At 54.1% G+C, this 115,343-nt stretch carries 101 protein-coding genes, 1 tRNA gene and 1 other annotated feature (2 of these 103 running past the window's edge); of the genes, 76 read left to right on the top strand and 26 right to left on the bottom strand.

Going from position 1 to position 115,343, the window contains the following annotated elements; genetic code table 11:
* The 3 genes from ACY1JZ_RS12315 to ACY1JZ_RS12305 all read left to right on the top strand — a co-directional run.
* Window positions 1–390, top strand: partial view of a hypothetical protein gene (locus tag ACY1JZ_RS12315; protein ID WP_462629390.1) — the 3' portion only. Its footprint begins 270 nt before the window's first position; the window shows 390 of its 660 coding nt (coding positions 271–660); the start codon falls outside the window, past its left edge; it ends in the stop codon at window positions 388–390.
* A 468-nt stretch (window positions 391–858) separates the two neighbouring features.
* Complete coding sequence (locus tag ACY1JZ_RS12310) at window positions 859–1,509, top strand: hypothetical protein (RefSeq protein ID WP_462629389.1); 651 nt, start codon at window positions 859–861, stop codon at window positions 1,507–1,509.
* 157 nt (window positions 1,510–1,666) lie between these two features.
* Window positions 1,667–2,194 (top strand): hypothetical protein, encoded by a 528-nt coding sequence (locus tag ACY1JZ_RS12305; RefSeq protein ID WP_462629388.1) that lies wholly within the window; start codon window positions 1,667–1,669, stop codon window positions 2,192–2,194.
* 498 nt (window positions 2,195–2,692) lie between these two features.
* Here ACY1JZ_RS12305 and ACY1JZ_RS12300 read toward each other — a convergent pair whose 3' ends face one another.
* Window positions 2,693–3,337 (bottom strand): TetR/AcrR family transcriptional regulator, encoded by a 645-nt coding sequence (locus ACY1JZ_RS12300; protein WP_462629387.1) that lies wholly within the window; start codon window positions 3,335–3,337, stop codon window positions 2,693–2,695.
* Window positions 3,338–3,483: 146 nt separating this feature from the next.
* On the opposite strand from ACY1JZ_RS12300, the gene ACY1JZ_RS12295 reads away from it, so the two are divergent.
* Window positions 3,484–4,239, top strand: coding sequence for an SDR family NAD(P)-dependent oxidoreductase (locus ACY1JZ_RS12295; RefSeq protein WP_462629386.1), 756 nt, complete (start codon window positions 3,484–3,486; stop codon window positions 4,237–4,239).
* 295 nt (window positions 4,240–4,534) lie between these two features.
* Here the strand turns inward: ACY1JZ_RS12295 and ACY1JZ_RS12290 are convergent, their stop codons facing one another.
* A complete protein-coding gene (locus ACY1JZ_RS12290) occupies window positions 4,535–4,816 on the bottom strand; it encodes a hypothetical protein (protein ID WP_462629385.1) in 282 nt (93 codons plus the stop codon).
* Window positions 4,817–5,169: 353 nt separating this feature from the next.
* Between ACY1JZ_RS12290 and ACY1JZ_RS12285 the strand changes: the two genes are divergently transcribed.
* On the top strand, window positions 5,170–6,918 hold the full coding sequence (locus ACY1JZ_RS12285; RefSeq protein WP_462629384.1) for a copper amine oxidase N-terminal domain-containing protein: 1,749 nt from the start codon (window positions 5,170–5,172) through the stop codon (window positions 6,916–6,918).
* 107 nt (window positions 6,919–7,025) lie between these two features.
* Here ACY1JZ_RS12285 and ACY1JZ_RS12280 read toward each other — a convergent pair whose 3' ends face one another.
* Both ACY1JZ_RS12280 and ACY1JZ_RS12275 read right to left on the bottom strand, forming a co-directional pair.
* Window positions 7,026–7,121 (bottom strand): stage II sporulation protein M, encoded by a 96-nt coding sequence (locus ACY1JZ_RS12280; RefSeq protein ID WP_462629383.1) that lies wholly within the window; start codon window positions 7,119–7,121, stop codon window positions 7,026–7,028.
* A gap of 74 nt (window positions 7,122–7,195) precedes the next feature.
* Window positions 7,196–8,536 carry a sensor histidine kinase gene (locus ACY1JZ_RS12275; protein WP_462629382.1) on the bottom strand — a complete coding sequence of 447 codons (1,341 nt, stop codon included), beginning with the start codon at window positions 8,534–8,536 and terminating at the stop codon, window positions 7,196–7,198.
* 153 nt (window positions 8,537–8,689) lie between these two features.
* Here ACY1JZ_RS12275 and ACY1JZ_RS12270 point away from each other — a divergent pair, with 153 nt between their 5' ends.
* The gene (locus ACY1JZ_RS12270; protein WP_462629381.1) at window positions 8,690–10,039 is read left to right on the top strand and encodes a DRTGG domain-containing protein; all 1,350 of its coding nucleotides are present in this window, start codon (window positions 8,690–8,692) and stop codon (window positions 10,037–10,039) included.
* 175 nt (window positions 10,040–10,214) lie between these two features.
* On the opposite strand, the gene ACY1JZ_RS12265 is transcribed toward ACY1JZ_RS12270, so the two are convergent.
* The 3 genes from ACY1JZ_RS12265 to ACY1JZ_RS12255 all read right to left on the bottom strand — a co-directional run bounded on the left by ACY1JZ_RS12265 (window position 10,215) and on the right by ACY1JZ_RS12255 (window position 11,455).
* The gene (locus ACY1JZ_RS12265) at window positions 10,215–10,514 is read right to left on the bottom strand and encodes a YtpI family protein (RefSeq protein ID WP_270164769.1); all 300 of its coding nucleotides are present in this window, start codon (window positions 10,512–10,514) and stop codon (window positions 10,215–10,217) included.
* A gap of 98 nt (window positions 10,515–10,612) precedes the next feature.
* Complete coding sequence (locus ACY1JZ_RS12260) at window positions 10,613–11,125, bottom strand: sporulation membrane protein YtrI (RefSeq protein WP_270164767.1); 513 nt, start codon at window positions 11,123–11,125, stop codon at window positions 10,613–10,615.
* A gap of 3 nt (window positions 11,126–11,128) precedes the next feature.
* Window positions 11,129–11,455 (bottom strand): YtrH family sporulation protein, encoded by a 327-nt coding sequence (locus ACY1JZ_RS12255; RefSeq protein WP_270172571.1) that lies wholly within the window; start codon window positions 11,453–11,455, stop codon window positions 11,129–11,131.
* A gap of 173 nt (window positions 11,456–11,628) precedes the next feature.
* On the opposite strand from ACY1JZ_RS12255, the gene ACY1JZ_RS12250 reads away from it, so the two are divergent.
* The 9 genes from ACY1JZ_RS12250 (at window position 11,629) to ppk1 (ending at window position 23,804) form a co-directional block, all read left to right on the top strand.
* A complete protein-coding gene (locus ACY1JZ_RS12250) occupies window positions 11,629–15,648 on the top strand; it encodes a DNA polymerase III subunit alpha (protein WP_462629380.1) in 4,020 nt (1,339 codons plus the stop codon).
* 88 nt (window positions 15,649–15,736) lie between these two features.
* The gene (locus ACY1JZ_RS12245; protein WP_270164763.1) at window positions 15,737–16,237 is read left to right on the top strand and encodes a phosphatidylglycerophosphatase A family protein; all 501 of its coding nucleotides are present in this window, start codon (window positions 15,737–15,739) and stop codon (window positions 16,235–16,237) included.
* A gap of 116 nt (window positions 16,238–16,353) precedes the next feature.
* Window positions 16,354–16,542 carry a glutamate decarboxylase gene (locus tag ACY1JZ_RS12240; RefSeq protein WP_270164761.1) on the top strand — a complete coding sequence of 63 codons (189 nt, stop codon included), beginning with the start codon at window positions 16,354–16,356 and terminating at the stop codon, window positions 16,540–16,542.
* A gap of 127 nt (window positions 16,543–16,669) precedes the next feature.
* The gene (gene accD / locus ACY1JZ_RS12235; RefSeq protein ID WP_462629379.1) at window positions 16,670–17,542 is read left to right on the top strand and encodes an acetyl-CoA carboxylase, carboxyltransferase subunit beta; all 873 of its coding nucleotides are present in this window, start codon (window positions 16,670–16,672) and stop codon (window positions 17,540–17,542) included.
* A complete protein-coding gene (locus ACY1JZ_RS12230) occupies window positions 17,532–18,590 on the top strand; it encodes an acetyl-CoA carboxylase carboxyltransferase subunit alpha (RefSeq protein ID WP_462629378.1) in 1,059 nt (352 codons plus the stop codon). Before accD ends, ACY1JZ_RS12230 begins: the two co-directional genes overlap by 11 nt.
* Before the next feature lie 252 nt (window positions 18,591–18,842).
* Window positions 18,843–20,597 carry a pyruvate kinase gene (gene pyk / locus ACY1JZ_RS12225; RefSeq protein ID WP_270164756.1) on the top strand — a complete coding sequence of 585 codons (1,755 nt, stop codon included), beginning with the start codon at window positions 18,843–18,845 and terminating at the stop codon, window positions 20,595–20,597.
* A gap of 114 nt (window positions 20,598–20,711) precedes the next feature.
* On the top strand, window positions 20,712–21,212 hold the full coding sequence (locus tag ACY1JZ_RS12220) for an acyl-CoA thioesterase (RefSeq protein WP_462629377.1): 501 nt from the start codon (window positions 20,712–20,714) through the stop codon (window positions 21,210–21,212).
* A 16-nt stretch (window positions 21,213–21,228) separates the two neighbouring features.
* Window positions 21,229–21,627 carry an FxsA family protein gene (locus ACY1JZ_RS12215; RefSeq protein WP_462629376.1) on the top strand — a complete coding sequence of 133 codons (399 nt, stop codon included), beginning with the start codon at window positions 21,229–21,231 and terminating at the stop codon, window positions 21,625–21,627.
* A gap of 113 nt (window positions 21,628–21,740) precedes the next feature.
* Window positions 21,741–23,804, top strand: coding sequence for a polyphosphate kinase 1 (gene ppk1 / locus ACY1JZ_RS12210; protein WP_462629375.1), 2,064 nt, complete (start codon window positions 21,741–21,743; stop codon window positions 23,802–23,804).
* A 238-nt stretch (window positions 23,805–24,042) separates the two neighbouring features.
* Here ppk1 and ACY1JZ_RS12205 read toward each other — a convergent pair whose 3' ends face one another.
* On the bottom strand, window positions 24,043–25,560 hold the full coding sequence (locus ACY1JZ_RS12205; RefSeq protein ID WP_462629374.1) for a Ppx/GppA phosphatase family protein: 1,518 nt from the start codon (window positions 25,558–25,560) through the stop codon (window positions 24,043–24,045).
* A 371-nt stretch (window positions 25,561–25,931) separates the two neighbouring features.
* Here ACY1JZ_RS12205 and citZ point away from each other — a divergent pair, with 371 nt between their 5' ends.
* From citZ to ACY1JZ_RS12175, 6 genes are all read left to right on the top strand, one after another.
* Window positions 25,932–27,044 carry a citrate synthase gene (gene citZ / locus ACY1JZ_RS12200; protein ID WP_270164747.1) on the top strand — a complete coding sequence of 371 codons (1,113 nt, stop codon included), beginning with the start codon at window positions 25,932–25,934 and terminating at the stop codon, window positions 27,042–27,044.
* Window positions 27,045–27,191: 147 nt separating this feature from the next.
* The gene (gene icd, locus ACY1JZ_RS12195; protein ID WP_462629373.1) at window positions 27,192–28,484 is read left to right on the top strand and encodes an NADP-dependent isocitrate dehydrogenase; all 1,293 of its coding nucleotides are present in this window, start codon (window positions 27,192–27,194) and stop codon (window positions 28,482–28,484) included.
* Between the two features lie 69 nt (window positions 28,485–28,553).
* Window positions 28,554–29,495 carry a malate dehydrogenase gene (mdh, locus tag ACY1JZ_RS12190; RefSeq protein ID WP_462629372.1) on the top strand — a complete coding sequence of 314 codons (942 nt, stop codon included), beginning with the start codon at window positions 28,554–28,556 and terminating at the stop codon, window positions 29,493–29,495.
* A 168-nt stretch (window positions 29,496–29,663) separates the two neighbouring features.
* On the top strand, window positions 29,664–32,006 hold the full coding sequence (recQ, locus tag ACY1JZ_RS12185) for a DNA helicase RecQ (protein ID WP_462629371.1): 2,343 nt from the start codon (window positions 29,664–29,666) through the stop codon (window positions 32,004–32,006).
* Between the two features lie 39 nt (window positions 32,007–32,045).
* Complete coding sequence (locus tag ACY1JZ_RS12180; RefSeq protein WP_462629370.1) at window positions 32,046–33,002, top strand: sugar kinase; 957 nt, start codon at window positions 32,046–32,048, stop codon at window positions 33,000–33,002.
* Between the two features lie 2 nt (window positions 33,003–33,004).
* On the top strand, window positions 33,005–33,802 hold the full coding sequence (locus ACY1JZ_RS12175; protein WP_270164737.1) for a DeoR/GlpR family DNA-binding transcription regulator: 798 nt from the start codon (window positions 33,005–33,007) through the stop codon (window positions 33,800–33,802).
* Window positions 33,803–34,103: 301 nt separating this feature from the next.
* Here the strand turns inward: ACY1JZ_RS12175 and nagA are convergent, their stop codons facing one another.
* A complete protein-coding gene (gene nagA / locus ACY1JZ_RS12170; protein WP_462629369.1) occupies window positions 34,104–35,282 on the bottom strand; it encodes an N-acetylglucosamine-6-phosphate deacetylase in 1,179 nt (392 codons plus the stop codon).
* A complete protein-coding gene (nagB, locus tag ACY1JZ_RS12165; RefSeq protein ID WP_462629368.1) occupies window positions 35,251–36,009 on the bottom strand; it encodes a glucosamine-6-phosphate deaminase in 759 nt (252 codons plus the stop codon). The genes nagA and nagB overlap by 32 nt, the downstream gene beginning before the upstream one ends.
* Window positions 36,010–36,336: 327 nt before the next feature.
* On the opposite strand from nagB, the gene fni reads away from it, so the two are divergent.
* Window positions 36,337–37,512, top strand: coding sequence for a type 2 isopentenyl-diphosphate Delta-isomerase (gene fni, locus ACY1JZ_RS12160; RefSeq protein ID WP_462629367.1), 1,176 nt, complete (start codon window positions 36,337–36,339; stop codon window positions 37,510–37,512).
* A 110-nt stretch (window positions 37,513–37,622) separates the two neighbouring features.
* On the opposite strand, the gene ACY1JZ_RS12155 is transcribed toward fni, so the two are convergent.
* The 3 genes from ACY1JZ_RS12155 to ACY1JZ_RS12145 are packed head-to-tail and all read right to left on the bottom strand — an operon-like array spanning window position 37,623 to window position 41,181.
* Window positions 37,623–38,723, bottom strand: a complete 1,101-nt coding sequence (locus tag ACY1JZ_RS12155; RefSeq protein WP_462629366.1) for a Ger(x)C family spore germination protein — start codon at window positions 38,721–38,723, stop codon at window positions 37,623–37,625.
* Window positions 38,720–39,850, bottom strand: coding sequence for a GerAB/ArcD/ProY family transporter (locus tag ACY1JZ_RS12150; protein WP_462629365.1), 1,131 nt, complete (start codon window positions 39,848–39,850; stop codon window positions 38,720–38,722). The genes ACY1JZ_RS12155 and ACY1JZ_RS12150 overlap by 4 nt, the downstream gene beginning before the upstream one ends.
* Entirely contained in the window at window positions 39,847–41,181 is a 1,335-nt protein-coding gene (locus ACY1JZ_RS12145; RefSeq protein ID WP_462629363.1) for a spore germination protein, read from the bottom strand. Before ACY1JZ_RS12145 ends, ACY1JZ_RS12150 begins: the two co-directional genes overlap by 4 nt.
* A 219-nt stretch (window positions 41,182–41,400) precedes the next feature.
* On the opposite strand from ACY1JZ_RS12145, the gene ACY1JZ_RS12140 reads away from it, so the two are divergent.
* The 3 genes from ACY1JZ_RS12140 (at window position 41,401) to ACY1JZ_RS12130 (ending at window position 44,389) form a co-directional block, all read left to right on the top strand.
* Window positions 41,401–42,141: a class I SAM-dependent methyltransferase gene (locus ACY1JZ_RS12140; RefSeq protein ID WP_462629362.1), complete on the top strand. Its 741-nt coding sequence runs from the start codon at window positions 41,401–41,403 to the stop codon at window positions 42,139–42,141.
* Window positions 42,138–43,136, top strand: a complete 999-nt coding sequence (locus ACY1JZ_RS12135) for an MBL fold metallo-hydrolase (protein ID WP_462629360.1) — start codon at window positions 42,138–42,140, stop codon at window positions 43,134–43,136. Before ACY1JZ_RS12140 ends, ACY1JZ_RS12135 begins: the two co-directional genes overlap by 4 nt.
* A 197-nt stretch (window positions 43,137–43,333) precedes the next feature.
* A complete protein-coding gene (locus ACY1JZ_RS12130) occupies window positions 43,334–44,389 on the top strand; it encodes a GerMN domain-containing protein (RefSeq protein WP_462629359.1) in 1,056 nt (351 codons plus the stop codon).
* 117 nt (window positions 44,390–44,506) lie between these two features.
* Here ACY1JZ_RS12130 and ACY1JZ_RS12125 read toward each other — a convergent pair whose 3' ends face one another.
* Window positions 44,507–45,418 carry a polysaccharide deacetylase family protein gene (locus tag ACY1JZ_RS12125; protein WP_462629358.1) on the bottom strand — a complete coding sequence of 304 codons (912 nt, stop codon included), beginning with the start codon at window positions 45,416–45,418 and terminating at the stop codon, window positions 44,507–44,509.
* 239 nt (window positions 45,419–45,657) lie between these two features.
* Here ACY1JZ_RS12125 and rph point away from each other — a divergent pair, with 239 nt between their 5' ends.
* Both rph and ACY1JZ_RS12115 read left to right on the top strand, forming a co-directional pair.
* Window positions 45,658–46,404, top strand: a complete 747-nt coding sequence (rph, locus tag ACY1JZ_RS12120; protein WP_462629409.1) for a ribonuclease PH — start codon at window positions 45,658–45,660, stop codon at window positions 46,402–46,404.
* Complete coding sequence (locus tag ACY1JZ_RS12115; RefSeq protein ID WP_270164715.1) at window positions 46,401–47,060, top strand: non-canonical purine NTP pyrophosphatase; 660 nt, start codon at window positions 46,401–46,403, stop codon at window positions 47,058–47,060. Before rph ends, ACY1JZ_RS12115 begins: the two co-directional genes overlap by 4 nt.
* Before the next feature lie 90 nt (window positions 47,061–47,150).
* Here ACY1JZ_RS12115 and asnB read toward each other — a convergent pair whose 3' ends face one another.
* The gene (asnB, locus tag ACY1JZ_RS12110; protein ID WP_462629356.1) at window positions 47,151–48,995 is read right to left on the bottom strand and encodes an asparagine synthase (glutamine-hydrolyzing); all 1,845 of its coding nucleotides are present in this window, start codon (window positions 48,993–48,995) and stop codon (window positions 47,151–47,153) included.
* 242 nt (window positions 48,996–49,237) lie between these two features.
* Here asnB and ACY1JZ_RS12105 point away from each other — a divergent pair, with 242 nt between their 5' ends.
* Together ACY1JZ_RS12105 and ACY1JZ_RS12100 are read left to right on the top strand one after the other, a co-directional pair.
* Window positions 49,238–49,594, top strand: a complete 357-nt coding sequence (locus tag ACY1JZ_RS12105; protein ID WP_462629355.1) for a hypothetical protein — start codon at window positions 49,238–49,240, stop codon at window positions 49,592–49,594.
* Between the two features lie 27 nt (window positions 49,595–49,621).
* Window positions 49,622–49,753, top strand: a complete 132-nt coding sequence (locus tag ACY1JZ_RS12100; RefSeq protein ID WP_270164709.1) for a hypothetical protein — start codon at window positions 49,622–49,624, stop codon at window positions 49,751–49,753.
* 154 nt (window positions 49,754–49,907) lie between these two features.
* On the opposite strand, the gene ACY1JZ_RS12095 is transcribed toward ACY1JZ_RS12100, so the two are convergent.
* The 11 genes from ACY1JZ_RS12095 to ACY1JZ_RS12045 form a co-directional block, all read right to left on the bottom strand.
* Complete coding sequence (locus tag ACY1JZ_RS12095; protein WP_462629354.1) at window positions 49,908–50,384, bottom strand: hypothetical protein; 477 nt, start codon at window positions 50,382–50,384, stop codon at window positions 49,908–49,910.
* A gap of 63 nt (window positions 50,385–50,447) precedes the next feature.
* Window positions 50,448–51,344 (bottom strand): YihY/virulence factor BrkB family protein, encoded by an 897-nt coding sequence (locus tag ACY1JZ_RS12090; protein ID WP_462629353.1) that lies wholly within the window; start codon window positions 51,342–51,344, stop codon window positions 50,448–50,450.
* A gap of 448 nt (window positions 51,345–51,792) precedes the next feature.
* Window positions 51,793–52,419 carry a M24 family metallopeptidase gene (locus ACY1JZ_RS12085; RefSeq protein WP_462629407.1) on the bottom strand — a complete coding sequence of 209 codons (627 nt, stop codon included), beginning with the start codon at window positions 52,417–52,419 and terminating at the stop codon, window positions 51,793–51,795.
* A 116-nt stretch (window positions 52,420–52,535) separates the two neighbouring features.
* Window positions 52,536–53,576, bottom strand: a complete 1,041-nt coding sequence (locus ACY1JZ_RS12080; RefSeq protein WP_462629405.1) for a LacI family DNA-binding transcriptional regulator — start codon at window positions 53,574–53,576, stop codon at window positions 52,536–52,538.
* Between the two features lie 178 nt (window positions 53,577–53,754).
* Complete coding sequence (locus ACY1JZ_RS12075) at window positions 53,755–54,924, bottom strand: hypothetical protein (protein ID WP_462629352.1); 1,170 nt, start codon at window positions 54,922–54,924, stop codon at window positions 53,755–53,757.
* Between the two features lie 36 nt (window positions 54,925–54,960).
* The gene (locus ACY1JZ_RS12070; protein ID WP_462629351.1) at window positions 54,961–56,460 is read right to left on the bottom strand and encodes a sensor histidine kinase; all 1,500 of its coding nucleotides are present in this window, start codon (window positions 56,458–56,460) and stop codon (window positions 54,961–54,963) included.
* The gene (locus ACY1JZ_RS12065; protein ID WP_462629350.1) at window positions 56,457–57,164 is read right to left on the bottom strand and encodes a response regulator transcription factor; all 708 of its coding nucleotides are present in this window, start codon (window positions 57,162–57,164) and stop codon (window positions 56,457–56,459) included. Before ACY1JZ_RS12065 ends, ACY1JZ_RS12070 begins: the two co-directional genes overlap by 4 nt.
* A gap of 224 nt (window positions 57,165–57,388) precedes the next feature.
* On the bottom strand, window positions 57,389–57,928 hold the full coding sequence (locus tag ACY1JZ_RS12060) for a phosphatidylglycerophosphatase A family protein (protein ID WP_270164697.1): 540 nt from the start codon (window positions 57,926–57,928) through the stop codon (window positions 57,389–57,391).
* A 175-nt stretch (window positions 57,929–58,103) separates the two neighbouring features.
* Window positions 58,104–59,963 carry an SLC13 family permease gene (locus tag ACY1JZ_RS12055; RefSeq protein WP_462629404.1) on the bottom strand — a complete coding sequence of 620 codons (1,860 nt, stop codon included), beginning with the start codon at window positions 59,961–59,963 and terminating at the stop codon, window positions 58,104–58,106.
* A gap of 304 nt (window positions 59,964–60,267) precedes the next feature.
* The gene (locus ACY1JZ_RS12050) at window positions 60,268–61,794 is read right to left on the bottom strand and encodes a copper amine oxidase N-terminal domain-containing protein (RefSeq protein WP_462629349.1); all 1,527 of its coding nucleotides are present in this window, start codon (window positions 61,792–61,794) and stop codon (window positions 60,268–60,270) included.
* 121 nt (window positions 61,795–61,915) lie between these two features.
* A tRNA-Arg gene (locus ACY1JZ_RS12045) sits at window positions 61,916–61,989 on the bottom strand.
* 336 nt (window positions 61,990–62,325) lie between these two features.
* Here ACY1JZ_RS12045 and ACY1JZ_RS12040 point away from each other — a divergent pair.
* From ACY1JZ_RS12040 to ACY1JZ_RS11810, 47 genes are all read left to right on the top strand, one after another.
* On the top strand, window positions 62,326–63,198 hold the full coding sequence (locus tag ACY1JZ_RS12040) for a hypothetical protein (protein ID WP_462629348.1): 873 nt from the start codon (window positions 62,326–62,328) through the stop codon (window positions 63,196–63,198).
* Window positions 63,199–63,398: 200 nt separating this feature from the next.
* The gene (gene tig / locus ACY1JZ_RS12035) at window positions 63,399–64,700 is read left to right on the top strand and encodes a trigger factor (RefSeq protein WP_462629347.1); all 1,302 of its coding nucleotides are present in this window, start codon (window positions 63,399–63,401) and stop codon (window positions 64,698–64,700) included.
* A 409-nt stretch (window positions 64,701–65,109) separates the two neighbouring features.
* Window positions 65,110–65,697: an ATP-dependent Clp endopeptidase proteolytic subunit ClpP gene (clpP, locus tag ACY1JZ_RS12030; RefSeq protein ID WP_270164690.1), complete on the top strand. Its 588-nt coding sequence runs from the start codon at window positions 65,110–65,112 to the stop codon at window positions 65,695–65,697.
* 23 nt (window positions 65,698–65,720) lie between these two features.
* On the top strand, window positions 65,721–66,977 hold the full coding sequence (gene clpX / locus ACY1JZ_RS12025) for an ATP-dependent protease ATP-binding subunit ClpX (protein WP_270164688.1): 1,257 nt from the start codon (window positions 65,721–65,723) through the stop codon (window positions 66,975–66,977).
* A gap of 223 nt (window positions 66,978–67,200) precedes the next feature.
* Window positions 67,201–68,322 (top strand): flavodoxin-dependent (E)-4-hydroxy-3-methylbut-2-enyl-diphosphate synthase, encoded by a 1,122-nt coding sequence (gene ispG, locus ACY1JZ_RS12020; RefSeq protein ID WP_270164686.1) that lies wholly within the window; start codon window positions 67,201–67,203, stop codon window positions 68,320–68,322.
* Between the two features lie 135 nt (window positions 68,323–68,457).
* Window positions 68,458–70,170, top strand: a complete 1,713-nt coding sequence (gene lonB / locus ACY1JZ_RS12015; protein ID WP_462629346.1) for an ATP-dependent protease LonB — start codon at window positions 68,458–68,460, stop codon at window positions 70,168–70,170.
* 36 nt (window positions 70,171–70,206) lie between these two features.
* Window positions 70,207–72,573, top strand: a complete 2,367-nt coding sequence (gene lon / locus ACY1JZ_RS12010) for an endopeptidase La (protein ID WP_462629345.1) — start codon at window positions 70,207–70,209, stop codon at window positions 72,571–72,573.
* On the top strand, window positions 72,570–73,205 hold the full coding sequence (yihA, locus tag ACY1JZ_RS12005; protein WP_462629344.1) for a ribosome biogenesis GTP-binding protein YihA/YsxC: 636 nt from the start codon (window positions 72,570–72,572) through the stop codon (window positions 73,203–73,205). Before lon ends, yihA begins: the two co-directional genes overlap by 4 nt.
* A 185-nt stretch (window positions 73,206–73,390) precedes the next feature.
* Entirely contained in the window at window positions 73,391–73,981 is a 591-nt protein-coding gene (locus ACY1JZ_RS12000) for a non-ribosomal peptide synthetase module (protein WP_270164680.1), read from the top strand.
* 242 nt (window positions 73,982–74,223) lie between these two features.
* Complete coding sequence (locus ACY1JZ_RS11995; RefSeq protein ID WP_462629342.1) at window positions 74,224–75,138, top strand: phosphotransferase; 915 nt, start codon at window positions 74,224–74,226, stop codon at window positions 75,136–75,138.
* Between the two features lie 235 nt (window positions 75,139–75,373).
* Window positions 75,374–75,772 carry an adenosylmethionine decarboxylase gene (gene speD, locus ACY1JZ_RS11990; RefSeq protein WP_270164677.1) on the top strand — a complete coding sequence of 133 codons (399 nt, stop codon included), beginning with the start codon at window positions 75,374–75,376 and terminating at the stop codon, window positions 75,770–75,772.
* A 264-nt stretch (window positions 75,773–76,036) separates the two neighbouring features.
* Window positions 76,037–77,446: a glutamyl-tRNA reductase gene (gene hemA / locus ACY1JZ_RS11985; RefSeq protein WP_270164676.1), complete on the top strand. Its 1,410-nt coding sequence runs from the start codon at window positions 76,037–76,039 to the stop codon at window positions 77,444–77,446.
* Window positions 77,447–77,485: 39 nt separating this feature from the next.
* Window positions 77,486–78,310 (top strand): cytochrome C assembly family protein, encoded by an 825-nt coding sequence (locus ACY1JZ_RS11980; protein ID WP_462629341.1) that lies wholly within the window; start codon window positions 77,486–77,488, stop codon window positions 78,308–78,310.
* 151 nt (window positions 78,311–78,461) lie between these two features.
* Window positions 78,462–79,193: a precorrin-2 dehydrogenase/sirohydrochlorin ferrochelatase family protein gene (locus tag ACY1JZ_RS11975; protein WP_462629340.1), complete on the top strand. Its 732-nt coding sequence runs from the start codon at window positions 78,462–78,464 to the stop codon at window positions 79,191–79,193.
* Window positions 79,120–80,055 carry a hydroxymethylbilane synthase gene (gene hemC / locus ACY1JZ_RS11970; RefSeq protein WP_462629338.1) on the top strand — a complete coding sequence of 312 codons (936 nt, stop codon included), beginning with the start codon at window positions 79,120–79,122 and terminating at the stop codon, window positions 80,053–80,055. The genes ACY1JZ_RS11975 and hemC overlap by 74 nt, the downstream gene beginning before the upstream one ends.
* Before the next feature lie 5 nt (window positions 80,056–80,060).
* Entirely contained in the window at window positions 80,061–81,611 is a 1,551-nt protein-coding gene (gene cobA / locus ACY1JZ_RS11965; protein WP_462629337.1) for a uroporphyrinogen-III C-methyltransferase, read from the top strand.
* A gap of 118 nt (window positions 81,612–81,729) precedes the next feature.
* Window positions 81,730–82,722, top strand: coding sequence for a porphobilinogen synthase (gene hemB / locus ACY1JZ_RS11960; RefSeq protein WP_462629336.1), 993 nt, complete (start codon window positions 81,730–81,732; stop codon window positions 82,720–82,722).
* An 18-nt stretch (window positions 82,723–82,740) separates the two neighbouring features.
* On the top strand, window positions 82,741–84,042 hold the full coding sequence (gene hemL, locus ACY1JZ_RS11955) for a glutamate-1-semialdehyde 2,1-aminomutase (protein ID WP_270164665.1): 1,302 nt from the start codon (window positions 82,741–82,743) through the stop codon (window positions 84,040–84,042).
* 14 nt (window positions 84,043–84,056) lie between these two features.
* Entirely contained in the window at window positions 84,057–85,013 is a 957-nt protein-coding gene (locus tag ACY1JZ_RS11950; RefSeq protein WP_462629335.1) for an RluA family pseudouridine synthase, read from the top strand.
* 74 nt (window positions 85,014–85,087) lie between these two features.
* Window positions 85,088–86,656: a LysM peptidoglycan-binding domain-containing protein gene (locus ACY1JZ_RS11945; RefSeq protein ID WP_462629334.1), complete on the top strand. Its 1,569-nt coding sequence runs from the start codon at window positions 85,088–85,090 to the stop codon at window positions 86,654–86,656.
* Between the two features lie 701 nt (window positions 86,657–87,357).
* Window positions 87,358–89,991, top strand: coding sequence for a valine--tRNA ligase (locus ACY1JZ_RS11940; protein WP_462629403.1), 2,634 nt, complete (start codon window positions 87,358–87,360; stop codon window positions 89,989–89,991).
* Between the two features lie 28 nt (window positions 89,992–90,019).
* Window positions 90,020–91,354 (top strand): bifunctional folylpolyglutamate synthase/dihydrofolate synthase, encoded by a 1,335-nt coding sequence (locus ACY1JZ_RS11935; RefSeq protein WP_462629333.1) that lies wholly within the window; start codon window positions 90,020–90,022, stop codon window positions 91,352–91,354.
* 7 nt (window positions 91,355–91,361) lie between these two features.
* Entirely contained in the window at window positions 91,362–92,750 is a 1,389-nt protein-coding gene (murC, locus tag ACY1JZ_RS11930; RefSeq protein WP_462629331.1) for a UDP-N-acetylmuramate--L-alanine ligase, read from the top strand.
* Between the two features lie 214 nt (window positions 92,751–92,964).
* Complete coding sequence (locus ACY1JZ_RS11925) at window positions 92,965–94,317, top strand: SPOR domain-containing protein (RefSeq protein WP_462629330.1); 1,353 nt, start codon at window positions 92,965–92,967, stop codon at window positions 94,315–94,317.
* 62 nt (window positions 94,318–94,379) lie between these two features.
* Complete coding sequence (locus ACY1JZ_RS11920; protein ID WP_462629329.1) at window positions 94,380–94,622, top strand: DUF4321 domain-containing protein; 243 nt, start codon at window positions 94,380–94,382, stop codon at window positions 94,620–94,622.
* A 58-nt stretch (window positions 94,623–94,680) separates the two neighbouring features.
* Window positions 94,681–95,304 carry a Maf family protein gene (locus ACY1JZ_RS11915; protein ID WP_462629328.1) on the top strand — a complete coding sequence of 208 codons (624 nt, stop codon included), beginning with the start codon at window positions 94,681–94,683 and terminating at the stop codon, window positions 95,302–95,304.
* 31 nt (window positions 95,305–95,335) lie between these two features.
* A complete protein-coding gene (gene radC / locus ACY1JZ_RS11910; protein WP_462629327.1) occupies window positions 95,336–96,025 on the top strand; it encodes a RadC family protein in 690 nt (229 codons plus the stop codon).
* Window positions 96,026–96,068: 43 nt separating this feature from the next.
* Window positions 96,069–97,100 (top strand): rod shape-determining protein, encoded by a 1,032-nt coding sequence (locus ACY1JZ_RS11905; RefSeq protein ID WP_270164648.1) that lies wholly within the window; start codon window positions 96,069–96,071, stop codon window positions 97,098–97,100.
* Window positions 97,101–97,207: 107 nt separating this feature from the next.
* The gene (gene mreC / locus ACY1JZ_RS11900) at window positions 97,208–98,095 is read left to right on the top strand and encodes a rod shape-determining protein MreC (RefSeq protein WP_462629326.1); all 888 of its coding nucleotides are present in this window, start codon (window positions 97,208–97,210) and stop codon (window positions 98,093–98,095) included.
* Window positions 98,092–98,634: a rod shape-determining protein MreD gene (mreD, locus tag ACY1JZ_RS11895; RefSeq protein WP_270164645.1), complete on the top strand. Its 543-nt coding sequence runs from the start codon at window positions 98,092–98,094 to the stop codon at window positions 98,632–98,634. The genes mreC and mreD overlap by 4 nt, the downstream gene beginning before the upstream one ends.
* Window positions 98,635–98,709: 75 nt before the next feature.
* Window positions 98,710–99,375: a septum site-determining protein MinC gene (locus tag ACY1JZ_RS11890; protein WP_462629324.1), complete on the top strand. Its 666-nt coding sequence runs from the start codon at window positions 98,710–98,712 to the stop codon at window positions 99,373–99,375.
* Window positions 99,376–99,378: 3 nt separating this feature from the next.
* Window positions 99,379–100,170, top strand: a complete 792-nt coding sequence (minD, locus tag ACY1JZ_RS11885) for a septum site-determining protein MinD (RefSeq protein ID WP_270164642.1) — start codon at window positions 99,379–99,381, stop codon at window positions 100,168–100,170.
* Window positions 100,171–100,177: 7 nt separating this feature from the next.
* Window positions 100,178–101,329, top strand: coding sequence for an FtsW/RodA/SpoVE family cell cycle protein (locus ACY1JZ_RS11880; RefSeq protein ID WP_462629323.1), 1,152 nt, complete (start codon window positions 100,178–100,180; stop codon window positions 101,327–101,329).
* A gap of 218 nt (window positions 101,330–101,547) precedes the next feature.
* Entirely contained in the window at window positions 101,548–102,519 is a 972-nt protein-coding gene (locus ACY1JZ_RS11875) for a peptidoglycan DD-metalloendopeptidase family protein (RefSeq protein ID WP_462629322.1), read from the top strand.
* The gene (locus ACY1JZ_RS11870) at window positions 102,476–103,390 is read left to right on the top strand and encodes a M50 family metallopeptidase (RefSeq protein WP_462629321.1); all 915 of its coding nucleotides are present in this window, start codon (window positions 102,476–102,478) and stop codon (window positions 103,388–103,390) included. The genes ACY1JZ_RS11875 and ACY1JZ_RS11870 overlap by 44 nt, the downstream gene beginning before the upstream one ends.
* Window positions 103,391–103,427: 37 nt before the next feature.
* Window positions 103,428–104,681 (top strand): Rne/Rng family ribonuclease, encoded by a 1,254-nt coding sequence (locus tag ACY1JZ_RS11865; protein WP_462629320.1) that lies wholly within the window; start codon window positions 103,428–103,430, stop codon window positions 104,679–104,681.
* A gap of 173 nt (window positions 104,682–104,854) precedes the next feature.
* Window positions 104,855–104,940, top strand: a sequence feature (ribosomal protein L21 leader region).
* A gap of 14 nt (window positions 104,941–104,954) precedes the next feature.
* Window positions 104,955–105,266, top strand: a complete 312-nt coding sequence (rplU, locus tag ACY1JZ_RS11860; protein ID WP_270164634.1) for a 50S ribosomal protein L21 — start codon at window positions 104,955–104,957, stop codon at window positions 105,264–105,266.
* Window positions 105,267–105,277: 11 nt separating this feature from the next.
* On the top strand, window positions 105,278–105,613 hold the full coding sequence (locus tag ACY1JZ_RS11855; RefSeq protein ID WP_462629319.1) for a ribosomal-processing cysteine protease Prp: 336 nt from the start codon (window positions 105,278–105,280) through the stop codon (window positions 105,611–105,613).
* 16 nt (window positions 105,614–105,629) lie between these two features.
* Window positions 105,630–105,941 carry a 50S ribosomal protein L27 gene (gene rpmA, locus ACY1JZ_RS11850; protein ID WP_270164631.1) on the top strand — a complete coding sequence of 104 codons (312 nt, stop codon included), beginning with the start codon at window positions 105,630–105,632 and terminating at the stop codon, window positions 105,939–105,941.
* A gap of 421 nt (window positions 105,942–106,362) precedes the next feature.
* Window positions 106,363–107,037, top strand: coding sequence for a Spo0B domain-containing protein (locus ACY1JZ_RS11845; RefSeq protein WP_270164630.1), 675 nt, complete (start codon window positions 106,363–106,365; stop codon window positions 107,035–107,037).
* Window positions 107,038–107,051: 14 nt separating this feature from the next.
* On the top strand, window positions 107,052–108,377 hold the full coding sequence (gene obgE, locus ACY1JZ_RS11840) for a GTPase ObgE (protein ID WP_270164628.1): 1,326 nt from the start codon (window positions 107,052–107,054) through the stop codon (window positions 108,375–108,377).
* A 152-nt stretch (window positions 108,378–108,529) separates the two neighbouring features.
* Window positions 108,530–108,967: an ACT domain-containing protein gene (locus tag ACY1JZ_RS11835; RefSeq protein ID WP_462629317.1), complete on the top strand. Its 438-nt coding sequence runs from the start codon at window positions 108,530–108,532 to the stop codon at window positions 108,965–108,967.
* Window positions 108,968–109,004: 37 nt separating this feature from the next.
* A complete protein-coding gene (locus ACY1JZ_RS11830) occupies window positions 109,005–110,291 on the top strand; it encodes a homoserine dehydrogenase (protein WP_270172563.1) in 1,287 nt (428 codons plus the stop codon).
* Between the two features lie 154 nt (window positions 110,292–110,445).
* On the top strand, window positions 110,446–111,426 hold the full coding sequence (gene thrB, locus ACY1JZ_RS11825) for a homoserine kinase (protein WP_462629402.1): 981 nt from the start codon (window positions 110,446–110,448) through the stop codon (window positions 111,424–111,426).
* On the top strand, window positions 111,423–112,286 hold the full coding sequence (gene pheA / locus ACY1JZ_RS11820) for a prephenate dehydratase (protein ID WP_462629316.1): 864 nt from the start codon (window positions 111,423–111,425) through the stop codon (window positions 112,284–112,286). Before thrB ends, pheA begins: the two co-directional genes overlap by 4 nt.
* 184 nt (window positions 112,287–112,470) lie before the next feature.
* Entirely contained in the window at window positions 112,471–114,192 is a 1,722-nt protein-coding gene (locus tag ACY1JZ_RS11815; protein WP_462629315.1) for a LysM peptidoglycan-binding domain-containing protein, read from the top strand.
* Between the two features lie 453 nt (window positions 114,193–114,645).
* Window positions 114,646–115,343 carry the 5' portion of a GNAT family N-acetyltransferase gene (locus ACY1JZ_RS11810; protein WP_462629314.1) on the top strand. The gene runs 421 nt beyond the window's last position, so 698 of the gene's 1,119 nt are visible here — the first part of the coding sequence; it begins with the start codon at window positions 114,646–114,648; its stop codon lies beyond the right edge, outside the window.

The following is a 115,343-nucleotide window of genomic DNA, read 5'->3' as shown; positions in this document are numbered from 1 at the left end:
ATCCAGGATTACTATACATTGACTAAATTTGAGGTGCATAGGGTGATTCAATCCAATGACCCCGATGTACAACAAGATAAATCAATCGAAGTCATAGAGCCAATTGGGCTTGTTCAGGAGTTTACTGGAAGGGTCAAACTGAAATATGAAGATTATTCCGAGATGGAGAAAGGTAAGACATACGTTATCTTTTTGAAAAAGATGGCTTCTGGGCACTATAGCATCATGTCCTTAGCATACGGAAAATATAGTGTAGGAAATCATGATGGTAAGAATTCCACTTATACTGACACCAATGATCTTACTGATATTGAAAACCGTGAGAGAATCAAAATGGAAATTAAAGAAAAGTATAATATTGGAGTCACCTCCAAGCTCAACTTGCAATAGCTTAATCCTTCTGCACGATGACGGGGGAATAGGCTGTTGTTGTCCCCGATCTGTAGAGTTAACTTGATTGCGAGAGCAAGCGAAACCAATCAGATTGACATTTCCGATCATGGAGGGCGATATGATTCTATTTATATTTCAAGGCATGTATATTGTAGCTTTACTGGCTGGAGCATATTTGACATTCAAGAGAAGGAATTGGAGAATGCTTGGGGTATTCTCTTTATTCTTATTGGGTGCTCTTATTAATATTGCTATACCTTATTTATTCCAAGATGCTGACGATGTCTATCCACTGAGGGCTTTTATGTACCTGCACTCGTTACGCTATGTGCTTTATTTAACTGCGATACTGATTCTAATACATATGACTATGAAAAAGAGTAGCGGCTAGCCCTTTTTACCCGCAAGCTAATAAACAACATTTAGTAGTTTCATCATTCCGAAAAATTGAAGAGGTGAAGAACGGTGAAAAGAAAAATATTAATTTTAGTAGGGGCACTTGCTATCGGTGCTGGTGTATACTCCTTATCCCCCTCAGACTTAGAGAAAGAACTGAGTGCTAACACTATACAAGAAAATTTCCCTGTTCATGAATTTACTCCACAAGATTTAGAAAAGAGTGTTAATGAATTAGCTAATCAAAAATTGCATATCGATACATCTTATTCGGATGGGGTGCAATCATTAGATGAATTAAAAGATACAACCCAGACGATATTGACTGGAACCGTAGTTGAACAGGTACAATTTAGCCCATTAAGTGTTGTTTCCACTATAAAAGTTGCCATACCGATCAAAGGTGATATTTTTGATACAGTTGAAGTCTTCCAACTTGGTCAACTTCCCTTTGAAGAAGGATCAGAAATACTGAAACCTAATGAAGAATACCTTCTTTTTCTGGGGCTTCAGGGAGATGAGGGTGATAATAAATTTTATATAAAGGGAGGGGTTCAGGGAGCTTTTCTAAACGAAAAAGGAAAGGTCTTGAACTTAGATCCAGTGCTTCAAGCAAGTGCTCAAAATATTCAAGGTTCTCAAATTAGTGAAAATTCACAAAAATCAGTTGTTTCCGAATTTACAGCCTTGGTGGATTCAATAAGTAAGAGCTCTAATTAAAGCAGAATGCTATAGTACAACAACAAACACGCTTGGATTCAGGTTCCAAGTGTGTTTGTTGTTGGAAATCAAACCTACGTGAATCTTCATTCAATACATATGCCACATCAACCTCCTGGAATTAGGGAGGTGTTGTAGCATTTTAGGGGATGTTTCTATGAAATCCTTCATTATGATCGTCATCACTTCATTATTTTTGGTAAGCGTCTTGGGGTGTAATAATACAATCAATGAAGTGACGGATCAGATGATTGATGAGGTTATTCGAGAACATAATTTGGATGTTATTGATGTGAAGAAGACCTCGCAAGGAGCCGTATTTATATTTTTTGTAAACAAAAAGCAAATTGGAGCTTATACGCTCTACATGGATGAACATCATCAACTTGTTAAAGGTATGAATGGGCTTGTGAGTGAGAGCACTGAGGATATCAACTTAGCAGAAAATAAGGCCTTGCTTGCGGGCTACTTGGATGGTGCTGTAGGACTGATGATTAACGACGATCAATTATTGAACCAAGCCACCTATTGTAAGGTGTTCATGGACGGGGAATTCCAAAAAGAATTGTTAATGGATAACCAAGAACGTACCTATATTATTGAACTTGTCTCCTTTGTCCGAAGCAAGCACCAGGTTGTATCGGTCAAGTTCTTCGATTCTAACGACAATGAGATCCATCTGTAAACCTGCCTTCCACATGAATAGCGGCGTGGTAATACAACCCCATGGTCAGTAAAGTAAACGTGATTGCGAGAACAAGCGACTAACCAATCAGATTGACATTTCCGATCATGGAGGGCGATAGGAGTGCTTGACAGAAAACAGAGCTTAGCGGAGGGGCGGAGGGATTCTGGAGAAACGTCAGTGTTCGCCTTTAAAGACCGATCCCACCATAGTCCTCAAATAAATAAAAGGAATCGGGCTTTAACAGCGATCGGAAGAACCCTCTGTCCCGTAGCGTCTCATCTCGACCCAAGTCAAGCACTGATTTCTGGTTTGAGCCAGAAAAGGCTAGCTATGTTTAGGAGGTCTACTATAGTCGCTTTCTTCAAGGCCGCATCGTCCGACGCTGCAGCCTTGCTCCTAACCTAATTTTTCAACGTCGTCAATTGATTGTGTGCATCTTTCAACCCCGTTTTTTATGTTGAAGGATACTTTAACTTATTGTTATGCTTAATCCGTTTATTTGAAATTCATCGCAGTAACTCGATGTGAATAATATGAGGTTAGTTGCTCTGACATAAAAGTAGAAGAGTACATAAAGTCCCTCGAAATCCAATATTTAATGACACCAAGTGTCGCATGAAGTTGATAGCTTAAAAAAATTTCGTATTCTGTTTCTCCTGACAGAGAATCTCGTTCAAAAAGAATTTCTGTAGTAAATAAGCTCCAAAACATCTGCTCAAGACGTTTATATAGGTTTGGATCTTTATCGATAAGATCTAACGCCTTAAATAACTTTTTGTTTGTTTCAATGTGTTCAAAGATCAGTTTTGTAGAAGGAACTACAAGCTCATTCAGTAGTACTTTATTCGTATTTTTGTATGGCGTCCGAAGAGCTTGTTGAAGTCCTTCTGTCGCATCATAGTATAAAGCCTCTAAAATTTCGTTTTTGTCCTTATAGTGAATATAGAATGTTCCACGATTCAAATCAGCTCGATTAGAAATTTCCCCAATGGTTATCAATTCAACTTCATTGTTTTCTAAAATTAATTCAATTAAAGCATTTTTCAATGATTCAATCGTTATTTGCTGTTTTCTTTTTTGGCGATTTGAGATAGTCAATATTTCACCCTCTTTATGTTCATTAAATATGGCATGACTCAACGACGATGACCCCATTTGTTGATCCATCAACACTTTCGTATTTGCTGATTATTGTATGCCTTATCACATAGTTCTATTATAAATATGTAAGCGTTTTTTAGGAATTGCATGTTTAAATTTCGGTATATGAACAGGAGGATCTACAGATGGGACGTTTATCTGGAAAAGTAGCTTTAATTACAGGTGCTGGGAATGGTCAAGGAGCAAGCGAGGCCTATTTGTTCGCTAAAGAAGGGGCGAAAGTCATCGCTACAGATATTCAATTTGACAATGTTTCTCAGGTTGTAGAAAAGATCAATGTGGAGTTCCCGGGGAGCGCAATAGCCTTGAAACATGATGTTTCTTCAGAAGAAGAGTGGAGGAAGGTTGCCGAAGAGGGTGTAAGCAAGTTCGGTCTCATAAATGTCCTTGTGAATAATGCTGGGATCCTTTCGATGCAATCATTTATGGATGTCACATATGACATTTGGAAAAAGGCCATCGACATTAATGCATGGAGTCAATTTGCAGGAATCAAGACCGTTGTTCCTTATATGAGAACAGCGGGCGTCGGCTCCATCATTAATATTGGATCTCTTGCTAGTATAATTGCTGCAGGTGGTTTTAACCCATATACGGCAAGTAAAGGTGCTGTGGAAGCTGTTACTCGTGCTGCAGCTCTTGAATTAGGAACTGAGAATATTCGAGTGAATTCGATTCATCCTGGAGCTATTGATACTCAAATGACAAGAGATACGTTCACAACAGATGAAGCGAAACAAGCTGTTGCTAATGCAGTTCCACTAAAACGTCTTGGTACTCCAGAAGATGTTGCTAACTTAGTTCTTTTCTTAGCGAGTGATGAATCTTCATATATTACTGGTACAGCACAAATCATTGACGGTGGTATTTGGGTACAATAAGCATTACATTCTCGAACTTGTGAAAGGCCTTCCATGGATCGGAGCCAAATTGGCCGCGGCCTAGGCTAAGTCGATGTTTTCCCAATCATACAGAAGGGGTAGCCCCACGAGCCAGCTAATGTTTGTCATACATTAGCTGGTTTTTTGTGTACGCCTAGCATGGCGTCATCTTTAGGGTGAATGTCCCAAACGGGGACGGCTAGCGCCAACAGTTAGCCAAGCGCCATAGTGTCCGTCAGTCAATTCGCCTACGTGAATGGCACACAATTGCCGGAATATTATTCCACCAGAGGGTTTACCTTAATTTTCGCTTATAATATGCCCAACTGATTACGTTGGTAATGGCTACTACGCTATAAATGAAGATCAACAGGAGCACGATGAGGTACCAACCTGATGTCAAGGCTTTCACAAATACCTCATTGGCGAATGGGCTGTATTCGATCCACATGAACAGGTATTGCACGCCCAGAAACGTCAGGGTGGCCGCCCCTGAAGCAAGTAACGGCTGAATCACGAAAAGGTAGGTTTTACCTTTCGACTGCATATAGGCATATCTGTTATTGCCATCTCTCATCGTTCTAGCTCCATGAGCTTTCTCTTAGAAGCTCTATATCATCCGCATAGAAAACCTTCATGAATCCCGGCATGCTCTCATCCTCCTAGACGGCTTAGTAGCGCACACTCATTATACTACCATTAAAACCATAATATGTTAACCCTTCCTTTCCCCGAATAAGGCAAGCCGAATCAAAATAAAACCTATGTGTTATTTTTGATCCAGTGTACATGGGGGTGACCCCGTAAGGACGAGCTACAGACTGTTTCTGAAGCTTTACTAAACATGCTGGAAGATTTACCATGGAAGAGTGATAATACCTTTTATGATAAGAAAATGAAGAATGAGTTCATCAGCGGAGGAGAATCGAAATGCCCAAGAAATTAGCAGCAACTGCAATAATGATCACACTATGGTTTGGCTTGCTTCCAAGCCCGATTGTACTCGCTTATATCGAGGATAGCTGCTATCAGAAAGCGTCGGAGCAAAGACATCCCAGCACACGGCCAAGCGGTGTTATTACTACAGACGGGGAGCTTATCGAGTACGATTATTCGAATTTGCCCAAACTGGAAGATTTAATATTTGTCTGTGTAAATGGTAAGTTTCTTCATTCCGACGTTCCGACTGAGACGGAGCAAGGGAGTACGCTCATACCTATGAGAGCCCTTCTTGAGGCGTTGGGCGCATCGATTGAATGGGATGCAACCCATCGTTCAATTACAACTAAATTAAAGGGAAAGGTAATCCAATTGCAAGTGGATCATCCTGTGGCAACCATCGACGGAAGGCCAGTCACGATGCCGGTACCTGCCAGAATGAAACAGGGGAGAGTGCTAATTCCTGTTCGCTTCGTCTCCGAGCATCTCAATAGCAAGGTTGTTTGGCAGCCAGGCAGTAAAATTGTAAGGATATTTACCCATCCCAAGCTGTCTGTGTACGCATCGAATATAGTTACAGATCGCACGAACGATTATTTTTACGATAACTCATTTCGTGTCGCCACGCGATTTTTGCTGAAAAATAATGGAAACATGGTTTTGGTGGAGAACAGTGCTTTCGACAATAAATTGCGAATTCAGCAGCTTACCTCTACGTTTGGAAGAAGCAAAGAATTGATACTCAAGAATGAATTAGACCAGTTGGGCGGAGTTCACCTCGGAGAAGACGGTTACTATTATGTCGTCTATGGTCAGTCTAATCCAGAGGAGCAAGACAGCAAAACCGTGTACCGTGTTGTCAAATACGACAAGACATGGGCTAAGGTCGGGCAGGTTGATATCAAGGATGTCTACGTAACCGGACCATTCTATCACAGCAATTTGACAATGGACAGCTATCAGGGGAAATTGGTGATTCACTCTGCAAGATTGCGCTATATGTCAGCGGATGGAAAACAGCACCAATCCAATATTAATTTCCAGATCGATATGAAGGATATGAAGCTGCTGTACTCTGGAGGAGAATGGCCGAACAACCACGTCGGCCACTCATTTGCCACATATGCCCGCTTCGATCAAGAGCAGATTGTTTATGCTGACCTTGGGGATGCGTATCCCCGCGCTATCGTCCTTCAAGTAGAGCAGGATGGTGCAATCCGAAAAAAGATTAACCTAATGGAATTTCCAGGGGAGATTGGAGATAATTACACCGGTGCGCATCTGGGTGGACTAGAGGTGGCAAAGAACAGTTATTTGATGCTAGGATCAAGTGTTTCACATACAGAACAATATGGCCAGAGCGGTACCAAAAACCTGTTTCTCGGCATCGTGCCGAAGGATGCAGAGGATGATAGCGATGCTAAATTAATCTGGCTTACCCATCATTCTGTGAAATCCAACATTAACATTACAGAGACCCATCTGGTGAAGGTGAATGATAACAAGTTTGCATTGTTATGGAAAGAATCGGATAAACAGAATCGTTGGAGCTTGTTTTACGCGGTGGTCGATGGAACAGGTAAGCTGCTGCGACAACCGACGAGCTTGGAAGGAGTACCATCTCCAGGGAATATGGCGCCGCTTGTGCAGGGCGATACAATCATCTGGTACAATTACATGAATAGCTATCAGGTATACCAGCAGGACAACGTCGAGTTTTATGCGCTGCACATTGATTAGGTCATCTTAAAAGACGGGGCTGTCCAGAAAGCCTGTGGTAGGCTGACTTTGGACGCCCCTATTTTCATGGTATAACAGGTTGCACAAGAATGCCGCTCCAGTTGCACTTATGCAATCATGGGAGTAATAAACGCTTCAATGAAAGCGGCTATAACAAGCAGGGGAAATGCAACAAAACAATATGCTATGGCAACCTTCTTCAATGCATTAACAACCCCACTGGACAGCCCTGAGCAGCCGCTCGCCAGAGCGACTCTCTACATAGCAGACGCCAAGTCTACAGCAGCGCCTCCTGCTTGGGAGGCTGATCATGGAGCACGGCCCTGATGATGATGCCCTGCGGGTCAGAATCGACGGAGAGGGTGCCGTTGTAGCGACTGACCAGGTCAGAGACGATCGCAAGGCCAAGTCCCGAATGATGGTTGTCCTTGGTCGAATAGCCGGGGGTCAGCATCATCTGCCGCTCCTCCTCGCTCAGTAATCGGCCGCTGTTCATGACCTCAATCTCCAGCCGCTGCTCCTGCTGGCGCAGTGCCAGATTGGTGAAGCGCTCGCCAGCAGGCAGCGTAGCAGCCTCATCGAACGCATTGTCGATCAGATTGCCCAGGATACGGATCAGGTCGGTATTACGCAGATGCGACATCGCCAGCTTCGCGGGAATTTCGTGATTGAAGCAGATCTGCCGCGCATCGGCTGCTACCTGCTTCGACTGGACGAGTGCGGCGACTGCTGCGCCGGGAAGCGGGCCGTTGCGACTGTTCTGAGCTTGCAGATCGATGGCGATTTCTTCTATGTAGCTTTTGAGCTGGTCATATTTCTTCATCGTGAGCATGGAGGAGATGACCTGGATATGATTCAGAAAGTCATGCCGCTGCCCACGAATCGAGGTGAGCATCTGCATTACATCGCTCACATATGCGCTGCGCGTCATGCGGATCGCTTCTTCTCGCGTTCGGATCAGCAGGGAGATGGCGGCAAAGCTGACGAACAGTGTCGCAGCAAGTCCGATATAGAATAGCATCTTGCTCATCTCGTCATAGCGTGTGAAGAAACGAGAGAAGAAGTAAGCCACCATAATAACCGTCTGAATGAAGATCAGCACAATAAACAGAAACATCGGCCGATGATGCCTGCTTGTCAGGAAGCGCCGTATTCTTTGTCCTGGGTAGCAGGAGCGGTCGTATAGCAGCCAGCACAGCACAGCGATCGCAGCCACTAACGGCCAGCAGAGCAGCATCCGGTCTGCCAGCGAGGCATCAGCCATGCGTTCGAGCCCGAGAAGGCCGGAACCCATCCATATCGCCGACGTATCGGATATAATAACAATAAGGTAAAAGGTAATCTGAATCATCAGCTTCATCTGCAGGCCGATCGTGCGGAACAGGAGAAAGAACAGCGCAGCAAATGAAATAAGCGCATTGAGAAAATGTACCGGCAGCGGGGTGATCGGCATTAGGGCATTCAGATAGAGCGAATGCAGCACGCCTAGCAACAGCACCTTGCGCCAGTACAGCTCCAGCCTCATTCCCCAGAACTGAAAGCTGAAGGCTAGGCAGATCACAGATTGAGGAATCGACAGCAGCAGCGTATTGCTGGCAGCTTGCAGCATATAGTTCATGCGAGCTCTCCTTCAGACTGCGGCAAGCCGCGGTCTTCAGTCTTGATGTAGGCTTCAGATACTACTTTACTTGCTTTTGAACTAAAATGAAATTACTTTTTTGAATATATGAATATTAATGTTGCTTGATGCAATACCCTTAGGAGGATGAACATGGAGACGATCGAGCCAGGCGATGAGGCATTAACCAAGCATGAATATATTCTGCAATATATCAGGCAATTGAAGATTGGGGAGAAAATTTCTGTACGCTCGATTGCCAAGGCGTTGCAGGTTAGCGAGGGAACCGCATATCGCGCCCTGAAGGAAGCGGAGAAGCTGGGAATCGTCAGCACGCGGGAGCGGATCGGAACGGTCCGCATCGAGAAGAAGCAGCGCAGCCAGCCGGATCGGCTGACCTTTGCCGAGATTGCCGCACTGCTGGATGGTCAGGTGCTCGGTGGAGCCTCGGGGCTAGACAAGACACTGCAGAAGTTCGTCATCGGGGCGATGAAGCTGGAGGAGATGATCGCTTACATCGATGCGGACAGTCTCCTTATAGTCGGCAACCGCGAGGATGCTCACCACTATGCGCTGGAGGAGGGAGCCGGTGTGCTTATTACCGGCGGCTTCGATACGAGCGATGAGGTGAAGCGACTGTCTGATGAGCGGGGCTTGCCCGTCATCTCGTGCAAGCATGATACCTTTACCGTCGCTTCCATCATCAATCGCGCGATGTATGACCGGATTATCCAGCGCAAAATTATGCGCATCGAGGATATAGTGGCCTTCGAGGACAAGCCCAAGGCGCTGCATGCCTCGGATACCGTTAACAGCTTTGGACTGCTTCAGCAGGAGACCGGGCAGGCTCGCTTCCCTGTGGTGGATGAGAAGAGCCGGATCATCGGCATTATGACGGCCAGAGACGCGGCGGGCAATCCGGGCTCCCAGACGGTGGAGAAGCTGATGACTCGCAATCCGATTACGGTGCGACCCAGCACGACCATTACATCCGCTGCCCATACGATGGCTTCGGAGGGGATTGATCTGCTGCCGATCGTGGACAGGCAGCGCCGCCTGCTGGCTGTGGTAACTCGTCAGGAGGTACTGGCTGCGATGCCATTCGCAGGCAAGCAGCCGCAGTCAGGCGAGACCTTCGATGATCTGATGTGGAGCGGCTTCGCCAAGATTACAGGCGAACGCACTGGCGAGGGGTGGCTCTACAGAGGGCGGATGACGCCGCAGATGTCGGGGCCGCTCGGCACTGTGTCCGAAGGGGTGCTGATGTCGCTGCTCATGCAGGCCGGGCGGCTGCTGATCTGGGAGATCGGCAAGCGCGACCATGTACTGGAGAGTGTCACGACCTACTTCGTCCGTCCGACACAGATCGACCAGGACATCTCGATTGTGCCGCGATTACTGGAGATGAACCGCAAGTCAGCCAAGCTGGAGATCGAGATTGTCGATGACCGCGGCCTTGCGGCCAAGGCGATGATGAGCGCACAGATGATTGACCCTTATTAGGGTGTGGGGGACGTCAAGAGGAAGCAGCGCATAAGGGAGTATAGGCAGGGTCAGAATCCCTTATGGGTTGCATACATGCCCCAGGAATCGAGGTCGCGCGGAGCCGCTAACGGCAGCCGGGCGCCGTCCTTGTACAAGGAGCGGCGCCCGGCTGTGCTGCATCTGGTGCAGAGGCTTAGGATTGCTGCTTCATAGCGGAGAACAGGCTCTTATTGCGCAGCCCGGCGAACAGGTTGAACAGGCCGAGCAGCAGAAAGATCGCGCCGACGATCAGCCGCACGGTAGACCCGCTGAACATGACCATCTGAATCAGCGACATCAGAACGAGCATCACACCCATGCTGATGTTCATATGAGCCGTGTTCAGGCCGCGAGCACGCGGTTCCTGCGAGCGGCGTGCCTTCACGCTGTAGTAGGCGGTCAGGATCAGCATAATCATAATGCCCATGACGAGCAGCCATTGGATATAGACCATGGCAGGTGACACTCTCCTTATAGCTGGATTGCAGCGAGGCGTGTGCGGGCGGATGCCCGGACAAGCCCCAGTGTGCTCTTACGGCTCATTGTACCATGTTACAGAACGGCTTGCATCTTGGCGCTGACCCAGACGGTAAGCGAGGTGTCGACGACGAGCATCGTCAGCACTTGAATTTGATATTTCTTATCCAGTCCAATCGTATAGATTTTCCGGTTCAACAAGGTTCTGGCCAGGCGCGAATCCGCTCCGATCTCATAGACCCGGCGTCCGAGGAAAATGTCGAAATCTCTGGCGACCGCCTTCTTCAGCTCCAGCTCGGTACGGGTATCCAGCTCAATGGAATTCGTGCGAGTCTCACGGCTGTTCTCGATATAGACATGCACGGTTTTAATCACCATGTTGTGATCATTCTTATAATCATTCAACTGCTTGATGTCCCGCTCCTTCTCCTCAATAACGGTGTTCAGACCGTCGATGGAGCGATGCAGCTCGTTCAGGTGCGTATGGTAGATGCTGTTGAACAGCGCCGCGCCAACGACGGCGCCCAGCAGGAAGATACCGGCCGAGCGCGTAAATCCGCGGTACCGCTCGAAGGGCGGAACTCGCATCGGCTACAGCACCTCCCCGCAGATCATTTTGATCAGCTCCGTACCCATGTGAGCGCCTAGAAACGCAGTCAATATAATACATACCTGCTGGACGACAGGAGAGAGATGACCCTCCAGCATATTCGATTCGATGACGCGCATCGGATCGATCGTGCCGCCGACCGCAGCGACGATCGCCCATATTTTCAGCTTGGCTGCTGTCTCCAGCATGGTTGTGCCTGGCGTCTGCAGCACCAGCACCGACCCGACGCCAGCCAGCAGCGCTCCGCCCGTCACAACGCCAAACGCGATAAAAAAGTCGATTGCTGTCTTGGAGAGAAACAGATTCATATTCATGGCAAGCCACCGCCCTATGCTTGAAGTGTGAGCCGCTCCGCCGCTGTGCTCCATGTACTTCCGTCGTGCATGTCTGCTTCGCTGGAGGGGCTTGTTTCATTTTATGGGCGGCTTCCGGGACATTATGATAAAATAGAATAAATATTACCGTTGGAGGTGAGCGAGCGATGGAGAGTGGAGAGGCTTTTGTTCACTTGCATGTGCACAGTGAATACAGTCTGCTGGACGGCGCGGCGCGCATCCGGGAGCTTGTAAGCCGGGCAGCGGAGCTAGGCATGAAGTCGCTCGCGCTGACCGACCATGGGGTGATGTACGGGGCAATTCCGTTCTACCGCGCATGCAGGGAGCATGGCATCAAGCCCATCATCGGCTGCGAGATGTACTATACCGCGGGCTCGCGCTATGACAAGCTGCCCCGCAAGGAACAGCCCATCTATCATTTGATCGTGCTGGCCCGCAATGAGGTAGGCTATCGCAATCTGATGAAGCTGTGCTCGATCGGACAATTGGAGGGGTTCCATTACAGACCGCGCATCGATATGGAGGCACTGTCCCGCTATGCCGAAGGGCTGACCGTGCTGAGCGCCTGCCTGGGAGGCGAGGTGTCGCAGCATCTGGTGCATGACCGCTATGACGAAGCGCGCGCGGCGGCACTCCGGTACAAGACTGCACTGGGTCGGCATTTCTATCTGGAGCTGCAAGACCATGGCTTGCTGGAGCAGAAGAAGGTGAATCTGGGGCTGCTCAAGCTGGCGGAGGAGACGGGTATCGAGCTTGTAGCAACCAATGACGTCCATTATATCCGCCAGGAGGATGCCGCTTTGCAGGATCTGCTCATCTGCATCGGCACCGGGAAGACGGTCGATGATCCCGAACGGCTGAGAATGACGACGGACCAGCTATACTTCAAGAGCGCTGAGGAGATGGCGTCGCTGTTTCTTCATGTGCCGCAGGCGATAGCCAATACGGTGCGCATCGCCGCCGAGTGCGAGCTGGAGCTGGAGCTTGGCCGCTCGGTGCTCCCGTCCTTCAGCCCGCTGCCAGAGGGGCTGGACGCAGCCGCCTATCTGCGTGAGCTGTGCTATGAGGGGCTTGCAGCCCGTTATGCAGCGTATAGCGCTGCGAGCGGCAGGGCGATGGAGCCGCCATCCGCACCGGGGAGCGGCTTAGCAGCAGACGCGGAGGCCATGCCCATCGATGCGGACCGGTTGTCTGAGCGACTCGAATATGAATTGCGGGTCATTACGGGAATGGGCTTTGCCGATTATTTCCTGATCGTCTGGGATTTCATACGCTTCGCTCACAGCCGAGGCATCCGCACCGGGCCGGGCCGGGGCTCGTCGGCAGGCAGCCTCGTCGCTTATGTGCTGCGTATTACAGATGTCGATCCGATTCGGCATAAGCTGCTGTTCGAGCGCTTTCTTAACCCGGAGCGCATCTCGATGCCGGATATCGATATTGACTTTAATGATGAGCGGCGCGACGAGGTGATCGCCTACGTTGCTGACAAGTACGGTGCGGAGCATGTGGCCCAGATTATTACGTTCGGGACGATGGCAGCCAAGGCGGCGATCCGCGACGTGGGACGGGCGCTTAATGTCCCGTATGCTCAGGTGGACAAGGTAGCGAAGCTGATCCCGCAGCAGCTCGGCATCACGCTGCCCGCTGCGCTGCAGAGTGTGGAGGCGCTGCGTGAAGCGGCCTCGGAGGGAGCGGCAGCCAAGCTGCTGCAGATGGCGATCCAGGTGGAGGGGCTGCCGCGCCATGCCTCGACCCATGCGGCTGGAGTCGTCATAGCCAGCGAGCCGCTCACCCATTATGTGCCGCTGCAGGGCGGGACGGAGCATACGGCGTTGACCCAATATTCGATGGAGCATCTGGAGGCGATCGGGCTGCTCAAGATGGACTTCCTCGGCCTGCGAACGCTGTCGATTGTGGAGCGCTCGCTGGCATGGATCAAGGAGCTGTATGGAGAGCAGATCGATCTAGGCCGGATCAGTTATGAGGATGCAGCGACCTATGCGCTGCTAGGCAAGGGAGAGACGACGGGCATCTTCCAATTGGAATCCTCGGGTATGCGCCGGGTGCTAAGGGAGCTGCAGCCGTCAGAGTTCGAGGATATTGTATCGGTGCTGGCGCTGTATCGTCCGGGACCGATGGAATTTATCCCGAAGTTTATTCACGGCAAGCATAATCTGATTCCTGTCGAATATCCGCATCCTGACCTGGAGCCGATATTGTCGGATACATACGGCATTATTGTGTATCAGGAGCAGATTATGCAGATCGCCGCCGTCATGGCCGGCTTCTCGCTGGGCGAAGCGGATCTGCTGCGGCGCGCGGTTTCGAAGAAGAAGCGTGAGGTGCTCGATGAGCAGCGCGCGCATTTTGTCGAGGGCTGTCTGTCACAGGGCTATAGCCATGACGATGCAAGCCGTGTCTATGATATGATCGTCCGCTTCGCCGACTATGGCTTCCCACGGGCGCATGCGGCTGCATATGGTGTACTGGCCTTCCAGACAGCATGGCTCAAGGCCAATTATCCGGTGCCCTTCATGGCCTCCATGCTCGTCTCGGTGACAGGCAACCACCGCAAGACGGCGGAATATGTCGACGAATGCCGCCGGATGGGCATTGCGGTGCTGCCGCCGGATGTGAATGAGAGCAGCGTCAGCTTTACGCCAGTAGGCGGCGCGATCCGCTTCGGCCTGGCCTCGGTGAAAAATGTCGGCACGACAGCGATCGAGGCGCTGCTGCGGGCGCGCAGCGAGAAGCCGTTCGAGAGCCTGCTTGACCTGTGCCGCCGCGTCGACCTGCGGGTCGTGAACAAGCGCGTGCTGGAGTCGCTCGTTCAGGCAGGAGCAGCCGAGGGGCTGCCGGGGCATCGCGCCCAGCAGCTAGCGGGGCTCGATGAGATTGTGGATGCGGCGCTCAAGTGGCGCAAGGAGCGCGAGGAGCTGCAGATCGAGCTGTTCGACTTCAAGGAGGTTCAGAACTGGGATGTGGAGCTGCCTGATATTGCGCCGTTTGGCACGCTGCAGAAGCTGGAGCTGGAGCGCGAGCTGCTCGGGCTGTTCCTGTCCGGCCATCCGCTGGGCAGCTATGCGGCGGAGCTGGATCGGCTCGGGCTGCCGCGGCTGATTGATCTGTACGAGCTGGAGGATGGCGCCGCTGTCGTCATCGCGGCGATGGTGGCTTCCGTCAAGCCGTTCACCACGAAGAAGGGTCAGCCAATGGGCTTCCTGGAGCTGGAGGACCATCTGATGCGTGTCGAGGCCGTCGCCTTCCCGACGCTATGGCAGCGCAGCAGGCAGGAGCTGGACAAGGGGGCGCTCGTGCTCGCGTTAGCTACGCTGCAGCGGGAGGAGGAGACGGTCAAGCTGATCGTGGAGACGGTGGTGCCGCTCGCAGAGCATGATCTGCAGATGCAGGCTTCCCGGCTGCTTCAGCAGGCGCGAAGCCGCCAGGAGCGGGGCCGCCGTGCAGGCGGTGGGCGAGCAGTCGCTCCTGCGCAGGGAGCTGCGCCAGAGTCGTCGCCCGCCGCCATCGCACCTAGGTCGCGCCAGGCGTCTGCGTCAGAGCGCCCGGCAGGCGGTGGGCGAGCAGTCGCCCCGGCGCAGGGAGCTGCATCAGAGTCGTCGCCCGCCGCCGTCGCACCTAGGTCGCCGCGCCAGGCGTCTGCGTCAGGACGCCCGGCAGGCGGTGGGCGAGCAGTCGCTCCTGCGCAGGGAGCTGCGCCAGAGTCGTCGCCCGCCGCCATCGCACCTAGGTCGCGCCAGGCGTCTGCGTCAGAGCGCCCGGCAAGCGGTGGGCGAGCAGGCGCCCCGGCGCAGGGGGCGATGCCAGAGTCGTCGCCCGCCGCCGCGCCAGGCTCACCCGCTGCCGTCACAACGGGGCCGTCCGCTGCCCCGCTCGGCTCGTCCCGGCAGGACGCCCCGGCAGGACGCTCCGCTGTGCGCCGCCAGCGGCTCTATGTGAAGATTGCGGCGGCGAAGGAGCAGCCGGCGCTGCTGGAGCGGCTGAAGGCGCTTATCCTGGCGCATAGCGGCGAGCTGGACACGGTGCTGTTCTATGAGCGGGATCAGCGGACGCTGGCACTTAGCGATCGGTATCGTGTGAGGCCCTCGGAGGCGCTGCTGGCGGGAATTGAACAGCTTATGGGTGACGGCAGCGCAGTCGTTCGATAGTGCTGCTTTCGCTTAAGTCCCGTTATTTTGTAGTCACATTGAGCCGCCCGCCCGCATAGCTTAGTAGACATACAAGCCAGCGGGAGGGATGAGCGTGCCGCATCATCTGGAGAAGCTGTTAAACAGCCGGGGAGTTCATGTCGAGTCTGTTGCAGAGATCGTGTTCCAACTGCAACACCCGTACAATGCCGCCCTGACGATGGAGCAATGCGTGGAAAGTGTGCGCGCGGTTCTTGTCAAGCGAGAAGTGCAATATGTATTTTACACAGGCATCGCCCTGGATGAGCTGGCAGAGCAGGGCAAGCTGCCTCAGCCGCTTCAATCGATTATGGAGGCGGATGAGTCGCTGTACGGGGTAGATGAGACGATGGCGCTCGGCATTACGAACGTTTATGGTATGATCGGGTTGACAAGCTTCGGATATTTAGATAAAGTCAAGCCCGGGATCATTAAGAAGCTGAACGAGAAGGGCAAGCATATTCATGTGTTCCTTGATGATCTGATTTCCGGGCTCGCAGCCGCCGCTTCTGCGCGAATTGCGCACAAGGATCCGATGGCTCGAAACTATGATCCGGGCTCGATCGGATAGCAGGCACTCGGCTTGTATATCTCGTCTATGAATCGGATTTGTTGCAGTGAAAAGACCAGTTATGCTATCATTATTCCATTATACGGCCTGATCCAGACGGTTTAGGGGGTTCATTCATGTGGACGGTTATCTATATCGCACCTACGACGAGGATTGCGGAGACGATTAAAACACGCTTGACTGAAGAGGGTTTTCTCGTACAGCTCCGCCCGATTAATCTCTCCAAGCAGCAGTATGAGATATTGGTTCCTTCCGGAGAACTGGATGAAGTGCAGGAAGTGCTCAATTCCATCCTCAACTCATGAGTGTCCCCCTGCTTAGGTTGCAGCGGCGCAGCCCCGGCCTTGGATGGCCTGGCGCATCCGCCAAGCTGGCGGAGCCCGCCTGCTTGGCGGCCGCTGCAATACTACTCGCGCCCCCAAGAGGTGTCATATGTTTAAGGACTTATTTCAGAAGAAGAAATATGCGACCATTCCTTCGGCAGCGGATCGCCCCAAACGGGACATCCCTGAGGGATTAATGAACAAGTGCCCCAAATGTGGGACCATTCAATACAGCAAGGAACTGGAGAAAAATTTGAAGGTCTGCTCTTCCTGCAGCCATCATTTTCGCCTGAGCGCCTGGGAACGTATCAATATGCTGGCAGATGAAGGCTCCTTCAAGGAGCTGGATGCCGCGCTGATCTCCGAGGACCCGCTGGAGTTTCCCGGCTATGCGGCCAAGCTGGAGCGGGAGCGGAGTAATTCGGGTCTGAACGAGGCGGTGGTGACAGGGGAATGTACGATTGGCTCGTATCCGGTTGTACTCGCTGTCATGAGCTTTGATTTCTTCTCCGGCAGCATGGGATCGGTTGTAGGGGAGAAAATTACGCGGGCGATCGAGAAGGCGCTGGAGACGAGTGCCCCGCTCATTATGTTCTCGACATCAGGCGGAGCTCGCATGCAAGAGAGCATCCTCAGCCTGATGCAGATGGCGAAGACGAGCGCTGCGCTGGCCAAATTCCAGAGTAACGGAGGATTGTATATCTCTGTGCTGACCGATCCGACCTTTGGCGGGGTAACCGCCAGCTTTGCCATGCTGGGCGACTATATATTGGCCGAGCCTGGAGCGTTAGTTGGCTTTGCAGGGCGGATCGTTATCGAGCAGACGATTCGGCAGAAGCTGCCAGACAACTTCCAGACGGCGGAATTCAATCAGCAGCACGGCCAGATCGACAAGGTGGTGCACCGCAAGGACATGCTGCCGTTGCTGACCAAGCTGCTGGATATGCATACTGTGAGGAGGGATGTCTCATATGGCGGGTGAACTAGCGTTTGAGAAGCCGCTTGTAGAGCTGCGGCTGAAGATCGATGAGCTGAAGCGGTTCGGCCAGGAGAAGGGGATTGACTTCTCGGACGAGATTGCCAGGCTGGAGCTGCGCTACGAGCAACTGAAGCAAGAGCTGTACAGCGAGCTTACGCCTGCGCAGAAGATGCATCTGGCTCGCCATCACCAGCGCCCGACCTCGCTCGATTTCATTCATGCTATTTTTACCGACTTTATCGAGCTTCACGGGGATCGTCTGTTCGCGGATGATCTGGCCATTGTTGGCGGATTGGCCAAGCTTGGCGATCTGCCGGTTACGGTGATCGGACATCAGCGTGGGAAGGATACGAAGGATAATATCGCTCGCTTCTTCGGAAGCCCCCACCCGGAGGGCTTCCGCAAGGCGCTGCGTCTGATGCAGCAGGCGAACAAGTTCAAGCGCCCCATCATTACGTTCATCGACACGAAGGGCGCCTATCCAGGCAATACGGCGGAGGAGCGCGGCCAGTCGGAGGCGATTGCGCGCAACCTGCGCGAGATGGCAATCTTCGGCGTGCCCATCATCTGTGTCGTCATTGGTGAGGGCGGCAGCGGTGGAGCGCTTGCGCTAGGTGTTGGCAACCGTGTGCTGATGCTGGAGAACGCGATCTATTCGGTTATATCTCCGAATGGCGCAGCCTCGATCCTATGGAAAGACGCCTCCAAGGCCGACCAGGCAGCGGAGACGATGAAGATTACCGCGAAGGATCTGCTTGCCTTCGAGGTGATCGAGGAGATTGTGCCTGAGCCGCAGGGTGGAGCCCATCGCGACCTGCCCCAGCTTGCAGAGGTGCTGAAGGAGTCGATCAAGCGGCATTTGTCCGAGCTGTCGGCCTTATCGGAGCAGGAGCTGATAGAGGATCGGTATCAGAAGTTCCGCAAGATCGGCGCGTTCACTGAAGCGACGGCTGCTGCTGAGGAAGCTGGGAAGCCAGAAGGGGAGCCTGAAGGCGAGCCGGAGGGACAGCTTGAGCAGAGTGCGGAGCCTTCTGCGCAAGCTCAAGTGTAATTTTTTTGTGAACAGACTGTACAAGGCTTCATGAATCGTGTAATTTTGAGATGAGATGTTAATGAAGCACACCTTGGGCGTGATGGGAGCTGACGGTACATATTGTATCCAAGCTCCCGTGCACTCAATGAGTGCAGGGTGAACGGGTCTGCCAGAGCGCGGACAAGCTGCCTTGCATTTCACCGGATTGAAGCTTCGGCGGCGATAGCCATGGAAGCCATTTACGCTTGCCTAACTGGAGGAAACTTAAACATGCGCAAAACGAAAATTGTTTGTACGATCGGACCTTCTAGCGAATCGCTGGAAAATACGAAGAAATTGATTCACGCCGGCATGAACGTAGCTCGCCTGAACTTCTCTCATGGAGATTTTGAAGAGCACGGCAACCGGATCAAGAACATTAAGCAGGCGAATGCCGAACTGGGCACTAACGTTGCTATTCTGCTCGATACGAAAGGACCGGAAATTCGGCTGGGCAAGCTGAAGGAAGAGCCGATCGAGCTGAACCAGGACGATGCGATTACGTTGACTACCGAGGAGATTCTTGGCGATCGTACACGCATTCCGGTTACGTACAACAACCTGCCGAACGATGTGAGCGTTGGATCGACCATTCTGATTGATGACGGTCTGATCGGGCTGACGGTAGAGAGCGTTGAGGGTACCGAGATTCATTGCCGCATCGTGAACGGCGGACAGATCAAGAGCAAGAAGGGCGTGAACGTGCCGGGCGTTAATATTTCACTGCCAGGCATTACCGAGAAGGACGCGAACGACATTATTTTCGGTATCGAGCAGGGAATCGACTTTGTCGCTGCTTCCTTTGTGCGCAAAGCGAGCGACGTGCTTGAGATTCGCGAGCTGCTGGAGAAGCACAATGCCGGGCATATCCAGATCATCTCCAAAATTGAAAACCAGCAGGGCGTTGACAATCTGGATGAAATTCTGGAAGTGTCTGACGGCCTGATGGTGGCGCGTGGCGACCTTGGCGTCGAGATTCCGGCTGAAGAAGTACCGCTTGTGCAAAAGCAGATGATCGAGAAGTGTAACCGCGTGGGCAAACCGGTTATTACGGCAACCCAGATGCTCGATTCGATGCAGCGTAACCCGCGTCCGACACGCGCAGAAGCAAGCGACGTGGCGAATGCGATCTTTGATGGCACCGACGCCATCATGCTCTCCGGCGAGACGGCTGCGGGCAAGTACCCAGTGGAGTCTGTACAGACGATGGCAAGAATTGCATTGCGTACCGAAGCGGCGCTGGAATATCGCGAGATGTTCACCAAGCAAGCGAACGCGCAGCAAACCTCGGTCACAGAGGCGATCAGCCAATCGGTTGCGAAGTCGGCTCTGGATCTGGATGTGAAGGCGATCCTGACGTCTACCGAGAGCGGATATACGGCACGCATGATCTCCAAATATCGTCCTAAGGCTCCGATCATCGCGGTTACGCCTGATCCGAAGGTCATTCACCGTCTGGCGCTGACCTGGGGCGTGAAGTCGGTACAGGGCAAGCCCGCTGAGACAACAGATGAGATGTTCGAAATCGCAGTTCGTGGCGGTATTCAGTCCGGCGAGATTCAACTGGGCGATACCGTGATTATTACTGCGGGCGTGCCAGTAGGCCGCTCCGGGACGACGAATCTGATCAAAATCCACCATGTCGGCGATCTGCTGGCCAAGGGTCAAGGAATCGGCAGCCAGAGCGCTACGGGCAAAGTCGTCGTGGCTCGTTCGGCTGAGGAAGCGATCGCGAAGGTTGAGGAAGGCTCGATACTGGTAACCACCTCGACAGATAAAGAATATATGCCAGCCATCGAGAAGGCGGCTGCATTGATTACCGAGCATGGCGGCATCACTAGCCACGCAGCAGTGGTTGGACTGAATCTGGGTCTGCCGGTTATCCTGGGTGTAGAGAATGCGCTGGAGTTGCTTGAGGACGGCATGGAAGTAACCGTATATGGCGAAGCGGGCGTTATCTATTCCGGCCAAGCCAAAGTTATGTAAGGAAATGGTTGATGCACCCGGCTAAGGCGCAGGGTGCGGCCATGCAACGGATTGAACAGCAAGAGCGATGGTGTGCGCACCGTCGCTCTTGATTTATATAAGGGAAGGGATGGCATGATGGAGAAGCAGGCATCGCGCTGGCATCTGCATCCGCAGCGGGTGCGTTATCAGGAGACAGACCAGATGCAGGTTGTATTTCACGGCAACTATGTCAATTGGTTCGAGATCGGCCGAACCGAATGGGTGCGCAGCGCAGGGATTCCTTACGCTGCCATTGAGCAGCAGGGGCTATTGCTGCCCGTGACGGAGCTGCAATGTCGATTTCTGAGGCCGGCACGCTATGATAACCAGATTGTCATTTGCACCCGAGTCACTGAATTCTCGACCGTGAGACTAACCTTTGAATCGCAGATTCGACTTGTTGGAGAGACTAGGGAAGGGGAGCCGAGCCCGACAGGCTTCACGGAGGCGAGCAGCGATGAGCTGCCTGGCGAGCTTCTGGTTGAAGGGGGCACACGTCATGTATGGGTAGGCGCCGACTTCCGCCCTGCGCGGCTGGATAAGGCGGCTCCAGAGCTGTACGCGTTGATTCAGCAGGTCGTCTTGGGCGAATGAAAGGGGAGATTAAGCCATGAGTAGACGTAATTACTGGCCGCTGCTGCTGTTGATCGCTGCGCCTGCGCTGGAGCTATGGGGGATTATGAAGGTCAGCTCCTGGATTGGAGGCGGGGCTGCATTGCTGCTCATGCTGTTGACCGCAGCTATGGGTGTCTACTGGGCGCGCAAGGAGGGGCTTCGCGTGCTGCTGGAGGCGCAACGGCAGATGCAGAGCGGGCAAATTCCCGGGCAAATGATGATTGACGGTCTATGTGTGCTGCTGGGCGGCGTGCTCCTGATTATCCCTGGATTTTTTAGCGATCTTATTGGCATTTCACTTATCTTTCCTTGGACGCGCCCATATTATCGCAAGCTGATCCTGGGCTGGATCGAGGCACGTATGAGGAACGGCAGCATTACCCTTCGCAGATAGTAGAGCTGATCAGCCGCGGCAATGTCGAATTAACATTCGCATGATGCTTTATTGACATTCATTTAACAAATCAAGCGGATAATGAGGGGATAACCGGGGGAGGAATTATCGACATGACAAAGCAGTTGTCCCACTACGTAAACAGAGATTTGAGCTGGATTGAATTCAACCGCAGAGTTCTGTCGGAGGCACAGGACCCGGAAACACCGCTGCTGGAGCGCGTCAAATTTTTGGCGATTGTCTCCAGTAATCTGGATGAATTCATGAGTGTGCGGGTGGCTGGCATTCAGGATCAGATCAAGGCAGGATACCATAAAATCGATTTTACCGGCTATACACCAGGTGGATTATGGAGAAGGCTGCTCAAGCATACCTCCAATATGGTGGCGGAGCAGTACAAAACCTATAAGGATACGCTGAAGGGGCTGGAGAAGGAGGGCATTCGCATCCGCAGGCTGCAGGATTTGACCGTGGCGCAGCAGTCGGCGATGGAGATTTATTTCCGCGAGATCGTGTTCCCTGTCCTGACACCGATGGCGGTGGATCAGAGCCGCCCCTTCCCGCTTGTACATACCAAGGAGCTGTATCTGGCCGTGCTGCTGAACAAGGAGGGCGAGCTGCCTGAGGAGGAGCCGTTGTTCGCTATTGTGCAGGTGCCTTCCATATTGCATCGTCTGGTGCAGATTCCCGGCAAGGTCAACAGTAAGCGCATCGAGTTCATCCTGCTGGAGGAACTGATTGAACGCCACATGAATACGCTGTTCAACGGCTATACGCCTGTTGCGGTACATCCCTTCCGACTGACACGCAACGCAGATTTGACGCTCAATGAAGAGGGGGCAGAGGATCTGCTCGAGGAGATCGAGAAGGAGCTGCGCAAGCGTCGCTGGGGGATGCCGGTGCGGCTGGAGATCGCCAAAGGGATGAACCCTTATGCCCTGCAGATGCTGCAGGAGGAGCTGGAGATTGGGGACAATGTGATTGAGATCGACGGTCCGCTTGACTTGAGCTTTCTGATGAAGCTTGGCGGTCTGGTGCCCGGCAAGGATCATCTGCGCTACAAAAAGCTGGAGCCCGTCTACCCGGTGGAGCTGGATGATACGGAGGATATCTTCGAGGTGCTGCGCCGCAGGGATGTGCTGCTGTATCATCCCTATGAGTCGTTTGAAGCATTCAATGACTTCATCATTCAGGCGGCGGAGGACCCGGATGTGCTGGCGATCAAGATTACGCTGTATCGCGTTAGCGGCGACTCCAAGCTTGTGCAGGCGCTCACCGAAGCTGCAGAGAGCGGCAAGCAGGTGACGGTCATCGTGGAATTGAAGGCCAGGTTTGATGAGGAACGCAATATCGCTTGGGCCAGACAGCTTGAGAAGGCAGGCTGCCATGTCGTCTATGGGCTGGTTGGATTGAAGATTCATGCGAAAATCATGCTCGTCGTCCGTCGGGAGGAGGGGGCGCTGCGGCGTTATGTCCATGTCGGAACCGGGAATTATAATGAGAGTACCTCCAAGCTGTATACCGACATCGGCTTGCTCACCTCGCATCCGGTCATCGGCATCGATGCGTCGGCGCTGTTCAATGAAGTGACGGGCTACTCCGATCCGCATGAGTGGAGGGCATTCGCAGTTGCGCCTACGAATCTGATGGATCGGCTGTTCGAGCTGATCGATCGCGAGAAGGAGCACGCGCTGGCAGGGCGCCCGGCCAAGATTGTCGCCAAGATGAACTCCTTGTCCAATCAGGACATGATAGACAAGCTGTACAAAGCCTCCCAGGCCGGCGTCCAGATTGAGCTGATCATACGCGGCGTATGCTGCTTGCGTCCTGGCGTCCCCGGCCGCAGTGAGAATATCCGGGTGATCAGCATCGTCGACCGCTTCCTGGAGCACTCCAGGCTCGTCTACTTCCACAATGGCGGGGAAGAGGAGGTTTACCTGTCAAGCGCAGACTGGATGACGCGCAATCTGACGCGGCGGGTGGAGCTGCTGTGTCCGGTGCTGGATGGCGAGCTGCGCCATATTATGATAAATATATTGACGCTGAGTCTCGGAGATAACACCAAGGCGCGGGAGCTACAGCCGAACGGCACCTATGTGCTGGCAAGCAAGGGCTCTGTGCCCCTCCGCAGCCAATTCGAGGCGATGGATACATCCAAATGGAAAAGCCTGATGTAGTCTCAAGCCTCCAGCATTCAGCATCTAGTTCCTAGCCGCTCTGGTCTATAGTATCGCAGCATAAGACGCCCGGAAATGTCCTTGACGACATTTTCGGGCGTTTGCCGTATATGGGGCTATCATGGTCATGCGCTCAATTACGAGGGGAGCGGGCTGAAGCGAAGCGCTGAAAGGGCTGCAAGGGCTGTACAGGGCGACCAGCGATACCAGCGATATCAGCGCTCCACCGCGCTCCTCTCTAAGCGTACAGCACGGGCGTCAGCCCCCATGCCTTGCTGAAATCGTCTGCCAGTGCCTCCACCTCCTGGCGCTCCAGCAGCAGCTCGCTGCTCCCGAGCAGCGGCTGCAGGTCAAGGCGACCCTCCTGAATCTTGATGCCAAGCTGGCGCAGAGACTGCGTCTCGCTGCGGTTGAGGGCAACGGCCAACTGCAGCAGCGTGCCAAGCCGGACGATATGCTGCATATCCTGTGCTTCGAGCAGCCGTTCGTAGGGAAGGACGAGCTGCCTCAGGCGCTTCTTGGTCTTGTAGGAGGCGATGGCTGCCGTGATGACCAGCTCACGGTGAGACAGACCGTTAAGCGGCGCATTCATGATGAGATAGAAGGTGTGGCTCTCATAGCGATATGAGTCGATGCTCGCTCCGATCCGGTGCAGCGAAGCGGCGGCGTCCAGACACAGGCTTGTCCGCGCAGGCAATGCGCTGCGGTCAGCCAGCGCTGCCAGCAAGCTGGCCGCTGTCTGCCGTACCTGCTGGATATGTGCATGCGGCGCCTGCGGATGGAGCGCTGCCAGATTGCCTACGCTGTATGTCAGGACATCCTGCAGCAGCGGCTGATGGGGAAAGCGCGTGCTGAAGAACAGCCCGTCACGCAGGCCGGAGCCGCAGATCAGGTAGGAGGCGGCCCCGGAGGCGCGGAACACCTCATGCAGCACCGCAAGCCCTGGAACGATCACATCTGCCCGGTCTTTGGATAGTCCGGGGAACTTCTTGCGCTGCTCCAGCGGCATCGGGGACAGCATAGCGACCAGCTCCCCGGCTGCTGCGCCGTCAATCGCGTAGTTATGCGTCTGGGAGAGCGGGTAGTGCTGTCGCGCCTGCACCAGCTTGCCGAAGGCGCGCGCCGTGCCGCCGACCGCTATGAGCGGCAGCCCGCTGCTCTCTCTAATCCAGGGCTCGCTATCGAGAGCCTGGCGAATATACGCCTCCAGTGCGACCATCTGCTGGGCGTCAATCAGCCCGCCGCTCGTGAAGCGCCTGGCCAGGCTGACGCAGCCGAACGGGAAGGAGACGGTGCGCAGCAGCTTGCGTCCGCGGAACAGCGACACCTCGGAGCTGCCTCCTCCTATATCAACCAGGAAGCCATCCTCCAGATCGAGGCTGTTCATCGTGCCCAGGAAGCCGTAGCGAGCCTCCTCAAGCCCGGACAGCAGCTCGATGTCCAGCCCGGTCTCCGCTTGAAGCTGGGCGAGCACCTCCTTGGAGTTGGCGGCATTGCGGATGGCTGCGGTGGCTACTGCACGGATGAAGCCGACATGCTGCAGTCCGCAAATCATACGGAAATGGTTCAAAATGTCGACGAGCTGGGCGACGGCCTCTTGCCCCAGATTGCCGTGTTCATCCACCTGCTGGCTCAGCCTGGCCGCTCGCTTGGCGCCGTCAATGACCCGGTGGGCTCCGTGAACGGTTCGCTCATAGATGACGAGCCGGATCGAATTGGAGCCAATATCTATAATGCCGATACGTTGTTCCTTCATCTGATTCCTCCATGTCATGCCAAGGGATAGTGCTATTTTACCATTGGTTGCCCACATAAAAAAGCACGCCCGGAACCACAGGACTAAAAGTAAAGAAAACAGGGGAGAATGGTTGAAAAACGTATCACAATAAAATTTTATGAAGGCGATAAACAATTTTATTGGGTGAAAGAGTTCACTTCCCTGACAAAATACTTTATTATTAAAAAGACGTCTGGTTTAGAATATAAGCGAGTGTAAAACTTGGATTTTGACCGCTTGTATTGGAATTGCGAAATGAGCTGCGCTTCATTCACATAAGGCTCAGCCGTTTACGCTTATACGAGATTTGGATACTCAAAGCCAATTCTTTCGTCAAAGGAGAGAGAAACATGACAGCTACCAAAGGTCTGGAAGGAATTGTAGCCACAACTTCGTCGATCAGCTCCATTATCGATGGCGTGCTTACGTATCGCGGCATTAACATCGATGAGCTGGCACAGCATGCAACGTTCGAAGAGGTTGCTTACTTGCTCTGGTATGGCAAGCTTCCTACCCAAACCGAGCTGGACGAGCTGATTCAGAAGATCGGCAGCTATGCTCCGATTCCTGAGCAGGTCATTCAGCAACTGAAGCTTTACCCTGACAAGACTAATTCCATGGCGGCACTGCGCACGGCGGTATCAAGCCTCGCGCTGTATGATGAGGCTGCCAATGACATGTCCTCTGAAGCGAACCTTCAGAAGGCGATCAAGCTGCAGGCCCAACTCCCGACTGTTGTGGCCGCTTTTGCGCGTATCCGCCAAGGCCAGGAGCCGATTGCTCCGAAGCAGGGCGTGAGCATTGCACATAATTTTTTGTATATGCTGACAGGGCAGTCGCCGGATGAGATAGCAGTGAAAGCGCTTGATCAAGCGCTCGTGCTTCATGCTGACCATGAGCTGAATGCATCTACCTTTGCAGCCCGCGTAACCGTGGCCACTCTCTCTGACATTTACTCCGGCGTAACGTCGGCGATCGGCGCGCTGAAGGGGCCGCTGCATGGCGGCGCGAACGAAGCGGTAATGGTCATGCTGGAGGAGATCGGCTCCATCGACAACGTGGATTCCTATATCCAGAACAAGCTCGACAAGAAAGAGAAAATTATGGGCTTTGGGCACCGTGTCTACAAGAACGGCGATCCGCGCGCGAAGCATCTGCAGAAGATGTCCCAGGAGCTGGGCAAGCTCAGAGGCAACACCGATCTGTATGATATGTCTGTACGCATCGAGAGCCTGGTTACCGGACAGAAGGGATTGAAGCCTAACGTCGATTTCTACTCGGCGTCGGTCTACACCAATCTGCAAATCCCGCGTGACCTGTTCACACCGATCTTCGCCATTAGCCGTCTGTCTGGATGGACCGCGCACATTCTGGAGCAGTATGAGAACAACCGTCTCATTCGCCCGCGTGCAGAGTACACCGGCCTGGTAGGTCAGCATTACATTCCTGTTAACGAGCGTTAATTCATGTTAAACTGTATGTTGGAGCAGCGCCCGCGAGGGAGGCTGCACAGGCCGACATACTGCAACGGCCGGGGCGGACCCTCATATCCGCTTTCCGGCTACCGTCATGCGACGGGAATTCATACTACCTGAGGAGGAACGAAATACATGTCTTTCGAAAAATTTGCACTGCCAACTGAAGGCGAGAAAATTACTATTGTTGACGGCAAGCTTCAGGTTCCAAACAACCCGATCATTCCATTCATTGAAGGGGACGGCACAGGCCGCGACATCTGGCGCGCTTCCAAGCGCGTGCTGGACGCTGCTGTAGATAAAGCTTATGGCGGCGCGAAGAAGCTGGCATGGTACGAAGTATTTGCTGGCGAGAAAGCATTCAACGAATACGGCGAATGGCTGCCTAACGATACATTGACTGCGATCCGTGAATATATCGTAGCGATCAAGGGACCTCTGACAACGCCGATCGGCGGCGGCATCCGCTCCCTGAACGTGGCGCTCCGTCAGGAGCTTGACCTGTACACTTGCCTGCGTCCTGTGCGCTACTTCAACGGCGTGCCTTCGCCAGTGAAGCGCCCTGAGCTGGTAGACATGGTTATTTTCCGTGAAAATACAGAAGATATCTATGCGGGCATCGAGTACCAGGAAGGCTCTGCAGAAGTGAAGAAGGTAATCGAATTCCTGCAAAAAGAGATGGGCGTGAACAAAATCCGCTTCCCGGAAACTTCCGGTATCGGCATCAAGCCTGTATCGGCTGAAGGCTCCAAACGCCTGGCGCGCGCTGCGATCGAGTACGCAATCAAGCACGGCAAAAAATCGGTTACTCTGGTTCACAAAGGCAACATCATGAAATTCACCGAGGGCGCCTTCAAAAACTGGGGCTACGAAGTAGCGGAGCAAGAGTTCGCTGACCAAACCTTCACTTGGGGTCAATATGACCGCATCAAGGAAGCTGAAGGCGTAGACGCAGCGAACAAGGCACAGCAAGAGGCGGAAGCGGCTGGCAAGATTATTGTAAAAGATGCGATCGCTGACATCGCATTGCAGCAAGTCCTGACTCGCCCGACAGACTTCGACGTTATCGCTACACTGAACCTGAACGGCGACTATCTGTCTGACGCACTGGCTGCACAAGTTGGCGGCATCGGCATCGCTCCTGGAGCGAACATCAACTACCTGACAGGTCATGCGATCTTCGAAGCTACTCACGGCACAGCGCCTAAGTACGCGGACAAGGATGTCGTAAACCCTGGTTCCGTTATTCTGTCCGGCGTTATGATGCTGGAGCACCTGGGCTGGCAGGAAGCGGCTGACCTGATCTACAAAGGCATGGAAACTTCGATTAACAACAAGACTGTAACCTACGACTTTGCCCGCCTGATGGAAGGCGCCAAAGAAGTGAAATGCTCCGAGTTTGCGAACGAAATCATCAACAATATGTAAGTTCCCCGAGTCCGTTCATCCCGCAAGGGATGAACGGATTCATAACAATTACGGAGGGTAGGGATCGATATGGCTATAACGCGTCGTAAAATTTCGGTGGTCGGCGCCGGCTTTACCGGAGCGACCACAGCGCTGATGCTCGCCCAGAAGGAGCTAGGGGATGTTGTGCTCGTGGATATCCCGCAGTTGGAGAACCCGACCAAGGGCAAGGCGCTGGATATGCTGGAGTCGACACCAGTCCAAGGTATCGATGCCAACATCATCGGCACCTCCAACTATGAGGATACGAAGGATTCCGATGTGGTGATCATTACGGCGGGTATCGCCCGGAAGCCGGGAATGAGCCGCGATGACCTGGTGAATACCAATGCGAGCATCGTCCGGTCGGTCTGTGAGAACATTAAGGCAACGAGCCCGAACGCGTATGTCATTATCCTGAGCAACCCGGTGGATGCGATGACTTACGTCGCATACCAGGCGCTCGACTTTCCGAAGAACCGTGTCATCGGCCAGTCCGGTGTGCTCGATACGGCTCGCTACTGCACCTTCATTGCGCAGGAGCTGGGCATCTCGGTTGAGGATGTGCGCGGCTTCGTGCTGGGCGGCCATGGCGATGATATGGTGCCGCTCGTTCGCTATTCCAACGCTGGCGGCATCCCGATCGAGAAGCTGATTCCGGCGGAACGGATTGAGGCTATCGTCCAGCGCACACGGGTGGGCGGCGGCGAGATCGTGAATCTGCTGGGCAACGGCAGCGCCTACTATGCGCCTGCTGCCTCGATGGTGCAGATGACGGAGGCCATCCTCAAGGACAAGAAGCGGATTCTACCGGTCATTGCCTTGCTGGAGGGCGAGTACGGCTATGACAAGCTGTTCATGGGCGTTCCGGTCATCCTGGGCGGTGATGGCATCGAGAAGATATTCGAGCTGGAGCTGACCGAAGAAGAGAAGGCAGCGCTCGACAAGTCCGCTCAATCTGTCCGCAGCGTGGTACAGATCATAAGTGGTTGATTCCCCACATAGAAGACCCTGACACAACGCTGCCAGGGTCTTCTATGTTTCGACTGTACAGTGTACAATGAGGAGACAAGACGAGCTGGCTTCTATCTTATGCGCGCGGCGTCATTCTCCAGCTCATGGAGAGGAAGTTGAACGCGCTTTATATTGAAAGGGGACGTTATGCTGGAACGAGCAAGACACCTGCTGAAGCGTATCTATGGCTATGATGCCTTCCGCAAGGGGCAGGCGGAGATTATAGCAGGTATTATGGAGGGGCGGGATACGCTTGCTATCCTGCCGACAGGGGGAGGCAAGTCCGTCTGCTATCAGATTCCATCGATGCTGCTGGAAGGCACTACGCTGGTCGTTTCTCCGCTCATCTCACTGATGAAGGACCAGGTCGATGCCTTGAATCGGCTGGGGGTGCCGGCTGCCTATCTGAACAGCTCCCTGTCTGCAGGGGAATACCGCGATGTGCTGCGCAAGGCGGCAGGCGGCGAGTATAAGCTGCTCTACATCGCTCCCGAGCGTCTGGACGCGCCGATGTTCGCCTCCTTGATGGAGCAGATGCAGATCCCGCTTATTGCGATCGATGAAGCACACTGTGTCTCGCAATGGGGACATGATTTCCGTCCAAGCTACCGCCAACTGGCTGGCTGGATCGGCAAGCTGCGCCATCGTCCGCTTGTAGCCGCCTTCACGGCGACAGCAACGCCGGAGGTGGCCAGAGATATTGCCGAGATGCTGTCGCTGCATGATCCGAATGTATTCGTCACCGGCTTTGCCCGCTCTAACCTGGCGCTGTCGGTCGTTACCGGAGCGGATAAGAAGCGCTACCTGAAGGAGTTCATCGCGCAGCGCCCCGACCAATCGGGCATCGTCTACGCAGCCACCCGCAAGGAGGTCGACAGCGTCTATGAGGAGCTGCGCAAGCAGGGGCTGGCGGTTGCCAAATACCATGGCGGCCTCTCTGATGACGAACGCGCCGATGCACAGGAGCGGTTCCGATATGACGAGGCGCGCATCATTGTAGCGACCAACGCCTTCGGCATGGGCATCGACAAGCCGAACGTGCGCTTCGTTGTCCACTGGCAGATGCCGGGGGACATCGAGTCCTATTATCAGGAGGCGGGACGTGCGGGACGCGACGGAGATGAGAGCGAGTGCATCCTGCTGTTCGCCTCCCAGGATATTCAGGTGCAGCGCTTCCTGATCGAGCAGGGAGCCGCAGATGAAGGGCGCAAGGCGGTGCAGCTAGGCAAGCTGTACACGATGATGAACTATGCGCGCACCGAGCGCTGTCTGCAGCAATTTATTGTGGAATATTTCGGAGAGGCGGATGTGCCGCCCTGTGGCAAGTGCGGGAGCTGCCTTGATGAGACGGAGGCCATCGATGTCACCTCGGAGGCGCAGAAGGCGCTCTCCTGTGTCGGACGGATGAAGGGGCGGTTCGGCGTGGCGCTCGTTGCCAAGGTGCTCAAGGGCTCGAAGGAGAAGCGCATTATGGAGTTTGGCTTGAATCGGCTGACAACCTATGCGCTGTTCCAGGACTGGAATGAAAAGGACATCGTCGAATGGCTGTATTGGCTCGTTGCGGAGGGCTATCTGCGCGTTAGCGACGGCACATATCCGACCGTAGCACTGACGGCGAATGCGCTTCCGGTGCTGGAGGGCAAGCAGCAGGTCTACCAGAAGCGCAAGCCGCTCAAGCAACGGACAGTTCGGCAGGCGTCGGGCGGCTATTCGCCGCTGTTCGATGCGCTGCGTCTGTGGCGCAAGGAGGCCGCAGCGCAGGAGGGCGTGCCGCCGTTCATTCTGTTCTTCGACGCCACGCTTCGCGAGATGGCAGATGTGCAGCCGCGCACTGAGCAGGAGCTGCTGTCGATCAAGGGTGTGGGCACAGCGAAGGCGGCCAAATATGGAGCTGCGCTGCTGGATATTATCGCGCAGCATGCCGGAGGCGGTCGATCGCCTCGTGCAGGCATGGCGGGCGTGAATGGAGCGGCCGAGGCGGCTGCGGGGAGTGCAGCGGCTGCAACCGCTACAATCGCGGTCCATGGCGACAGCAGCGAGGCTGCTCCCGGCTCCTCCTACGACAGGCCGATGTCTGCCAGCCTCGAAGCAGAGGCAGCCGGCGTCATGCCAGCGAGTGAATTGGCTGCGAGCAGCCGTAAGGCAGTTGGCTCCAGCGCAGACGCGGCTATAGGAGAGGGCGACGGCACGGAGGACAAGCCGAGCCATCTCATCTCCTACGAGATGTTCGCCGCAGGCGCACAGCCTGCAGACATTGCCAAGGAGCGCGGCATGGGCAGGATGACGATCGAGGGGCATATTATCCGCGCTGCACAGGAAGGGCTTGAGCTGGAATGGGCGCGCATTATTCCGCCTGAGCTGGAGCCGCTCATCCTGGAGGCGGCCGGACAGCATGGCGTAGACAAGCTGCGGACGCTCAAGGATGCGCTGCCGGATGAAGTGACGTATTTTGCAATTCATGGTGTAATCTGCAAATATGAATTAAAATAGAGCATACATACGGCTTCGGCCGGAACAGGGGGATGCAAGATGACTGTGAAATCGCCGGATATTATTACCTTTGGAGAGACGATGGCTTTATTCATGCCTGTAGACGATAAAGGATTGGAGCGTGCGCCGCAGCTCAGTCAGGGCTTTGGCGGGGCGGAGAGTAATGTGGCGATCGGAATTGCGCGGCTGGGCGGCTCGGTGGGCTGGTTCGGCCATCTGGGCGCTGATCCGTTCGGAACAAGCATCTATAAGACGCTGCGCGGCGAAGGGGTGGATGTGGCGCAAGCGAAGCTGGTCGAGGGAGAGTCGACCGGCCTCATGTTCCGCGAGAAGGTAGCAGGACGGGTCGCTGTCCATTACTATCGCAAGAACTCCGCAGCCAGCAAGATGCAGCCCGAGGATCTGGACGCCGCGTATATCCAGGGCAGCAAGCTGCTGCATGTGACCGGTATTACGGCTGCGCTGAGCAGCAATTGCCTGGAGACGGTGCGCGAGGCGGTGCGAATTGCCAAGGATGCGGGTGTGAAGGTCTGCTTTGACCCGAATCTGCGTCTGAAGCTCTGGACGATCGAGGAGGCGCGCGCTGCACTGCTGCCGCTTGCTGCCCAAGCGGATTATTTCCTGCCGGGCTGGGATGAGCTGCAGCTCATCTATGAGACCGACGACTTCGAGGCCGTCGTAGACAAGCTGTCCGCGTTGCCAGCGGTATGCGTCATTAAAGGGGTAGGCGAGAAGACGGTCATCCTGGACAAGGGAACACGCACCGAGGTGCCGTTCTTCCCGGCGCAGCAGGTTGTGGATACGGTCGGAGCAGGCGATGCGTTCTGTGCTGGCTTCCTCTATGGCGTGCAGCAGGGACTCAGCCCCGAGGAGGCGGTGCGCCTTGCCAGTGTAGGGGGCTCGCTGGCTGTTCAGACCAAGGGGGACTGGGAGGCGCTTCCAGTGCGCAGCATGGTGGAGCAGCAGTTGGGCAATAAAGCATGGGTGGAGCGGTAACGATGAGCGAAGCGCAAGGTTCGAAAGGACAGCGCCGCAGAGACCAGCTCATGCTGCTGCTGAAGCAGCAGGGCAAAATATCGATCCCGGAGATCGTGGAGCGCTTCGGCTGCTCGGAAGCGACGGCCAGGCGCGATCTGGAGACAATGGAGAAGACGGAGCCGATCATACGCACGCTAGGCGGGGCATTGTATAGGGGGATGCACGCCGTCCATGATCTGGCATTTGCCGAGAAGACGGAGATTTCCTATCTGGAGAAGGAGCGAATCGCCGCCAAGGCCGCCTCGCTCATCCATGAGGGAGATGTGGTGGGCTTGTCGGGAGGCACGACGAACTACCTGCTGGCCAAGCTGCTCAAGGTGCGGCGCGGCATCACGGTGGTGACCAATGCAATCAATATTGCGATGGAGCTGGCGGGCAGCGATATTCAGGTGGTTGTTACGGGAGGCATTATGCGGCATAACAGCTTTGAGCTATGCGGGCCGCTGGGTGAGGGCATGGTAGCCCAGCTCCATATAGGCAAAATGTTCATTGGGGCAGACGGCATGACAGCAGAGAGCGGCATTACGGTCTACTCGGAGCAGGAAGCCCAGATCGCCAAAGCACTGCTGCGGCGCTCCAGATGGACGTATGTGCTGTTCGACCATACGAAGCTGGGTCACACCTCGCTGTTCTCGGTGGCTACCCCGGATCAACTGCATGGTCTAATTACGGATCGGCCATTGCCTGAGGAACTGAGCGCTGCATTAGGAGCTGTACTAGGAGGCAAGGGGCTGGAGATTCATATTGCCGATGTCTAGGGCGTGTCTGAACACTCTGAACGGAACAGATCTGGCCGAATTTTTGTTCCAGGCAAGGCGCTTTTTCGCAGGCGTACCGGGGGTACGTCAAGAAAAAGCAACGCAGCATGGGGCGAAAAGGCGGGGAGAGATGCCCTTGAACGGGTTTTCAGACACGACCTAGATGAGACGTCATCCGTCTCCAGCAGGCTACATAACACAGCAGCTCCGCGATGGGCAGCACACCATGGATGTGCGAATCGCGGAGCTGTTGTCATGCTGTGGCTTATTCAGAATTCGTGCTGTCTATCGGGGAGCAGCGTTACACCCCATCGGTCAGCACAGGCTTCCCTTCGACCCAGGTTTGCCGAATCTGGAAGTCGCTGTCCGTCCAGACGAGATCGGCATGCTTGCCTGCGGCGATGCTTCCGGTCTGTTCCCACAGCCCGAGGCGGCGGGCAGGATTGGCGCTGCCCAGTTGACTGGCTTCCCATATGCTCAGACCTGCCTGCTCCATCATGAAGCGGAATGCCTGAATCATCGTCAGCGTGCTGCCCGCCAGATTGCCTTCCTTGGCCAGCGTAGCTACGCCGTCCTGCACGAGCACATCCAGCTCGCCGAGCTTGTACGTACCGTTGCCTAGCCCGGCAGCAGACATCGCGTCCGTGATGAGCACGACCTGCTCCAGCGGCTTGGCGCGCAGCAGGAGGCGGATAGCGCCTGGATGCACATGATGCCCGTCAGCGATCAGCTCGGCGCAGATGCCATCATGAGTTAGTACAGCACCGACGGTGCCCGGCTTGCGGTGATGGAGCGGCGTCATCGCATTATACGTATGAACGGCCTGACTCAGCCCGTAATCTGCCGCTGTCAGGATCGTCTCATAATCCGCATCGGTATGCCCGGCAGCGGCGATAATGCCCCGCTTGCTTAGCCAGCCGATCAGCTCCAGCGCTCCCTTGCTCTCCGGAGCCAGAGTCAGTTGGCGGATCAGTCCAGGATAGCGTGCCTCCCAGTCCTGAACCCAATCGAGCTGCGGCTCCGTGATGTAGGACGGATTCTGTGCGCCGGGCCACTTGGGACTAATGAACGGCCCCTCCAGATGAACGCCCAGCAGCTTGGCGTAGCTGCCACTCTCCTGGCGGAACGCATCAGCACAGCGAAGCACCGCTTCGGTATCCTCACGAGAGGCTGTAACGGTCGTGGCGAGCAATCCGGTGGTGCCGTGTCCGGCATGAAAGCGGGAGATGGTAGAGAAAGCATCCATCGTCGCCTCCATATATTCGCTCCCATTGCCGCCATGGATGTGCATATCGATGAAGCCTGGCAGTAGATAGCCGCCGCCGCCGTCGAGTATAGGCCGGCCGTCATCGGGCAGGCGACTCCCCGCAGGCAGTACCGCGGCAATCTGACCATTCTCCACGCTTACCGCGCCTTCAACTACACGATCCTCAAGAACGAGCTGTACATTATGAATGTGCCATTTCGACTTTCGTTCCATCTTCCATCCATTCCCTTCCTGCATCCCGGTCCAGCAGAACGGTTACATGGGCATGAGTCTGCAGCAGAGAAGCAGGAACACGGGTCGTTATCGGTCCCTGCAGAGCCTGCTTCACAATCTGAGCCTTGTCCGCTCCCCTGGCGACGAGTATGATCTGTTTGGCCTTCAGTATCGAGCCTACCCCCATCGTTAGCGCACGATCAGGCACTTCGTCTTGATGGTTGAAGAATCTGGCGTTGGCCGCCCGCGTCTCCTCCTTCAACTGGACCACATGCGTTCCGCTGCGCAGCTCCTCCGCCGGCTCATTGAAGCCAATATGTCCGTTATGGCCAATGCCGAGTAATTGGACATCCAGGGGCTGCGCGGCGAGCATCGCATCATATCTGCGGCACTCTGCCTGCAGATCAACTGCCTGTCCATCGGGAATATGCGTCTGGGAGGCAGGTATATCCAGATGGCGGAACAGGTGCTTCTCCATGTAATAACGGTAGCTTTGCTCATGGTCAGGGGCAAGACCGACGTATTCATCCAAATTATACGTGGTTGCATGGCGGAAGGAAAGCCCCGACTGCGACGCCGCCTGAACCATAGCTTGATAGATGCCGATCGGAGTAGAGCCAGTTGCCAGTCCTAATACAGGACGCTCCTGTTGGCTTACGATGTGTAAGAGCAGCTCCGCAGCGTAGCGATCCAGCTCATCTTGTCCTGCAAATACCTTGATCTTCATTCAGCTCATCTCCCTCACTTCGTTGTCTTCATTATAATTAATTATAAAGATTATAACAATAAAAATGATTAAATAATTCAGTAAAATGATTATAATGATCATAATCAAGAGAGGAATGACCCTGGCTTGCGCTCGCAACAGGCGCTTTGTTATGATGAACGGAAAGTGTGCGCCGTTGGTGGGCAGGACATTCCATCGACAGTTGAACGGCTTAAAGTACGGTACAGCAGTGGCGGTGTGTCAGCTTGTTCATGATGAGCTCAGGTTGCTAGGCTGCATGAAGAGCTGAGCCGGTTGTCCGGTGAGGATATGGAAGGAGAGAGACAGATGACAACGCTTCGGGATAAGCATAGCAAGCAGGAAGGGAAGACGGATACCGCGGCAGATGCAGCGGCGCAAGCTGCTCGAAGCTCGGCAGGAGAAGGGGCTCTGCATAGTGAAGCTTCGGTACAGATTGCGGAGGCGACGGCGAAGCGCAAAGGGGAGCATATTCGAATCTGTCTGGAGGAGCAGGTGCAAGGGAGTGGCATCACCACAGGCCTGGAGCGCTTACGGTTCCGTCATTGTGCGCTGCCCGAGCTTGCGCTGAATGACATTTCGCTGGAGAGCGAATGGTTGGGACGCCGCCTGCAAGCGCCGCTGCTGGTCAGCTCGATGACTGGCGGTACAGCCGAGGCCGGAGAGATTAACCGTAGATTGGCAGTAGCTGCGCAGACGCACGGCTGGGCGATCGGTCTTGGCTCGATGCGGGCAGCGATCGAGAATGCGGAGGTGGCGCCAACCTTTCAGATTCGCAGCTATGCGCCGGATGTGCCGATTATTGCCAATCTGGGAGCAGTGCAATTCAACTATGGCTACGGAGTGGAGCAGTGCCGCAGGGCAGTCGAGCTGGCGGATGCGGATGCACTGGTGCTTCATCTGAACAGCATGCAGGAGATATTCCAGATGGAGGGGGATACGGATTTTGGCGGCCTGCTGCGCAAGATCGAGCAGGTATGTGCTGCTCTGGACGTGCCGGTCGGGATCAAGGAGGTCGGCTGGGGAGTGGACGGGGAGACCGCACGCGCTCTGCAGGGTGCGGGGGTCGCGTTCATCGACGCGGCTGGCGCAGGGGGCACCTCCTGGAGCCAGGTAGAGAAATTCCGCAGCGCCGACCCGATGAAGCGGCTTGCCGCCGAGGCGTTTGCAGATTGGGGCAACAGTACGGCCGATTGCATCGCGGAGATTCGCGAGGCGGCGCCGGAGGCGCTGCTGATTGCCAGCGGCGGGCTGGCCAGCGGCGTAGATGCGGCCAAGGCGCTGGCGCTAGGGGCGAATCTGGCAGGCTTCGGCCGTGCATTGCTGCCGGCTGCCGCACTCCAGGGCGCCTCGCCGGATCGCTGGGAGGAGGCGCTCCATCGCCAATTTGCACAGATTGCCTTTGAGCTGCGTGCGGTCATGTTCGGTATCGGCGCAGGGGATATCGAAGCGCTGCGTCATACAAGTCGGTTAATACGGCAGTAGCACTAATGACGATTCCACTATGGAAGGCCACCACGCCTCTTCCTGCTCAGCGCGATCAAGGTGAATGATGTCGCCGATAGGGGTGTATCCAGCCAACAGGGGCACAGACGTTATTTGATCAAGCCTGTGCCTTCGACCGTGATTTTTGTGTTGACCTTGAATTCGGCTTCGGGGTACAAGCTCAGCCACTCCTTCCAGGAGGAGCCGTCGCCGCTGTAATGGGTCGCCCGGTAGCGCAGGCCGAAGCCGATCGGGTCGACACCCAGCTTCTGAAACTTGGTTAGCAGCTTCTTGACGGATGTATTGTATTGGGTGGCTATGTGATGTTCGATCACACTCCAATCTTTATTGAACACCATCTTGGGCGCTTCCTCCAGCAGACCCTTCATTCGAATATTGAACTCGATGACCAGCTTGCCCTGGTCATTTTTGTTGGTTCTATAGGTGGATCTGATGCTGCCGACGGTCAGTACATAAGGGTCCTCCTCAACATTGCCACCGATGCTGGACTTCAGCTCCGTATTGGAAATCTGGTTGAACAGTTGTGTCTCCTCAGGCTTGAGGATCGTCAATAGCTTCTCTTTGTTGAAGATTCCAGCCTGGTTGATCCGGTACGAGCCATTCTCCGGGTAGACGATCGGCAGAATCGGATCCAGCCCCTTCTCGGTGAGCCGTCTGCCTAGCTCGAATGCGAGCTGCGTCACCGTATAGGACGATTCCGTCCCTTCCTGACCGAATGACAGAAAGAGCATATTGCCAGGGTAACGCTCAGTCTTCGGCTCAATCTGCAGGATTGCTTCCGCGCTGGGATAGCCGATCGAGACATTGGAGATCGCCTGAATGTCCCGCCGGCGGATCATCCAGGAGAGAGGGGGTTTAATTTCTGTACGAGCAAGCTGTTCCCCGATCATAAAGATTTTGCATTGGCCGAAATCCAGCTCTTTATCCACATAGGACTTCAGCTCACGTACCCCCTCCGCAATCGTCCGCGCTTCGATGGTCTCTACTTGCGATTGGCCTGCTCCAGGCTCAATCTTGGGCGATGTAACGGCCAGACGCAACGTAATGCGGTAGGGCTTGTCCGGATTGCCGCTGTTATCGATGCCCGTCGCCACCACGAATAATCGTTTGTCTATATCCTTGAAGCCGCATCCGCCAAGCAGCAGGAGAACCAATAGGCTAGCCGCGATGCGGGTAGTCGCCCCTCTCATTCTTCGTTTCCCTCCTTCCTTTTGGTTCGTGCCCTCCTGACTTGCTTGTAGGACAGGATGAACAGCCAGACCACTGCGAGTAACTCGACGAACAAGCGCACGATGAGCCAGACTGCGGCAATGTTGAAGTTAAGCTTCTCATTCACGGCAAGACTGTAGAGCGCTGTAATGACGGCAAAGGCGATGCCAATGATCCAGTTGCTTCGCGTTGTCTTGTCCTCATCAAGCTTGGGCGTGTGGGACTTGAAGGTGCTCTTGATAAATTCCATTGCCTGATGCCATCCGAAGGTCGTGAATAGCAGCGTCAGATTCAGATAAAGGATCAGGTACAGGAAGAGCACACGCTCTATAAAGCCGTATTCCATCTTCATCGAATCGGCTGTGACGCTCCAGACGAACAAGTACTCCTCGACCCCCTCTGTTCCGTGAAACCCGATCGGGATGAATACGGAGGACAACAAGGCTATTGTGCCAGTGAGCGGGATAAGCCAGCGGTACTTCAGCCGGAAGTTCGGCGGCAGCGCCCGGTTCACCATGGACATGTTCAGATAGCCCGAGAAAATATAGGTGGCTGCAGCAAAGGATTCAATGTTGGGCCTGACGCGAATATAATTGGCAACCGTGCGGATCGCGTCCCAATTGAAGCTGCTCGAGAATAGCGCCTTACCTAGCACGAAGAAGATGAGCGGCGCATTAATAATGATCATCATCTCCAGAATAAACAGCAGGGACAGTGTGGATCGGGTGGAATAATAGACACTGGCAGCGATGAGTAAATATAACACGACCGCAGAGCTCGTATCCGGGTTATAGAAACGGTTAATGACGACGGAGAAGGCCACCAGCACGATGACAGAGCCAAGAAAATAGACGATTGCCATCATCCATAGCACCGGAGACACGAGCCAGCGGGGATGATGCTCGTACATAATTTCGGGAATGGCCTTGCCCGGAAATTTCGTGATGGAGGATGCGAACAGCAGAGCCAACAGCGTACCTGCAGGAATGGCCAGCGCCATGGAGGAGATGGAGCCGGTATAGCGGTTCTGCAGGAGGATATTGGGCACGAACAGCATGATGTTGATCAATGCCACGTATAGAAATCCGTAATAGAAATAGCGGTTCATGATGAGCTCACCTGACCCAGATCGCCCTCCTCGCTCGGGATCAGCTTTCCTGGCAACCGGAAGTACGGCACACCGAAGCTGCGCAGGCTTCCGAGATAGACACAATAGCTGAACATGCCGATCACGACCCCGGTTATGCCATAGAATATCGCCAGGACGATGAGTGGATACTTCATGAAGCGAATGGCAATAGACATCGCATTGTTAGGGATGACAAAATTGGTGATGGCAACGACAGAAGTAACGATAATCATAATGCTGCTGACGAGCCCCGCCTGCTGGGCAGCCTGCCCCAATATGAGGCCGCCCACTGTAGTTCCTGTCGAGCCGATGTAGCGCGGCAGGCGGACGCTGGCTTCCACAAGCATCTCAATCATAAACAGCATGACAAGCACTTCAACGAAGGAGGGATATGGCACCGCGGAGCGGCTCCCGGCAATCGAGAAGGCAAGCTGCACCCGGAACAGCTCCGGGTTATAGGAGACGATGGCGATGTAGAGCGCAGGCAGCGTAATGGTCAGGAAGACGGAGATATAGCGCATGATCATCAGCGCATGGCTCATCCAGTAGCTTTCGTAGCGGTCATCCATCGAGCTCATAAAGTCAAAGAAGGTGACAGGCAATATAATGCCAAACATGCTGCCGTGGATTAGCAGAACGATCTTTCCCTTGGCCAGATTATTGCTGATACGGTCGGGCCGCTCGGTGATGAGCATGGTCGGGAACAGATGCTTGCGATTGCCCGATAGATATTTCACTAATTCGCCTGCGGAATGCAGCGTCTCCATATTGACCTCCAGCAGCTTGCTTCGCACATTGGCCAGCACCTTGGAGTTGACCCTGCGGCTGTCGAATAGCAGGGCAATTCTCGTCTTGGTTACCGTGCCGATGGTTCGCTCCTCCACACTGAGGCTCGGCTCGGGATAACGGTTGCGGATGAGATTGAGCCCATCCTTCAGATCCTCGGTCAATGCGATCTGCGGCCCTTGAATGGAGCTCTCCACCTGGGTATTCTGACTCTCGACGCGAATGATGCGAGAGGCATCATAGGAATAATATTTACTATGGATATAGATGAGCACATAGCCGCGCAGCAGCGAGCTGCTCCATTCGGTCATTTCGTGCACAGGCTTGAATTCCGAGCTGAACTGAACAATGTCGTGGAAGGGCTTCTTATTGCGAGAGAAGGGAACGAAGATCCCCTCGGAAATCTTGCTCTCGTCACATAGCGAGTCGATATAGGCAATCTCCATGTAGGTATCGTCGTTCTTCATGCGCTTCGTAATCAGATCCTTGGAATCTGCAAACAACGTCAATATCCGGTTAATCATTGCTAGTCCTCCATACGGGATTGGTTCCGTTAGTATGCTGCCAGGCAGTGCCGTTTATTCCCAAGACTGAATGCAACATCTGCTCCTTGCGGAGTTTGCATACACACCCTAGATGACCCTGCCTGGCGCCCCGCTGTTCCCTATTGGCGACAGGTGTAACCGCTTATGTTATTCTAATGTAGTAGGGATTATATTGGGAATCTAGGGGGCGATAGAAGAATGACAGAATGGTACGAGCGCAGCTTCGGCGCTGATTATATATTGATCTACAAGCATCGCAATTGGGAGAATGCCCAGGCGGAGGCGAGGCTGCTGGCAGAGTGGATGGGGCTTCCCGCCGGGTCGCGGCTGCTGGATGTCGGCTGCGGCATGGGGCGTCATGCGATCGCACTGGCGGAGCAGGGCTACAAGGTGACGGGAATCGACCTGTCCACTCATCTGCTCCAGGAGGCGCGGAGGAAGGACGTGGAGGGCCAGGTTGCCTTCGTCCATGGCGATATGAGGCGCCTGCCATTTGCGGATGGGGAGTTTGATGCGACGCTCAATCTGTTCACCTCATTCGGCTACTTCGATGAGGAGGAGGACAATGTGCAGGTGCTGCGCGAGCTGCGGCGAGTATTGCGAGCAGATGGCCAATTCCTGATCGATTACTTGAACCCGTATTATATTCGCGAGCATCTCGTTCCCCGTTCCGAGCGCCTCGATGAAGAGAGCGGCTGCACCATTGTGGAGACGCGAAGGATCGAGGGAGACTGGGTGAAGAAGGATATCGAGCTGAGCGTGGGCGGCGAAGTGCGGCAATATGCGGAGCAGGTGTGTCTCTACGGGCTGAATTGGTTCGAGGCTGCTCTGCAGCAAGCCGGCTTGCAGATGGAGGCGATATGCGGCGACTATGATGGATCGCCCTACGATGAGCTGCATTCGAAGCGACTCATTATGACCGGGCGGGTATTAAGATGAGCGCGCAGGAGCAGGAAGGGGCGGTCATCGCTCTGGAGAGCGGCTGGCTGCAGGTGAAGGTGCCGCTGCCCTTCTCGCTGCGCTGGGTGAACAGCTATCTGATCCGCGAGCCGGACGGCTATACGGTGATCGACCCAGGGCTGCACACCCCTGAGGCGGCGGCGCTATGGGAGCGTGTGCTGAAGGAGCGAGGCATTGACTGGGGAATGATCCGACGTGTGCTGCTAACGCATCAGCATCCCGACCATTATGGGCTGGCAGGCTGGTTTCAGCAGCGTAGCGGCGCACCGGTCTACATGTCGCGCCTGGCGCACGGCTATGCGGTGCGGATGTGGGGCGAGCAGCGCAGCATGGGCGCCGAATGGGCGGCGCTGTTCGCGCAGCATGGGCTGCCTGGCGAGCTGCTGGCGCAGATTGAGCCGCATCTGGAAAGCTTCGTCGCTCAGGTTAGCCCGCAGCCGCAGGTAAGCTATCTGGAGCCCGGCGGGCAGGTGACGCTGGGCGGCGAGGCATGGGAGCTGCTGCACACGCCTGGTCATGCGACAGGCCATCTGTGCCTGTATCAGCGCCAGCGCCGCTGGATGCTGTGCGGAGATCAGGTACTGCCGGACATTACGCCGAATGTAAGTCTCATACCGGGCGACACGGACAGCAATCCGCTGCGATCCTTTCTCGCCAGCCTGGAGTACCTGCTGCAATATGAGGTCGAGCAGGCATTTCCGGGGCATCGTATGCCATTCACCGGGTTCGCGCAGCGAATCGCCGAGCTGCAGCGCCATCATGAGCGGAGACTGGAAGAGCTGGAGCAGTGGCTTGTGTCAGAGCCACAGCATGCGTATGCGCTCTGCATCCGCATGTTCGGGCAGCGCATCGGCGGCAATATCCATCATCTGCGCTTTGCATTGTCCGAGACGCTGGCTCATCTGCGCTATCTGGAGACAGAGGGGCGAATTACCAGGCTGGAGATGGCGGAGGGCATCGTGTACACGAGCTGACAGGAGCGGGGGCGGACGAGGCGCGGTGCAGGCGGGGCATACTGTGGTGTGGTGCAGATTGCATCGTGCCATTGTCTATTACTTGTATCCCCTTGGCGATGTGGACAAAACAGGTCTAAAACCGGACAGGTTCTGCATACATAATACTATCAGCAATGCCGCCTGGCCTTGCAAACCTACCGGGGAGGAAATGACCTATGACACGCCGACAATGGATAGTAAAAGCTGTACCTGCCTTGCTTATTACAGCATCGCTGGTTGTAACGGGGGGCTGTGGCCTCTTCTCCAAGCAGGCAACAAGCGAGATTGATCCGCCGCCGGCTGATTGGCAGGAGAAATACGGGGATGCCGAGCAGACGATGGCAATGGCCGAGGGCGAAGGGAGCCAACTGACGGTCTATTTGAAGGATCGCAACGGCTATATCGCTCCCGTGACGCTGGCGGTGCCGCTCGCGGATAATCAGCTTCCCGAGCAAGCGGCGCTAGAGGTGATGGTAGACGGCGGCCCTTATGCGAGCCTGCTGCCGGATGGCTTCGAGCCGGTGCTATCCAAGGGTACGCAAATTCTCAAGCTCGATCTAGTGAAGGATCAGGAGCTGGCGATTGTAGATGTGAATGATTATTTTACGGGATATAATGCGCAGGATGAACGCAAGATTGTCGAGGCAGTGACATGGACGCTGACCGGCTTCCCTGAGGTGAAGCAGGTGCAGCTCAGGCAGAACGGCGAGAAGCTGGCTGAGATGCCGGTAGACGGCTTTCCGCTAGCCGGAGCGCTCACCCGTCATATCGGTATTAATCTGGAGCGAGCTGATGGAGTGGACTATGCACGCTCGACGCCAGTGACCTTGTACTTCTCGGCGCTTACCCCTGATGACACGCATTATTATGTTCCGGTGACGCGCCTGATCGACCGCAGTGAGGATGTAGCCGCCGCAGCCATGCATCAGCTTATTGCCGGCCCGTTGTCATCGAGCCATCTGACCCGCGTCATGACCGATGATCTGCAGGTGGGCAGCATTAAGGTAGAGCAGGGCGTGGTTACCGTCGACCTGCTGGATGAGACGTATAAGGAAGGACAGTTGACGCCATCGGAGATGATCCAGTCGGTCATTTTGTCGCTGACAGAGAACACCGGAGCGAGCAAGGTTCGCATTCATCTTAATGGGAGCGCCAATGTAACCGGAACAGATAACCGCAGCTATAGCGAGCCGGTGGATCGTCCGTCTTATCTGAACGCGATTAAGTCGTAGCCTCAGGCATCAGTTGCTGACCAATTGAATACAAGCAGGCGCCTTTCTACGAACAGCATTGTTCCAGAAGGCGCCTTTATTGCATTGTTGCTTCACAGCCTTACGATCAGTGGAAATCTAGGAGCTTCGTTGAAGGTCCCGAATGTCTTTCCACGATATAAGCTTGATCCGCTCTCTCTTTATCCATTGCTGAATATCCTGATCTTGAAGTAGACGGTGCTCGATTTCTCGTTCGTGATAACAGCTCGTTATGGATTTTAACCGATCGGTTAATTTTGACGGATGTATAGTTAATTGGGTAATCCCGGGCCTTAAATTCTTTAACATCTGGCCTAACTGTATCTTCATTTTGTCGTATGTAGGTGAGGGGTGAACGCAGTAAGGAAGCGAAACGATGTCATCAATTAATACGATCTTTCTATCCCTTGCCGAAGCGATCCTGTTACGAAACATCCTTAATTGATCTGTATTCAGGAAGGGCTGTTCTATTATTCGGCTAGGCAGATTAAATGGCAGACCGTAGTTTTCGCATAAATCAAAGGTAAGCTCCAAAAAATCCCTGCCTGTAGCTAATCCCATAATACTGCCCGCGTGGCTATCAAGATGGGTGGGATCAATGCCCTGTAAGAGAGCGCTTTGAATCTGAGCGTCCAATTCCATTCGGACTTCATGTTCATCGGCATTGCGTTCCAATATGGCGACGTCTGTGTGAAATTTACCATTTGCTTCAACTAAACTATGCAAGGTTTGTTGATTATAGATGGGCGTGTAACGAGAGAGCAAATCACTTGTCAGTGTCAGATGAATTCCGATGCTTCGTATCCCGTATTGATGGGTTGCCGCTATAGCCTCGTTGGACTCGGGGCAAGGCATCATGATCGAGGCAGAGGTAATGGAGTTGCTTTCAAACAAGCTCACTATAGCTTCATTCGTTCCCCGGGTCAGTCCGAAATCGTCTGCATTGATGATCAACAATCGATCAGTAGCGGCATAGCCTAATCTTCGAATGATAACGGCTCCTCCTATCATTGTAGCTACTCATGGCAATATCAATCCGAGGCTGTCCGAGAAGTAACAATTTCAGCCAGTTAACTAATCGGCCAACCCCCCCCAATAATGTGAAGTGTACAGCTAGTATACAATAGATTTATAGGAAGTAAACCGCATGCCTGGTTTTGATTCAACGGGCAGATTTATGCGGGAGGGGTGCTTTTGATGAAGGGATTTGATAAAATGGAGGATAGTTTAATTCAGGAGGCAATAAAATGATGAGAACGGATGGAAGACTTCCCAATCAGATTCGGCCGGTGACCTTCGTCATTCATCCGAACAAGCATGCCGAAGGCTCGGTATGGATCGAGGTAGGGGATACGAAGGTGCTGTGTACGGCATCGGTGGAGGAGCGGGTTCCCCCATTTCTGAAAGGACAGGGCAAGGGATGGATTAACGCAGAGTATGCGATGCTGCCCAGGGCGACGCAAGTCAGAAATCAGCGGGAGGCAGCGCGCGGCAAGCTGACGGGCCGAACGATGGAGATTCAACGGCTGATCGGCAGGTCGCTGCGCTCCATCGTGGATCTGCAGGCGCTTGGCGAGCGCACGATCACGCTGGATTGCGATGTCATCCAGGCGGACGGGGGGACTCGCACGACCTCGATTACGGGCGCGTTCGTCGCGCTGGCGCTGGCCATTCACAAGCTTAGCTCGACTGTCAACTTCGTAAAGTACCCGATTACAGATTATTTGGCGTCCGTTAGTGTCGGCATTCATCAGAACCAGACGCTGCTCGACCTGAACTACGAGGAAGACTCGAAGGCGAAGGTGGATATGAATGTCGTGATGACGGGCACGGGCAAGTTTGTCGAGGTGCAGGGCACAGGAGAGGAGGCTCCGTTCTCGCGGGACGAGCTGAATCAACTGCTGCAATCGGCAGAGCTGGGCATTCATGAGCTGATTGACAGACAGAAGGAAGTGCTGGGCGAAGCCGGGCTGCGGATCGGAGGGAGCGCACTGTGAAGCTGACTGGAAGCACGATCATCGTCGCTACCCAGAACAAGGGCAAGGTGAGGGAGTTCGCTCACGCCTTCGCCAAGCTGGGGATGGAAGTCAAGAGCATGTTCGACTTTGACAACCTGCCCGAGATTGTCGAGGACGGCGAGACGTTCTATGACAATGCGCTGATTAAGGCGAAGGCAGTTGGCGAGCGTCTGGGCGTGCCCGTGCTCGCGGATGACTCCGGGCTGTGCGTTGATGCGCTGGGCGGCGAGCCGGGCGTCTACTCGGCGCGCTATGCAGGAGAAGGAGCAGGCGATGGAGCCAACAACCGCAAGCTGCTGGAGGAGCTTGGCAAGCGGTCGGCGGAGCGCTCAGGCCAGTGGAATGCGGAGCTGATTATGCCCACCGATCTGGAGGCGCTGAGCAGTGCGCGCTTTGTATGCAGTCTGGTGGTGTATGATCCGGTGCAGCGTCAGATCTATCATGCCGATGGCGCCTGTGAGGGGTATATCATTAACAAGCCGCTCGGCGAGGGGGGCTTCGGCTATGATCCGTTGTTCTGGGTGCCTGCATTCGGGCGGACGATGGGACAACTGACCACCGATGAGAAGCAGTCGGTCAGCCATCGCGGACTCGCATTGGCGAAGTTGATTCAGGAGCTGGCTCCTGATCTGTAAGATGCAGATCAGGGGCGCAGCTCCTGTTTTTTGACTCGTCAAGGGCGGGGGTAGCCGATAACGCTTATGATGCGCTTATGATGCTAACACCTACTTAATCGAGATTCGGTAGTGCTCCAGCCAATGATTAACCTGAATCAAATACGCGAACAACTGCGGGCCGGACATAAGCTGCCCGAACCATGGGAGGTTGGAGGAGGCATCTGTGGACTCCATCAGCTTGCGTAAGTGGGGCACGTTGATTAGCGACAGCAGAGGCGAGGATGGATTATCGAGAATCGCAGTAAGCCGGGTGCGGACGCTGTGCAGGTAGCTGGGATGATGGGTTTTCGGGTAGGGACTTTTTTTGCGATACAATATGTCATCTGGCAGAATGCCCTCCAGTGCCCGCCGCAGGATGCCTTTCTCCTGCCCGCCGGAGGTTTTGATCTCCCATGGAATGTTATATACATATTCAACCAACCGATGGTCGCAGAAGGGAACACGCACCTCCAGGCCAACCGCCATGCTCATCCGATCCTTGCGATCAAGCAGTGTGGGCATGAAGCGGGTGATATTAAGATAGGACATCCGGCGCATGCGCTGCTGCTGTGGCGTGTCTCCGTCCTGCCTGGGCACCTCTGCCACGGCGTCATGATAGCGGTCGCGCACGTAGTCGAGCGGCTTAATCCATGAGGCGACATCCGGGGACAGGAGGCCGGCGCGCATCGTGGCTGATAGTGCCCAGGGGAAGGTATCGGCATTCAGCGCCTCCTCGCGATGAAACCACGGATAGCCGCCGAAGATCTCATCGGCTGCCTCGCCCGAGATGGCGACAGTCACCCCCTTCTTGATCTCCCGGCAGAACATGTATAGCGAGCCATCGACATCAGCCATTCCAGGCAAATCCCTGGCTTCAACAGCCGCATCCAGAGCATTCGTCAGCTCAGGGGTGTCGAACTCGATAAAGGTATGGCGGGAGCCCAGGTAATCCGACATGACACGAATGAACGGGGCATCCGAGTTGGGCTGGAAGGCATGCGCCTGAAAGTGCTTGTCATTGTCCGTGAAATCGACGGAAAAGGTATCGATGGCGCCCAGTCCTTGCTTGGTGTAGTAGGCGGCTGCGATGGAGGTCAGCGCGCTGGAATCCAGGCCGCCAGACAGCAGCGTGCCCACCGGCACATCAGAGGCCAATTGCCGATGAACGGTATCCTCCAGCAGCCAGCGGACATGCTCGGCGGTCTGCTCTGCGTTATCCGTATGAGGCTTGTTCTCAAGCTTCCAATAGGTGCGGAGCTGCACGCCAGCGCGGTCAACCGTCATACACTGTCCGGGCAGCAGCTCGGACAGTTGCTTATAGACTCCCTGACCGGGTGTGCGGGCCGGGCCGTTCATGAAGATCTCAGCGATCCCTTCCGCGCCGACATCGGTGGAGACCGCCGGATGAGCAAGAATCGCCTTGGGCTCCGACCCGAATAGAAACCGCCCGTTGATTTGGCTAATGAACAGCGGCTTTACCCCGACACGGTCACGGGCGAGGAACAGGCTCTCTTCCTTACTGTTCCAGATCGCGAAGGCGAAGATGCCGTTGAAGCGGTCAAGACATGCCTTGCCCCACTCGATGTAGGCATAGAGCAGTACTTCCGTATCACAGGTGGTTGTGAAGCGGCGGCCATGCTGCTCCAGCTCTCGTTTTAACTCGGGGGCATTATATAGCTCGCCATTATATACGATCACATACGTATCATCGCCTGATTGACGTATCATGGGCTGCGCGCCGTTAGCCGGGTCCATCACACTTAATCTGCGATGCCCGAGCGCGCAGTGGGTTGTAATCCAAGTTCCAGACGCATCCGGCCCGCGCGGCGCGAGTGTGTCCGTCATCTTCTCTAGGCTCTCGCTCTCATGCAAGAGGTTCGCCGTCCAGTCAATCCATCCGGTTATTCCGCACATGCCTCTCTCATCCCTTTCTGTCCGAATTCGCAACGATGGGCGGTGTGTTCAGTCAATAAAGCTCGCAAAGCTGACATCTTCGCACACTACCCCAAGCAATCTTGGGCAGCTCGCGCTGTTATGCCAGCTAAGCTAACAACTAAGGTCTCCAAGATATATGCGCCATCCGGGCATAAAATGTCTGTCCCTCAGGGATGCTAGAGAGGAAGGACAGAAAAAACTTAAAGGAGGCAGGCGAACGGATGAGCACTACTTCAGAGGAGGCATTTTATGAGCGTAAGCCCTATTATGTCGCTGTAGGCGCCGGCCAAATTCTGGAGGACCCGACAGCGGCCGCTTATGAGCTGGAGATTTATGCAAATGAGGAAGAGTTAAATCGATTGCAGGAGCTATTCGAGGAGCTGTCGAGCTGGGACGAGGCGCAGGTATCGCATTTTTCCTGGAGCCCGTTCGGAACAGCGTCTGTAGAACGCATCAACCTGGGCTACGACCAGTTGATCACCCGCATCTATCAGTTGATGCATGAGCTGGGCTCGGAGGAGACGAAGGCGCATATTGCTACGATGAATCTGGATATCAACATGAATTCGGCCAAATAAAAGCCGGGACACAGGAGGCATAAGGTGATGACCAAGGCAAAAGTAAAGGATACGAAGGGCAATCGCTATGAGGCAGCAGAGCAATTTGCCAAGGAGACGCTGGATAAGCATGCCAAGCAGCCGGCGCAGAATAACCCGGCACAGGGTGTGCAGCAATAATCGAAGTTGTGTCGACTCACGCGAAGTGTAATCCTTACCTTAAAAAAGCGAATGGTTGCCCTGATTAAGCATGGCGTAGATGTGATCGGCTACTTCATGGGGCTTCCGTTCGCTTGTTTTCTTGTCCTTGTCCTAATAGACAAGGTTAAACGTGTCAGGCTTGCTCGTTAATCACTTTTCTAAATTGCTCTACTGTATAGTCTCCTTGAATCCCTCTCACACGGACTTTCATGTTGTCGTTATTATATTCTATTTGCGAAAGACCGTCAGAAACGACATACTGCCCAGCTTGCTCTCGATAGCTTAGAAATAACAAATACCGTTGACCTGCTTGCACATGGCCAGTGGTTTGATAAAGCTTAATCACCGCGTCACGTGGCTTCCCGTAAAAGGTTTCTTCAACGCGCAATTCCGCTATTTGTGGTTCTTTCTCTTGGGTGACTGAATCAACGAGAGCGAGGACGATTACATCTGTCTTCCCATTCATCATTTCCTCAATTGAATACAGTGGCCAATCTCCTTGGGCTTCAGACTGTTGTGCTCTAGAAGGATTGGAAGGAGAATCATTGGTTGCACAGCTTGAAAGCAACAGGCCTAATACTGCAATCATCATCCACATTCCCTTTTTCATCGATTTACCTCCCCTCAACACCATGAACGCATTTCATTGGAAAAATGTTGCAAAAAAATCGGCTCACAAGCGCCGTTTTCGCAGAAAAGCGAAAAACTGGGCACCGAACATTTTGCATTCCTTCTTCACCTTCCCGTCCCGTTCAAATGCAAGCGCAGCGTTAATCTCACCGCCCATCAGAATGATAATGGAGCTGATATACAGCCAGATCAGCAGGACGATGACTCCGCCCAGACTGCCATAGATCTTGGTGTAGGAGCCGAACTGATTGACGTAGAAGGAGAACAGCAAAGAGGTGGCGATCCAGCCAAGAGTGGTGAAGATGGCTCCGGGAAGCACCTCCTTGAAGCCTAGCTTGCGGTTGGGTGCGAATTTGTATAAGAGCATAAAAACGACGAGCATGACAGTGAGAGGGATCGCATATTTGACAAATCCCCATACCTGTTCGAAATCAGTCGGGAAGGCCGCGACCACAAATAGGTATTCACCGATTGATTTGCCAAAGATCAGCATCAGCATCGCAATGAGAATAACGAAAGCCAGCACCAGCGTCGAGAGGACGGCAATGCCGCGCACTAGCCAGAAGGGGCGATTCTCCTCCTCATCATAAGCTTTATTCAGCCCCTTGATTACCGCGTTGATGCCATTGGAGGCAGCCCATAGCGTAGCCAGCATGCCGAATGACAGCAGGGTGCCGCTATTCGAGGAGGTCACCTCCAGGATAATGCTCTTCACAATTTTCTCTGCATCATCAGGGATGACGGTGAAGAAGTCGTTCATCAAATCCTCTGCCGACAACGAGACATAGCCGATAATGCTGATGACAAAGATCAGGAATGGAAAGAAGGACAGAATCAGATAATATGTAAGCTGCGCACCGAGCGCCGGCACCTCATCATCATTAAAGCGGTGAATGAGGCAATTAATGACACGGAGCGTCTTGCTTTTGGTGAACGACATGCTTGCCCCTCCTTGCAGTGTAGGTCTATAACGGGATATGATTCACACCTATAGATAGAATTAGTATCCTTATCCGGTGACTTATATGCTTATTACCCAATGAGGCGCTTGCCAATCCTATCCTAATCATAGCATAGGATTCAGCCGGTGCGTATATATGACCATTGTGCCCGGGGAGAAGGAGGGACATACAGCTAAGCCTTGGGAGAGAAAGGCTCAATCCAGCAGATTGGCCATACATCTGAATCCAGTAGCATGCACCTAGACAAGTTGGATGAAGCTGCTCACATGAACAAGAGAGTCGCAGGATTCTCACCTTGATGTGAGTTCCATACGACTCTCTATGCTGTTTATTGAAGTTGAATTCCCAAGCACAAGTTGCTAAAAAACTGCTTCGCCTCTTTTGATCTGAGCGTCGTCTTACAGTTTTCGGGTAATGTCTAGAGCTTTATAGGACAAACAATTTACCATCGCGGAAATAATAAATGTCTTCTCTCTTGAATCCGTATTCTAAGCTCCTATGCTTAATATGTGGTTCAAAAGTAAAGAGAGTTACTTCACTCAGCTTAGTCTTATTTCCCGACTCAAAATATCTCCTGTTGTCCTTATTGAACTCAATTGTATGTCCCAAATTTCCAGCAAAATCAAGGTTAATATAATCGAGTTGGTTTATTACCTCATTCATATGCAGGTAGACATCTTCAAAAGTCATGTCAGGTTTGATATAGTTCATAAATATTTTATGCAGGTTCTCTTCAACTTTAACTCCATCCATAAGCTCAAATTCATTATTACTACATTCTAAAGCATCTACACCGACAGCCTTTCCATCAATGATTATAAACGTTCGGGCATAGTCACCCCAATAGGTATTAAGCTCTGGACTAAGGTCTACAGTTACAATATCATTCCTGCCCACTAATGTTTCCGAAGGCTTATAACCCTTGCCTGATTCGGAAATGGTTGTTCTCTTTCCAACGTGGACAAATGCCCCTATACCATGATACCAGAAACTATTTACGCCATTAGCTCTCAAAATGTCTTCGGTTTTACAAACAATTTCACGTTCTGAAATGCCTTATTTTATTACATTCTTTAACTCACTTATGGTGGATTTAGCGATAGCTTGAACATGTAGATAATTGGACAATTGCTTCACAAATAACCCACCTTTAACGTAAAGAGTCTTTTTTAAGATTCAACAGCCGCCGCCGCGGTTGATCTTCTCACGATGAGACGCGTGTCCACCGTGGTCTTGACGCTAATGCTGCTCTCGCTGCTCATGAGATGCTTCATCATCGTCACCGCCAACTCGGCGATTTTCTCCTTCTCCACATGAACCGTTGTCAGCTCAGGGGAGATGACCATGGACTCATTAATATTGTCAAAGCCGACGATCGAGATGTCTCCCGGCACCCGAATGCCTAGCTCCATCAATGACTTCATAGCACTAATCGCAATATAATCGCATTCGCAGAAGAAGGCGGTAGGCAGGTCGTCCCGGCGCTGCTCGATAATGTGCTTGAAGTCATCCTGTGGTGTAATTACAGTCGGCAAGGTCGTAAAGATGTCCTCCTTGCGCAGACCTAGCTCATGCTCGGCGAGAGCAAGGAGGAAGCCCTTGCGTCGGGAGTCGAAGTTGTACATCCGATGACTGGACTCGATATAGCCAATGCGGGTGTGCCCCAGTTCAATCAGATGCTTGCATGCCTGGTAGGCGCCCATCTGGTTATTCATAACGATAAAATTGGCATTCAGCGTATCGACACAAGTATCCAGCACGACCAGATTCCGCTCACGGGAGGCAATCAGCTCGATCTGCTCGCGCGTCAGATTGGTACCAAGCAGGATCATGCCGCTCACCTCATGCTCGGCGGCGAATTGATCTAGCTTCTCCTCCAGTTGCTCCGCCGGGACAGAGGAGTAGAGCAGGGAGTAACCCCGCAGCCGACATTGCTCCTCGATGCACTGGATCAGCTCCATGAAGAACGGCTGCTTGTTGAATTGCTCCAGCACAATACCCGAGTTGGTGCAGGCGATGAATCTCAGTGTCGGATTGGGCGCCAGCTCTGGCTGCGGTAGCGAGCTTTTGCGCGCACGCGGCGCATAACCATTCTCTTGGGCAATCTGTATAATGCGGGCTCGCGTCTCCTCGCTGATGCCCGGCTTGCCGCTGAAGGCCAATGATACGGCCGACTTGGATACACGGGCAAGCGCTGCAATATCCTCCATCTTCACGTTGTTCGACTCTCCTTATGGACACGGCTACATGGAAGCCCTATCTGTTCCCATTGCACGGTCTAAATAAGTCCAGTGTACTACGATGCACGGAGGATTACAATATTTTTAGCTAAACTTCATGATTTATTTTGTTTAATTTAGCTGTAATTATTGCAGGTGAATGTGTTGTTTAGTTTAGGTTGTAGACGGCTATCGAGCTTATCCACTCGCTGGGCTCTGATCCCGCTGCTGCTGGCAGCTTAATGGAGAAGGCCTGCGAATCCGCCTCCCAATTGGACATGAGGAAGATGGCTGCATAGAGATAGACCTGCTCCAGCACAGGTTGAATGTGCGTTAGCTCCATGCCTGATAATTCTGCTGCATAGATAAAATCGGGCTCGAGATCGTCTGTCGATGCCGACTCCGGTTCTACGATGCCCTCAAAGAGCAGCTTGCTCTCATCAGGAGATAAGCTGAAGAACGGCGTGCGGCCGCCTTCTGTTCCCTTCGTGCCGGCTACCAGTCTGGCTGCCTTGCCCGTTGATGGATCGTAGCGGAAGATGCCTTTTTCCTTATTATAGCTTCCACTGAAGAGAACAGAGCCATCCCGGAGCACCTCAAACCTGTCAGATGCCGAGTCGTCTTGGTTCGGCCAGATCAGTACAGGTGTCGCAGATTGTCTGTCCGCCGCGAATTTGTACAGCCCGTGGTCTAAGCCGTCTCCAGCAATATTAATATAGAGCTGTCCATCTTGATAGCGGAGCGGGCCATATCCATAGGAGCGGGTATTGAAGATGGTGCCCAGATCCAGCGGGAGGGCTGTTCCCTGATCGGTGTCGATCAACTGCAGCTTGTCCCCGGCAAGCTTCTGAATGACATAGCGCCCAGCCTTGTCTGCGAAGTAAGCCCCCACGTCCATGGGATCGTCTTGGGGCTCGCGTTCCAGTTCAGCAATCTTCCAGCTCTTGCCTGAATGGACGGAGTAGATGAATAGTTCCTGATCCTGTCTGTACAGCAAACGGCCTCCATCTTCGGAGCCTGCCGCAGCGCGGTAGTTTAACAGACGGGTTTTCTGCTGTGAGGCAAGGTCAAGGCGGTCAACATAGTTCTCCCCATTCATAAGCGCCTGGCCTTCCCGTATGGAGAGCAGGTCGCGATAGGAGATCGATTCGGGGAGCTGATATTCCTGGCGGGGGGTTAGGGCATTGGACTGGTCTGCGGCCAGGCTATCCTGACGCACATCCTGACTGAGTGTAAAGGTCTGCTGGCGATCCTTGGCATGGCTCATGTAGGAGCAGCCGGAGAGCAGAGAAGCGGTGAGTGCGGCGCTAAGGCCGAGCAGGGCAAAGCGATGTTTCATTTCATCATTCCTCCTGTATATGTGGTCCCCTCTACTCTACCTAGCGGATGTAGCCGAATCGTAGCCAGTTGTTGCCGGGTTATGTCCGAGCGGGAGCAGGACGCTGACAATCACTTGACCGTTATTATGCTCCAGACGGATGACTCCCTGATGCTGGTGAATAATGCTGCGGCTAATGGCAAGCCCTAACCCCATGCTCTCACGATCCCGAGCCTGTCTGTCCCCAACCCGATAGAAGGGCTCGAATAATTGCTCGCTATGATCGCCCAGTGGCAGGGAGGTGGAATTCGCTATACATAGCCGGGCTGTTGATTGCTCTGCCTGCAGAGTGACATGAATTTCGGTTCCTCGGACTGCATATTTGATCGCATTGTCCAGCAGGTTCAGTACCACCTGCCGCAGCTCTCCGTGCTCTGCCATCACTACAGCAGGCGACAACTGCAACCGCAGCTTCACGTCCATCTGGGCAGCGGGCATTGCCATATCCTCGCAGCAGCTTCGGACAAGCTCACTCCAATCGATGGACGTGGGAGACCTGTCCGTCCCCTTGGCAGCCCATCCCTCGCGCCGGGATAGCTGAATCAGCTCGATCACCATACGGTGCAGACGATTGCTTTCATCGGTTATTTTGCTGGCAGCCTTGTGCAGGAATTCAGCGTCCGCAAACCCAGGCTCTCCGATAATCTGGGCATAGCCCGAAATGGTCGTCAGCGGCGTCTTCAGCTCATGGGTGACATGATGGTAGAACTGCTGGCGAGACTGCTCCAGATGCTCGATCTTGTCCCGCATCGCCTGAAAGCTGCGCGCCAGCTCGCCTACCTCGTCCTGAGCGTGGAGGGGCATCGCAGGCGTAAGGAAGTTCCCCTCGCCCACCTGTCGCAATGCCCGGGTCAGGATCGCCATCGGCTTTGTGATGCTGCGGGTCAGCACGTAGGAAAAGGCGAACACCAGCACAAACAGCAGCAGCGTGAACAGGGCCATGCGTCGCAGCAGGCTGTCATTGTCCGCGTAGGTAGCTGTATAATCCTGCACCATGCGAATAACGCCAAGCAGCTTCCCGTCAATATATAATGGATAGGTGAGGACGGCCTGCACGAGAGGGCCTTCCAGATGCGCGATAGTGTAGAGTGACCGATTGCTAAGCGCGGCCTGCACATCCTGCTCCGTGCGTTGCAGCAGTTCACTCTCGCGCTGGCTCATCAGAATAAAGCCATTCTTCGATACATGCGCCTCCGCTGTGAGCTGGCCGTGTGGATCGTAGAAGGCAGCCATTCGGCTGTGCGCGCTCAGTTGCTTCACGAGTCGCTCCGCAAGGGACGGATCGGTCCCGTTCCCCGCCGTCCCTGCTAACAAGGCGGACTGCTTGGCGATCTCCCGCGACAGCTTCTGCAACTGCTGCATGTCAGACTCCACCAAGCGTTCTGTGCGCGTGTCCAGCAGATGTCCGGTATACAGATACATCAGGATGGCCGAGAGGGTGAAGATGAGTACAAACCCGCGCGTGAATCTGCCTTGGATCGTTCGAGCCAGTATCATGGCTTTGCGCCTCTCAGCTTGTAGCCGACTCCAAAAACCGTATCAATAAGAGAGGTGTCCAGTTTTTTGCGCAGACGCTGTACATGCACATCAACGGTTCTCAGATCACCGTCATAATCCATCTCCCACACCTGGCTCAATATCTCCTCGCGGGTAAAGACGCGCCCGGGTGCTTCGCTGAGCAGCAGCAGCAGCTCGAACTCCTTGGGCTTGAGCTTGATCTCGTGTCCATCCTTGAAGACCTCGCGCGCAGCCGGGTCGAGCTGAATATGCATTCGCTCCCCCAGCTTGATCCGGCTACGCCCGTCATGGCGCTGTGTTCGGCGCAGTGCAGCCTTGATACGGGCGGCAACCTCGCGAATGTCGAACGGCTTGGTCATATAATCGTCTGCCCCTAGCTCCAGACCGACGATTTTGTCAATCAGCTCATCCCGAGCCGTCAGCATAATGATAGGTATCGCATGCTCCGAGGCGACCCTTCGGCAGATGTCGAACCCGTCCATATCGGGCAGCATCACATCCAGCAGCAGCAGATCAGGCTGGTATTGCTCCAGCAGGCGCAAGCCTGCCGCTCCTGTGGAGGCGGAGCATACCGTATATCCCTCCTTACGCAGCGCATAGGACAGAATATCCGCAATCGCTTCTTCATCCTCAATAAGCAGCAGCTTCTTAGGCTGCCCCTTGCCTGGTAGAGAGGCGTTCATGGCACATTCTCCTTCTCACATAATATAAAATGATGGCCTGCATCCCGCCGATTCATTCGCTCCTGTGAGCTCCTCTGGGATTTCGGCGCTCTCTATTGTAGCAGCAGGTTATTGCCAACTTGTGTCCAGCTTCCTCCTGCAGCCATACAACAGCAGCGCCCGGAGCATGTCTCCGGGCGCTGCTGTATGCTATGATTTGCTTCCGTCGGTGTTGAAGACACACCCTAGTCCAAGGGGACATCGGTGCTGCCTTCCCGTTCCGCCTGCTTGCGGTGGGCGATGCGACTGGCAGCGGATGCGGCGATCGCACCGACGATGTCGTCCAGGAAGGTATGAATCTCTCCGTCGGTCTTGCTATTGAGCTTCACCAGAATGCCTGGCTTGAGCTTGTCTACATAGCCAAAGTTAGTAAAGCCGATGCTGCCATATACATTGACGATGGACAACGCCAAAATCTCATCGCAGCCATATAGTCCCTCGTCGTGCTGAATCATCTCCTGCAGCGGCGGCAGCAGCTTGCCTTCCTCTGCGAGCATATCAAGCTGAATGCCGGTCAGAACCGCATTTTGCACCTCGCGCTTGGTGAGTACGGCCTCTACATGGACGACGCATTCCTCCACGGTGAGCTGCGGGAAATAATCCTTTTGCAAAAAGTAGACCAGCTCTGCAATGGCTTCATTTGTAACGCCGCGCTTGGCCAGCCATTGCTTGGTCGCCTCTGCGACCGCTGTGCTGTTCAGACTGTATTTGCTCTTCTCTTGCATCGTGCAGTGCCTCCTCGAACTATCAGGATGAGATCGCAATGGTTGCCCTATCGTTGGTTCTTGTCCATCATACTACAATGCCTGCGCTCATCTCAAATCTGCTCCTGCAAGCTGCTGCTAAGGTAGAAGCTCTGTCTGTCGTTCGCGTAGCGGCTTGCAGCCTGGAGCCGACGAGCTAGAACGGGAACAGCAGCGGGAGCACCATGATCATCAGCACGCCGATGATGATTTGCAGCGGCAGCCCGACCTTTATATAGTCCATAAAGGTATATTTGCCCGCGGCCATGACGAGCGCATTGGGCGGCGTCGAGAACGGCGAGGCGAAGCAGAGACTAGCTCCGATCGTCACGGCGAACAGGAACGGATAAGGGCTGGCGCCGATGTCAGCAGCGGCAGCCAGTGCGATCGGCGCGAGCAGGACGGCGGTTGCGGTGTTGCTGATGAACATGGTCATCAGCGAGGTGGTGAAGTACACCCCGGCCAGCAGCGCCAGCGGGCCGAGGCTGCCGAGTCCGCCCACTAACCCGCCCGACAGCAGCGAAGCCGCCCCCGTCTTCTCCAGCGCTGCCGACATCGGGATCATCCCGGCAATCAGCACGATGCTCTCCCAATTGATCGTCTTGTACGCTTGCTCCATATTGCGCAGACAGCCTGTGATGATCATGAGCACTGCGGCGAGCATGACCGAGACGACGGCAGGGAACAGGTCAAGCACCATCAGGGCGACCATCAGCAGCATGATGCCTGCGGCAATCGGGGCTTTGTGGTCAAGCGTTACCTTGGCGGCTTCCTGCAGCGGCTGCCCGACGACGACGAGATCGCTCTGTTCTCTCTCCAGCCGCGCGATGTTGCTCCAGGTGCCTTGTACAAGCAGCGCGTCTCCGATCCGTATCCGTTCATCCTTGAGCTGCCTCAGCTTGTATTCACCCTTGCGCTTGATGCCCAATATATTGACATTATATCTCTCGCGGAAGCCGGAATCCTTAATATACTTGTTCAGCAGGATGGAGGTCGGCGTTAGCAGCACCTCGGCAATACCAATCTCCTGAAAGCTCAGTGTATTGTTGCCTGCGCTAGACGTGTCCTGCTCCCGTGTGGCAGCGTCCATCAGTTGCAATCCGCTCTTGCAGGCAAAATGCTTCACCTGCGCGAAGTCGCCAAGCACATAGAGGATGTCGCCCTCGGCAATGAGAGTGTCCGGGCCGGCGAATTGCTGGCTAAGCGTCTTGAAGAACGGATTTTTATGCGAGGTTTTGCGCCGAACCTCAATAATACTAATATTGAATCGCTCCGGTATATCCAGCTCAGCCAGCTTATGCCCATTGAGCGAGGAGCGCTCCTTGACGCGAACGCGGAACAGGTTCTGCGAGATCTGATATTCGCCAGCCAGCTCCTTGAGCGAACGGCTGCCATGACCGGCTTCATCTCGGTCATCCCTCTTCGTGCCCAGCAGCCGTGTTAGCAGGCTGAGCAAGATGATGCCCGCAGCCAGGACGATCAGTCCAACCGGAGTGAAGGAGAAGAAGGACAGCCGCTCGAATCCGGCAGCAATCAGCGCATCCTGAATGACCAGGTTGGGCGGTGTGCCGATCAGGGTCAGCATGCCGCCCATGCTGCTGGCAAAGGCAAGCGGCATGAGCAGCCGCGCCGGATTCATGTTGGCGCTCGTCGCCATGCTGACCACGATCGGCAGCATCAGCGCAACGGTGCCCGTGTTGCTGACGAAGGCGCCGATGAAGGCCGTCGCCAGCATAACGACGAGAAACATCTTCAGCTCGCTGTTGCCCGCGAGCTTGAGCAGTCGGCTGCTGATCATCTTCGCTAGGCCAGTCTGGAAGATGCCCCCGCCGACGATGAACAATCCGATCATCATAATGACGACCGAATTGGAGAAGCCGGATAGTGCCTCGGCAGGCTCCAGAATGCCGCTCAGCAGCAGCAGGAGCAGAGCGCAGATTGCGACCAGATCGGAGCGTACTCTGCCGCTCATGAAGAAGACGGCGGAGCCGGCGAGAATAAGAAGTGTAATTGCCATTTGCATACGAGTGACCTCCCGTCGAACAGACACTGCTTCTAGTCAGAAAATGAACCGATAGGTACGGTGCTGTCTGGTTATGCTTGCGATGTCTTTTTACCATCATAAGCGATTATAGTTGTGACAGGTCATGTTGTTGGACATAATTAACCATTTTGCCTTAATTATCGGCAGCGAGCGACAATTAAGGCACTGCAATGACTTTTAGCATAGCACATATGGCTAGGGCTGCAGGCGTCTGGTTTCAGACGCCTGGCTTCAGATGCCAAGCGGCCATCAGGCCAGAGCCTTCAGCAAGCACAGTCTATGACAGATCGATATGCACGGTGCCTGCCGCTTGATCCCACTTTACCTTCGCGCCGAGCGCTTCACTCAGGAAACGCAGCGGCACCAGCGTATGTCCTCCGCGCTCTACGGGCGCCGCGGCTAGCTGTTGCGGATTGCCATTGACCATTGCCGTCTTCTTGCCGACCGTCATCATGACCTTGTTATCGCCCACCGTAACCGTCACTGTAGCATCCAGGCGCTTGATGGAGCCGCCGAGCGCTTCAACGGTGCCGCGCAGCGGAACCATCAGCGTGCCGTTAATGACTTGCGGCGACGCGCCGAGCGATGCTTTCTCTCCGTTTATGTAGACGCGAACTGGCGGATGAGCCAGATTGAGCCGTTGAAGCTTGTTTTTATCCCCATAATAGACGATGCCTTCGCCCTCGTACAGAAAGTTCTCCTTGTTGTTCAGGTTCGCTGTGCTTAGGGTATGAAGCCGCTTGAGGTATGGAGATGTAGAGCCGACTGCCTCGTAGATGGAAAGCTTTGATTTTTCCATGAGCATGATTGTATTGTCATAGGCCGTCTGGTAATAGGTCGGAGCATCGGCTGAAGCCTTGTGCATTCGCCCCTGATTGTCGATCCAGAACAGTTCTTTATAGCCCAAGATGCCGACAAGTCCCGCTGAAAATCCGCGTTTTCCGACCACCATTTGCTCCTTGAAGTCCAGAATGAACAGATCGCCCGTCAGATTTTTGTTCCAGATCAGCTTGCCTCGGGTATCGAACATTGCAAGTCTGTCGGTTCCGGGAGCGCTGTCAGCGAGTTGGCGATAGAGGTAGCCATCGGGCGCCAGCCCAAGGAACATGCCCTCCTCAAATTTAATGTCATAGCTGAACTGCTTCACCAGACTGCTATTATAGAAGGTGACGCGGCTGGAGGCTTTGCCCGTCCAATTGTACAACGGCAGGTAGCCGTTGCTGAAGCCATACGTGGCTCCGCTCCATTGCTGCTTGCCAAGCAGCTTGCCCTGCGAATCATAACGGTAGGTGGTCTGCTGCTCCGAGGCGGTCTCCAGGTAGACCAGCACGGTGCCGTCACTAAGGAGGGTTACCCCGGCATTGGAGCGCACTTTCTCATCATAGTTTTTGACCCAGAGCTTGGCGCCGTTAGCGCTGTAGGCAGTCAGCCGTTCCTTTAAGGCCCCGGACGCATTCTCATGAGTGGTCAAAATATAGACATGGCCGTCCGTCCCTACCTCTGCCCTGGAGCCGAAGAAGCTGAACAAGACCTTGGAGTCGACAAGATGCGAGATGCTTGCCCGTTGCTTCCCTGTCTTTTTGTCCAAAATGTACAGTCTCTCGCCTGCAAAAAGGTACACAGACGTATCTGTAAACCGGGCAGCGCCTGGGTACAAGTACAGATTCGATTCGTCAGGGGCGGTAAAGGTCCAGTCCGGCTCGGGGAGGCTGTCGAGATTGTTGGCGGACACGTGGAGCGGAAGGGCAAGGAAAAGGAAAAGGGTCATTATGGCAGCGAGTGCTGTCTGAATATAGCGTTGCATGTCGTTCTTCCTCTCTTAAAATGTTGTTTAGGGTTCTCATCGACATAATCATAGAAAATGTGAATGCTGCGGGAAAACAAAAAAGTCGCCTAATGGGCGACTTGTAGGAAATATTCAAAAGCGTCCCAGGAGGGATTCGAACCCCCGACAACTCGCTTAGAAGGCGAGTGCTCTATCCAACTGAGCTACTGGGACAGGAAGAAATATCAAAAACACAACATAAAAGATCATACCATGGTTTATAGTCCAAGGCAATACTTTTCCTCAAAAAAAGTTGCAGACAGTTTGCCATTAGCGCAATTATAATAGCATAATACGGGAAATGAATGCAATAAGAGATGCAATATGATGAAGAAGGCACGACGTGCAAACGGGTGTTTGTTCCCATTCCATATTTTTCTCTTTTCCCGCTCTTATGATATAATGATGGCGTAAAATAACGAGCGGTTATTTAGCACTAGGATTCGGATAGAAGGCGGTGTTACCATTACAGATCCCAGACGACCCCAAGGTGATTCCGGCGCGGAGAACGTGTACCTTTTTCCGAAGATGCTGGATCACTATCAGATTCAATTAACCCGGATGCTTGAGGCGGAGCAATACGGGGAGGCACGCGAGCTGCTGCAGTTTCTGTTGCAGTGCAGGGGAGAGGATGCCCGCAATTATGAGGAATGGACGAATCTGCTGAATTGGCTGGAGATGGCATTTCCATCTGGTGTGGAAAGCACGGACACACAGGACGATGAGGAGGAGCTGCGGCATCAGGCGCTCGGAGCCGGGCCGCAGGATGAGGCGTATATCCGCCAGGTGCTGTATATAATGAAGCACCACCCGATGATCGATCAGCAGATGCTGGCGCTGGAGCGTGCCGCCCTCTTGCAGCACCCGCAGATTGACGAGGAGATTGTGACCTGGTTGTCTGCGGCGCCTCTCCATCCTGTGCTCCAGTTCAAGGCGCTGCAATGCCTTCGCAGACGCGGCGTTTCTGGTGTGATTCACTTGACCCGGATGTCGGAGGAGGTTGAACTGGAGATCGGCGACACGCCGCTATCGTTGGAACAATTTCCCCCTGCGGTCATTCAGGTGCTGGAGCGCGTCGAGCAGGTGACGGAGACATCAGATCCGACGCTGCCTCATTTTGCCAGAGAGATGTGGAAGGAATGCCTTCAGTTTGTATATGGAACCTCCATGTATAGCTGGCTGCTGCGCGACGATGCGGACATGCTGGATTGCTTCGCGGCCGCGCTTCACCAGAGCGTGCTGCTGGCGGCTTACGGGATGGCTGATGATGATGAGCTGCGGGATACCTATGGCATCACTCAGGCGCTTCGCTTTCGATACGAGCAGGCATGTAGACTGCTAAGGCAGGTTAATAATGCCGGACTTGGCCAAGGTGATGATTGAGAGCCTTGAAATCGGCTGTAATGTTGTTTATAATGGAATGGTTTATGAACGGAAATAACGTGCGGATGAATCAATTTCATAACCCCCGCCAATTGCTCGATGAAGGCAGCATTTTGGAGACAGGAACTATATTGATCTTGTAGTATTTTCTGTGTTATGAAATTGACTAGGATGCGTAATTTTGGAGGGGAAAGCATAAAATGAAAGCAAGTTGGGAAAAGATAGAAAAGAACCTCGTGGAGATTAGCGTTGAGGTTGAAGTGGAGCAGGTCACACAGGCATTGGACAAGGCATTCAAGAAGGTTGTTCAGAAAGTAAACGTACCAGGCTTCCGCAAAGGTAAAGTGCCGCGGAGTATGTTTGAGAAGCGTTTTGGAATCGAGAGTCTGTATCAGGATGCGATTGACATTCTGCTTCCAGAGGCTTATTCTGCTGCGCTGCGCGAGACTGGCGTTATTGCCGTTGACCGCCCTGAGATTGATGTAGAGCAATTCGCAACTGGCGAAACCTTCAAGTTCAAGGCCAAAGTAACCGTGAAGCCAGAAGTAACGCTGGGCGAGTACAAGGGCGTTGAAGTGGAAGAGCCGCAAGTCGAAGTGACAGAAGAAGAGCTGGCGGCTGAGCTGGAGCGCCTGCAGCAACGCCATGCGGAGCTGATCGTCATCGATGAAGGCGAAGCGAAGAACGGCGACACCACGATTATCGATTTTGAAGGCTTCGTAGATGGCGAGCCATTCGAAGGCGGTCAGAGCGAGCGCTATGCGCTGGAGCTGGGCTCGGGTTCGTTCATCCCTGGCTTTGAGGAGCAACTGGTTGGCATGAACATCGGTGACTTCAAGGATGTTGAGGTAACCTTCCCAGAGGCTTATCATTCCGAGAACCTGGCTGGCAAGCCTGCCGTGTTCAAGGTAAAGCTGCATGAAATCAAGCGCAAGGCTCTCCCTGCACTGGATGACGAGTTCGCGAAGGATGTCAGCGAATTCGACACGCTGGAGGAGTTCAAGCAAGACCTGACCGGACGCTTGAAGGAGCAAAAGGAAAAAGCTGCAGTGCAAGCGCGCGAGGTAGCTGTAGTCGAGAAGGTAGCGCAAGCTGCTGAGATCGAGATTCCTGAGGCGATGATCAGCACAGAGACAGACTACATTCTCAGAGACTTCGAGAACCGTCTGCGTTCCCAAGGCATGAGCCTGGATCTGTACTATCAGTTCTCCGGCCAGGATGAGGCTGCGCTGCGCGGCCAGATGCGTGTGGATGCTGAGAAGCGCGTTCGCAACAATCTGGTGCTGGAGCAGATCGCGAAGGTTGAAGACATTACAATCAGCGAAGAGGAGCTGAGCGAGGAACTGGAGAAATTGTCCGTATCCTACAACCGCCCAGCCGAGGAGCTGCGTGAAATCTTCACTCGCAACGGCAACCTGGAGAATCTGAGAGAAGATCTCATGCTGCGCAAAACCATTCAATTCCTGATCGACAATAGCAAGACCGTAACCGAAGTCGCATAACATAGTTATCCAGAGGGATAAGGCACGTTTCTTTTTGATACGTGCCTTATTTTAAAATATATAGGATCGTTGGGGGGGCGCGCACCTGTAACGAGCTTATATAGCAGCAACCTACATATTGCAATACCAGCTTGACCGAGGATGGCTTGACGCTGCTCCGAAGGAGCCGCCGTTGATGATTCACGTGCGGCTTGTTTTGGGTAGTGAGAGAAGAGTGCTGTATAATAGTGCACAATTATCCATCCTCCACAGTTTGTACATACCCTTAGACCTGATGTTGGCCTGGGGCCGTATTAAATGTGGCGACCCCGACGTATACTGTACTGCCAGGGAAAAATGACATCCCTTTCCGAACATGTTAAAATAAAAATGGAATCCACAATTTCCATAACGAAAAGAGGTTGGTCGCATGAATCTTGTACCTATCGTGGTAGAGCAAAGCAGTCGTGGAGAACGATCCTACGATATTTATTCCCGTCTTCTTCGGGACAGAATAATCTTTCTGGGCAGTGCTATTGATGATGATGTCGCCAATCTCGTCATTGCGCAATTGTTGTTCCTGGCTGCAGATGATCCTGAGAAGGATATTCATCTCTACATTAACTCTCCCGGCGGTTCCGTTACAGCCGGAATGGGCATATATGATACGATGCAGTACATCAAGCCGGATGTGTCGACGATCTGTGTCGGAATGGCGGCGAGCATGGGTTCTCTGCTGCTGACTGCAGGGGCGAAGGGCAAGCGTCTTGCGCTGCCTAACAGCGAGGTTATGATTCATCAGCCTCTAGGCGGTGTACGGGGACAGGCAACAGACATCAAAATTCATGCGGACTGGATTCTTCGCACGAAGAAAAAGCTTAACGAGATCTATGTTGAGCGTACCGGACAGCCTTATGAAAAGATTGACCGTGATACAGATCGGGATTATTTCATGAGCGCAGACGAAGCGCTTGCTTATGGGCTGATCGACAAGGTTGTGTCCAGCAACGAGCTGTAATATTTAACTGAAGGGGTGACCAGATGTTTAAATTCAACGATGAAAAGGGCCAACTGAAATGTTCCTTTTGCGGAAAATCTCAGGACCAGGTTCGCAAGCTAGTTGCCGGACCAGGGGTATATATATGTGATGAGTGCATTGAGCTGTGCACGGAGATTGTTGAGGAAGAATTGGGGCATGAAGAAGAGCTGGATATGAAGGACATCCCTAAGCCGATGGATATTCGCCAGATTCTTGACCAATACGTTATTGGTCAGGATCAAGCGAAGAAATCGCTTGCTGTAGCGGTATATAATCATTACAAGCGGATCAACACCCAGAGCAAGATTGAAGATGTGGAATTGCAGAAGAGCAACATTCTGCTCGTCGGTCCAACGGGTTCAGGGAAGACATTGCTCGCGCAGACGATGGCGAAGATTCTTAACGTGCCATTTGCTATTGCTGATGCCACCTCGCTTACCGAGGCTGGCTATGTCGGTGAGGATGTCGAGAATATTCTTCTCAAGCTGATCCAGGCGGCTGACTACGATGTAGAGAAAGCAGAGCGCGGCATTATCTATATCGACGAGATTGACAAGGTGGCGCGCAAGTCAGAGAACCCGTCCATCACCCGTGATGTATCGGGCGAGGGCGTTCAGCAGGCGCTGCTGAAAATTCTGGAGGGTACGGTTGCCTCGGTTCCACCGCAAGGCGGGCGCAAGCATCCGCATCAGGAATTTATCCAGATCGACACGACGAATATTCTGTTTATTTGCGGCGGAGCCTTTGACGGTCTGGAGCAAATCATCAAGCGTCGGATCGGCAAGAAGGTTATTGGCTTCAATGCATCCGGCGAAGGGCAGAAGGAGCTGAAGGCTGGCGAGTATCTGTCGCTGGTACTGCCGGAAGACCTGCTCAAGTTCGGTCTCATACCGGAATTTGTAGGTCGTCTGCCGGTTATCTCCAGCCTGGAGCCACTCGACGAGCCAGCGCTGGTGCGGATTCTGTCTGAGCCTAAGAATGCGCTCGTCAAGCAGTACCAGAAGCTGCTGGAGATGGACAGCATCAAGCTCGAGTTCGAGCAAGCTGCACTGGAAGCGATCGCCAAGGAAGCGATCAAGCGCAATACGGGAGCGCGCGGCTTGAGGGCGATCATCGAGTCGCTGATGCTGGATGTCATGTATGAGGCACCTTCGCGCGATGATGTGAATAGCTGCGTCATCACCGAGAAGGTTGTTGAAGATAAGATTATGCCAGAGCTGTCGATGAAGAAGGGCAAGAAGAAGGAAGAGAGCGCGTAACGGCATTGAACCTTGAACCACCCGTATAGGCAGGCAGGTCCTGCTGTACGGGTGGAATTTGACTTTGTAATATATCTACGGTCGAAGACGGCTTGGCCGTTTACGCTTGATAGATAAGGATTGTAAGTAGGAATCTTAAAATAGGCTTATATATCTACGCGAAACGAAGCTGCGCCGTTCAAAGACGGCTTGACCGTTTACGCTTGGATGGGAGAGGTTACGGATGTATCTGCGCAAAGACACAGTGCCGGTCAAGGTAGGGGATCTGACGATCGGCGGCAACAATGAAGTCATCATTCAGAGTATGTGTACCACCAAAACCGCTGATGTTGAAGCTACGGTTGCTGAGATATTGCGGCTGGAGGAGGCCGGTTGCCAGATTGTACGAGTGACGGTCAACAATAAGGAAGCTGCTGCTGCCATCAAGGAGATCAAGAAGCGCATCCATATTCCGCTGGTCGCCGATATTCACTTTGACTATCGTCTGGCATTGCTGGCTATCGAGAACGGCATTGATAAGGTGCGGATTAATCCGGGCAATATCGGCCGCCGCGAGAAGGTCGAGGCTGTCGTGAAGGCGTGCAAGGAGAATGGCATTCCGATCCGAATCGGTGTGAATGCCGGCTCGCTGGAGAACCATCTGCTGGAGAAGTACGGCTATCCAACCGCGGAGGCGATGGTGGAGAGTGCCCTGTTCCATATTGGCATTTTGGAGGAGCTGGATTTTCACAATATTATTGTGTCCCTGAAGGCCTCCGATGTGCCGATGGCGCTTGACGCTTATCGGATGGCTGCGGAGAAGATCAAATATCCGCTTCATCTGGGAATTACAGAGGCCGGAACGCTCTACTCGGGAACCATCAAGAGCTCCGCGGGCATCGGTGCGCTGCTCGCCATGGGAATCGGCAATACTGTTCGCATCTCGCTTAGTGCTGATCCGGTAGAGGAAGTGAAGGTGGCTCGCGAGCTGCTCAAGACATTTGGCCTGATCTCCAATGCAGCAACGCTGGTATCCTGCCCGACATGCGGACGGCTGGATATTGATCTGTTCTCTATCGCCAACGAGGTGGAAGAGTACATTGCCAACATCAAGGTGCCTATCAAGGTGTCTGTGCTTGGTTGCGCTGTGAATGGACCGGGAGAGGCTCGGGAAGCGGACATCGGCATTGCCGGGGCGCGCGGCGAGGGACTGCTGTTCCGTTATGGACAGATGATCCGCAAAGTCCCGGAGGCGGAGCTGCTGAACGAGTTGAAAAAAGAAATCGATGAAATCGTGAGGGTGTACGAGGAGACGGGAGAAATCCCGGGTCGCGAGAAGCATCTACAGGCTCAGTCATCCTCATAACGGCCATAATCGACTCCGACTTTGCAGTGGCGAAGTTGGAGTTTTTTATTCAGGTGTGACGGTTATTCCTACCTGCGCGGGGCAATACTAACAAGTAGTAGAATTGCAAGCAAGCAGGGAGGAGCGACAAGGAACATGAATATAAACATTGGCGTTGTGGTGATGTTGATTCAAGTGTTTTTTGCTATTGTGATCGGGCTGTATTTTTGGAATTTGCTGCGCAACCAGAAGACGAACCGGACAGCAGTTGACAGAGAGTCGAAGAAGGAGATGGATAAGCTGCGCAAGCTGCGCAGCATCTCGCTGACGAAGCCGCTGGCGGAGAAGACACGACCGCAGACGATGAAGGACATCGTCGGACAGCGTGATGGCCTGCGCGCACTCAAGGCGGCGCTGTGCAGCGCCAATCCACAGCATGTTATTATCTATGGACCGCCCGGTGTCGGGAAGACCGCAGCCGCACGAGTGGTGCTGGAGGAGGCGAAGAAGAATCCGTCCTCGCCTTTTATGAACGATGCCAAATTCACCGAGATTGATGCTACTACCGCCAGATTTGACGAACGCGGCATCGCTGACCCGTTAATCGGCTCCGTACATGATCCGATCTACCAGGGAGCGGGAGCCATGGGGGTTGCGGGAATTCCGCAGCCGAAGCCGGGCGCTGTGACGAAGGCGCATGGCGGTATACTGTTTATTGATGAGATTGGCGAATTGCATCCGGTGCAGATGAATAAATTGTTAAAGGTTCTGGAGGATCGCAAGGTGTTCCTGGAGAGCGCCTATTACAACTCTGAGGACTCGAATGTGCCGATGTTCATTCATGATATTTTTCAGAATGGATTGCCTGCCGATTTTCGGCTGGTAGGTGCGACGACCCGCTCGCCGCAGGAGATTCCCCCTGCTATCCGCTCACGCTGCATGGAGATATATTTTCGGCCGCTGCTTGCTGAGGAGATCGGTCAGATCGCCACAAGCGCCATTCGCAAGATCGGCTTCAAGCCGGATGAGCAAGCGGTTGAGGTCGTCAAGCGATATGCAACGAACGGCCGGGAGGCGGTGAACGTGGTGCAACTGGCAGCAGGACTGGCGTTGTCCGAAGGCCGCGATAACATCCATGCGGCCGATGTGGAGTGGGTGGTGAACAGCAGCCAGATTCCGCCCCGTCCAGACCGCAAGGTGCCTGCTCATCCGCAGGTTGGCTTCGTGAACGGGCTGGCTGTGTATGGGCCGAATATGGGCACGCTGCTGGAGATTGAGGTGAGCGCCATTCCCGCAGAAGCGGGCAAAGGCAGCTACACAATTACAGGGGTTGTCGATGAGGAGGAGCTGGGCGGCGGCTCACGGACGCTGCGGCGCAAGAGCATGGCCAAAGGCTCGGTAGAGAATGTGCTCACTGTGCTGCGCCGGATCGGGCTGAAGCCGGAGCATTACGATCTGCACATTAACTTTCCTGGCGGCACGCCGATCGACGGACCATCGGCAGGGATTGCGATGGCGACGGCGATCGCCTCGGCCATTTCCGGCGAGCCTGTAGATAACAAGCTGGCGATGACTGGAGAGGTCGGGATTCACGGCAATGTCAAGCCGGTCGGCGGTGTGCTGGCCAAGGTTGAGGCGGCCTTCCAGGCTGGAGCGGAGACCGTGATTATTCCTAAGGAGAACTGGCAGGCGATCTTCAATGACCTGCAGGGCGTGAAGGTGGTAGCCGCCGAGCATATTAAGGAAGTGCTGCTGCTGGCTCTGCCGATCCGTGGCGAGATGCTGAGCGCACCGGATGTTGCCTTGCAGCCAAATGAAATTTTTGCGCCAACTGGGGTATCTTATTTGCAGGCAGATTCCGCAGAATGATAAAATAGGGCAAGACAGATAATTGGAGGTGCTGGTTTGGTGCCAGGCAAATGGAAAAACCGTCGTCTGCCCCTGCTGCCGCTAAGAGGGCTTCTCGTGTATCCGAGCATGGTGCTCCATCTCGATGTAGGCCGTGAAAAATCGGTTCGTGCATTGGAGAAGGCGATGGTTGATGATCATATGATACTGCTCTGTTCCCAATCCGAGGTCAATATTGAGGAGCCGAGCCAGGAGGATATATACCGTGTAGGAACGATCGCACGGGTGCGCCAGATGCTCAAGCTCCCTAACGGCACGATTCGTGTGCTCGTAGAGGGGGTCATGAGAGCAGAGATCATGGCTTACTTGCCCAATGAGGAGTTCTATGAGGTGACGGCCAAGGAGTTGCCGGAGGAAGAGCCGAATGACCCCGAGATCGACGCACTCATGCGCACGGTGCTGACCCAGTTCGAGCATTATATCAACTTGTCCAAGAAAGTGACGCCAGAGACGCTGGCGGCCGTATCGGACATCGACGAGCCGGGGCGGCTGGCGGATGTCATCACGAGCCATCTCACGCTCAAGATTAAAGATAAACAGGACATCCTGGAGACCATCCCGGTCAAAGATCGTCTGGAGAAGCTGCTGGACATACTGAACAACGAGCGCGAAGTGCTGGAGCTGGAGCGCAAGATCAGTCAGCGTGTGAAGAAGCAGATGGAGAAGACGCAGAAGGAATACTATCTGCGCGAGCAGATGAAGGCGATCCAGAAGGAGCTTGGCGAGAAGGAGGGTCGGGCAGGCGAAGTCGAGGAGCTGCGCAGTCAACTGGCGGAGGCGGCTCTCCCGGATACGGTGCGTGAGAAGGTCGAGAAGGAAATCGACCGTCTGGAGAAGATGCCTCCTACTTCTGCCGAGGGCGGCGTTATTCGCAACTATATCGATTGGCTGCTATCGCTGCCTTGGGAGAAGCAGACAGAGGATCAGCTCGACATCAAGCGTGCCGAGGCGATACTGGATGAGGATCACTATGGTCTGGAGAAGCCCAAGGAGCGGGTGCTGGAATATCTGGCGGTTCAGCAATTAGTGCAAAAGCTCAAGGGGCCGATCCTCTGTCTTGTCGGGCCTCCCGGTGTCGGCAAGACCTCGATGGCTCGTTCAGTCGCCAAGTCGCTCGGGCGGGAATTTGTCCGTATCTCCCTGGGGGGCGTGCGCGATGAGGCGGAGATTCGGGGTCACCGCAGAACCTATGTTGGCGCCATGCCTGGCCGGATCATCCAGGGGATGAAGACGGCAGGTACGAGCAATCCGGTCTTCCTGCTTGATGAGATTGACAAGATGGCGATGGATTTCCGAGGCGATCCGGCCTCTGCATTGCTTGAGGTGCTTGATCCAGAGCAGAACAATACGTTCAGCGATCATTTTATCGAGGTTCCTTTTGACTTATCCCATGTTATGTTCATTACGACAGCTAACGTCGTCCACAACATCCCGCGGCCGCTGCTTGACCGGATGGAGGTGCTCTACATTCCCGGCTATACGGAGCTTGAGAAAACTCAGATCGCCAAGCGGTATTTGCTGCCGAAGCAGAAGAAGGATCACGGTCTGGCCGAGGAGCAGTTGAGTGTAGAAGAGCCGACAGTGCTGCAGATGATTCGGGAGTATACGCGAGAAGCAGGGGTTCGCAATCTGGAGCAGCAGGTGGCGGCGCTATGCCGCAAGGCGGCGAAGGAGCTGGTCACCGATCCGCAGAAGGCGCCGATCGATGTCGATTCCACGCAGCTCAAGGCATGGCTCGGGCCAGCCAAATTCCGTTACGGCATGGCGGAATCCGAGAACCAGATCGGTGCTGTGACGGGTCTTGCCTGGACAGAGGTGGGCGGCGATACACTGGTCATTGAGGTCACGATTATGCCGGGGAGCGGCAAGCTGACCTTGACTGGCAAGCTGGGAGATGTCATGAAGGAGTCGGCTCAGGCAGCCTTCAGCTATACGCGCTCCAGAGCGCTGGAACTGGGGATCGATCCGCAGTTCCATGAGAAGAACGATATTCACATTCACATCCCGGAAGGAGCTATTCCGAAGGATGGGCCGTCGGCGGGCATTACGATGGCGACGGCGCTCATCTCGGCGCTGACCGGGAGATATGTCGATAAAGAAGTGGCAATGACAGGAGAGATTACGCTGCGCGGCCGTGTGCTGCCGATCGGCGGATTAAAGGAAAAATCACTGGCTGCCCACCGTGCCGGTATTCGCAGAATCGTGCTGCCTAAGGACAATGAGCGCGATCTGCGAGACATCCCCGACAGCGTGCGCGAGGAGCTGGAGTTCTATCCGGTGTCCAGCATGGATGAGGTGCTCGGGCTGGCGTTGCTCGGAAGCGCGGATCAGACGGCAGCACCAGTTACAGGGAGAATCGAATGAAAATAACACAAGCCGAATTTGTCATCAGTGCGGTCAAGCCGCATCAATATCCTGAGGACGCCTTGCCAGAGATTGCTCTGGCAGGGCGTTCCAATGTCGGAAAGTCATCGCTGATCAACAGCCTGATGCAGCGCAAGGCGCTCGCCAGAACGAGCTCGCAGCCGGGCAAGACGCAGCAGCTCAATTATTACCGCGTGAACAATATGGTCTACCTTGTTGACTTTCCGGGCTATGGCTATGCCAAAGTATCCAAGACGGAACGGCAGGCATGGGGGGTCATGATCGAGACCTATCTGAAGGAGCGCGAGCCGCTCAAGGCCGTACTGCTTATTATTGATTTGCGCCATCCGCCCAGCAAGGACGACAAGCTGATGTATGACTGGCTCAAGCACTTTGAGATTCCAGTCACGATCGTCACGACCAAGGCGGACAAAATTCCACGCAGCAAATGGGCCAAGCATCAGAAGATGATCAAGCAGGAGCTTGGCGCGGACCCGCGCGACCCGTTCATTCTCTATTCCTCTGAACTGGGGCTAGGCCGGGATGAGCTATGGGAGGCGATCAGACAGCGGATGGAAGCAGGTCAGCAGCCTGGAGAGACGCAGCAGCCTGAGCCGGAGAACGATGAATAGACAAGAAAGTCGATGAACTTGCTGGCGAAAACGGAGGATACAGGGAAATTTCCCGTACTCATCCCTGATTTTTCGTGATTTCATGGAAATATGCGAAAATTTAAAGACTGAGCAGCAGGAATAATATGATCAAATCGCGTATAATTATCTTTAGGAGCAAGCTTCAAAGAATTGAGGAGATTTGTATGGCTCAGCGGTTAGCCACAGAGTATGTAAGCGCCCGTCTGCAGTTAACAGAAGAGGAAATGTCCAGGTTTGTCCGGTTCTTCGGAGACCAGCAGATTCGGTTGCATGTGCGCGTGCTTGACGGCGGCAATCAGGAGCTGGTGCTGGAGGATGATGCGGGCAAGGAGGAAGTCCGTCTCACGTTTGAACGGCAAGGTCATCTTTACGTCAGTGTGCTATCCTGCCGTCTGTTATACCCCAAATTGACGAATGCGATGCGCAAGGCGGTTTCCATGTTCAAGGGAGACGCCGTTGTCAACCGTATTTATTCGAATTATACGATGATTTATTATTATGTGCGAGGAGCCGTGCACAAGATTGTGGAGTCCTCCGGGGGCCAGCAACGGGTGGTCTTCGAATGGAAGGATACGGTTGGATTGCTCGAGCGGCGTTTTGTCAGCCAGGCGGTTGAGCAGGAGATTGCATTGATCCACAATGCGATTAACGAGCTGCTTGATTTGCGCAATCAGGCGAAGCAGACGAACGAGATTGCAGCGATCGACGAGCGGCTTCGGGAGCATACACGCAAGCTGTTTGTGTTGGAAGCATAGCCCTTATACAACCGATAGGAATTAGCTGTAGAGACTGTTCACCGCCCGACAAGCATAATGGCTTGTTCGGGCAGGGACGGTCTTTTTTCTGGCTCAAATCGTCCCTGTTTACTGTGACCGATACGAATACCAAACGTCGGCTTTCGGCTTATTTTTGTTAAGCTCCCCAACGGGCAGTTAAGCACAGCCTCCAGGGAATGTAAATATCTACATATCGTAAGTAAAGAGGAGGCAGACAATTCATGGGAGGAACGAATGTATGGGATGCGGAGTGGGAGGTTGACGAAGAGCAGGCGCGGACGCTAATCGGCAGACAATTTCCCCAATTGTCATCGAAGCAAGTGAAGCGATTGGGCTGGGGCTGGGACAATACGGTGTTTCTCATCGGTGACGAGTACGTGTTCCGGTTTCCGAGAAGAACGTTTGCAGTTGGCTCGATTCGTATGGAAGGGAAGCTGCTGCCGAAGCTGGAGGCATATATGACCATCCCCTATCCGAAACCGTTGTTTTATGGCGAAGCAAGTGACGAATACCCGGCACCATTTCTTGGCTATGCCTACATGCCAGGAGATTTCCCGATCGGTTTGACGGAAGAACGCCGGGCTTTATCGGCAGAGACGCTGGCGAAATTTTTGCGGAGATTGCATGAGTTTCCGGTGCAAACGGCGCTGAAGTGCGGAGTTCAGCAAGATCATCGTAACTTGACGGACATAGCATCACGCAAAGTGAAAATGGAGGGCTTTCTATCGAAGGTGGTTGAACACTTGTCGCCGGAGGAGTCCGGTGTGATCGAAGCGTATATTAGCAGCCTGCAAAAGAATCGTGTGGAGGCGGTGAATGCACTGCTACATGGCGATCTTCATTTCAAAAATATGCTTGTGAATGAGAACGGGATCGTTTCTGGCATCATTGATTGGGGCGATCTGAGCGTAGGCCATCCGGCTTGCGATTTGAGCGTTGCTTATAGCTTTTTACCACCTCACGCTCGCGGCGTGTTTTTCGAAACGTATGGAGGAGCGGACGAGGAAACGAAGCTGCTGGCACGGCTGATCGCGGTATACATCCCCATGCTGATCTTAATGCAAGCGGTCGATGACGGGAATGAAGTGATTGCGGCAGAGGCGAAATCCAACATCATGCGGGCACTGTCGGATTAGGCTCATAGGGAGCAGCGACACACCCTGACGAAGGAAATCATTGTTTTTTTAAAAAAGGGTTGCATTTCTCCCGGATAGATGTTATTTTTATTCTCGTTGAACAGAATATTAGGAACCAGGATTCACTCAGGACATGGAATGTTTCGAGAGATTATTCCCTTGGGTAGTGAATGACGTAGGTCCTAGCGGATGAAATTTTTTTGACATTTTATTCCTAGGAAGGGGGAGCCGGAAGATGGAATACTCTACTTTCGGAAGACACGTTGCTGTTGACACTTGGGGAGTCGACTTTGAGTTGTTGAACAGCGCGGAATTTTTACAAGCCCAAATGGTAGAAGCCGCAGAGAATTGCGGTGCTACTGTACTCTCAGTTCAGGCCAAGCAATTTGAGCCTCAAGGAGCGACGGTGCTAGTGTTGCTCTCAGAAAGCCATCTGTCCATTCACACGTATCCTGAGAAAGGTTTTGCTGCTATGGATTGTTACACATGCGGCGAAACTGTTGATCCGCAGCTTGCGATTGATTACATGTTGTCCGTGCTGAAGCCTAAGACTGTTCATGCGAAGAAGCTTGTTCGCGGAATGGGAGAATTGCAAGTTGTAGAGCCTGTGATGAAGCAAACAGAGCTGGTATAATTCCCGGCTCATTGGAGATATACAAGTCCATGCAGGAAGCGCGGAGCTTCTTGTACTGTTACCAAGCCATGGGTTACCTCCATGGCTCTTTCTTTATGTAGCCCATGCACGTTATTTTTTGCCTGATATGGAGTATAACCGCTGCCCAGGACGCTCACAATAGAGAAGGTATGGTTCATACATTATTCATAAATAGAAAAGTACGTCATATAGGACTATGTTATAATGAACTTTAGAAATCTTAGACGAGGCAGGTGATTGCAGGTGCACATTATTGTGGTTGGTCTGAACCATCGGACGGCTCCGGTTGAGGTAAGGGAGCAGTTTGCCTTTGCTGACCGCGAACTGCCTATGGCCTTGAGGCAACTCAAGCAGATGAAGAGCATAATGGAATGTGTCATCGTTGCGACCTGTAACCGGACGGAAGTGTATGCGGTTGTAGATCGGCACCATTTGTGCGGGCATTATATTCGAAGCTTTCTGGAGCAATGGTTTAAGCTGCCGCGGCAGCAGTTTACGAACCATTTATATATGTATGAGGATGATCGGGCGATCGAGCATCTGATGCGAGTCGCTTCGGGACTGGACTCGATGGTGATCGGCGAGACGCAAATTCTCGGACAGGTTCGCAACGCCTTCTTGCTCGCTCAGGAGCAGAAGACGACAGGCACCTTGTTCAATATGCTGTTCAAGCAGGCTGTTACGCTGGCCAAGCGCGCTCATACCGAGACGATGATCGGCGAGACTGCGGTCTCGGTAAGCTACGCCGCTGTCGAACTGGGCAAGCGCATCTTCGGACGCTTCCAAAACAAGACCGTGATGATTATCGGCGCAGGCAAGATGAGCGAGCTGACAGTGAAGCATTTGTATGCGAATGGCGCTAGTCGGGTTATTGTCGTCAATCGGACGTATGAGCGTGCTGCTGCGCTCGCTGGCAAGTTCAACGGTGAGCCACGGACAATGGACGAGGCGGTAGGCTTGCTGCATGAGGTGGATATTGTCATTAGCTCCACTGGCTCGGATGGTTATGTCCTGACACGGGAAATGATGGAGCCGGTTATGAAGCGGCGGGCTTCCAGGCCGCTGTTTCTAATCGATATTGCTGTGCCTCGTGACCTGGACCCGACGATTGCCACCATTCAGAACACGTTCCTGTACGATATTGATGATATGGAAGGGATCGTGGAGAGCAATCTGGAGCAGCGCCGCCGCGAGGCGGAGAAGATTGAAGCGATGATCGCAGAGGAAATGGCGGACTTCAAGCAATGGTATAAGACGCTTGGCGTCATTCCGCTCATTCGGACACTTCAGGAGAAGGCCGCTGCAATCCATCAGGAAACGATGGAGAGCATGTTCAACAAGCTGCCTGATCTGGACGAGCGGGAGCAGAAGGTCATTCGCAAGCTGACGAAGAGCATCGTTAATCAATTGTTGTCTGATCCGATTCAACGGATTAAGGAAATGTCCGGCGATAAGCGCTCTGATGAAGCGATGGATATGTTCGTAAAGCTCTTTGCCCTGGAGGAGCCTCTGGAGCAGGCAAAGGCAGCCGAGCGGCTTGCAGAGAAAGAAGCAGTAGCGTCCTTGCATGCATTAAAGCCGCACAATACTGCACAAGTCAACGCCCGGCCAGCGCATGCGGCAGTGAACGGCAGGACTGCTGTCGTCACGTAGGGTGAGGCTAAGGCAGGCGCAAACATTCAGGAGGCGCCTATGATTACGAATAATATGTTGTATGACATCATGATTTATGTGTATGCCCTGAGCCTGCTGTTTTATTTCTCCGATGCTGCGGATGCGAGTTGGAGAGCAAAACGGATAGGCACAGGGCTCCTTATTTTCGTATGGATTTTGCAGACAGGCTATTTAATCTATCGAATTTTGCTTCATCTGCACCTAGAGGTGTATGCGTTATTTGAATATTTGTTTATTTTTTCATGGCTGCTTGTCACGATATCGCTTGTTATGAGCCGATTTTTTCGTTTGGAATATGTCGTATTTTTCGCAAATGTTGTCGGCTTTGTCGTCTTGGTGCTGAATCTTCTGACGAAGCCTGGCGTGCTCATTCCATTAGGCAACGGAGAGCTGTCGAGAACGCTGCTCTACTTGCATATTGTGTTGATCTCATGCGCTTATGCGATGTTTACCATCGCCATGATCCTATCCTGCATGTATTTGTTCCTCCACAGGGGACTGAAGCGGAAGCGTTGGTCAAAAACGATGAAGCGTCTGCCTAGTCTGGAGATCATGGATCGGTATGTTTTTCGTCTGGTTGTAACGGGGCTGCCGTTGCTGGTGCTGTCGCTCGCCGTCGCCGTGACGGCGATAATTATTGATGGGAAAATTACGTTGCTGCTTGACTTTAAAGTGTTTTCTTCCTTGTTTGCTGTCGTTGCCTATTTCTACTACATGTTTCAGCGCACCGTGCTTCGGCAGTCCGGGGTGAGGACGGCGATCTGGAACATCGCCGCATTCGTGCTGCTGTTGTCCAACGGATTCGCGAATTCCCTATCCCGGTTTCATAATTGGCTGTCATAGTTAATATCGCAGTGCTTTCATCGCTGATTACTGCTCGGTCGAAGCACGATTGCTGTCGGTCAAGCCGCATTGGTTGCGAATAGGCAGTCATTCTGGTTCAATTAGAGGCAGGCAGAGCCGTTTACGCCTGTTATATGGAGAGGTGCTGCAAGTGGGGCCGTTCTATCCAGTCATGCTGAACATAACAGGGCGCCGCTGTGTCGTAATTGGGGGCGGTCCCGTAGCGCTGCGCAAGGTGCACGGGCTGCTAGAGGCGCACGCGCAGATTGAAGTCATTAGTCCGACAGTGGTGGACGGGCTGAGGAAGCTGGCTGACGAAGGCAAGGTCATCGTACAGCTCCGGGAATATCATACGCATGACCTGCAGGGAGCGACTCTCGCATTTGCGGCAACAGGCAATCGCCGGACGAATGCGGAGATTGCCCGTAATGCTGATCAGTTGGGGGTGCCCGTCAATGTGGCGGACGTGGCAGAGGAGGGCAGCTTCATCCTGCCATCTGTCGTCCGCCGCGGTGATCTGCTGCTGACCGTGTCGACCTGTGGCGCAAGTCCGGCGTATGCGGCTCTCATCAAGGCAGAGCTGCTGGAGCGGTACGGCGAGGAGCAGGGGGCTCGTGTCCGCTGGCTGGGACGGCTGCGGGCCGTAGCTGCCAGTCGCATCACGGACAGCAGGCTGCGCCATGAGGTGCTGCGTGCTGCGGCGCGTTCCCAGGCTGTGCCGGAAATGAAGGATGAGAACTGGGAAGAGCAATATATCAATAGGTACATAGACAGGCTTATACAGATCGTTCACGAAGGGGGCTATAACGATGGGCAGCAGAACGATAATAGTAGGAACACGACAGAGCGCACTTGCTCTGACGCAGACGGGACAGGTGATTGAACAACTGCAGCAATTGAGCGACCAGCATGAGCTTGGACTGAGCTTTGAAGTGCGCAAAATAGTCACCAAGGGCGATCGAATTGTAGATGTCATGTTGTCCAAGGTGGGCGGCAAGGGGCTGTTCGTCAAGGAGATCGAGCAGGCACTGCTCGATCGGGAGATTGATTTGGCGGTTCACAGCATGAAGGATATGCCCCATACGTTGCAGGAGGGGCTGATGAATGGCGCGGTGCCGACAAGAGTTGATGCAAGAGACTGTCTGGTGACACGCAACGGATTGGGCTTTCTGGATCTGCCGCATGGGGCCAAGGTCGGAACAAGCAGCCTGCGACGCTCCTGCCAGTTGAAGCATGCGAGGCCGGATCTGCAGTTGGAGTGGATTCGCGGCAATATTGATTCACGTATCCGCAAGCTGGAGACCGAGGGCTTCGATGCGATTGTGCTGGCAACAGCCGGCTTGACGCGCATGGGGTGGCTTGACCGCATCTCCGACTATATCCCGGTTGATCTGTGCATTCCGGCTGTCGGGCAGGGGGCGCTAGGCATTGAATGCCGTGAGGATGACGAACAGGTTCGCCATCTGCTGTCGCTGTACAATGATCCGGTATCGTCGCTGACTGTTGCCGCAGAGCGCAGCTTCCTTGGTACACTAAATGGCGGCTGCCAGGTGCCTATCGGGGCACATGCCGTTATGAAGGATGCGCACACTATCTCGCTGATTGGTGTCGTAGGTACGCCGGATGGCACTGTGCTGCTCAAGGAAGCGGCAGAGGGCACCGATGCGGCGGCGCTTGGGATTCAGGTCGCTGAGGCGCTGTGCAACAGAGGAGCAGATGAGATTCTGGCGCAGGTGAGGGGTTGAGCGACGTGGACGAAGGAAAGGTCTATCTGGTTGGGGCAGGGCCAGGCGATCCGAAGCTGATTACAGTGCGGGGTCTGGAGTGTCTGAAGGCAAGCGACGTTGTTGTCTACGATCGGCTGGCAAGCCCGCGACTGCTGCGTCACCTGAAGCCGGGTGCGGAGAAAATCTATGTCGGCAAGCTGCCGGATCGCCATACGATGAAGCAGGAGGAGATCAACCAACTGCTTGTTGACCTGGCGCTGCAGGGCAAGACGGTTACACGGCTCAAGGGCGGTGATCCGACCATCTTCGGGCGAGTCGGGGAAGAGGCGGAATTGCTGCAGCAGAACGGCATTGAATATGAGATTATACCAGGCATCACATCGGCGATTGCCGTCCCGGCTTATGCCGGCATCCCGGTTACACATCGCGATATGGCCTCCTCGCTGTCCATCATTACGGGGCATGAGAGCCCGGAGAAGCTGGACAAGTCGATCCATTGGGATAAGGTGACGAATGCTACGGGCACACTCATCTTCCTGATGGGGGTGGCGAAGATTGGCTATATCGCCGAACAACTGATTCGGCACGGCAAAAGCCCGAATACGCCGGTTGCCCTGATTCGCTGGGGTACACGGGTGGAGCAGGAGACATTGGTGGGTACACTTGCATCGATCGAGCAGCAGGTGCTGGAGGCGAACTTTCAGCCGCCTGCCGTCATCGTCGTTGGCGAGGTGGTCAAGCAGCGTGAGAAGCTGAAATGGGTGGAGCGCCGTCCATTGTTCGGTACGCGTGTCCTCGTTACGCGGGCAAGAGCGCAAGCGAGCGAGCTGGCGGACAGCATCGAGGCGCTCGGCGGCGAGCCGGTCGAATATCCGGTCATTGAGCTGCGGGAGACGACAGAGGAGAACGCTGTTGCAGCGATCATGGCAGCGCTGGGTCAGGCCGAGCAGTATGATTGGCTGATGTTCACCAGCACCAATGGCGTCGATTACTTCTATACCTGGCTGCAGAAGCTGAACATCGACATCCGGCGCTTTCATAAGGCGCGCATCGCGGCTGTTGGCCCGAAGACGGCAGAGCGACTGCTGGAGCGCGGCCTGCAGGTGGATGTGCTGCCGGTGCAGTTTCAGGCGGAAGGGCTGCTGGACAGCCTGGAGGGCGTGCTGGAGGCGGGACAGCATGTGCTGCTGCCGCGTGGCGATCTCGCTCGCGAGGTGCTCCCGCGCCAGTTGGCTGAGCGCGGCCTGGTGCCAGTTGAGATCGATGTCTATGAGTCGATGCTGGCCGAAGAGGATGACCAGCTAGTAGTAGAGCTGCTGGAAGCCAGACAAATTCATATTGTCACGTTTACGAGCGCCTCCACTGTGCGCAATCTGATGGAGAAGCTGCGCCGAGCGGGTGTTGCTGATCCGGTGCAACTGCTGGCAGGGGCTGCGATAGCATCGATCGGGCCATTGACGAGCGCCGCCGCGCGCGAGGCGGGCTTACAGGTGGATATTGAGCCGGAGCAGGCGACGATTGCCGCTCTGCTGCAAGCGATAGCCGACTATCGGAGCAAGGCGCGTGGCGAGTAGAGGTCGTGCCAGCGCTCTGCAAGAGAACGTGTTCGGAGACATGGCAAAGCAGGCAGAGGCGAGAGAGCAAGCCTCTGTGTGAGGATTGGAGCTTGAACTGAACGAAGGAGGAATGAAGATGAGCTTTCCTGTTGTTAGACATCGCAGGCTGCGCCGCAATGCGGCGATGCGCAATCTGGTGCGTGAAACCTATGTAACGGTTCATGATCTGATCTATCCGCTGTTCGTCACGGAGGGAACGAATGTGAAGACAGAGATCGGCTCGATGCCGGGGGTATATCAATTCTCGCTTGACCGGTTGGAGGAGGAAATCCGCGAGGTTGTGGCGGCTGGGCTGCAGGCCATTATGCTGTTCGGCATCCCGGATGAGAAGGATGCTGTCGGTTCTCAGGGCTATGACCATAACGGCATCGTCCAGCAGGCGACGCGCAAGGTAAAGGAATGGGCGCCGGAGCTGCTCGTTATCGCCGACACCTGCTTGTGCGAATATACCGATCATGGACATTGCGGCGTCATTCATCATCATCCGCAGACGGGCGAGGCGGAGATTGTTAATGATGCTTCCCTGGAGCTGCTGGCCAGGACGGCTGTCTCTCAGGCGGAGGCTGGTGCCGACATTATCGCTCCGTCCAACATGATGGATGGGTTCGTGCAGGCTATTCGAGCAGGACTGGATGAAGCGGGCTATCAGCATATTCCGATTATGTCGTATTCGGTGAAATATTCCTCGGCATTTTATGGCCCGTTCCGGGAGGCTGCCAATTCCGCGCCGCAGTTTGGCGACCGCAAGTCATACCAGATGGACCCGGCTAATGTGCGCGAGGCGATGCGTGAGGCGGAGTCTGATGTGCAAGAGGGGGCCGACATGCTGATGGTCAAGCCAGGGATGGCATATATGGATGTCGTCCGCATGTTGAAGGAGCATTATGACCTGCCGCTGGCCGTGTATAATGTGAGCGGTGAGTATTCGATGGTGAAGGCTGCTGCGCGCAATGGCTGGATCGATGAACGGGCGATTGTACTGGAGCTGCTGACGGGCTTCAAGCGCGCTGGTGCGGATATGATCATTACCTATCATGCCAAGGACGTTGCAGGCTGGCTCAAATCATAGAGAGAGGTGTGAAAGCAGATGGATGCAAACGGGCAGATTCGGAAGGATGAGCGTTCAAAAGCAGCATTCGAGAAAGCGAAGCAATATATTCCTGGCGGGGTGAACTCACCGGTGCGCGCTTTCAAATCGGTCGGACTGACGCCAGTCTACATCGATCGGGCGGCAGGCTCGCGTGTATACGATATCGACGGCAACAGCTACATCGATTATGTGCTTTCCTGGGGGCCGCTCATCATGGGTCATGCTCATCCAGAGGTGGTAGAGGCGGTCAAGCGCACGGCAGAGCGCGGGACGAGCTTTGGCGCTCCGACGGAGCTGGAGACGATGATGGCCGAGATGGTGGCGGAGCGGATGCCATCGGTTGACATCGTGCGTATGGTCAACTCCGGCACCGAAGCGACGATGAGCGCGCTGCGATTGGCACGGGGGTATACGAAGCGACAAAAAATATTAAAGTTCGAAGGCTCCTATCATGGCCATGCCGATAGCCTGCTTATTAAGGCCGGTTCGGGCGTAGCGACGTTAGGGCTGCCGGATAGCCCAGGTGTGCCTGAATCCGTGGCCTCGCATACGATTACGGTGCCTTATAATGACCTGGAGTCGGTCAAGCTGGCATTCGAGCGTTTCGGGGAAGAGATCGCCTGTGTGATTGTCGAGCCAATCGCAGGCAATATGGGTGTCGTCCCTCCGCTGCCCGGCTTCCTTAGCGGCTTGCGCGAGGTGACTCGGCAATACGGCAGCCTGCTGATCTTTGATGAGGTGATGACGGGCTTCCGCGTTCATTATCATAGTGCGCAGGGGCTGTACGGCGTCACGCCGGATCTGACCTGTATGGGCAAGGTCATCGGCGGCGGTCTGCCTGTAGGCGCATATGGCGGCAAACGAGAGATTATGGAGCATATGGCACCTGTGGGGCCGATCTATCAGGCTGGCACACTCTCCGGCAATCCGCTTGCGATGGCAGCAGGCTACACGACGCTTCGTCTGCTGACCCATGATGTGTATGAGCAGTTGGAGCGGTTGGCCGTCCGCCTGCAGTTGGGGCTTGAGGATAACGCGAGGGCCTATGGCGTACCCTGCACGATCAACCGTGTCGGCTCGATGGTGTGTCCGTTCTTCACCGATGTCCATGTCATCAACTATGATACAGCCAAGCAGTCGAATCTGGAGCAATTCAAGGCGGTATTTGCCAGCTTGCTGAATTCGGGAATCAGCATTGCGCCATCGCAGTTCGAGGGGCTATTTGTATCCGCTGTACATACCGAAGAGGATATTGATCAGACGATTGCAGCGCACAGACTAGCGCTGAGCCGTCTGTAGGCGAGGCTCGGCAGATGTCGAAGCTGAAGCGCGAGCATGCAGTACGCAGGGGGGAGTGGCTGGAATGGCCGCTCCCTTCCCATTATATTGAGGAGCTGAAGCAGGCCGGAGACAGCCCGCATCACGTCCGGCAATGGCTCCTGTCGCTCGGCCAATTTCCCGAAAAATGGCTGAATCGGCTCTATTCCACAGGAGGAATCAAGCTCTCCCGCAATAAACTGCTGCTGCATATGTTCAAGGAGCAGGAGCTAAGTTCTCATCCGTTGTATGCCGCTGCGCTCGCCTTGGATGGGGCGGAAGAGGCGGATATATTGTATGAGGATGATTATTGCCTCGTCGCTGCGAAGCCAGCAGGGATGGCTGTACACCCTTCTGAGCCAGGCGAGCGCGGGACGCTGGACGAAGCGGTGCTGCGCCACGCGCTGCTGACCGGACAGCAGGTGCCGCTGCGCCATATTCACCGGCTGGATGCTGATACATCGGGGCCGGTGCTGTATGCCAAAAACGATTACGCCCAGTGGATGCTGGATGAGGCCATGCGCGCCAAGCGTATCGAGCGTTATTATGCCGCATGGGTGCAGGGCAGAGTGAAGCAGGATGCCTTCACGATCGATGCTCCGATCGGCAAGGATCGACACCATGGCAGCAAGCGGCGAGTCTCGCCCTCCGGTCAGCCAGCGGTTACACATGTCAAGGTGGCTGCCCGCTCCCGCAAAGGGACGCTGGTTCATATCCGCCTGGAGACCGGGAGAACCCATCAGATTCGGGTGCACCTTAGTCATATCGGTCATTCCCTGCTAGGCGATGGCTTGTACGGAGGCAGCACAGAGCTGCTGCCCACACAGGCACTTCACGGGTATGGCCTGCAGTTCGACCATCCATGGAGCGGCGCCACCATTCACATCGAGTGTCCATACCCGGACTGGTTCCTCGCCCTGGAGCGCGCTCTGGCACCTGCGCCAAATTCATAGTCATGCCCGCCCTCTCCTAACCATATAAATAATAGGGAATGAAATTGTTAGGGGTAGAGAAGGGAGGATGAAGTGTGCCGAATACGCCAGATGGACTTCGTTTTGATGTATATGAACGGGTGCATTTATCAGAGGATGTCGCCGGCATTGAAGAATTGGACGAGATCGAGCTGACCCCGCATATACAGGTCATTACCCAAGGGGAGCAGATTCTGCTGCGGGGCAATCTGCTGCTGACGGGCAGCTACAATACAGGCGGCCAGGATCGCTTGCAGCAGGGGCTGGAGCACTGGATACCTGTAGAGATTACGTTGCCGCTCCATCGTGTTCACAGGCTGGAGGACATTTCAGTCGAAATCGACAATTTTGATGTCGATCTGCTCAGTACACGGACACTGAATATTACCGGGGTGCTGTCTTTGAGAGGTTTGCAGATCGAACAGGCAGGGGCTTATCCTTCCAATTGGGAGGAGGAGCAGATTACGGTGGTGCATCGAACCTGGCAAAGCGCCGAGGCATCGCTCCAGCCGCAGCGCCAGCTTGAATCCGAGGTGGAGCAAGCTTCGGACCCGGAGTCTGCGGCGTTCCAGCCGTCTGACGAAGCCAGTTGGCCAGGTGCGGAGCAGGAGCAGGAGCAGGCTGCAAGGGAGCCATGGGCCGCGCAAGAGGGGTGGGCGGGCTCGCAATATAGCGCGCCCGCGGAGCGTCAGCCGCAACCGTTGTTGCCTTACGGTAGTCCGGCTAGACGACCGGAGCAGCAGCGGCCTGAAGCGCCGTCGCAGCGCAGCGAGCCGGTTGTGCCAGGCTTCGGCCAGTCCACTGCCGGCAATGGCAACGTTAACGGTAACGGCCTTGGTCAAGTCTCTGGCTTCCCTCAGCAGTCCATGTACGGTGCGTCGTATGATCATCCTCAGCCGATACAGGGCACGGAGGACGAGCGTGAGCAGCCTGGGGTAGAACCAGCCCAAGATGAACTGGCCTGGGGACAGGGCGCTCCGGGAGGAGCAACGCCGTTCGCTTACGAGGCGGCGATACGTGAGCCGGAGGCAGGGCAGCCTGCGGATCGCCAGACGGCTGGCCTGCAGCCAGAGAGCGAACGGACACCGCAGCCTGTGCCAGAAGCATCCGCCCAGACGGCTGCGCCGGAGGTGCCACAGCCGCAGCCGCAGCAGCCGCAGACGGCTGTGCCGGTCATTGCTGCGCCGCATGCCGAAGCAGAAGCCGAGGCCGATGCGGTGTTGATCAGTGAGGCGCAGCCGTCAGCCGAGGTGATCAAGACGGAGATGAAGATTGCTCTGTCTGGCAAGGAGAGCGGCAGCGACAGCTTCGGCATTAGCTCCCTGCTCCAGTCCAACCGCCGTGAGCAGGAGGCCAAGGCGCTGGCCAGGCAGCAGGAGCAGCGTGAGCAGCAGGAGGCCGAGCAGCAGCGGGACCCTGCGGAGGAGGTGCAGTGGAAGAAGCTGTTCCTTAGCAAGCAGAATGAGGAGCGTGAATTCCGCAAGGTTCGAATCTGTATCGTGCAGCGCGAAGAGACGCTAGAGACGATCGCGGGCCGATACCAGTTGAATCCGCGCGAGATCGTGCTGTACAATCGTCTGCCTGACCCGAGTGTTACAGAAGGACAGATGCTGTATATTCCTTAGATGGGCAGGCGCCCTGCCCGGAACGATAATTTGGCATCAACGGCTCCCGTTGAGGTTGAAGCTATAGCTTGTCCGCTGAGGCAAGGCCAGGAAGTCCGCTCTGCTCTCCATGCAGGAGAGCAGGGCGGACTTGGTCGTTATGCAGGCTGGCTGCTGCCTCCCCGCGGTTACCCTCCCGCCAGGATAAGCTGACTGTTGCGATAATGGGCGCGCGAGTTCTGCGAAAGGATTGACTAAGCCGCTCAAGACAGGTATTATAGAACGTAATGATTCCATTCAATATCAACGTTGAAGGGGAAGGATTGCAGTGATGCCTTCAGAGAGCGGAACCGTCTATGCTGTGAGGTTTTGCAGGATGTAGCTGCTATTTGTCGCCCTGGAGTTGCCCATGCCAGGCGCATGCTTCCATACGCCAACTTGGGCCGGCCGCAGCCGTTATCTGTATGAAGTGTCGCTTGCTGGGCATGTCCTTGGGACTGCTCAGAGGGCTGTAATGTGCAAACAGACAGCCGACATGCAAGTGAAACAAAGGTGGTACCACGGAAGCGAAGCTTTTCGTCCTTTGAGGGCGGAGAGCTTTTTTTGATATTCTGCAGGAAGCATTGCTGGTCAAGACGGCACAGCCGTTCTCGCCAGTTCTCATAATCTGTCGCATGCTATGGAGGGTGAATCAATTGAAGGAGCAAAATCAGACTGCAGCGATGCCTACCACGTATGATCCGAAGGCCGCTGAACAAAAATGGTATTCTTACTGGCAGGAAGGCAAATATTTTGAAGCGGGCAAACGGCCCGACGCGCCAGCCTATACGATCGTTATCCCGCCTCCAAACGTGACGGGTATGCTCCATATCGGTCATGCGCTTGATTTTACGTTGCAGGATATTATGATCCGCACCAAGCGGATGCAGGGCTATGACGCGCTGTGGCTGCCGGGCAGCGACCATGCCGGGATTGCGACACAGACGAAGGTCGAGCAGAAGCTGCGCGAGCAGGGTCTGTCTCGCTATGATCTGGGGCGCGAGAAGTTCCTGGAGCAGGTGTGGGAGTGGAAGGAGCAGTATGCGGGTACGATTCGTGAGCAGTGGGCGAAGATGGGACTGTCGCTGGACTATTCCCGCGAGCGCTTCACACTGGATGAGGGCTTGTCCAAGGCAGTGCGCGAGGTATTTGTCCGTCTCTATGAGAAAGGGCTGATCTACCGGGGCAAGAAGATTATCAACTGGGACCCGGCTGCGCGCACCGCTCTTTCGGATATTGAGGTCGAGTATAAGGAAGTGCAAGGCAAGCTCTATCATCTGCAATATCCGCTTCAGGATGGCAGCGGCTCGATTACTGTCGCAACGACCCGTCCAGAGACGATGCTGGGAGATACGGCTGTCGCTGTCCACCCGGAGGATGAGCGTTACAAGCATATGATCGGTAAAATGCTCGTGCTGCCAGTGACCGGCCGGGAAATTCCGGTCATCGCCGATGAGTATGTCGAGAAGGACTTCGGCAGCGGCGCAGTGAAGATTACGCCAGCGCATGACCCGAATGACTTCGAGGTGGGACAGCGCCATAACTTGCCGCAGATTATTGTGATGGATGAGTCCGGTGTCATGAACGCCGAGGCGGGCCCGTATCAGGGACTGGACCGGATGGAGTGCCGCAAGCAGTTGGTCAAGGATCTGCAGGAGCAAGGCGTCTGCACGCTCATCGAGGAGCATGTACATCAGGTGGGTCATAGCGAGCGCAGTGGCGCAGTGATTGAGCCATACCTGTCGACACAATGGTTCGTTGCGATGAAGCCGCTCGCGGAGAAGGCAATTGCCAAGCAAAAGTCGGGCGAGGGCGTCCGCTTCGTACCGGATCGGTTCGAGAAAATCTATCTGCACTGGATCGAGAATGTGCGCGATTGGTGTATCTCCCGCCAGCTATGGTGGGGGCACCGCATCCCGGCATGGCATTGCGAGGCTTGCGGCGAGCTGCATGTGGCGCATGAAGCAGTGGACACTTGCTCCAAGTGCGGCGGCAGTGCGCTGCACCAGGATGAGGATGTGCTCGATACCTGGTTCAGCTCCGGCCTGTGGCCGTTCTCTACGCTCGGTTGGCCGGACAATGCGGAAGACCTGGCACGTTATTACCCAACCAATGTGCTGGTGACCGGCTATGACATTATCTATTTCTGGGTCGCGCGGATGATCTTTACGGCGCTTGAATTTACAGGCGAGAACCCGTTTGCCGATGTCCTGATCCACGGCCTGGTGCGTGATGCGAACGGGAACAAGATGTCCAAGTCGCTTGGCAACGGCGTCGATCCGCTGGATGTCATCGAGCGCTATGGCGCAGATGCGATGCGCTTCATGATCTCCACAGGCAGTACGCCTGGCCAGGATCTGCGCTTCCATTGGGAGAAGGTTGAGCAGGCGCGCAACTTTGCCAACAAGATCTGGAATGCGTCCCGTTTTGCCTTGATGAATCTCGAAGGCTTCTCGGCGGCAGATATTGATCTGCAGGTGGAGCTAGGCACCGCTGATCGCTGGATACTGCATCGCTTGAACGAGACCGTGCGCGATGTGACTCGCCTGCTGGATGGGTATGACTTCGGTGAAACCGGCCGCGTTCTGTACAACTTTATCTGGGATGACCTGTGTGACTGGTACATTGAGTTTGCCAAGCTCAGCCTCTACGGAGAGAACGAGCAAGCCAAGCGTGCTACGCAATCTGTCCTGGCCTATGTGCTTGACCGGACACAGCGGCTCATTCATCCGTTTATGCCCTATATCAGTGAAGAAATTTGGCAGCATCTGCCGCATGAGGGAGAGACGATTACGCTCGCACCTTGGCCGGTATATGACGAATCGCTTGCAGCGCCTGAATCCGCGAAGGAGATGGAGCTGCTGATGGACATGATCCGCGCGATCCGCAATATTCGCGCTGAGGTCAATGTGCCGATGAGCAAAAAGGTCGAGCTGCTGGTGAAGCCGTCCAACGAATCCGTGCTGGCGATCTTGCAGCGGAATGAGGAATTTGTCAGCCGCTTCTGCGGCACGAGCCGACTGGAGATTGCGCTGGAGATGGCGGCCCCGGATAAGGCGATGAGCGCGATCGTGACCGGAGCCGAGCTGTATTTGCCGCTGGCGGGCTTAATTGATATTTCTCAGGAAATAATCCGGCTGGAGAAAGAACTGAAGACGCTCAATTCCGAAGTGGAGCGCGTCGAGAAGAAGCTGGCGAATGAAGGCTTTGTGGCGAAGGCTCCGGCCAAGGTCATTGAAGAGGAACGAGCCAAAATGCAGGATTATGCTGAGAAGCGTGATAAGGTGCTTGCCAGAATTTCCGAGCTTCGAGGATAATTGTCAGAGGAAAGAAGGTTGAAGGACGATGCAAACCTATCAGGAGGCCAGAGAGTGGATTGAGGGACTGATTCCATTCGGAATCCGTCCCGGCCTGGAGCGTATCAGCATGTTGCTGGACAAGCTGGGTCATCCCGAGCGCCGCTTGAAGTTTATCCATATCGCCGGAACGAATGGCAAGGGCTCGGTCTGCGCGTATTTGACGAGCGTGCTGAGGCAATGCGGCTACGATGTGGGGAGCTATACGTCCCCCTATATCACCAAGTTCACCAACCGTTTTCAATACAACGGGGAGGATATTGAGGAGGAGACGCTGCTGGCTCTGGCCAACGAGCTGCGTCCGCATGTGGAGGAGATTGCCGCCACCGAGCTGGGATCGCCGACCATGTTCGAGGTCTCCACAGCGCTTGCTATTCTCTATTATGCTAAAGTCACCTACCCTGACTTCGTTGTTTGGGAGACCGGCCTGGGCGGGCGAATGGATGTGACGAATATCGTGCATCCGATTGTATCGGTCATTACGAACATCGGACATGACCATATGGATGTGCTGGGGGATACGCTGGAAGAGATTGCCCATGAGAAGGCGGGGATCATCAAGAGTGGTGTGCCTGTTGTGAGCACGGTGGAGCAACCGGAGCTGCGCGACATCATTGCGCAGACGGCGAAGGAGAAGCATGCCACATTATATCTGGCTGGCGACCAATTCCATGCCGTTCCGATCCGTCATAATGAGCAGGAGCAGAGCTTCCGGTTCGAGGGACTATTCAGAACCATTGAGCCGCTGGAGATTACGCTCTCCGGCAGTCATCAGCGCAGTAATGCTGCGCTTGCCGTCATGACACTAGAGGTGCTGAGGCAATATTATGCCTTGATCATGGAGGATGAAGACCTGCGTACAGGGCTTCGTCATGCATCATGGCCGGGACGTCTGGAAATGATAACTAACAACCCGAAAATAATACTTGATGGCGCTCATAATCCAGAAGGCGCAGCGGCGCTGGCAGCAGCACTGAAGGAGACCTACACCTATCAGAAGCTGCATGTTATGATCGGTATGCTCGGAAATAAGAATCATCAAGAGACATTGCGGCATATACTACCACTAGCAGATACCGTGATTATAACCGAGCCTGATTTTCACAAAAGGCTGGCTGCTGAGGAATTGGCTTCAATCGCTGCGGAGCTAAGGGGGCAGCATTCGTTCGAGCTGCTCGTGGAGCCCGACTGGCAGCTTGCGCTCCACAAGCTGCGCGAACAGACAGCTCCTGGCGATTTGGGGGTTGTTACTGGCACGCTCTATATGATCTCGGATGTGCGCGCCCGTTTGCTTAATGATACGGATAATGAAAAAGGTTGGTGAAGCTTCTTTGAATATAGCAGAACACGTTCATTTTATCGGCATTGGAGGCTACGGGATGAGCGCCATTGCCAGAGTGATGCTGGAGATGGGCTACACGGTCACCGGCTCTGATGTTGTCAGAGCGGAGCTTACGGAGAAGCTGGCGGCCAAAGGGGCGCGCATCTATATCGGTCATGAGGCGGAGCATGTGAAGGGTGCAGACCTGGTGGTCTATTCGACAGCGCTCTCGCGCGATAATGTAGAGAGAGTAGAGGCCGAAAATCTCAATATTCCGATCCTTCATCGGTCGCAGATGCTGGCGCGGCTGATGAATGCCCGCAAGGGCATCGCTGTGGCGGGGGCGCATGGCAAGACAACGACCTCGTCGATGATTGCGCTCGTCATGGAAACCTGTGGACAGGACCCGACCTATATTATTGGCGGCGAGATTGTTAATGTGGGAACGAATGCCAAGGCAGGCAAGGGCGATTATGTGGTTGCCGAGGCGGATGAGAGTGACGGCTCCTTCCTGCAATATCATCCGGCAATGGCGGTCGTGACTAACATTGAAGCTGACCATCTGGAGAACTATGATGGTGATTTCAATAATCTCAAACAAGCCTACGTGCAGTTTCTCGGGCAAGTGAAGCAGGGGGGCCAATCGATCGTCTGCGCTGATGACGAGATCGTGCGCGAGCTGCTGCCTCAGGTAGACCCGAGCAATGGCGGAGAGCTTATCACATATGGCATCACAGGCGATGCCGATTACAAGGCTGAACATATCGAGCTTGGCGACCGCAAGGTTCGCTTCATAGTGAGCAAGCATGGACAGCAGCTCGGTGTCATCGAGCTGCCGGTTCCAGGGCAGCATAACGTCTACAATGCGCTGGCGACGGTCATTGTATGCCTGAACGCCGGCTGCCAGTTTGACGAGATCGCGGCAGCGATCGCCCAGTTCCAAGGAGCCAAGCGGCGCTTTCAAGTGCTTGGCGAAGCGGGTGACATCCTCGTCATCGATGATTATGCTCATCATCCGACAGAGATTCAGGCGACGATCAGTGCTGCCAAGGCGACAGGCAAGCGAATTATAGCGGTATTCCAGCCGCAGCGCTATACGCGAACCTACTTCCTGTTAGAGCAATTCAGCCGAGCGTTTGGAGAAGCGGACGAGGTGATCATTACCGACATCTATTCTCCAGCCGGCGAGCAGCAGATTGAAGGAGTCAATTCGGAGCGTCTGGTGGAGATGATCAAGACGAACAGCAATCCGAATGCCCACTATATTCCGAGCAAGGATGAGGTGCTGGAATATCTCAAGAGTCATGCGGCCAAGGGCGATCTGGTGCTTACGATGGGTGCGGGCGACATCTGGAAGGCCGCCGACGAGCTTGCCCGCTATCTGCGCACAGTGGTCTAGGCTGTCAGCATATGAACGAGTGAGGCATAGCATGCCCCGATTCCCTTGCATTCGCAAGAGGGATCGGGCTTTTTTAGAATGTAAGCAAGTAAATGATCCTGTATTGCGATGCGGGAGCCAGCCATCCCGGGTGAACTAGCATTAAAAATATCATATATTTCTCCTTTCTCTCATAGAATGTAGTAGAATGACACAGGACAAGGAGAGAAGTGGGATGAGTTCAAAAGCCCGAATGACCTTTCGCTTTGATAACCAGGAGCAGAAGCCAGCAGTTATAGACCTAGCGGCATCACCGCCGTCAGGGATGAATAACGGACAGAACAACAAGGAGCGAACCGAAATCCCGATTATGAAGGATGGGCAGGGAGCCGCCCGGCTTGAGCAGGATGGGCTTGAGGCGGAGGAACGGCCTGCAGTGGCAATGGATTCATGGACTTCACCTGTTGTACAAGCTCCTGCGAGGGAATCAGAGAGCAGTCCGCAGAAGCTGGAGCAGTTGATTCGCAATGCGGGTCAAGCGGCAAATGAACGTACAGTGCCTGCAGATGCTTATGTGGAGCTGGGAGAGCTGAGCAAGGAGCAGCAGGCGCCGCGTGTCCAGGGCGGCTTAGCCTCTGGCAGAGTGGCCGGGTTCAGCAGGTCCCGTCCGATCATCATTGATATGGATCAGGACAAGCCGTCGGCTCATAGAGTACGCCATTCGGATAAGAGTCCCTCCTGGTTCAAGGCAGGCGCATCGGTTGTATTGGCGATTGCGACCGGGGCGTTGTTCGGCTATTTCATATTATCCTTGTTCACTAGCTATACCGATGATCCGAGTGTGCCTGGGGGACTGGAGAGTCGAACGGTTCCGCCTGTAGCATCCATAACGGATGCTGCCGACGCTTCCGGGACGGCTGCCATGCCGCAAGATGACAGCACAGCGGCGGACAGTGCGGTAACAACGACTAAGGTGCAAGTAAATGTACCGGCGAGCGAATACTATATGCTGCAATTCGGCGTATTCAGCAACGAGGAAGGAAAGCAGACTGCACTGTCGCAGTTGGATCAGGTCAGTGCAGCGGCAGCGGCTAGCACCGGGGACAAGTTCCATGTCTATGCCGGCATGGCGAAGTCCAAGTCAGAGGCTGAGGCGCTGAGCGCGCAACTGGAAGGGCTGGAGATCTATATTACCAAGGTTACCGTACCCGCGCTGGGCGCTGTCAGCTTTGCCGGGGATGGCGCGCTGCTGGAGCAATTCCTGCTGGATACCGATACGGCTATAGCCGCCTTGAATCAAGCAGTGGTGGGGCAGCTCTTACAGACCGAGCCAGGCAAGATCGGGGAGGCTAGCTATCAAAGCGCGTATCAGCAATGGACCCGTTCCGTCTCGCAGCTTCAGCCGTCACTTTCTGCTAAGGATAAGGATGCAGTCAATCAATTGGCACAGTCGATGCAGTCCATTATTTCAGCCATTGCACAATATAACAAAAATCCGTCCCGCTCCTATCTGCTAGCAGCACAGAGTGAGCTGATGGAGGCGGTGCTGGAGCAAAAAGAATGGATTGGGAGTATTCTCACATTGTAATAGCTCTCTAAGCAACGTATAATAAAGTTCAGGTGTCAAAAAATGGCGAGGGAAGTTAGAAGATGAAAAAAAACGGTTGGCTGCTTCTGCTGTTTATCGGACTTGGATTGATCGGCGGCTCGCTGCTTGCGCAGTGGCTGCAAGCTGTTCCAGGTCTTTCTTTTCTGACGCGGACGAACGATCTGAGCTGGTCTCCGGCTGCGGATCTGATCGTTCTCAGCTATGACCTGACGCTAAGGCTGGAGGTCAGTCTGCTTAGCATATTGACGGCGGCTGCGGCGATTTGGCTATATCGCAAAATGTAAGCGAACGAACAGGATGATCGATTCCGTTCTTCACATTGGCAAAGGAGATGGCTGCGAGGTGCAACAGCAACACTATGCGCTGCACAGCATCGTTCTTGCTTCTTCTTCACCGCGTCGCCAGGCGCTGCTCCAATCCCTGAATATTGCCCTTCCGATCCAGATTATGGCTTCGGAGGTGGATGAGGGGACGCCGCAGCATTGGGAGCCCGCTCGCATCGTAGAGGAGCTCTCGCTGCGCAAGGCCAGAGCTGTCAGGGAGCAACTGGGTGATGTGGCAGGCGCAGACGAGAATCATCTGATCATTGGTGCAGACACCATTGTCGTGCTGAAGGGTCAGGTGCTTGGCAAGCCGGCGGATACGGATGAAGCCAGACGCATGCTTAATGAGCTGCAAGGCAACGTACATGAAGTATATAGTGCAATTGCTTGTATAGATAGATGGAACACGCGCGAACGGGTCGCGCATAGAGTGACACGGGTTCACATGAAGCCGCTCGATTCCGCGCGAATTGGGCGGTATGTCGCGTCAGGGGAACCGATGGACAAGGCTGGCGCGTATGCCATTCAAGGTCTAGGAGCGTCATTTGTAGACCGGATTGATGGGTGTTATTTCAATGTCGTAGGGATGTCACTGTCGCTGCTATCAGATCTGCTTGGAGATTTTGGGATTGATGTGATCTAATCGAATTGCTATGGGAAGGCGGGAATCAAGGATGTCTTCACGACCACTTGTATTGCGCGATTTACCAAGCGAGGAGCGCCCGAGAGAGCGTATGGCACGTCACGGCGCGTCAGTGCTCAGCCATGCGGAGCTGCTGGCGATCCTGCTGCGGACAGGCACTAGAGAGGAGTCGGCAGTCCATCTTGCCAGCCGGATATTGAGCGAATGCAGAAGCTTGCATAATCTGGTCGATATGAGTGTGGAGGAGCTGACCCGGATCAAAGGGATCGGTACAGCGAAGGCGCTGCAGATCAAGGCTGGCATTGAGCTAGGCCAGAGGCTGTCGCGCAGCGCGATACAGGAGCGCCCTGCCGTGCGCAGCCCCAAGGATGCCGCTGACTACATGATGGAGCAGCTTCGTTATTTGAAAAAAGAACATTTCGTCTGCCTGTTCCTCGATACAAAAAATCGCATTATTGCGGAGGAGACGCTGTCTGTCGGCACGCTGAATGCTTCTCTTGTTCATCCTAGAGAGGTGTTCAGGGCGGCGATCAAGTGCAGCAGCGCATCCGTGATTTGTGTTCATAACCACCCTAGCGGCAACCCTGCCCCCAGCCCTGAAGATATTCAGCTAACCAGAAGGCTGGTCGAAGCAGGAGAGTTAGTCGGTATTGATGTCCTTGATCATATTGTAATCGGCGATCTTCAATATGTAAGTTTGAAGGAGCAAGGTTTAATGTAATATAATAAGAAGTGTTGTCGTAATGACAGAAAGGAAGATTAACATGTTTGGTGGTTTTACAAAGGATCTGGGCATTGATTTGGGCACAGCCAATACACTTGTTTTTGTGAAAGGCAAGGGCATCGTTGTGAGGGAGCCTTCCGTTGTGGCTCTCCGTACAGATACAAAAACAATTGAAGCGGTCGGCGAGGATGCCAAGAAGATGATCGGTCGCACGCCTGGCAACATTCGTGCCGTTAGACCGATGAAGGACGGCGTCATTGCCGACTTTGAGACGACAGCCACCATGATTAAATATTTTATCAGGCAGGCGCAAAAGCAGCGCTCGCTGTTCCCCAAGCATCCTAATGTCATGGTCTGCGTGCCATCAGGCATTACGGCTGTAGAGAAGCGAGCGGTTGAGGATGCGACCAAGCAGGCTGGGGCACGCGAGGCCTATACGATCGAGGAGCCATTCGCAGCAGCGATTGGCGCTGATCTGCCGGTATGGGAGCCTACAGGCAGCATGGTGGTCGATATTGGCGGCGGCACGACGGAAGTGGCCGTTATCTCGCTTGGCGGGATCGTTACGAGCCGTTCGATCCGTGTAGCCGGTGACGAGATGGATGAGGCAGTTATTCAATATATCAAGCGGACGTACAATCTGCTGATCGGCGAGCGGACGGCGGAGCAGTTGAAGATGGAGATCGGCTCCGCGCAGCAGACCGATAAGAACGAGACGATGGATATACGTGGCCGCGATCTGGTGAGTGGTCTGCCGAAGACGATCTCGATAACTTCAGATGAGATTACCGGAGCGTTGACAGATACGGTGAATGCGATCGTAGAAGCGGTGAAGGTGACGCTGGAGAAATGTCCGCCAGAGCTGTCGGCCGATATTATGGATCGGGGAATTGTGCTTACAGGCGGTGGCGGCTTGCTGCGCAATCTGGACAAGCTGCTGGCTTCCGAGACCGGCATGCCGGTCATCGTCGCCGAGAACCCGCTCGATTGCGTAGCGATCGGAACAGGGCGTGCATTGGAGAATATTCACATGTTTAAATCGAGAGGCGGCTCATCCAGGTTCAAAAGATAGCATGGTGCCGCCAATCATTGCTTGGCGGCGTTGTTTGTCATGTTGCCCAATTCGAATCAGGGCTGCCGCGGAGACGAAAAAGGGGAAATGGATGAAGAAGTGGGCGGGTGATTCAACTGTTTAAGTTTTTACGTAATAAAAGATTGTTCTTGTTGTTGATCGGGCTGATCCTGTTCGTCGCCGTCATGGGCTTCTCTCTGAGCGACCGCAAGGACTTATCCTGGCCTGAAAAATTTGTCAACGATTCTGTGGCGCTTTTGCAATCCTGGCTTTACAAGCCCGCTGGCTATATGGCGGGCTTGTTTGAGGATATTCGCACGATGCGTCAGCTCTATGAGGAGAATGAGGAGCTGCGGACGACTGTGGCACGGTATGCGAGAGACCGCAGTACATACAATTATTTGAAGTCTGAGAATGAAACCTTGAAGAAATATCTTCATTTCACTAGAGAGCAGGAACAAATCAATAATTATAAGTATGTTATTGCGCAGGTGATTGCTGCAAGTCCTGACGTCTATAACAAGACGATCAAGATCAATCTGGGCTCCAAGCACGGGATACGCAAAAATATGGCGGTGATGACGGTCGCTGGACTGATCGGGCTGGTCAGCGAGGTTTCCCCGATTACATCGACAGTCATGCCGATTACAGAGTTGAACGCCCAGTCGATTGCCGGTGCGAAGAAAATATCGGCGACCGTCAGCGGCAAGGAGTCATTCGGTATTATCGAGAGCTATGACAGTGAAACCGGTCAATTGCTGATGACGAGAATCAGTGAGGATGATCCACTCCAGGAAGGGGATACGGTGATTACCTCCGGTTTGGGATCGGTGTTCCCGCAAGGTATCGAGGTCGGCAAGGTCATCTCCAAGCAGGTCGGCGACTATGGGTTGACGTACACGGCATATATTCAACCGTCCGCCAACTTTGACAAGTTGAGGGAGGTCATGGTTGTTCAGGTGCCTGACTTCGAATATGAGGAGCTGGGGGAATGAGGATTCATTGGATCATCCTGATCATGTTCGTGCTGTTCCTTGTAGAAGGCACGCTCATGAACTGGCTGGTGCCGATTGAATGGGTGCACCGTGTCGTTCCGCATTTTGTATTTGTGTTTGTGCTATTCTCTTCGCTATACGCTGGCAGACATGTGGCGCTATTGCTGGGCATTGCGTTTGGCATGCTGCAGGATATTGTGTATTACGGTCATCTGCTTGGCGTTCACTCGTTCACGATGGGGCTGTGCGGCTATCTGATCGGGCTGATGCTGGAATTCAAGCGGGTGCCGATGCTAACGGCCATCTCCGTGATTGGTATGGGCTGTCTGCTGCTCGATACGCTCACTTTTATGATCTACACCGTGTTTAAGATCAATAGCCAGCCGTATGTCTGGGCGTTATCTCATCATATTCTTCCGAGTCTGTTTTTGCAGTTGCTGTTCGCTTTGGCCTGTTATGTCCCGGCCAGGCGCTGGTTCGAGCAAGCCTTTCCCCGCAAGAGCCGCGAGGAGTCTTCGGAGATGCCAACCATTCGCTGATCTGATAAAAAAATGCGCAAAAGCAGGATTCCTTGGGGCGGGAAAAGAATTGTTTAAGGTGGAGGTGGGATATTCGTGGCGGAGAAGCAGCATATCATCATAAAAGGGGTTAAGGAAGGGCTGCTCTTCCTGCTCGATGACCAGTGCGAATTTCCAGCATTGCTTGACGAGCTCCGTGTAAAATTGGAAAAAACCCACCAGCAAGTATTGACTGGTCCGCTCATCCATATTCATGTCAAGCTTGGCAAGCGCCAGGTGACAGATGAACAGAAGGAGCAGATCAGAACAATTATCCGCCAGCGTGGAAACCTGCTTGTTCAGTCGATTGAATCGATACAGCCTGAATCGGAACGAACAGCACTGGTTCCGGAGCAGTTCAAAATTGTTACAGGAATAATTCGTTCCGGCCAGACCTTTGAGCATGACGGCAATCTTCTGCTTATGGGCGATGTCAATCCGGGTGGAGCGCTATATTGCACAGGAGATATCTATGTGCTGGGGGCGCTGCGGGGAATGGCACATGCGGGAGTGAACGGACGGCAGGATGTTATTATTGCTTCTTCTTTATTGAGGCCCACACAACTTAGAATTGCAGAGGTAATAAGCCGTCCTCCCGATGAATGGATGTCCGGCGATGCCGCGATGGAATTTGCTTTTCTGGAATCTGGCCAGATGCAGATTGATAAAATTACGCAATTATACCGTTTACGCAAAGATCCGATCGTGTTTAAAGGAGTGTAGGGCATGGGAGACGCGATAGTAATTACATCAGGAAAAGGCGGGGTGGGCAAAACGACCACCTCCGCCAATGTCGGAACGGCGCTTGCTCTATTGGGCAAAAAAGTGTGCATGGTGGATACAGATATAGGCCTGCGCAATCTGGATGTCGTCATGGGGCTGGAGAACCGGATCATCTATGATCTTATTGATGTAGCAGAGGGTAGATGCCGGTTGGCTCAGGCGCTGGTCAAGGATAAGCGGTTCGATGAGCTGTACATGCTGCCGGCCGCTCAGACCAAGGATAAGCATGCCATCACTCCTGAACAGGTGAAGGAGATTGTGCTGGAGCTGAAGCAGGATTTCGATTATGTCATTATCGATTGTCCGGCGGGAATCGAGCAAGGCTTCCGCAATGCGGTTGCCGGAGCGGACCGGGCTATTGTCGTGACAACGCCGGAGAACGCCGCAGTACGCGATGCGGATCGCGTGATTGGCCTGTTAGAGCAATCCCAGCTCTCCACCAAGCTGATCATTAACCGGATTCGCCAGACGATGGTCAAGAGCGGCGAGATGCTGGATATTGACGAAATCTGCCAAGTGCTGGCGATTGATCTGGTTGGCGTCGTACCGGATGACGAGAAGGTGATTAAGGCATCGAACACTGGCGAACCGACGGTAATCGATCCCACCTCGAAGGCGGCGATTGCCTACAGGAATATTGCCAGGCGGATATTGGGGGACATGGTTCCACTTATGTCGCTTGAGGACAAGAGCGGAGTATTCAAGCGGTTCCGAAAGTTTCTTGGAATAGGATGAGGGAGAAGTGCTGAATAAACTTAAAAGACTCGACTGGGGTATTATAATCATTCTTATTCTGCTCATGATTATTAGCTTCTTCGTCGTTCGCAGCGCAACGATCGGATTTGGCAGCCGATATGAGAATTACGATTGGAAGACCTTATTTTTCTTCGGTGTTGGTTTTGTGGCGGCGATCGGGTCGGTCTTCTTCGATTATCGGCTGCTGCTTAAAGGCTGGGTCTATCTGTACGCTGTCGGTATTGCGCTACTGATCGGGGTGTACTTGTTCGGTGCAGAAATCAATGGAGCCAAGAGCTGGTTCCGCATCACGGAATCTCTATTATTTCAGCCAGCCGAATTTATGAAAATTTTGCTGATCTTTACGTTGGCGGCAGTGATCGGACGGCGAAATGGAGAGCCACTCACATTAACGACGGATATTGTCCCGATATTTGCGGTCTCCTTTCTGCCTTTCATGCTTGTCATGATCCAGCCTGACCTTGGCAATGCGATTATCTATCTTTTTATCGTCCTGGGCATGCTATGGATCGGCAATGTGAAGTACACCCATGTGCTGATTGGGCTTGCGATCGTCATTGGCTCGCTGGTGCTGTTTGTGAGTCTGTTCAACACATTTAATGACGAAATCAAGCAATACTTGGTCGAGAATAAGAAAGTACACTGGTATCAGCGCATCAATACGTTCATTAACCCGGAAAATGCTAGCGATGACGCCAAGCATCAATCCGAAAATTCCAAAGCAGCGATCGGCTCAGGGGGGTTGACCGGGGATGGGTATCTGCAGGGGCAATCGAAGACACGCGGCTTGATTCCGTATCCGTATTCCGATTCGATCTTCGTCGTCATCGGCGAGGAGTTCGGCTTCCAGGGTGCGGCGGTGCTGCTGCTGCTATATTTCTTATTAATATACAGGATGATCATTATTGCCTTTCAGTGTTATGATCGGCGCGGGGCGTATATTATTATCGGTATCGTCTCCATGTTCGTGTTCCAGATATTCCAGAACATCGGGATGATGATCGGCTTGATGCCGATTACGGGTATTACGCTGCCGTTCATCAGCTATGGCGGCACCTCGCTGCTGCTGAATATGCTCTGTATCGGTGTTGTGTTCAGCATTAAGGCACATCAGGAGAAATATGAGCTGGCGGTGTAAAATGAAAGGCTCTTCGCAGCCAGAGCAGAAAGACGTATATCTTTGCAATGCATATCGATAGTCCTGTTTTCTTCTTGATAACAAGGGGAAAAGGGACTATTTTTTTCGCCCTCATTCTCCCGCATGTCTCTTACTCCCGTTATCCTTCATAATCAAGCCCCTTCTATCATACATATAGGTTGACAAGCTTTCAAAGCATAGAGTAGGGGGCTAGAGCGATGGAAATCAAGGATGCGATCAGACAGCGCCGCCAGGAGAAAATTCGTAAAATTCAGGAGCAATCGCAGCGGTATAGCTCGCGTACTCCTGTTCAGGTGCAAGAGCCGCAGCCTGACAGCCGAGGAGAAGCGAGCGGGCATGTTGATGTGGAAGCTAACAGCTACCAGCTTAAGCGGGTGACCTCGACGCTTCAGGAGGACCATCCGCCAGAGCGCCGCGCACTAACGGACGCCGACCCGGAGCAGATGTGGAAGCGCAAGCGGGGAAGCTGGCGGGAGTGGGAGCAACTGCCGTCCGGCAATGTGATGCTGGCAGCCGGCGGAGAAGCGCCGCCGCGTCAGCCAGGGCCGGATAGGGGGCTGTTGCGTAAGGAGCTTATGATGAAGCTGCTGCTGAGTTGCCTGATGTTCGCGGGAATATGGGGAATGTTTCATCTGGACGAGCCATGGGCGCTGGAGGGGCAGCAGGTGGTGCGAGAAGCGCTCACAGAGGATATGAATTTCGAGGCGGTAGCTGTCTGGTATGAGAACACCTTCAGCGGTTCGCCAGCGTTCATCCCGATCTTCAGCGAGCGGCAGCCGCCCGCGGAGAAGGTAAGCGGCACGCTCAAGGAGAAGGTCGTCGCTCCGGTTGTTGACGGAGCGATTGTGCGCAGTTTTGCAGAGCTGCTGAACGGAGTGGAGATTGCGGCTGCGGACGGACAGGCGGTTCGTGCGATGCAGACCGGGCGCGTGCTGCTCGTCTCCGGGGATGCGTCGGGGAAGACCGTCGTCATCCAGCATGGAGGCAAGCGGCTAACCATCTACAGCAAGCTGAAGGAAACGACCGTGGCACAAAATGACTGGGTAGAGGGTGGTGACGAGATTGGCCGTCTACAGCCTGCCGCTGGACATAGTCCCAGCCTGCTGTTCTTCTCGGTGAAGGAAGATGAGCAATATGTTGATCCTGCGGATGTGGTTCCACTTGGCTAAGCTGCTGAAGATACGTTGGACGGTGCACCCCTTGTTTGTACTCATCATGATCGGTTCGGTCGTAACGGGCTATTTTCTTGAGCTGCTGACGTTGTTCGTTATCGTCCTTGTTCACGAGTTAGGCCATGTGTTTGCAGCGCTGGGCTTCGGGTGGACGATCCGCGAGGTCAAGCTGCTGCCCTTCGGCGGTGTGGCAGAGACTGAGGAGGCGGGATACTTGCCGGCCCGTGAGGAGATGGTCGTAGCGATTGCAGGCCCGCTGCAGAACGTCTGGATGGGGGTCTTTGCCTGGCTGTTCGGGCAGTGGGGGCTTCTCTCTCCAGAGTGGGCAACCCATCTTATTCAGGCAAATCTGATGATTGGCCTATTTAATCTGCTGCCGATATTGCCTCTTGACGGAGGGAGGCTGGTGCTTGCCTGGATGAGCTGCTATTTTCCATATCACCGCACCCTTGTATGGGGAGCGCGTCTGTCGCTGCTGGCGAGTGCAGCCGTGATGGTCTATTCGCTCATTCCGCCTGAGGAGCACGCAGGCATTCGAATTAACGCGCTGGCGATCGGTCTGTTTCTATTGGCCTCGAACTGGAGTTATTACCGCAATATTCCGTATGTATTTGTGCGGTTTCTCATGCATCGCGGCAGTACCGCACACAAGAGCAGAGGGGAAGACGAGCGGACATCGCCGATTATTGTCATGGCCCATCATACGCTTCAAACGACGCTGCGGCAGCTTATCAAGGGTCGCTATCATCTGATTATGGTTCGAGGTGGGAGAGGAGCGCCTGTTCATGTGGTGCCAGAGGAGATGGTGGTGCAGCGCTATCTGGTTAGCGGAAAACCAGGAAGTGCAGTCGGCGAGCTTTTTAGGTAAAATGGAATCAGATGATCAGGAAGCAGGTGATCGGCTGATGAAGCAAATGCTGATACAGAGCATGCAGCGGCTTATCCGCACCGCGGTGCTGGAGGATGGGTGCTTGATTGATTATGATATGGAGCAGGCTGCGGAGAGACAGCTTGTCGGCAACATTTATTTGGGGCGGGTGGTCAATGTGCTGCCTGGCATGCAGGCAGCCTTCGTCGATATTGGGCAAGGCAAAAACGCGTTTCTCTATATAGATGATCTGCTGCCGCCTCATCTGGAGCAGCAGCCGGCAGAGAAGCCGCCGATAACGAGCCTGATTAAGCCAGGACAGACGCTGCTGGTGCAGGTATCCAAGGAAGCAGCGGGCGCTAAAGGGGCCCGGGTTACAACCCATTACTCGCTGCCCGGACGCTACCTCGTCTATATGCCTGCTGCAGGCTATGTCGGTGTATCGAAGAAGATCGGCACCGAGCAGGAGCGTGAACGGCTCAGGAGGCTGGCTGAGGAGCTGCGTATGCGCGAAGAGGGGCTGATATTGCGTACAGTAGCGAAGGAATCCAGCGCAGAAGAGCTGGTGGAGGATCTGTCACAGCTACGCGGCCTGTGGCAGCAGATTCTGAACGCCTCTGAGGCGTGCGATGCTGCTCCTGCCGAGCTGCATGCAGAGGCAGGGATTGTCCAGCGCATGGTGCGAGATCGGCTGACAGAGGATATGGATCGCATCCTGATCAGCGATCCCCATATCTACAAGGAAGCGATTGCTCATGCGGCTGTCATGGCGCCGCTGCTTCAGGAGCGAATTGAGCTGACGGACAGTCGGGAAGACCTGTTCCAGCGCTTCGGAGTCGAGCAGCAGTTGGAGATGGCCTTCGGCAAACGGATTCGGCTGCCCAGCGGTGGAGACCTTGTATGGGAGCAGACGGAGGCGCTGACCGTTATTGATGTCAATACAGGCAAATTTACCGGTCATGTCGGTCTGGAGGATACGGTATATCAGACGAATATGGAGGCGGCGGCGGAGATAGCAAGACTGCTGCGACTGCGCGCGGCGGGCGGCATTATCATTATTGACTTCATTGACATGGAGCTGGAGGAGCATCGGGATCAGATCAAGCGACGCATGGAGCAGCTAACCGCCAAAGACCGCACGAGCAGCCATGTTGTCGGCTGGACGAGGCTTGGTCTGCTGGAGATGACACGCAAGAAGGGCAAGGAGAGCTCTGGAGGGCGAGTGCATGAGACATGCCCTGCTTGTCAGGGGAGCGGGAAGGTGCTGCGCAATCCGTTCGGGCATAGATAGCTGCTGAACCGGCTTGTCCGGGCTTGTCCGAGCCTGTCTGAGAAGAACTGAAGCGAGATGCAGCATCTCTGAGGACGGCGGGAGAGCATTGCAGGAAAAATGGATATGCCTCTTGAAAAGCTATATCGTATGTGGTAGAATCACAAGGTATGTGTCTAGTGCTTTTGGCTATACATGTGCTACAACCGCTCCGATCAGGTTGAAGTGTGGCGGCATACCTGCCGTTGCCACCTGTAATTAGGCGAGTCTTAGACATGAGGAGGTGCACCAACTATGTACGCAATTATTGAAACTGGCGGCAAGCAATACAAAGTTCAAGAGGGCGATGTGCTTTACATCGAGAAGCTCGAGCTGAACGAAGGCGACAGTGTAACTTTTGATCGTGTACTGGCAGTATCCAAAGGTGAAGGTCTTGTGACTGGAACTCCGGTTGTTGCTGGCGCAAGCGTAACCGCTACTGTCGACAAGCATGGCAGAGGTCAGAAGATCGTCGTTTACAAATACAAAGCGAAAAAGAACTACCGTCGCAAGCAAGGTCATCGTCAACCGTACACGAAAGTGACGATTGGCAAGATCCAAGCCTAAGAGGTATTCTTATGATATCGGTTCATATTACACGGCGTAAGCCGGATCGCAGAATTATGCGTTTCTCTATTGAGGGGCATGCGAATTATGCGAATAAAGGCAAGGATATTGTGTGTGCGGGTGTGTCAGCCGTATCGGTTGGGGCTGTTAATTCCGTTGAAGCTTTGGCGGGTGTTCAGCTTCCTGCATCGATGAAGGACGGGTGGCTAAGTTCCGAGGTTCCTGAGGAAGCAGACGCTTCCGTGGATGCCAAGGTACAGCTCCTGCTTGAATCGATGGTTGTCATGCTGGATAGCATACAGCAATCCTACAGCCGTTTCGTGAAGATTCACGAGCATTATTTGTAGAAAGGGAGGGTTACCCATGTTGCAGCTTAATCTTCAGCTTTTCGCATCCAAGAAAGGTGTAGGTTCCACAAAGAACGGACGGGACAGTCAATCCAAGCGCCTTGGAGCCAAGCGTGCAGATGGACAAACCGTAACTGCTGGCAGCATTCTTGTGCGCCAACGCGGTACGAAGATCCATCCAGGCAACAATGTTGGCATCGGCAAAGATGACACATTGTTCGCTATGGTAGAAGGTGTTGTTAAATTTGAACGTTGGGGCCGCGATCGCAAGAAAGTGAGCGTGTATCCGGTACCAGCCGCAGCAGTTGCTGCTGCAGTCGAAGTTTAATAACGAGCTTTCCCCGGTCCGGTTAAGGGCCGGGGTTATTTTTTTAGCTGTCAACTATCGATTAACTACTCATTTTATGGTATTATTCTATTTTATGGCAATTATGGCTTGCTTGTCAAAACGCAGACGGCCGTTAATGGTGACACATTGCTGGGGCTTGCCTTACGACCGCAGGTTCGATGCTGCGCCATTTTTACGCTTGAGGAGGGTGTGTGGAACACGGGAAAAAGGATGCTGCGGCATACTGGAGCAGCCTGCAGCTTTAAGATGAACTTTGCGTAATGGCGTGCTATACTGTTAAAGGCTGGTGGCTATTACATTGAAGCTACGATAGGAGATGATTTGCATACATCCGTTAAAAACGATTGCCGCAGTATCAGTCATCCTTCCTGCGGTAACCATATGGATATGGGAGGAGCGTTTGTGGGCGCTGCTGCTGTTCGTCTTCTGGGTTGCGGGTGCAGCTTATGTAGTGATTTCGCTCGACCGGAAAGAGCAAGCGGAGAAAGCGGCGAGGCAGATTCGTGAAACTCAGGAAATGTCGATTAAAACCTTAACTCATCATCGTCATGACTGGATGAATGATCTTCAGGTCTTATATGGATACATACGCATGAACAAGCCTGACAAGGTATCGCATTTCGTGGAACGCATCCGGGATCGAATGGCGATGGAGAGCATCTATTCGAAGTTGGGTGAGCCTGCGCTTGTATTCTATATCCAGTCTCTCCGCACGTTCAGCTCCGTATTCCATGCGGATGTCAGGGTGGAGGGAGAGGTCAATCTTAGCCAGCTCCCTGTGGATGCCAGTAAGCTGTCACATACCATTATCGGACTGATGGAGCTATATCGGCATGATGCTGAGACGACGAAGGGCGATCCTGTTCAATTGCGCGTCGTGCTTCGCAGGGATGAGGATGGTGTCACGCTTGAATTTGAATATGATGGGGAGTTGACGCTGTCCCAAGAGGCAGCGAGTCAGTGGAGCAGGCTTATGAATGAAGGAGTGGTGCGGCGAGTGGATGACGGCACTGCTTGGAACAATCTGATATGCGAAGTAGAATTGCCGGAAGGATGGGCATCGGCAACGAACTGAATTGGAGGGACATCATGTTTGTAGATAAGGCAAAGATATTCGTTAAGGGCGGCAATGGCGGCGATGGGCTTATATCCTTCCGCAGAGAGCTATATGTGCCGGAAGGCGGTCCGGCAGGTGGTGATGGCGGACGTGGCGGCAATGTCATCTTCCGGGTGGACGAGGGGCTGCGTACCTTGATGGATTTCCGTTACCAGAAGCACTTTAAGGCGCCGCGTGGCGAGAAGGGGAAGGTTAAGGGGATGCATGGAGCGGGCGCGGATGATCTTGTCGTTCGTATTCCGCCAGGTACGATTCTTGTGGATGATGATTCACAGGAGATTATCGCTGACTTGACCCGGCACGGTCAAGAGGTGATCGTCGCCAAGGGTGGACGCGGAGGACGCGGCAATATTCGCTTCGCGACGCCAAGCAATCCAGCTCCCTACATCTCGGAAAATGGGGAAGAGGGCGAGGAGCGCTGGATTACGATGGAGCTGAAGGTGATGGCGGATGTCGGCCTGGTCGGCTTCCCGAGTGTCGGCAAATCAACGATGCTCTCTGTAGTTTCAGCGGCGAGGCCTAAGATTGGAGCCTATCACTTTACTACGCTGACTCCTAACCTTGGCGTAGTCGATGTCGGCGATAGCCGCAGCTTCGTCATGGCCGATCTGCCGGGGCTGATCGAGGGGGCGCATGAGGGCATCGGTCTGGGGCATGAGTTCTTGCGTCATGTCGAGCGGACGCGGGTCATTATTCATGTCGTGGATATGGCGGCATCTGAAGGGCGTGATCCGTTCGAGGACTGGCTCAAAATTAACGAGGAGCTGGAGAAATATAATCCGAAGCTGGCCGAGCGTCCGCAGATCATTGCGGCGAACAAGATGGATATGCCCGATGCCGAGGAGCTATTAGAGCTGTTCAAGCAGCAGTTGGCTGAGCATCCCGGTGGCGACAGCTACCAGATCGTGCCGGTCTCTTCCTTGACGAAGCAAGGGATACAGGAGCTGCTCTATAAAGCAGCGGATATGCTGGATGCGATTCCTGAGGCGCCGCTCGTCGAGGAAGTGAAGGAGACGGGAGAGCGTAAAGTATTCAAGTTCAACAAAAAGGATGAAGAGGCTTCCTTCACCGTTCGCTATGACGAGGGCATCTATGTGGTAGAGAGCGAGAACATTGAGAAGTTTATTCATCGCAACAATCTGAACTCATACGACGAAGTGATGCGTTTTGCACGCATTATGCGCAAGATGGGTGTGGACAATGCGCTGCGCAAGGCCGGGGCTAAGGACGGCGATCTGGTGCGGATCGGGGATTTCGGATTTGAATTTTTTGAAGGCAGCGACTATATTTTTGAATAGAGTGGGGGTTACAGGCCGGTTGCTTCATGCAGCCGGCCTGTCTGCTGTGCGGGCGATCGGCTTGTCGCGAAAGCTGCCTATTGCGGTAAGGCTGCTGCTGCGTTATAATGTCCACTATAGGTAAACATTTGTCTTTTGTAGGAGGACGATTGATGACGGATCGTTATTATGTCGTTCGTGGGGATATATTGCCCGATGGCATTCTGAAGACTCTCCAGGTGAAGGAGATGTTGCAGCGCGGTGAGGTTGCTACCGTTCATGAGGCAGTGGAGCGGGTGGGACTAAGCCGCAGTGCTTTTTACAAATACAAGGATGGCATTGCAGTGTTTAATCCGCTGGAGCGCGAGCGCATCGTGACGATCTCCATGGATCTGCAGCATCGCTCCGGTGTGCTGTCGAAGGTGCTCGGATTGGTGGCGGGCTGTGAAGGTAATGTGCTCACGATCCACCAGAGCATTCCACTGCAAGGGCTGGCTAATGTTGTCATCTCTGTCGACACCGGCTTGCTTGACAGGTCGGTGAACGAGCTATTGGCAGCGATTCGCGCTCAGGATGGAGTGAGCCGCGCCTCGGTAGTTGGGCAGGGATAGCATATAAATTAGATTCATAGAGGCTGGAGGAGAGATGATGAAACCGGTAAAGGTAGGGCTGTTAGGGCTTGGAACTGTAGGTACAGGTGTTGTACGCATTGTGGAAGGACATCAGGAGGATCTGAGGAGCCGGACGGGCTCACCGATCGTCATCGAGAAGATATTAGTGCAGAACCGCAGCAAAGCGCGGTCCATCGCGATTCACCCTGATAAGCTGACAGAAGATCCGTATGATATTATTCATAATCCCGACATTGATGTTGTGGTGGAGGTTATGGGCGGTATCGACCACACGAAGGGTTATATACTGGAGGCTCTGGCCCGTGGCAAGCATGTTGTCACCGCCAATAAGGACCTGATGGCGCTGCATGGCCCTGAGCTGCTGCTCCGGGCGGAGGAGAACGGCTGCGATGTGCTGTATGAGGCCAGCGTTGCGGGCGGCATCCCGATCATTCGTACTCTGATCGATGGTTTCTCATCCGATCGCATCACGAAGATTATGGGCATTGTCAACGGCACAACGAATTATATTCTGAGCAAGATGAGCCAGGAGGGAGCTTCCTACCAGGCGGTGCTCAAGGAGGCGCAGCAGCTAGGCTATGCCGAGGCCGATCCGACCTCGGATGTAGAGGGACTGGATGCCGCGCGCAAGATGACGATCCTGTCGACCTTAGGCTTCCGCACCAACGTAGCGCTGGAGGATGTAAGCACCAAGGGCATCTCCGCGGTCAGCAGCGAGGATATCGCCTATGCCAAGCGTCTGGGGTATGAGCTGAAGCTGCTGGGCATCGCCGAGAGCCAGGATGACTATATTAGCGTGACGGTGGAGCCGACGATGGTGAAGCAGAGCCATCCGATCGCCTCGGTCAATGGCGTATTCAATGCCGTATACGTCTATGGTGAGGCTGTAGGCGAGACGATGTTCTATGGCCCAGGAGCGGGCGAGCTGCCTACGGCAACCTCGATCGTCGCTGACCTGGCTGCTGTGGTGCAGAATATGCGGCTCGGCGTGAATGGCCGTCAGGCAGCAAGAGCCTACAAGGAGAAGAAGCTGAAACGCGATGAGCAGATCGTAAGCAAGTATTTTCTGTTGCTTGACGTTGAGGATCGTGCTGGCGTGCTGGCTCGCATCACGCAGGTTTTTGCCGAATATGAGGTGAGTCTGGAGTCGGTGCTGCAGCAGCCTAATCCGTCGAATCCCGAGGCGGAGATTATCGTCATTACTCATGATGCGAATAAGGCGGCGATGAACAAGGTGCTGGGGGCATTTGAATCGCTGGATGTCATCCGGCAAGTGAAGAGCGTCTACCGTGTGGAAGGATAGGCAGCTTGGGCGACGATTTTGTCAGCACTAAGCATGAATCATGGACTATGAAGAATGCAGCAAGCATAGGGTGGCGGGCGCAGGCTCAGGCGGGAGAAGTCTGGTAGCGCTAGCCTCCGATTGCGGCAATGATTTTGTGGAGGGAGCAAGTGAAATGGACAAACGCCGGGTAATCGTCAAGGTGCCCGCCAGCACGGCGAATCTGGGGCCAGGCTTCGATACGCTTGGAATGGCTTTATCTCTGTACGCCTGGGTTGATATGTCTGTCGCGGTGGATGGCATCACGCACATCGAGCTTCTGGGAAGCGGCATGGACGGTATTCCGCGCGACAAATCGAATCTGATCTATAAGGTGGCGCAACTCGTATTCAAGGAGGCGGGACTGCCTGAGCAGGAGCTGCACATTGCCATGTATAGCGAGATTCCGTTGACGAGAGGGCTGGGCAGCAGCGCTTCGGCAATCGTTGGCGCACTGATCGCTGCCAATGAACTGGCAGGCAGACCGCTATCTATGCAGAAGCTGTTCACGCTAGCTACCCGATGGGAGGGGCACCCGGACAATGTGGGCGCTTCATTATTCGGCGGCATCATCGTCGCGGCTTGGGATGGAGAACGGGCAGACCATGTTCGCCTGGAGCCACCGCCTGGATTGGATGTCCTGGTGGCTATTCCGCAATTCCAGTTGTCTACCGAGAAGGCCCGCCATGCGCTCCCAGACCAGTACAGCAGGCAGGATACCGTCTATAACATCAGCCACAGCTCACTCCTCGTGGCGGCTCTTGCAACTGGACGGCTCGATCTGATCCGCCATGCGATGAAGGATCGGGTGCATGAGCCGTACCGCGCAGTACTCATTCCGGGAATGTCGAAGATATTGAAGGAGGCGGTCGAGCATGGAGCGATCGCAACGGCGCTCAGCGGAGCGGGGCCTACCCTGCTGGCACTGATCGAATCTGACAGCAGCCGCAAGGACGAGCTGCAAGGCTTTCTGTTGAATACGCTCGAACAGGAAGGGGTAGCGGCCGATTCGATCTGGCTGACACCATGCCTGAGCGGGCCGGAGGTGGATTGGCTGGAGCAGCCAACGGAGCGAGTGTCGCTGATGGAATGGATAAAAGGAGAAGTTAAAGCATGATCAGTGTAGCATTGCTGCCACAGGGCAGCACATCGGATGAAGCGGCTCAGTATTTATTTGGCGAGACGGAAGTGGACTATCGTTATTACAAGCCGATTGCTGACGTATTTCTGTCCACTGCGGGCGGCAAGACGGATTACAGTGTCATTCCAATCGAGAATACGATTGAAGGGTCAGTTAGTCTGCATGTGGACTGGCTAGTGCACGAGGTGGAGCTGCCGATTCAGGCGGAATGGGTCTACCCGTCGCTGCAAAATTTGATCGGCCACAGAAGCGAGCTGCAAGGAGCTGATGGAAGCCTTGTCGGTGAACGAATCGTTAAGGTGCTGAGCCATCCGGTGGCGCTGGCACAGTGCAGCCAGTTCTTGCGCACCTTTCTTCCGCATGTCGAGTTGGAGCAGGTCAGCAGCACGGTCGAAGCCGTCCGGCTGGTGAAGGATAATCCCGGGGCAGGCTGGGCTGCAATCGGTACCCGTTCGGGAGCCAGGCTGCATGGGCTTGATATCGTGAGGGAGTCGGTCACCGATCATAGCAATAACTATACCCGATTTTTGCTGGTCGGCTCCAAGCCGTTTGAAGCGAGAAGCTCAGATAAACGCAAAACCAGTATTCTGGTTAGCCTGAATGAAGATTATCCGGGTGCTTTGCATCAAGTGCTGTCCGCGTTCTCCTGGCGGCGTATAAACCTGTCGAAGATCGAATCGCGGCCGACGAAGAAGCGGTTGGGCAACTACTACTTCTATATCGATATTGAAATGCCGGTGGAGGCGGTGCTGCTGCAGTCCGCTTTCAGCGAGATTGAGGCCATCGGCCACCAGATTCGCATTTTGGGGTCATATCCTAGCTTTTCTTACCGTTAAACAGCGAAATAACCCGAGTGAAAGCTCTATTATTCTCCCGCAGACATCTGTCTGCGGTTTTTTTTGCGATATGAGGGGACATCGGCCCATGTTGTGCATAGGATGTAACGATTAGTGGTCTACAGAGGGCGTCTAAGCAATCCGTAGCCCGTAGCCCAAGAACGTGATAGGAGGTTTATGCCGCGTGAAAATCCATATTGTCAAGCAGGGCGAGTCCTTGTACACCATCTCGCAGAAGTATGGGGTGTCCCTGGATGAGGTCATCAAGCTTAATCCAGATATTGCCAATCCGAATGTCATCGATGTGGGTATGAAGGTCAAGGTTCCATCTGCTCCCCCCAAGCCTCATGAGACAGAAATGATGCACCAGCATGTCGTTGTCGAGGGTGATACGTTATGGAAGCTATCAAAGGCTTGGGGAATCCCACTCAACGATATGATCAAGGCCAACCCGCAGCTTAGCAATCCAAACGTACTTACGGTAGGTGAGATCGTCAATATTCCAAAGGAGAGCCACTCGGGTACCATGCTGCCAGGCCTGGCGCAACCCAGTGCAACGGCCCCGAATGCACCATCGAACGTCTCTCCCGCGGGCAAGGTATCTACTGAACAGATTGCACCTATGCCCAAAAAGGAGCTTACCGCCCCCAAGCCGGTTACTCCTCCGCCAGCGCCGCCGGTTGTCCAGCCTGAGACGGTGAAGCCGCCAGCGCCACCGATGCCGAAGCCTGAGGTGAAGCCAGCGCCGCCAGTGGTGAAGCCTGAGGCAGCGAAACCGAAGGAGAAGGAACAGCCGCTTGCCAAGAAGCAGCCGAGCCAGCCGCTGTTCAAACAGCAGGACATCCAAGCGATGCCTGTATTACAGCCGTTCTCTGTTCCAGCCATGCCGCAGATGCCACAAATGCCTCAGCAACTATCTCCTGTCCAGCAGAGTCCTCACATGGGCGCCTACCAGGCCTATCCTATGCCTTTGCAGCAAGCAGCCCATAATCAACTTCAACCAGTCAATGTTGCACCGGCGTACTATGGCCCGAATGCGTACTCTTCCTCTAATCTGTATGGGAATACGCCAATGTCGCCCATTCATGATGCTGCTCTGCCTCAGCTTGACCCATGGGGCGGCTATGCTCCTTATGGGATGAATCCCTATGGTGGCTATGCAGCGATGCCGCAGGCGCAGTCGGGAGGGCACTCCCCGGCAGGATACCAAGTGGGCGGCTATGAACATGGGGCGTCTGCGATGCCAGCGATGCTCAGCAATGCGCCATCCGGGTTCCCCGGGGTGGATGTTCAGGGCACACAGGCAGTAGAGGGTTGGGGACATGGATCGCCAAACCAGCAGGCAGACTGGGGCAACATGTCCCTGAATCAGCAGGCGGGCTGGGGCAGCATGTCCCCGAACCAGCAGGCAGACTGGGGCAACATGTCCCCGAACCAGCAGGCGGACTGGGGCAACATGTCCCCGAACCAGCAGGCGGACTGGGGCAGCATGTCCCCGAACCAGCAGGCAGACTGGGGCAGCATGTCCCCGAACCAGCAGGCGGGCTGGGGCAACATGTCCCCGAACCAGCAGGCGGGCTGGGGCAGTATGTCCTCGAACCAGCCTGTTGGATGGGGAGGAGCCTCCGTCAACAACGCCCCGTTATGGGGCAATGATGCACCACAGATGACTCTACCCGCCAATGTGCAGCCTTCTGGCTATTATGCGGGGGGCAAGGAAATGAAGAAGCCATGCGGCTGTGGAGAGAAGCTTAGAGCGGAGGAGACTGCTGCCAAGGCAGAGGTGAAGTCGCCGCAGGCCGCCAAGCGCAAGAACAAGCCGGCATCTAAAAAGGTGACGGTACAGAGCACAACAAGAACATCGTCGCAATCTCGCGGCAAAAACAGGCCTTGGATTAATCGATAGCTTGCCATTATGACTTTACAGAGATAAAAACTCAAGGGGGAATCAGCCCTGTAGCGCATATCCTCATGCGTTGCAGGGCTATCTGGCTTATCTAAGGATATGGAGGAGATCGCTCCACAGCCTCAACTGGGCTGGAGCTATATGGAAGGGTACCGATGGGCATGTCTCCGCAACATATGCTAACCTTAGCTTCCCATTTTTTATAGAAGTAAAACAGAAGGTTAATGAATCAGCTTGTTGAATTATAGTGTGAAGGGGAGTTATCCAATTAGGTCGTGTCTGAACACCCGTTCAAGGGCATCTCTCCCCGCCTTTTCGCCCCATGCTGCGTTGCCTTTTCTTGACGTACCCCCGGTACGCCTGCGAAAAAGCGCCTTGCCTGGAACGAAAATTCGGCCAGATCTGATCCGTTCAGAGTGTTCAGACACGCCCTAGATTGAAAGGTAGGGGCAAATGATGAAATACAGAAAGGCAACACCGAGTGAACGCGAGGAATACATAGATCTAGCCAACTATGCCTTTCACTTTGATTTTGAAACCTTAATGCCCAAGGCGTATGACAAAAACGTAGATACTTCAGCGATGCATATGGTTGCTGAGGATGAGAAAGGCAGACTGCGAGCGCAGGTGGCTGTCTTTCCTGAGACACTGACGGTATGTGACGATACGCTGCGAGCTTGCTATTTGGGTACCGTATCGGTTCACCCCCGTGCGCGTGGCGAAGGACATATGAAGGTACTTATGAACATGTGGCTTGAAGAGCTGCGGGATACGTATGATATGGTCGTATTATATGGCCAGCGACAGAGATATGAGTATTTCGGCTTCACACTTGGCGGTGTAAAGTTCAAGTATTTCGTGGGAGGAGCGAACGTGCGTCATGCCTTAGGACATGTGAACGACACAGAAATACGCTTCTCCGCGTTATTTGAGGTTGAAGGAGCAGAATCCTTTGCGCATCGTATCAACACCGCGCGGTCTGCTTATGTTGAGCGTAATGTACAGCAAATGCCCCTTATCTTCAACACCCTCCATCAAAAGGCGCTGGGCGTTCTGGATAAAGATAAGTTAATCGGGTATCTGGTCGTTAACAAAGCAGGTGATGAAATATCTGAATTTGCGATGGAAAACACAGAAGACATTGCACGGAC

The sequence above is a fragment of the Paenibacillus sp. J5 genome (assembly GCF_054955055.1).
Note: the sequence above shows the minus strand (reverse complement) of the source record. Positions and strands in the feature narration are given on the sequence as shown.

What these genes read in the sequence shown, in the direction of transcription:
- ACY1JZ_RS12305 (WP_462629388.1), top strand. Translation starts at nt 1,667, where the DNA reads ATGAAATCCTTCATTATGATCGTCATCACTTCATTATTTTTGGTAAGC.
- ACY1JZ_RS12295 (WP_462629386.1), top strand. Translation starts at nt 3,484, where the DNA reads ATGGGACGTTTATCTGGAAAAGTAGCTTTAATTACAGGTGCTGGGAAT.
- ACY1JZ_RS12290 (WP_462629385.1), bottom strand. Translation starts at nt 4,816, where the DNA reads ATGAGAGATGGCAATAACAGATATGCCTATATGCAGTCGAAAGGTAAA.
- ACY1JZ_RS12285 (WP_462629384.1), top strand. Translation starts at nt 5,170, where the DNA reads ATGCCCAAGAAATTAGCAGCAACTGCAATAATGATCACACTATGGTTT.
- ACY1JZ_RS12275 (WP_462629382.1), bottom strand. Translation starts at nt 8,536, where the DNA reads ATGAACTATATGCTGCAAGCTGCCAGCAATACGCTGCTGCTGTCGATT.
- ACY1JZ_RS12270 (WP_462629381.1), top strand. Translation starts at nt 8,690, where the DNA reads ATGGAGACGATCGAGCCAGGCGATGAGGCATTAACCAAGCATGAATAT.
- ACY1JZ_RS12265 (WP_270164769.1), bottom strand. Translation starts at nt 10,514, where the DNA reads ATGGTCTATATCCAATGGCTGCTCGTCATGGGCATTATGATTATGCTG.
- ACY1JZ_RS12260 (WP_270164767.1), bottom strand. Translation starts at nt 11,125, where the DNA reads ATGCGAGTTCCGCCCTTCGAGCGGTACCGCGGATTTACGCGCTCGGCC.
- ACY1JZ_RS12255 (WP_270172571.1), bottom strand. Translation starts at nt 11,455, where the DNA reads ATGAATCTGTTTCTCTCCAAGACAGCAATCGACTTTTTTATCGCGTTT.
- ACY1JZ_RS12250 (WP_462629380.1), top strand. Translation starts at nt 11,629, where the DNA reads ATGGAGAGTGGAGAGGCTTTTGTTCACTTGCATGTGCACAGTGAATAC.
- ACY1JZ_RS12245 (WP_270164763.1), top strand. Translation starts at nt 15,737, where the DNA reads ATGAGCGTGCCGCATCATCTGGAGAAGCTGTTAAACAGCCGGGGAGTT.
- ACY1JZ_RS12240 (WP_270164761.1), top strand. Translation starts at nt 16,354, where the DNA reads ATGTGGACGGTTATCTATATCGCACCTACGACGAGGATTGCGGAGACG.
- accD (WP_462629379.1), top strand. Translation starts at nt 16,670, where the DNA reads ATGTTTAAGGACTTATTTCAGAAGAAGAAATATGCGACCATTCCTTCG.
- ACY1JZ_RS12230 (WP_462629378.1), top strand. Translation starts at nt 17,532, where the DNA reads ATGGCGGGTGAACTAGCGTTTGAGAAGCCGCTTGTAGAGCTGCGGCTG.
- pyk (WP_270164756.1), top strand. Translation starts at nt 18,843, where the DNA reads ATGCGCAAAACGAAAATTGTTTGTACGATCGGACCTTCTAGCGAATCG.
- ACY1JZ_RS12220 (WP_462629377.1), top strand. Translation starts at nt 20,712, where the DNA reads ATGATGGAGAAGCAGGCATCGCGCTGGCATCTGCATCCGCAGCGGGTG.
- ACY1JZ_RS12215 (WP_462629376.1), top strand. Translation starts at nt 21,229, where the DNA reads ATGAGTAGACGTAATTACTGGCCGCTGCTGCTGTTGATCGCTGCGCCT.
- ppk1 (WP_462629375.1), top strand. Translation starts at nt 21,741, where the DNA reads ATGACAAAGCAGTTGTCCCACTACGTAAACAGAGATTTGAGCTGGATT.
- ACY1JZ_RS12205 (WP_462629374.1), bottom strand. Translation starts at nt 25,560, where the DNA reads ATGAAGGAACAACGTATCGGCATTATAGATATTGGCTCCAATTCGATC.
- citZ (WP_270164747.1), top strand. Translation starts at nt 25,932, where the DNA reads ATGACAGCTACCAAAGGTCTGGAAGGAATTGTAGCCACAACTTCGTCG.
- icd (WP_462629373.1), top strand. Translation starts at nt 27,192, where the DNA reads ATGTCTTTCGAAAAATTTGCACTGCCAACTGAAGGCGAGAAAATTACT.
- mdh (WP_462629372.1), top strand. Translation starts at nt 28,554, where the DNA reads ATGGCTATAACGCGTCGTAAAATTTCGGTGGTCGGCGCCGGCTTTACC.
- recQ (WP_462629371.1), top strand. Translation starts at nt 29,664, where the DNA reads ATGCTGGAACGAGCAAGACACCTGCTGAAGCGTATCTATGGCTATGAT.
- ACY1JZ_RS12180 (WP_462629370.1), top strand. Translation starts at nt 32,046, where the DNA reads ATGACTGTGAAATCGCCGGATATTATTACCTTTGGAGAGACGATGGCT.
- ACY1JZ_RS12175 (WP_270164737.1), top strand. Translation starts at nt 33,005, where the DNA reads ATGAGCGAAGCGCAAGGTTCGAAAGGACAGCGCCGCAGAGACCAGCTC.
- nagA (WP_462629369.1), bottom strand. Translation starts at nt 35,282, where the DNA reads ATGGAACGAAAGTCGAAATGGCACATTCATAATGTACAGCTCGTTCTT.
- nagB (WP_462629368.1), bottom strand. Translation starts at nt 36,009, where the DNA reads ATGAAGATCAAGGTATTTGCAGGACAAGATGAGCTGGATCGCTACGCT.
- fni (WP_462629367.1), top strand. Translation starts at nt 36,337, where the DNA reads ATGACAACGCTTCGGGATAAGCATAGCAAGCAGGAAGGGAAGACGGAT.
- ACY1JZ_RS12155 (WP_462629366.1), bottom strand. Translation starts at nt 38,723, where the DNA reads ATGAGAGGGGCGACTACCCGCATCGCGGCTAGCCTATTGGTTCTCCTG.
- ACY1JZ_RS12150 (WP_462629365.1), bottom strand. Translation starts at nt 39,850, where the DNA reads ATGAACCGCTATTTCTATTACGGATTTCTATACGTGGCATTGATCAAC.
- ACY1JZ_RS12145 (WP_462629363.1), bottom strand. Translation starts at nt 41,181, where the DNA reads ATGATTAACCGGATATTGACGTTGTTTGCAGATTCCAAGGATCTGATT.
- ACY1JZ_RS12140 (WP_462629362.1), top strand. Translation starts at nt 41,401, where the DNA reads ATGACAGAATGGTACGAGCGCAGCTTCGGCGCTGATTATATATTGATC.
- ACY1JZ_RS12135 (WP_462629360.1), top strand. Translation starts at nt 42,138, where the DNA reads ATGAGCGCGCAGGAGCAGGAAGGGGCGGTCATCGCTCTGGAGAGCGGC.
- ACY1JZ_RS12130 (WP_462629359.1), top strand. Translation starts at nt 43,334, where the DNA reads ATGACACGCCGACAATGGATAGTAAAAGCTGTACCTGCCTTGCTTATT.
- ACY1JZ_RS12125 (WP_462629358.1), bottom strand. Translation starts at nt 45,418, where the DNA reads ATGATAGGAGGAGCCGTTATCATTCGAAGATTAGGCTATGCCGCTACT.
- rph (WP_462629409.1), top strand. Translation starts at nt 45,658, where the DNA reads ATGAGAACGGATGGAAGACTTCCCAATCAGATTCGGCCGGTGACCTTC.
- asnB (WP_462629356.1), bottom strand. Translation starts at nt 48,995, where the DNA reads ATGTGCGGAATAACCGGATGGATTGACTGGACGGCGAACCTCTTGCAT.
- ACY1JZ_RS12105 (WP_462629355.1), top strand. Translation starts at nt 49,238, where the DNA reads ATGAGCACTACTTCAGAGGAGGCATTTTATGAGCGTAAGCCCTATTAT.
- ACY1JZ_RS12100 (WP_270164709.1), top strand. Translation starts at nt 49,622, where the DNA reads ATGACCAAGGCAAAAGTAAAGGATACGAAGGGCAATCGCTATGAGGCA.
- ACY1JZ_RS12095 (WP_462629354.1), bottom strand. Translation starts at nt 50,384, where the DNA reads ATGAAAAAGGGAATGTGGATGATGATTGCAGTATTAGGCCTGTTGCTT.
- ACY1JZ_RS12090 (WP_462629353.1), bottom strand. Translation starts at nt 51,344, where the DNA reads ATGTCGTTCACCAAAAGCAAGACGCTCCGTGTCATTAATTGCCTCATT.
- ACY1JZ_RS12080 (WP_462629405.1), bottom strand. Translation starts at nt 53,576, where the DNA reads ATGGAGGATATTGCAGCGCTTGCCCGTGTATCCAAGTCGGCCGTATCA.
- ACY1JZ_RS12075 (WP_462629352.1), bottom strand. Translation starts at nt 54,924, where the DNA reads ATGAAACATCGCTTTGCCCTGCTCGGCCTTAGCGCCGCACTCACCGCT.
- ACY1JZ_RS12070 (WP_462629351.1), bottom strand. Translation starts at nt 56,460, where the DNA reads ATGATACTGGCTCGAACGATCCAAGGCAGATTCACGCGCGGGTTTGTA.
- ACY1JZ_RS12065 (WP_462629350.1), bottom strand. Translation starts at nt 57,164, where the DNA reads ATGAACGCCTCTCTACCAGGCAAGGGGCAGCCTAAGAAGCTGCTGCTT.
- ACY1JZ_RS12060 (WP_270164697.1), bottom strand. Translation starts at nt 57,928, where the DNA reads ATGCAAGAGAAGAGCAAATACAGTCTGAACAGCACAGCGGTCGCAGAG.
- ACY1JZ_RS12055 (WP_462629404.1), bottom strand. Translation starts at nt 59,963, where the DNA reads ATGGCAATTACACTTCTTATTCTCGCCGGCTCCGCCGTCTTCTTCATG.
- ACY1JZ_RS12050 (WP_462629349.1), bottom strand. Translation starts at nt 61,794, where the DNA reads ATGCAACGCTATATTCAGACAGCACTCGCTGCCATAATGACCCTTTTC.
- tig (WP_462629347.1), top strand. Translation starts at nt 63,399, where the DNA reads ATGAAAGCAAGTTGGGAAAAGATAGAAAAGAACCTCGTGGAGATTAGC.
- clpP (WP_270164690.1), top strand. Translation starts at nt 65,110, where the DNA reads ATGAATCTTGTACCTATCGTGGTAGAGCAAAGCAGTCGTGGAGAACGA.
- clpX (WP_270164688.1), top strand. Translation starts at nt 65,721, where the DNA reads ATGTTTAAATTCAACGATGAAAAGGGCCAACTGAAATGTTCCTTTTGC.
- ispG (WP_270164686.1), top strand. Translation starts at nt 67,201, where the DNA reads ATGTATCTGCGCAAAGACACAGTGCCGGTCAAGGTAGGGGATCTGACG.
- lonB (WP_462629346.1), top strand. Translation starts at nt 68,458, where the DNA reads ATGAATATAAACATTGGCGTTGTGGTGATGTTGATTCAAGTGTTTTTT.
- yihA (WP_462629344.1), top strand. Translation starts at nt 72,570, where the DNA reads ATGAAAATAACACAAGCCGAATTTGTCATCAGTGCGGTCAAGCCGCAT.
- ACY1JZ_RS12000 (WP_270164680.1), top strand. Translation starts at nt 73,391, where the DNA reads ATGGCTCAGCGGTTAGCCACAGAGTATGTAAGCGCCCGTCTGCAGTTA.
- ACY1JZ_RS11995 (WP_462629342.1), top strand. Translation starts at nt 74,224, where the DNA reads ATGGGAGGAACGAATGTATGGGATGCGGAGTGGGAGGTTGACGAAGAG.
- speD (WP_270164677.1), top strand. Translation starts at nt 75,374, where the DNA reads ATGGAATACTCTACTTTCGGAAGACACGTTGCTGTTGACACTTGGGGA.
- ACY1JZ_RS11980 (WP_462629341.1), top strand. Translation starts at nt 77,486, where the DNA reads ATGATTACGAATAATATGTTGTATGACATCATGATTTATGTGTATGCC.
- hemC (WP_462629338.1), top strand. Translation starts at nt 79,120, where the DNA reads ATGGGCAGCAGAACGATAATAGTAGGAACACGACAGAGCGCACTTGCT.
- hemB (WP_462629336.1), top strand. Translation starts at nt 81,730, where the DNA reads ATGAGCTTTCCTGTTGTTAGACATCGCAGGCTGCGCCGCAATGCGGCG.
- hemL (WP_270164665.1), top strand. Translation starts at nt 82,741, where the DNA reads ATGGATGCAAACGGGCAGATTCGGAAGGATGAGCGTTCAAAAGCAGCA.
- ACY1JZ_RS11950 (WP_462629335.1), top strand. Translation starts at nt 84,057, where the DNA reads ATGTCGAAGCTGAAGCGCGAGCATGCAGTACGCAGGGGGGAGTGGCTG.
- ACY1JZ_RS11940 (WP_462629403.1), top strand. Translation starts at nt 87,358, where the DNA reads ATGCCTACCACGTATGATCCGAAGGCCGCTGAACAAAAATGGTATTCT.
- ACY1JZ_RS11935 (WP_462629333.1), top strand. Translation starts at nt 90,020, where the DNA reads ATGCAAACCTATCAGGAGGCCAGAGAGTGGATTGAGGGACTGATTCCA.
- ACY1JZ_RS11925 (WP_462629330.1), top strand. Translation starts at nt 92,965, where the DNA reads ATGAGTTCAAAAGCCCGAATGACCTTTCGCTTTGATAACCAGGAGCAG.
- ACY1JZ_RS11920 (WP_462629329.1), top strand. Translation starts at nt 94,380, where the DNA reads ATGAAAAAAAACGGTTGGCTGCTTCTGCTGTTTATCGGACTTGGATTG.
- radC (WP_462629327.1), top strand. Translation starts at nt 95,336, where the DNA reads ATGTCTTCACGACCACTTGTATTGCGCGATTTACCAAGCGAGGAGCGC.
- ACY1JZ_RS11905 (WP_270164648.1), top strand. Translation starts at nt 96,069, where the DNA reads ATGTTTGGTGGTTTTACAAAGGATCTGGGCATTGATTTGGGCACAGCC.
- mreD (WP_270164645.1), top strand. Translation starts at nt 98,092, where the DNA reads ATGAGGATTCATTGGATCATCCTGATCATGTTCGTGCTGTTCCTTGTA.
- minD (WP_270164642.1), top strand. Translation starts at nt 99,379, where the DNA reads ATGGGAGACGCGATAGTAATTACATCAGGAAAAGGCGGGGTGGGCAAA.
- ACY1JZ_RS11875 (WP_462629322.1), top strand. Translation starts at nt 101,548, where the DNA reads ATGGAAATCAAGGATGCGATCAGACAGCGCCGCCAGGAGAAAATTCGT.
- ACY1JZ_RS11870 (WP_462629321.1), top strand. Translation starts at nt 102,476, where the DNA reads ATGAGCAATATGTTGATCCTGCGGATGTGGTTCCACTTGGCTAAGCTG.
- ACY1JZ_RS11865 (WP_462629320.1), top strand. Translation starts at nt 103,428, where the DNA reads ATGAAGCAAATGCTGATACAGAGCATGCAGCGGCTTATCCGCACCGCG.
- rplU (WP_270164634.1), top strand. Translation starts at nt 104,955, where the DNA reads ATGTACGCAATTATTGAAACTGGCGGCAAGCAATACAAAGTTCAAGAG.
- ACY1JZ_RS11855 (WP_462629319.1), top strand. Translation starts at nt 105,278, where the DNA reads ATGATATCGGTTCATATTACACGGCGTAAGCCGGATCGCAGAATTATG.
- rpmA (WP_270164631.1), top strand. Translation starts at nt 105,630, where the DNA reads ATGTTGCAGCTTAATCTTCAGCTTTTCGCATCCAAGAAAGGTGTAGGT.
- obgE (WP_270164628.1), top strand. Translation starts at nt 107,052, where the DNA reads ATGTTTGTAGATAAGGCAAAGATATTCGTTAAGGGCGGCAATGGCGGC.
- ACY1JZ_RS11835 (WP_462629317.1), top strand. Translation starts at nt 108,530, where the DNA reads ATGACGGATCGTTATTATGTCGTTCGTGGGGATATATTGCCCGATGGC.
- ACY1JZ_RS11830 (WP_270172563.1), top strand. Translation starts at nt 109,005, where the DNA reads ATGAAACCGGTAAAGGTAGGGCTGTTAGGGCTTGGAACTGTAGGTACA.
- thrB (WP_462629402.1), top strand. Translation starts at nt 110,446, where the DNA reads ATGGACAAACGCCGGGTAATCGTCAAGGTGCCCGCCAGCACGGCGAAT.
- pheA (WP_462629316.1), top strand. Translation starts at nt 111,423, where the DNA reads ATGATCAGTGTAGCATTGCTGCCACAGGGCAGCACATCGGATGAAGCG.